This is a genomic window from Dyella caseinilytica, assembly GCF_016865235.1.
In the GTDB taxonomy this organism is placed as follows: domain Bacteria; phylum Pseudomonadota; class Gammaproteobacteria; order Xanthomonadales; family Rhodanobacteraceae; genus Dyella_B; species Dyella_B caseinilytica.
The window spans coordinates 4,181,701-4,297,043 of the sequence record NZ_CP064030.1; the positions used below are offsets into that span (position 1 = coordinate 4,181,701).

The following is a 115,343-nucleotide window of genomic DNA, read 5'->3' on the forward strand; positions in this document are numbered from 1 at the left end:
GGCTCGTTGATGACTTGGTACTGCGTGCTCACAATCCTTCTCCTGGCTCGAATGGCATTTGATTCGTTCATGCCACTCGTTGTCTATCTAAAAGTGCGGCGACAAGTTTGAGTGAAACTCCTGCTCTACCACTGAGCTACAGCGCGGCTTGCGCCGTGCTGACGGGATTCGAACCCGCGACAAGGGACGTGACAGGTCATGTAGTTCAACAGGCATTCGCCACAACGCGAAAACGTTTGTTTCTAAATGTTCTTACACAAGCTGTAGCGACAAGTCGTGATGAACGAAGACCCTTGCTCTAACCACTGAGCTACCACATCGCCTTCGCGACAAGGGCGGGACTTGAACCCGCGACCTAGGATTTCTAGTACGTCCATCTGCATTCGCAACAACCTTCAAACCAAATACATATAGCTGATACATGAAAAGAGGCGCAGCGACAAAGGTGATGAAACATCTTGCAAAGAGACGTGCTTTGACACATCGCTATGCAACGGGATTCGAACCCTATCGCCCGATAGGCTTACCATTGATGTAGTTCCATCTGCATTCGCTGCAAAACAAATCTTTATAACCCCGCCCTCGGGCGGAGCGACAATCCCTGCGAGAGAGTGCTGGGGTCGAACCAGCTAATTCCGAGTAGTCCCTCGTGCATTCGCTTCGTCACTTCCGGGCCCACCCCCGGCAGGCTCTCCCACCGGGGATAAACATTTCAGAGCGTGATTGCTTCGACACGCTCCACCCAACGATGCGCACCCGTTCCTTCGGATACCACACTCGCCAGTAGATCGAACACCGCATCCGTAAAACCACCCACATGAAGCACATCCATGGAGTCCACAGATTGGCTGGTGACGTTCGGCTGGAGGTCGATGCAGACCATGCGTGCCTTCGGGCAACGCTGCTTCAGCTCTGCCCACTGCCGCATGGTTTCCGTACCGCCACTTGCACGCGTATCAACCCAACTTTGGTTGTCCGACACGAGCACCAGCAGATCCACCTCACTACGCTCCTTGTTCAATTCAATCAGCGGTGCACTTACCTTCGTACCGCCGCCCAGCAACGCCACCAATTGCTGCGCCTGCGTCATGACGCTGTCGCGCGGGTTCAACCGGCACTCGCGTATGGCTTCCGCGAACGGAATTACACGCGCATCGGGATTCACCCGCTTCAGGCAAGCGGCAATCAACGCTGCCACCTCGATACAACGCACCGTTGATGTCGCACCCTTGCGAAATCCGGTTACCGGCGATTGCATCGATCCCGACACATCCACCGCTACCACCACCTTTCCAATCACCTTAGGCACATTGCGGGTTGCCACTTCCATGGCGTCCTGCAACGCATCCACGATCGCTGACGGTATAGCGTTCGATGAAGCCCGAAACGCGGTCATCAACTGGTACGGAAATACCTTGGCGCGCTGTATCGCTTCCGCATTACGCAAACGAGCTGCCGTACGTGCGATCAACGCGTCATCCTCGAATACACCGTGACGTGCAAACGCGTTCAAGTTCATACGCGTTGCCTGCCACGAGGCACGGCTGGCGATCTCCTTCCAGTGCTGTGCCTTCAGCGGCAACGCGGTGAGGTATTGGAAGGGAAGATCCGGCACAACATCGCCTTGTTCCTTCTTGAATGCCTCCAGCTCACGCACCTTCAACGGCAACACATCCTCCTTGTAAGGCTTACCGATCAACCATGCGTACAGCGCCTCACGCTCCGAATCCTTGGGCTTGGGATGCACCATGCGAATGACATCTGCCAGCGAAGGCTTTTCGCCAATCGCCGCACTCATCACCGCATCAATCGATGCGTTCTCCAGCCAACGCTGCACCAATCGCTTCGGCAACGTACCCAATGATTTGCGCCCCACCACACCACTGCGCACGATCTGAACGAAGTTGCGAAGCATGCGACCGTTATCGATCACGCGGTCGAACACCTTGCTAAGCAGCTCGCCATCTCGGACAGCCAGGTGCGCAAGCAGCAACGCCGGCATGTCTTTCATGTATGCGGTCTTGCGGGCGTACAACGCGGTTTGCGCGACGTACTGCGGCGATACCGCTTCGCACAGACCAAGCACCTCGGCTAGCTGCGTCGAGGCATCGCTGTAGAACGTGCCGTTGAGGCAGCCGGTCGCGGCATAAAGCGCGAGGGCTGCTTCCGGTGCACGCTGGTAAGCGGTGCCGCCTGCCTCATTCAAGGCGTCAGCCTTCGGAACCATGCGGCCGCGCTGACTGGCGAAGAGTTGAGTGTTGGCCATGGGGGAATCTCCTTTGTCTTCCCCACTAGTGCAGTTGCCGTGCCAACGTCGGGATTACCTCATTAATATATTGATTTATATGTATTTATGTACTTATCGGTGCGATTTCGATGCTCGCTAATTTGCGTAATATGGATAGCTATAGATAGCTTTTTATCCTAATGTATCGTCATGAAACCCAAAGTCGTCATCGGATTTCTCGGCACCCAGCTCGATTCCGGCCGAGGCGCCGGCCGCTGGGAGAAATGGCGTCCTTCGGTGTCGCTGGGCATGCATGAGGACTTCCTCGTCAGCCGCATCGAACTGCTAGCGGATGAACGCCGCTACAAGGATGTCTCGGACCTGGTGTGCGCGGACATTGCGCAGGTCTCACCGGAAACGAAGGTAACGGTGCGCGATACCTATATCGCCGACCCGTGGGATTTCGAGTCGGTCTATTCGGTGCTGCATGAATTCAGTCGCAGCTATCCGTTCGATACGGAGGCCGAGGACTACTACATACACATCACCACGGGCACGCACGTTGCCCAGATTTGCCTGTTCCTGTTGACGGAAAGCCGGCATTTTCCCGCCCATCTGCTGCAGACCTCGCCTCCGCGTAAGCAGACGGCGGGAGTGAGTGGAAGTTACAGCGTTATCGATCTGGATCTGTCCAAGTACGACCGCATCGCCGAACGCTTCGTTAAGGAGCAACAAGCCGATCAGGCGTATTTGAAGAGTGGTATTGCTACGCGCAATCTCGCCTTCAATCGCATGATCGAGCAAATTGAAACCGTCGCGATTCGTTCCGCCGCACCGATCTTGCTTATGGGCCCGACCGGCGCGGGGAAAAGCCAACTCGCAAAGCGCATTTTCGAGCTGAAGAAGTTGCGCCACCAGCTTCCCGGAAACTTTGTCGAGGTGAACTGCGCAACGCTTCGCGGCGACGGCGCTATGAGCGCGCTGTTTGGACATGTCAAAGGCGCCTACACCGGCGCAATCAACGAACGCGCAGGCCTGCTCAAATCGGCCAACAAAGGCCTTCTGTTCCTGGATGAAATCGGCGAACTCGGCGCGGACGAGCAAGCCATGCTGTTGCGCGCGCTTGAGGAGAAGCGATTCCTTCCGGTTGGCAGCGACAAGGAAGTGGAGAGCGACTTCCAACTCATTGCCGGTACGAATCGAGATCTCGGCCAACGCGTTGAAGAAGGCGGGTTTCGCGACGATCTGTACGCACGACTCAATCTATGGACATTCCAGCTTCCAGGCCTCGCCGATCGCCCCGAAGACATCGAGCCCAATCTTGATTTCGAGCTTGAGCGATTCGCACAGAACAACCAGCGCCGTGTGACGTTCAATCGCGAAGCACGCGACCGCTACTTGGCCTTCGCTGCATCCGCCCAGGCGATCTGGAAGGGCAACTTCCGCGATCTCGGCGCCTCGGTAACACGCATGGCGACGCTTTCAGCTTCCGGGCGCATACGCATGGAGACGGTCGATGAGGAGATCGGACGGCTTAAGCGACTATGGGGACCGATGGGTGGGCAGGCGGATCATTTGCTTTCGCAATTGCTCGGCGATCGACTGCACGATATAGATCGCTTCGATCACGCTCAGCTGCGTGAGGTGGTCAACACGTGCCGCAACGCCAAATCACTTTCCGAGGCGGGACGCCTGCTCTTTGCAGCATCGCGTAAACGGCGCTCGACCACCAACGACGCCGACCGGTTACGCAAATACTTAGCTCGATTTGATTTGACCTGGGAAGAAGTCGCTGAACGCGTTTAGACAAGCGCCTTCTTCGATTATGCCCATGCCGCATCAAGGCAAGAACGAAATACGTCGTTGAGCATCGGCACTGCTAATGCGGCTTCGGATTTGCTCGGAGACACTCGCTCCAGCCTATCCAATTCTGCCTTTATGAATGCATGGATCGATTCAACCGGTTCCGCCAATCCCATCTCTGGCGCTGCACGCTTCAATGTAAGCAGACTATCTATGTCTGCAAGCAGTGGAGCGTTATCACCCAACAGATGCAGCAGCTTTTCGAATTCAATGGGGGCCGCAGATTGGTACCGCTCCAACCAGCGGAATGCCAACAGTGGGCGCAAGACGTAGAAGTATTTTTTCAGCGGCACAAGGTCGCCTTTTAGGTAGCCGCGAAAATTTTTCTTGGCCATGCTTCGGTAGTGATACATGCCGCTTTCGCACGAATAGACCGCACTCAGCATGTTACGAACCGAGTGAGCGAAGTCGCCCTCCTGCTTGTAGATAATTGGCGATTGAATCCACTCAACGAATGCTGGATTGGATTTCCAAAAGAGTCTCAACGCCTTTCGCAGATCCCATCCATTTAAGTCGATGTCATCGACGATCGGATATTCAATGACATCCCGCTGTTCTTCCAGTCCCACCGAAAGGTACCAATCTCTTGGGTGGACGTAGATGAATCGAGCGTCGTAGTCGCTATTGGGAGATTCAAAGCCCCAGGCGCGACTTCCAGACTCAACAGCAAGCAGGACCCTGACGCCATGCTCCGATTCGGCACGGCTTATACGACTCTCAATTTCACTACGTACAGAAGGTTGAATCATGGGTCTCACACTTGAGTAGATCGGGGCGGCAGTCGCTTATCCGATTCGATTTAGGACGTTCAACTGGCGAGTTTATGTCCGCAATCGAAAGCGGACACTACCTATTTCTCCATAGTGCGCGCACTGAACCATAAAATTTTGCGCATGGGCGCCCGCTGGCAAAAAAAGCGGACAATTTATGGTCAAACGGATGACCAAAAGAACTCGCGAGACCACAATCGCTTAGATATGGCGCGGCCAATTTAAGGTTGAACGCACAACGCTATATCGACACGAAGAAAAGATGGCGCGCCCGGAGGGATTCGAACCCCCGACCAATGGCTTCGGAAGCCACTACTCTATCCGGCTGAGCTACGGGCGCGTGGTGTGCAGCGCGTTGGCGGGAGCGATCCGAAGGATGCGTGCCAGCGGCGGAGGACGAGTATAGCGGACTTGGGGGAGTACGCCCAACGATCGTTTTTCGCGAAGCAGAGGCCCTGGGCGCTCGGCTCGTCGGACTGATTCGCAGGTTAGGTTAGCTAGCCCCACCCCGACCCTCCCCTGCTTGCAGGGGAGGGAGTGGTTCTGGAAGGCGCGCAGGTTTAGCGGGCCTTGATCAGCTGACTCAAGGTATCCGGCTTGCTGGTGTCGCGTTCCAGATGCGGATACTTCAGGCCGCCGTGGTAGTCGATGCGCAGCGTCTTGTACTCATCGAAATTCTTCACCAGCAGTTCGATCGATTGGCTGCTGTCCTTGGCGGCGGTGACGGCGTCCTTCATCGCATCCGGATCGTAGCTGTGGCCATTGACGGCGATGATGGTCATGCCCGGCGACAGGCCGGCGTTGAAGGCCGGACCATCCCACAGCACGTCGTTGATCGCGCCTTCCTTGCCGATCGACACACCCAGCGAATAGGTGAAATCGGCGGTGTGACGGAAAGCTTCCGCGGCCTTGATCGCGTCGGAAGGCTTGTCGTTGTAGACCAGCTTCCAGCCGTGCGCTTCCAGGCCACCGATCAGCGGACCATGACCATCGAGGCGCGTACGCAGGTAGCTGGTCCAGTCATACGGTGCGATGTCGTTGAGTGTCTTGACCACGTCCTCGAACGTATACGTGTCGACATCCCATGCACCGGGATTCACGCCGAAGAAGGCCTTACCGAAATCGTCGATGCTCTTCTTGTTGCCCGTCAGCTCGCGCAGCTTGCCGTCCACTTCCAGCCAGATCATTTCACCGGCGGAGTAGTAGTCCTCGCTGCCCTGGTAGTTGCGATACGGCAGCGGACGACGCTGGGCGATGGTGGGATCGTTGGTGGTGTCCTGCACATTGCGCCAGCTGGCGAGGCCCGGACGGCCCTTGTCGTAGTTGGCGGCGACGGCTGCGATCATTTCTTTGTACTGATCGCTGCTCCACAAACCGGAGCGCGCCGCCATGACCTGTCCCCAGAACTGGGTCTGGCCTTCATACACCCACAGCAGCGAGTCACCCATCGGCACATTGAAGTTCGGCGTGGCCAGATCGGCACCGCGACGGTACTTACCGTCCCAGGAGTGATTGAATTCGTGCGACAGCAGGTCGCGCATCACCCAGCTCTTGTCCCATTCGGAGAAGTAGCCGCTGGGCGTGCCGTCTTCGCTGGAGCGATGGTGTTCCAGACCGTTGCCGCTCATCTTGTCGCTGAGCGAGAACAGGAAATCGTAGTGATCGTAGTGGTGCGCACCGTACAGCTTGTACATCTGCTGTATCAGCGACTGGTGGATCTTCAACTGCTCGGGCGTGATCTCCAGATACTTCGGATCGTCCGCCACGATATCCATATGCACTGGCGTGCTGGCGCCCGGATCGAGATCGACGCGCTTGAAGTATTTGCCGGCATAAATCGGCGAATCGACCAGATCGTCGTAGTTGATCGATTTGAAGTGCACCGTATCGCCATCACGCGAGGCGACTTCCAGCGCTGAGCCGAATTGCCAGCCGGCCGGCAGTGTCACGCTGGGATTGGTCTGAATCTGGCGTGCGAAGTAGCCGGCCGGATACAGCGAAACGGTGTTCCACTGCAGGTTGAGCATTTCCGGCGTCATCACCACGCGGCCCTGACGCATGTCCTGCGGCGACAGGTACTGGAACTCCACGTCTACGCTGTTTGCGCCTTGCGGCACATCGACATGGAAGGCGTAGACGTTGTACTCGTCGCGCGTCCACGGCAGCACCTTGCCGTTGGCCTTCACCACCAGGCCGGCGAACTTGTCGATCGGGCCACTGGGCGAGTGGTTGCCTGGAATCCACTCCGGATAAAGCAAGGTCAGCGGACCTGATGCGACGGGTATGACCTCATGCACGCGAAACACGCGATGGGCAAGGTCAGTGGCGTCGACATTGATCGTCAGCGCGCCGGCGCTGTACGGCACGTTCTGCGGGGCGGATACATCGTCGGCATGGGCGGCAAAAGCGATGCATCCGAGCGTGGCAGCAAGGATGGCGGCGGCAAGAGGCTGGCGTTTCAAAAGGTTCTCCCGGGCGGTGTTCGGCCGCTGTCACAAACGTGAATGCGGCATAAGCATCCGATGCTAGCCATCTGCAGCGGCCCAGGCCCCCTGCCAGAGGTCACAGACTGAATGGTTTTCCAACGCGGAGCTTGCGGCGAGATCTTGCGCCCACTCGATGCCCGCGCACTTTCTTACATGAATCGCAGGCTTATCCGCGGCGATTAAAGCTGAACCGTAGCTTCCCCGCAGACCATTCCGGAAAGCCTGGGGTCAGCTGAGATGTTACAATGTTGTTACATCGCGTACCCCGCGCGATCCGTCACGACGAGTCCCCCAAGCGTCGCCGTGTCGGTCAATAAAAAAGAGATGGAGTCCTCCATGAATAAGCTAGCCCTCTCGGCCGCTGTGGCCGCCCTTGCCCTGTCCCCCGTGCTGAGCCAGGCCGCCCACGCGGACGACGCCAGCACCGCTACCTACGGTTCGAACATCAACCCGAACTGGCAGGACAACTTCTTCGCCGCCGGTAACCTGGGCCAGACCCAGGCTCGCACCAGCGACCTGGACCATAACAACAGCGTGTTCCAGAACGTCCGCTTCGGCTGGCGCTGGAATGGCATCATCGGTCCGGAAATCGGCTACGTGTACCTCGGCCGCCCCAAGGCTGACATTGGCAATGGCTTCGGTTCGCTGTCGGCCAAGCCGCAGGCCGCCACCGTCGGCTTGAACGCCAAGTACAACTTCTACCAGGCCTGGTACGTGACCGCCCACGCCGGTTACATGCGTTCGCGCACCGAGCTGGCTTTCACGGCTGGTGACTTCGACAGCCGCTACAAGACCTGGAACAGCGGTCTGTACGCCGGTCTGGGCGTTGGCTATGACGTCACCAAGAATGTCAGCCTGGCTCTGAACTACGACAACTACCGTCTGCAGGCTGGTAACGACACCAGCGTCTACTACACGGGCGTGGGTCACACCCGCACCAACATCGCTGCGTACTCCGCTTCGGTGGAATACCGCTTCTAAGCGAGTTGATAGCCGTCGCCTCAGCGCGATGGCCAGCGTTACCCAAATCCCCCGGGGCAACCCGGGGGATTTTTTGTTGGGTCATCGGGGGATGTGCGACCGTCGCGGCCGGCCTCTGCCCCACCGTCATCTGATCTAAAGTTCGGCCACCCCAGGCCGATATGTCTCCCAAGCCGCTCTCGCGTGGCAACCCCGGCCTAAGGACTGACATATGAAATCACTCATCGCCGCGACCGCGCTGCTGGTCGCCCCCGTCGCAGCTCATGCTTGTGCATCCACTGATTTCGCGATCCAGGACGTGAAAGTTGCTGCCGTCGGCAGCGGCATGGCGACCCGCCTGAGCGTCAAGGGCAAGTTGGTGAACAACTGCACCTCGGCCGCCGCCGCACAAGTGCGCCTCGATGCGAAGGACAGCACCGGCAACGTGCTGGCCACCAAAGAAGGCTGGCCCGCCGGCACCACCAATATCAGCCCTGGTCAATCAGTCGATTTCGACCTGGGCCGCCTGCTGCATTACCAACCGGACATGCAGAGCTATTCCTTGAGCGTGGTCGACGTCCGCGCCTGGTAAATCGGTTTTCCTGTGCGTGTGTGAACCTGCCGGCGGCATGCCCATGCCGTCGGCTTTTTTTATGCCCTTTCACCTGGCTGACAGGCAACGCCATTCAGGTTTTGATGACTGTCGCCAATTCCCTCCGTTACCTGCATGATTGAAGGACGGGGGAATACAGGGGCAAAGCATGGGGCTGGCGAAAGAGCTGCGAAGCCATTGGGCCAGGCATTTGGCGGTGATTGCCGGCTACATGCTTATACGCACCCTGTTCCATCCATTCACCGACGGCCACATGTCCCTTTACGCCGGCCTGCGGCTCGGTGCGCTACTGCTGCTTCCTTATCGCTACTGGCCGGCGGTCGTTGCTTGCGACATCTTCTGCCTCGCGCAAACCACTATCGAATGCGCCGGCCAGCTTGGCACGCACTGGGCGATGTGGAACATGCTTCCGGGTTCCATCACCGCACAACCCATCGCATGGTGGTGCCGCGAGCGGATGGGACTGTTCCCGAACAAACGGCAAGTCAACTTCATGGCACTTTTCGTGGCCATTGCCGGTGTGTCGGCAACCTGGACACTGTTCAATTGCATCACCATGCTCAGTGCCACCGATCCAACACAACCCTTGAAGCTGTCCGCCACCTTGGTGGCTGCCGCCTTCACCGGGCAATACATGGGCATGCTGGCGACGATACCGTGGGCCTTGATGGCGCGGGTGGAGTGGGAATCGAAGCTACCGGTGCGCCAGCGCTGGCAACGCATCAGCCATCACGTATTTGCCGCCGACACACTGATCATGCTGGCTGGTACGGCCATCTTCCTGTTCCTGCTGAGCCGCAACAATCACAACGACGTACGGCATATCGCGCTCAGAGTCGTCTTCGTGCCCATGGTCTGGCTGTTGGTGAAACAGGACTGGCGCGCGGTAGCGGTAAGCGGCACACCGTGCATTCTGTTTCTTGGCGCCTTGCTGGACTCCATCCCCAATCCCACCGTCGCGCAGGCGGAAGGCTTCATTGCCCTGTGTCTTACCGGCCTCTTTGCACTCGGAACCCGTATTACGTCGCAGCAACAACAAAAAGAACATGAACGACGCCAAGCCAAACGAGCCATCCTGCTCGCCCAGCAAAGCATGCAATTGAACGAAACACGTATGCGAAAAACAGCACAGGCATTGGAACTTGCAGGGAGTGTGCTGCACCTCTCGCATCACCAACTGTTGACGCGCTTTCGCAACATGCTTCCGGCCAACGAAGCCATGCGCTATGACCGTCAGGCGACGGCAACACAAAGCCAGGTCAGCGGGCTCGCCGACAGCATGCATCCGTCGGCGTGGCGCCAACGCGGGTTACCGGCGGCGTTACACGAAACCATCGCGCGTGTGTTGGCCGAAGCTGGCGTTGCCTACCGTTGCGACATCAAGGGCGCGACACTGAGCGACCTCTCGCCCAGCATGCATACGGCCATCTATCGACAAGCTTGCGAATCGGTAACCTACGTCAACATGCAAATGGTCTGCTCAAGCGTGCGCGTGCGCTTGCGCGTTGGCATCACGCGTCAAGTGCATTGGGCCATGCTTTGTGTGGATGGAACCGTTGAGCCCACGCACATAAACGACGCCGTGTACGACATTGGCGAACGTGAGTTTCTGGCGTCCAAACTGGGCGCCTATGGCCTCAACCTGGACGCGATGCGCAATCATGCGTATCTGTTCAACGGCCTTATCCATGAGCGCATGACACACAAGGGCATGCGAATCAGCTGCCTGTTCGTAGACGAGCCGATGCGCCATGTACAGCGGCCCATTGTGCCGACACCTGCGAACCCCTGGATTGCCTGAGTTGTTGGACGTGTGACTGCGCGGGAAACGTAGATTGCGTTACCGCGCACTTGATCCAGGGATAGTCCAAGCTTGTATGGCCGTCATCCCCGCTTTCGCGGAAATAGCGGCTATACGAATCAGTGCAGGGTGAACAGCTTGTCGAACCCAGCCACGCGCAGGGTGCCGCGCAGCGCCGTGTTGGCATTGACGATACGAATCTCAGCGCGATCACCACCGGCATGCTCGCGCAGCAAAAGGAGCATACCCAGCGCAGAGCTGTCCATGCTTTCCACTTCACCCAGATCGATCACGTAACTACGCGACCGCGACGCACCCAGACAGGCATCGTGGAATTGGCGATGCACGCTGAAGTCGAAATGGCTGCCGAGCTGCAGGGTGACGCAATCTTGTTCGATATCGTGCTGAACGTTGAGACTCATGGCGTCATTCCTCAGAACAATTCAATCTCGCCGGCATCCATGCTGTTCTGCAGGGCCGGTCCGCGCGAACGAAGGCGCGCTTTCTCGCGTTGCATGGCAAGGCGTTCGCGCACACGTTCAGAATGCTGGCGCAGCAGTTGCGCATCCACCGTCTCGCAGGCGAGGGTCTGGATATCCTGGGTGGTTTCAGCGACGACGCCTTGCAGTTCGACCAGACGGGTACGCGTCTGGTTGAGCAGCTGGCTGAGAATGTCTTCGAACTGCAGCGAGCGGATGGTGGTGGAGACGTCGTTACCCAGGCCACGATTGATCTCGACCACCTGATCTGCCACCGCACTGGTGCGCGCGTCGCTTTCGGTGACGTGAGCCATCATCGCATCGATGTCGCCCTTGGCCGACAGCGCGACGTTGAGATCCTGCGACGCCAGCTCGCCAATCAGGCCACGCACCTGCTCCATCGCGATGCGTGCGCGTTCCACGTGACTGCCGATCTGTTCGTTAAACTGGTTGGAATGGCTGGCGAGATTGCGAATTTCACCGGCCACCACCGCAAAGCCGCGGCCCGCTTCGCCGGCACGTGCCGCTTCGATGGCCGCGTTGAGCGCCAGCAGATTGGTTTCCTCGGCGATGGTGTTCACGTTCTTGAGCAGCGTGAACACCGCATCCATTTCCTTGGACATGCCATCGATGCGATAGACGATACGCAGGCTTTCACGTGACAACTGCACGATCAGGCCGACGAAATGTTCCAGCAGGTCGCCAGTACGTGCGGCGAAATCCTGCACGGACACGCCACCGTTCTGCACGCCGATGATCTGCTTCAGCAGCGACTGCTGCATGCCGGTTTTCTGCGACAAGCCATCGAAACCGCCGCCGAGTTCGGAGACCGCGTCGCGTAGCAGATCCAGCGCCTGATGCAGTTCGCGCGAGGCGTGGCCCAGTTCGTCCACCAGGGCGCCGCGCACGTCTTCCAGCGCTTCGCGCACCGGAGCACTGTCGGGCTCCACCGCGGTTTCCACCACGATCGAGGGCGTGGCCAGCTTGCGGCATTCGAAGATCCACACCGCACACAACCCGGTGATCAGCACCGGCGCCAGCCACATCGGATTCCACACCAGGCACAGCAACAACGCGACGAGGCTCGCGCCGATGCCGATGAGTGGACGCGGAGCGGAGAGAGGCCGCGCGACAAGATTGGGAATATTCACGGACATAGGATGTTCCGATACGTCAGGAGGCAGCGCGTCGTGCGCTGACGATGGGTTGTTGCGCCAGCACCAACACGCGTGCGGCAATCTGTTCAAGCGGCAGCTTTTCGTCGGCAGCGCCAAGCTTCCAGGCTGCGCCGGGCATGCCCCACACCACGGAACTGGCTTCGTCTTGCACCAGGGTCGGCGCGCCGCTTTCGCGCAGTTCCAGCAGGCCGCGCGCACCGTCGTCGCCCATGCCGGTGAGCAGCACACCGATGCCGGCGGCGCCGATGCTGGCGGCGGTCGAGCGGAATAGCACGTCCACGCTGGGCTTGTGACGATTCACCTGTGGACCATCGTGCAGGCGGCATACGTGCTTGGCGCCATCCCACATCAGCAGCAAGTGCTCGCCGCCTGGAGCGATGTACACGTGACCGGGCTGAATGGGCTGGCCATCGCGCGCTTCGCACACGCGCATTGCCGAGCAGTTGTTCATGCGCGACGCAAACGGACCGCTAAAAGCAGCCGGAATATGCTGCGTAATGACGATCGGCGGCGCATCCGGCGGCATGGCTTCCAGCAGCACGCGGATCGCTTCGGTGCCGCCGGTGGACGCTCCCACGGCGATAATGCGCTGACTACCGCGCGTGCCCGCTGACTGCGAGCGTGGTAACACGGCATCCGCGGAAAGGCGCGGCGGCACGTCTAGCTTCTGCACCGTGGTGTACGGGCGCGGACGAGTCAGCGCCGCCATCTTTACCTTGGCGCAAATTTCCTGCGCGCTTTCGGCAAAGCAGTTGGCCAGATCGCTGGAAGGCTTGGTGAAGAAATCCACGGCGCCGATTTCCAGCGCACGCAATGTGACTTCCGCGCCACGCTCAGTCAGCGATGACACCATCACCACCGGCATCGGCCGCAGGCGCATCAGATTTTCAAGGAAAGTCAGGCCATCCATGCGCGGCATTTCCACGTCGAGCGTCAGCACGTCGGGATTGAGCTGCTTGATCTTGTCGCGCGCGATCAGCGGATCGGCGGCCACGCCGACGACCTCGATACCGGGATCGGAATCGAGCATGGCCGACAGCAGCTTCCGCACCAGTGCGGAGTCATCGACTACCAGGACGCGAACTTTTTCCATTGCCGCCTTCTCGCTTAATGCTTTAGGTCTTCAATCAAGGGCGAAGGATGAGCAGCGAGGGCCGCGGACTTATGCGCTGCTCGCCCCCTGTAATGACGTGCGCGCTCGCGCCCTCGCCACTCATCCTTCGCCCCTGTCAAACAAACTACGGGAGCCTGAATCAGAACAGCTCCACCTCTCCCTTTATCGGATCATTCGCCAAACGCTTGAGGTACCGCTGCTCGTTGGCGGCCAGTTCCGCGTCGCGCTGGCTGCGCAACTGGCGCACCCGCACTCGCCCGCTGGCCGGGAAAAACTGCAGCTGGCGCGGGTAGATATCGCCCACGTCCTCGGCCACCAAGGGCAGCCCCTCGGTCTCCAGGTAGCGCTTCACGAAAGTGATGTTGCGCAGGCCCACGTCGGTCATCTGCGCCAGCACCCGGCCGCCCCCGAAGATCTTCACGGTCAACGCATCGCGCCGGCCGCCGGCCTTCAGGATGGCGTTGATCAGCTGCTCCATCGCGTCGCTGCCGTAGCGGGCCGCGCGCCCGATCGCCGCCGACCAGTCATTGCGCTCGCCGCTCATCGGCTCGGGCAGCATGAAGTGGTTCATTCCGCCGATGCGCCGCTCGTTGTCGCGAATGCACGCCGACACGCACGAGCCGAGCACCGTGGAAACCATTTCTTCCTGCCCGCTGACATAGAACTCGCCCGGCAGGACCTTCACGGTCATGCAGGCGTGGGTGGGGTCCCAGAATCGGCGCATGTGCTCGAACCCGGGCAAAACGGTATTGGAGGGGCGAGGCGCTACAGCAACGCCGGGCATCGGGGCAGTCATGACGTACGCTTCCGGTAAACAGTGCGGCCAACTAGTTCAAACGAATCGCTAAGTCCGTACATCGATTCGGAATGACCCAGGAACAGATAGCCTCCCTGCTCCAGCAAACCGGCATAGCGTTCAAACAGACGCTGCTTGGTCGGCTTGTCGAAATAGATCACCACGTTGCGGCAGAAAATCGCATCGAACGGACCGCGCATCGGCCAGTCGTGCAACAGATTGAGCGGCTGGATGGTGACCAGCTCACGCAGGCGTGGGTGCACGCGCGCCCAACCTTCATACGAGCCTTCGCCGCGCATGAACCAACGGCTGCGTCGCTCGTCGCTCACACCGCCCAGACGATCCAGCGCATACGTGCCAGCGCGCGCCGTTTCCAACGCCTGTGGCGAAAGATCCGTCGCCAGGATGCGCGCATCCACCTTGCTGCCAGTGCGATCCAACGCCTCGGCCAGCACCATCGCCAGCGCATACGGTTCTTCACCGGTCGAGCAGCCGGCCGACCAGATGCGTAGCCGACCACCGTTTTTCTTCGCTTCCAGCCAACGTGGCAGCAGATCGTTGATCAGCAGGTCGTAATGATGCATTTCACGGAAGAACGACGTGACGTTGGTGCTGATCACGCTTGCCAACTCACCCAGTTCGCCCTCCGGATCCCGGCGTAGCAGCTCGCAATAGCTGCTGAAGTCTTTCAGCCTCAGTGCGCGCAGGCGGCGCAACAAGCGTCCCTGCACCAGCTGGCGCTTCTGCTCGCCCAGGGCGATGCCGCAGTGCTGGTAGACGAAGTCGCGCAGAAACTGGAATTCGGTATCGCCAAGCAAAGGCCCACCCACGCCCGACGCGGTGGCATTGAAGTCGGTCAGGGTGGCCATGGTCATCGCTTAGAACTCCGCCCATTCGGCGGCTGGCTCAGCCACCGACTTGTTTGAAGGTTTCGTCGCCTTGCTGCGCACCGCAGCAAGCACGGCTTCGGTTTCGGCTGTAACGGAATGCGCGCGCACCTTGACGGCCGGTTTTGGCGCAGCACGGCCGGGCACCTGGAAGAAGCGCATCTGCGCGGTCAGCTCGGCGGCCTGTTCCTGCATGGCGCGCGCCGCAGCCGCAGCTTCTTCGACCAGCGCCGCGTTCTGCTGCGTCATCTCGTCCATCTGCGACACGGCGTTGTTGACTTGATCGATACCTGCCGATTGTTCCTGGCTGGCCGCGGCGATCTCGGCGACGATGTCGGTGACTTTCTTCACGCCATCGACGATATCGGCCAGTGCGTGGCCCGAGCGGTCCACCATGTCCGAACCGATACGCACCAGTTCGCCGCTCTCGCCGATCAGCACCTTGATCTCCTTCGCCGCCGACGCACTGCGCTGGGCGAGGTTGCGCACTTCCGTGGCAACCACGGCAAAGCCACGACCCTGTTCGCCGGCACGCGCCGCTTCCACCGCGGCATTGAGCGCCAGCAGGTTGGTCTGGAAGGCGATCTCGTCGATCAGGCCGACAATGTCCGCCATGCGGCGGCTGGAGGCATCGATATCGCGCATCGCTGACACGGCACCCATCACCACCTTGCCGCCCTGCTCGGCACGCTCGCGTGCGCTGTTGGCCAGACGATTGGCTTGCGTGGCGTTGTCAGCGTTCTGCTTGACCGTGGCGGTCATTTCCTCCATCGACGAGGCGGTTTCCTCGAGGCTGGAAGCTTGTTCCTGCGTGCGTTGGCTCAGATCGTCATTGCCGCGCGCGATCTGCTGCGATGCGGAGCTCACTCCTACCGCGTTGTCGCGCACGTTGCTGACAATCTCGACCAGCTTGTCGCTCATCGCTTGCAAGGCATGCTGCAACACGCCGATTTCGTCGTTGCTGGTCACCGTGATTTGATGTCCGAGGCGGCCCTGAGTGATTTCACCGGCCACACTGGCGGCAATACCAAGCGGCTTGGCAATCGTGCTGCGCAGATAGACCACGATGCCGCCCATGACCAGCAGCCCGAACAGAATGCAACCGCCGATCATCCCCATCATCTGCGGATAGCGATGCTGAGCCAAAAGGTAATGATCGTGAACCTGATCAGCGTTGATTTTCTGCAAGCTGCTCAGCACGTCGTGCAACGATGTTGCTGTTGCACCAACCTCGTCACTGACTTCCACGGCGGCATTGGCGTAATCATCGTGGCTGAGCAGATCCAAGGTCTTATCCACCTGCGCATCGAACTGCTTGCGCAGCGGTCCGTAACGGTCGGCCACCGCACGCTCGTCATTCGAACTGACTTGGGACGGGTAATACGCGGACCAGCGGGTATCCATGATTTTGCGCATCGCAGGCAGGCGCGCCTGCACGTCTTGCAGCAATGCCTTGTCGTGCCTGATAACGATGCGCTGAAGTTCGACGCGCAGTTCGGTTTGCTGATCCTTGACGGCGGAAATGTCCAACACCGGCAGCATGTTCGAGTTGTAGATATCGCCCAGCACAAAATTGGCGTGGTCGATGGCGTAGGTGCCTACACCGCCTACACTGAGCAAGGTGGCCGCGCACAGGGAGAGCGCGACGATCAACTTGCGGGAAATGGTCCAGCTGCCAAGAGTCACAACACTTACCTCATCGTTTTATTGGTAGAAACACTGCGGACATAGCGCATACGGTGTCCCTACCGCTTGAACACGAAACTCCTCTGGCCTGGCAGAAGCCCCTCTCTCCTGCTTGAAGACATGTCTTGCTTACCCTCCGCCAGCGATGGGCGGAGGGTTACTGCATGAATCAGAATTCCTTCCACACACCGCTATCGGCCGTTTCCGGCGCGGTGCGGCGGCTCGACGCAGTCGGTGGCGCCGACTGACGCACGGCGGCGAACACGGCCTCGGTTTCGGCCAGGACTTCCGCCGCCTTCGGCTTGGCCGCGGCGACTGAAGCAGCGGCTTCTTCACCGAAACGGAAGAAGTTCACCTGGCGCGACAGTTCCCCGGCCTGCTCGTGCATGGCGCGTGCGGCAGCGGAGGCTTCCTCCACCAGTGCAGCGTTCTGCTGGGTCATTTCATCCATCTGCGACACCGCGTTGTTCACCTGGTCGATGCCTGCCGATTGTTCCTGGCTGGCTGCGGCGATCTCGGCCACGATGTCGGTGACTTTTTTCACGCTGTCGACGATGTCGGCCAGCGCTTTGCCTGACTGATCCACCAGTTCGGAACCGGCGCGCACCTTGTCGGCGCTGTCGTTGATCAGCAGCTTGATTTCTTTGGCCGCGCCGGCGCTGCGCTGCGCCAGATTGCGTACTTCGGTAGCGACCACGGCAAAGCCACGGCCCTGCTCACCGGCACGTGCAGCTTCCACCGCGGCATTGAGCGCCAGCAGGTTGGTCTGGAAGGCGATTTCGTCGATCAGGCTGACGATGTCGGAAATCTTGCGGCTGGAGCTGTTGATTTCGCGCATGGCGGTAACGGCCTGCGCCGCCACTTCACCGCCGCGCTCGGCCTGTTCGCGTGCGCCGCGGGCAAGTTGGTTGGCGTGGCTGGCGTTTTCCGCGTTCTGCTTCACGGTGGAGGTCATTTCCTCCATTGACGAAGCGGTTTCTTCCAGGCTGGAGGCCTGTTCCTGTGTGCGCTGGCTGAGGTCGTCGTTGCCGCGCGCGATCTGCTGCGCAGCCGTGCTCACCGCATCGGAGCCCTGGCGTACTTCGGCGACGATTTCCACCAGACGCTGATCCATCGTGCGCAGCGCGGAAAGCAGGTTGGCCAATTCATCGTTGCCCTTCACCTCGATCTCGTGACCGAGCTTGCCGGCGGCGATTTCCTTGGCAACTTTCATCGCGTAGTTCAGCGCATGCGAGATCGAGCGAATCAGCAAGGTCGAGCGGAGCAGCGCGAAGAGAAGGCCGGCGAGCAAGGCAATGACCGTGATCATGCGTACGCGCTCGTAACTCTTCACCTGCGCCTGGTAGGTGGCGTTGGCTTCGTCGCGCTGGATCTCGACCACCTTGGCCAAGCTATCCAGGCGCTGCATCAGCAGGGGACGCATTTCCATTTCCACCGTATCGGTGGCGGAGTTGTCGTTCTGCTTGATGGCATCGAGCACGTCATCGCGTGCCTGCAGGTAATCCTTGTCGGTCGACTTATAGTCCTTGACAGTGGCCTCCAGCTTGGGGCTCAGCGACAGCTTGTCGAGCGACTTGGTCACGTCGTCCATCTGCTTCAGGTAGCGATCCGCTTCGGTCAGCTTCTGCTTCACCTGATCGGGCTTGCCCACCAAGGTGGCGGCCTCGTTGAGCGTAATGAAGTACATCAGCGAATTGGTGCGCAGCGTATCGACCAGCTGCGTTGGCACCAGCTCATTGTCGTAGATGGATTGCGTGCCGGCGTTCTGGCGCGCCATCGAGCCCACGCCGATCACCGCACCAGCAACCAGCATGACGCACAGCAGCCCGACCAGCATGATCAGGCGTGCCTTGATCGTCAGCGACGTAAATTTCAACTTCGGGAAGCGCAGTTTCATGTTGTCTTATTCCTTCATGCCACAGCTTTCACATCGTCGGCCGCGTTCAGGGCGGCTTCGAGCATCTGCGCGTCCTGCGGTTGCAGCAGCTTGTCTGCATCGAGCAGCAGCACCATGCGGTCGCCGATCGAGGTCAGTCCTTTCAGGTATTCGGTGTCGACGGTGGTGCCCATGTCGGGCACCGGGCGCAGCGCATCGCTGGCCACATCGATCACGTCGGACACGGCGTCCACCACCACGCCGAATTGGCGGCCTGCCACGGTGATGATCACGGTGACGGTGGTGGCGTTGTATTCCTCGCGGGCAAGACCGAAACGCAAGCGCAGATCGACCACCGGCACGATGGCGCCGCGAAGATTCAGCACGCCCAACACGTAATGCGGCGACTGCGGAATGCGCGTTACCGGCGTCCAGCCGCGAATCTCGCGCACGGACAGGATGTCGACACCGTATTCCTCGTGAGCGAGGTTGACGGTGAGGTACTGCGACTGGAGCGCCTCGCTCCGGGCCTGGTCAGACATGTTTCGCCTCGTCATTGGAGCGCCCCCAGAGGGCTCCCGTTCGAAAGATGGATCGGCGGTTTTGGGTAAAACTTGAGCTGTTTCCTGCACGTTTCCTTGACTTTCTCGTAGCGAAGGACGCCCCTCCCCTCCCGGGAGAGGGCGCTTGTTCCTGGTAGCGGCTAGAACTCGGCCCACTCCCCAGCCACCGCCAGAGGCCGCGCCGCCGGCATGGCGACCCGGGCGGTCACTGGGGCGGGTTTGAGCGCGGAACGAACCTCGCCACGCACCCGGAAATACCCCATCTGCGTCTGCAACCGATCCGCCTGCTCCTGCATGGCCCGCGCCGCGGCCGCCGCCTCTTCCACCAGCGCAGCGTTCTGCTGGGTGACCTCGTCCATCTGCGTCACCGCCCGGTTGACCTGCTCGATGCCGGCCGATTGCTCCTGGCTGGCCGCGGCGATCTCGTCCACGATGTCAGCCACTTTCTTCGCGCTACCGATGATTCCTGTGAGCGCCTGCCCGGATGCTTCGACCAGCTGTGTCCCGGCCTGCACCTTGTCCACGCTGTCGCCGATCAGGGCCTTGATGTCCTTCGCGGCGCGCGCACTGCGTTGGGCGAGGTTGCGCACTTCCGTGGCAACCACCGCGAAACCATGGCCGTGCTCGCCGGCATGCGCGGCTTCGACCGCCGCATTCAGTGCCAGCAGATTGGTCTGGAAGGCGATTTCATCGATCAGGCCGACGATCTCCGCGATCTGCCCACTGGCCTGCTTGATCGCCTGCATCGCCACGCTGGCCTGTTGCGCCACGTCACCGCCGCGCTCGGCCTGGTTGCGCATGGCGGTAGCGAGCTGGCTGGCTTGGCCGGCGTTTCCGGCGCTTTGCTTCACCGTGGATGTCATTTCTTCCATCGATGCCGCGGTTTCTTCCAGGCTGGAGGCCTGTTCCTGCGTGCGATAGCTCAGGTCGTCGTTGCCGCGCGCAATCTGCTGCGCTGCTGAGGTGACGGCGTGGGCGCCCTGCTGAACCTCGCCGACGATGTCCGTAAGCTTGCCGCGCATGCGCCCAAGCGCATCCAGCAAACTGCCTTCGGCAGCCTGCACGTTGTCACCACTCAGATCGCCATCGGCAATACGCGTTGCCATGGTCACCGCCACGCCCGGCTCGCCACCGATGCTGCTGCGGATGCTGCGCATCGACTCCCACACCACCAGGATCACCAGCAAACCCACCAGCGCGGCGCGCAGCAGACTGCCGATCAGCATCTGCTGGAACTGCGCATCGATATCCACAAAGTACGCGCCGGCTGCCACGTGCAGATCCCAGGGCTTGTACCAGGACGAATAGGTCATCTTGAGCTTGTTGCCTTTGCTGCCCGGCATCGGCCACATGTATTCGGTAAGGCCGTGACCATCGCGCTGGTCGGCCGCCAACATGTCGCGATAGAAATACTTGCCGGTGGTGTCAGCATCGTCGTGAATGCTCTTACCATCGCGCTGGGGCATGATCGGATGCATGCGCATGACAAGACCGGAGTCGAAGGTATAGACGTAGCCGGTGCCGTTGTTCCAGCGTAATGTGGACAGCGCTGCCAGCGCACGCCGCTGCGCTTCCGCTTCGCTGAATTCACCCTTCACGGCGCGCTCGTGATAGCTCTCAAGCAACGACGTAGCGGTCGCCACCTGATCGCCCAATGCACGCTCGCGCGCCTGCATCTGCAGGCTGCGACTGTCGGCAGCCGACATCACGGTGAGCGCAACCAGTCCGATCACGACGATCGCGATCACCAGCCACACCCTGGCCGCAAGACTCAGGTGTTCCAACAGTTTCAAGGGGGACATCATGACGGCAACCTTCGAAGAGATGGGAAATCGGAGCGCAAGCGTCCGCGCACCGCTCTCCCGGCACGGCAGATCTTCAGGTGGTAACTCGCGGCGCCTTCCCGGCGCCGCACGTTATGCAGCTTTGCGTCGCGATTGCAGACGGATCAAACCGGCGACATCGATAATCAATGCAACCGAACCGTCCGCGAGAATCGTCGCACCGGAAATACCCTCGACGCGGCGATAGTTCGCTTCCAGCGATTTCACGACAGCCTGCTGCTGGCCGATCAGTTCGTCGACGAACAAGCCAACCTGGTTGCCATCCGATTCGACCACGATGACCAGACCGTCTTCGATCTTCTGCTGCGCGTTTGCGCAGCCAAATTGCTGATGCAGCCGCACAATCGGGCGATATTCACCACGGAAGCGGAACAGCTCACCGCCGCCCGTCACACTGCGCACCGCATCGGCCGATAGTTGTACCGATTCGACAATCGACACCAGCGGCACGATGTAGCACTCCTCACCGACCGCAGCGCGCAAACCGTCAATGATTGCCAGCGTCAACGGCAGGGTGATGGTGAAGGTGGTGCCATGACCCGGACGGCTCTTGATCGACACGCTGCCGCCCAGATCCGTCACGTTGCGGCGAACCACGTCCATGCCCACGCCGCGGCCGGACAAATCGGTCGTCACTGCCGCCGTGGAGAAGCCCGGCTGGAAGATCAGCTCGCCGACTTCTTCGTCACTGATGTTGTCGCCGCTGTTGATCAAACCCTTTTGCAACGCCTTGTTGATGATCGCTTCGCGATTCAATCCGGCGCCGTCGTCAACGATCTCCACCACGATGGAGCCGCCGCGATGGAACGCTTCCAGGCGCAGCGTACCGGTGTCGCCCTTGCCAGAAGCGCGGCGTTTTTCCGGCGTTTCCAGACCGTGATCGATGGCGTTGCGCACCAGGTGCACCAGCGGATCGCCGATCTTTTCCAACACCGTTTTGTCGAGCTCGGTGTGTTCGCCAACCATCTCCAGCTTCACCTGCTTGCCGAGCTTCTGGCTCAGATCACGCACCAGTCGCGGGAAACGGTTGAATACCGAGCCGATCGGCAACATGCGGATGCCCATCACGCTTTCCTGGAGCGAACGCGTGTGGCGCGCGAGATGCGCAAGGCCTTGCTGCAACATCGCCAGGCGCGACGGATCGAATTCTTCGCGGAACTGATCGAGCATGGCTTGCGTAATCACCAGTTCGCCGACCAGGTCGATCAGGCCGTCGATCTTGTCGATGCCCACGCGCACCGAACCGGCGTCATTGCTGCTCGCCGCGGCACGCGCACTCCCTGCCGTGCCGCCTGCGCCGGCCGGCGTAGCGACAGCTTCGACGGACGGCGCAGGCGGTGGCGCGGCGGCAACAAGTGGTTCGATGCTCAGATCGCACTCGTCTTCGACCCACTCGAATACCGCCGCGATGGCTTCGCGCTTGACCGATCCGGTCAACTCGATGCGCCAGCCCAAGTGGCATTCGGTAGGATCGAGCGCGTCCAGCGTGGGCACACGATCCAACTGTGCCTCGACGACCAGCTGCCCGAGCGCGGCCAGTTCACGCAACAGACGCAACGGGTCGTTGCCGCCGGCCAACATGCCGGCGTGGGGACGGAATTGAATGATCCAGCCGCTGGATGCGGCCGGCTTATCGGCAGCTTTCGCCGCTGCCGCGGGCACGGCATGACCGACGGTGGCAGCCAGTTGCTGTTTCAGATTTTCACTGTCGGCGTTAGCCAGCGGTTGGCCGCTTTGGGCACGATCAAACATGCCACGCAGGCAATCGACGGTGCGCAGCATCAGTTCGATGATGGTCTTGTCGATCGCACGACGGCCATCGCGCACTTGATCGAGCAGCGACTCGGCTTCATGCGTGAGCGCCGCCATGTCCGGAAAGCCGAACGTGGCCGATCCGCCCTTGATCGAATGCGCCGCGCGGAAAATGCTGTGCACCAGCTCGGCGTCGCCACCATCGTCGAGCGCCAGCAACGCCGATTCCATCGCGTCCAGCCCTTCCAGGCTTTCTTCGAAGAAGACTTTGTGGAATTGCGCGATGCTGATGTTGCTCATAAACAAAATCCTGAAATGGGCGGGATGCTGCTTTGCTCCCTCTCCCCTCCGGGGAGAGGGTTGGGGTGAGGGGTCGCGCTTGCCTCAAGAATGAAGATCAAGGCGCCGGCACTCATACCGTTTTTCGCGAGGTTGTCCCCTCACCCTAGCCCTCTCCTCTCCCCAAAGGGGAGAGGGGACCAGCCTGAGGCTCAGCCAAGCACGCGCTTGACGGTCGCCAGCAACTGCTCCGGGTCAAACGGCTTCACCAGCCAGCCGGTCGCACCCGCCGCCTTGCCTTCCATCTTCTTGTCCGTATTGGATTCGGTGGTCAGCATCAGGATCGGCACGCCCTTGTATTCGGCGCGTGTGCGCAGCTCGCGCACCATGCTGATACCGTCCATCACCGGCATGTTGACGTCGGCCAGCACCAGGTCGAACTTCGAGGTTGCCGCCGTATCCAGCGCAGCCTGGCCGTTATCTGCCTCGGCCACGTCATAACCGGCGCTGCGCAGCGTAAACGCCACCATGCCGCGCATCGAAGCCGAATCGTCCACTGCAAGAATCTTTGCCATTTTCCATCCACCTCAAGTTCAGGCCGGCTGCTTCGCCGGCAATGCCAATGTCTGTGCCAGTGACAGCTGGCTGGCCGCGTCGTAAAGCGGCGCACTCACTGCCGCCCACGTCACCTGGCCGCCACGCTTCTGGGCTTCGCGCTGGAATACCACCAGCAGTTGCAGAGCCGCGGTATCGACGCGATCCACCGCGCCACCGTCGAGCACGATGGAAGAACCATCCAGCGCCTCGCGTAATTGCCGATGCATTTCGGTGACTTCGGCCATGCGGAAGTCGGCCGGCATACCTACCCGGACCTCGCCTTTCGCTGCGCCACCCTTGTTCTTATTGCCCATGACACGGCCCTCACGGATACCTGTTGGAGGTTTTATCGGCCAGGCGGAGGGCAGCTTTAGAGGGTTTCTTGACATATACGTCACGGAACATGGGTTGTCCGCCCTGGGCCTATTCCTCATAGCCGTCATTCCCGCTTTCGCGGGAATGACGGCCGTAGGGTCAGGGGCAAGAAATCGCGGGGAAAACCCTCTAAAGTTTTATTCCCCCGGGTCGATAGTCCGGTAGACGTTCGCGAAAACGTGCGGCACAGCGCGTCGCTGGCCGAGGAGCCAAGCGTGATCATCCAGCCAACCAGCGTTGCCGCACTGACCTGGATCGGTGCTGCTGCAGGCGCCAGCTCCGAAGGCTGGCGCATCGGCAGTGTGTTGTCTGCGCGTCCGCTTGGCGTGACCGAGCAGGGTTTGATGGTGCTGCAGATAGGCGCGTTGACGGTCGAGGCCGAAGCGCCGGGCACCAAGCTTCCGCCACAGTTCCAGGTGCGCGTGCTGAGCCTTGGCGCGCAGCCGCAACTGGAGATCCTTGTCGGCGACTCTCAGCTGGATAGCACCGTCAATCAGGCATTGCGCGAGCGCTTGCCACAGCAGAACGGCTATGCCCCTCTGCTCGCTACGGTGGGCGCCTTGTCGCAGTGGGTCATGGCAAAGCAACTGCCGCCGTATCTGCGTTCCGCGCTGGCGTTGCTAGAGCACAGCATGAGCACGCCGCAAGAACTCTCGTCGCCAGAAGGTTTGCGTCAGGCGATCAATCGCAGCGGGCTGTTCCTGGAATCGCAGCTCGCCCAAGCGCCTGCCAGCGACGCCAACACCGCGCACGACGACATGAAGGGTGCGTTGCTGCGACTGATCGCCATCCTGAAAGATCAACCTTTAACGGGCGAGAGCAGCGGCGCGGATGTCGATCCACCCCTGCTCTATCGCGGAGTGTTGCCGCAGGGCCGGCTGCCGCTTCCTTACGAACTGGGTAATACCAGCGACGCCACCGATTTCCTGCCGCGCCTGTATACCGATGTGCAGGCTGCACTGGCCCGCATGGAGGTCGCGCAACTGCAAGCGACGCCGGGCCACTGGCTGGTGGAAATTCCCGTGCAGGACGGCGACGGCGCTGATGTATTGCAACTGCTGCTCAAGCAGGAACAGGAAGGCGAGCAGAATTGGACCATGGGCTTTTCGCTGGATCTACCGTCGCTGGGACCTGTCGCCGGCGAGTTGCACCTGCGCGGCCTGCGTCTGTCGGTAAAGCTGTGGGCGCAGCGGCGTGAAACCGTGGATCGACTGGAAGATCAGTTCGATGATCTGCGCGCGCGCATCAACGCAACCGGCCTGTTTCTCGATCAGCTCAGCTGCCAGTTCGGACTTCCGCAAGCCGCCAGCAGTGTCAGCGCAGTATTTCTGAAGGCCACCGTATGAGCGCGCCGCTGCTACCTACACCGCAACGCAAAGTCGTGCTCCGTCTGCCAGGCGGCGCGGACGGCGCATCGGCGCCTGCCAACGCCAAGGCGACTGACGTGGAGAATCTGTTCCGGCATGCGCATGCCTTGGGCTTGCCGTTGCATCACGATGCACAGGTGGCCGCGTTGCTAGTGTCGTTGCGGATGAGTGCGGATGTGCCGCCGTTATTGTACGCAGCGGCGGCAGCAGTGCTGGCGGGTATTTATGAGGCGTCGCATAAGCCCTAACGCTTGAATGCGTGGCCTTGCGAGAAAGCTCTTCTTAGCTCAACGTCATTCCGGCGAAGGCCGGAATCCATGCTTCGTATGCGCAATGGATTCCGGCCTTCGCCGGAATGACGCTGAGGAAAAATGCGGGCTTGAGGTTTCGGCGGCGAACAGCGCTCACGCCCGCTTCGCATACAACCGTAATACCAGCTCCGCCTCATTGCGCGACAAGCCACAACGCTCGATCAGCTGCTCCGCATCGCAACCTTCACGCGCCAGATGCTGCGCCAATTCGTAGTTGCTTGCAGACAGATGGTGGCTGACTGACCGGGATGCTGTCATCGGCGCAACCGATGCCTCGGTTAGACGCGCTTGCACTTGCGGCTTCTGCGTACGCTCTTCAAGCACACTCAGACGATGCTCGATCTTGTTGAGCGCATTGACGATCATCAACGAAGGTACGTTGCCAGCTTCGCCTTTTTTGTCGGCAAATCCGCGCTTCACGCGACGACCCTGTAGCCACAGCAAGCAAATCGTGACGGTCTGAAGTAGCACCAGCGCTGCCACCGATATTTCAAGCCACATCTTTCAGCCCCTGCTGCAATCGGCACAAACGCACAACATCGAGCAAGGCAACGAAACCGCCCTCCCAGCCCATGACGGCTTGCACGGGATCATCGACGCGACCGGAACGTGCCGGTGGCGGCTCGATGGCCTCCACCTTCGGCTGCAACAGATCACCTACCGCATCCACTCGCAAGCCGACGCGATGTGCTTCGTGTGCAAACACCACAATACGTACGGATGCCGAATCGCCCGCATCGGCAGCGCCGAATCCAAGGCGCTTGCGGCCGTCCATCACCGGCACGATATTGCCGCGCAGATGACACACACCCAGCAAGTCCTCGGCCGCGCCAGGCACGGGGGTCGGCACGGCATCGCGGATGACCTCGCTCACCTGGCTGAGCAGCACCGCGTAGTGCTGGCCATTCAATTGAAAGGACAGCCAAGGCTCCTTGGCGATCTTCTCGATGTTGGGAACGGAACTCATGCGCTGGCGTTATCCCTTGCTATCCGGTGTCGACGGCTGCGATGGCGGCGCGATTGCCGGCGTGGTGACGATGGTGGCGATCGGCGTAATCACCTGTGATGCCGGCAACACCACCGGCGTCTGAAGCTGGACCGGTTGCGGCAGTGTGACGAATTCGGAAGGCTGCGCCGCTGTATTCGGCGCGGGTGCAGAAGCCTGGTTATCAGCCTCGCCAGCATCGGTATCCGCCGTCTGGTTGATCTGATCGCTGTTGGTATAGAAGCGTTGCGGCGCAGCCTTGTCGCTCAACACCACCACCAACACACGGCGATTCTTGTTGCGCCCATCTTCGTTTTCGTTATCGGCGGCCGGGCGATACTGACCCCAGCCCACAATGCCAAGCCGCTCCGGATCGACACCATGTTCGGTGAACAAGCGCGCCACGCTGGCGGCACGCGCCGCGGACAACTCCCAATTGGACGGATACACCGCGGTATCGATCGGCACGTCGTCGGTATAGCCTTCCACGCGCAGTGGATTGGTGAAAGGCGCGAGGATTTTGCCGAGATTGGTCAACACCTGATTGGCAGACGGCGACAAGGTGGCGACGCCGCTGGGAAACAGGATGTCCGTACGGATCTCGATTTCCAGCCAATTCGGCGTGCGGCGGACGACCACCAGATTCTTGTCGATCAGCGGTTGCAACGCACGCTCGACTTCGTTGCGGATGCGCTCCAGATTCTGCTGTTCGTCGCTAAGCTTGGCTTTGTTCTGATCAGCGGGCGTGCCCGGCGCCGTGGTCGGCACGCTGATGTGCTGAGTGAGCACTGGCAGCAGGATCTGCGCGAGCGGGGTGCGCGGAATCGGCGACGGCTTGTTGGATGGCACCGGAACGCTCGACTGCGGCGCATTCGGTGTTACCGGCTGGATCACCGCGCGCGAACCGTTGAAGGCTGCCGAGATAGCCTGCGCCAGCGCGCGGTATTTGGTGGTGTTGACGCTGGACATCGCGTACAGCACAACGAACAACGCCAGCAGCAACGTGAGCAGATCCGCATACGGGATCACCCACGCTTCGTGGTTGACGTGATCATCATGCTTGTGCCGCCGGCGTCTCATACCAGATAGCCCTGCAGCTTGCTTTCGATCTGGCGCGGGTTGTCGCCTTGCGCAATCGAGATCAGCCCTTCGATCAAGATTTCACGCACCTGCGTCTGCTTGTTGATCAGCGACTTCAAACGCGCGCCAATCGGCAGCAATAGCAGGTTGGCCAGGCTGATGCCGTAGATCGTCGCAACGAACGCGGCAGCGATGCCGTGACCGAGCTTGGCCGGATCGGTGAGATCGCGCATCACCGCCATCAAACCCAGCACCGCACCGATGATGCCCATGGTCGGTGAATAAATGCCGCCCTGCTCATAGACCTTGGCCGCGTGCAGGTCAGCCTGCTCGCGCGTTTCCACTTCAAGTTCCAGTACTGTGCGGATCGCTTCCGGCTCACTGCCGTCGACCAGCAACTGCAATCCCTTTTTCACCAGTGGATCGTCTTCCGCATCGATATGCGGTTCGAGTCCGAGCAAACCCTGACGACGCGAGATTTCGCTCCAGCCGATCACGCGGCTGATCAAGTCGGAAGGATGCAGCTCCGGCGGCTTGTAGACCATCTTCAGCATGCCTGCCGCGCGTTTCAGCACTTTGCCCTGCGTGTGCAGCAGCAACGCCGAAATTGTGCCGATGAACACGATCACGAACGCAGCAGGATTCCATAGCGCGGAGACGTCGGTACCCTTGAGGATGGCGCCAACGATCAGCACCACGAAGGCAAGGATGGTGCCGGCGATGCTTATGACGTCCATTTCTGTATCTCGCGAATAACTTTGAACTCGTCACCCCGGCGCAGGCCGGGGCCTAGCGCCTTTGTTGCAACCAAGACGCTGGATCCCGGCCTGCGCCGGGACGACGAGTTGTGGATGTCGTTAGGTGTTGTCATCACGCCGACACCTTCAATGCGGGCAGCAGACGCCCGCCTTCCTGCGACAGCGCCGCCAGATCCAACACCAAGGCCAACCGCCCGTCGCCGGTGACGGTCGCACCGGCCACACCTGGCACGCCATCGAACAGCGGACCGAGCGGCTTGACCATGACGTCTTCGCGGCCGATCACTTCGTGCACCAGACAACCCAGGTGAATGTGTCCCACATGCAGCACCACCACATGGTGGCTGCCGGCGCCGCTGACGCCCGCCCAGTCACTCAGATCGCCCAGCACCAACGCACGCCCGCGATGCGCCGCAACGCGGCGGCCATCCAGCATGTGATCGTGTTGCGGGTTGAGTTCGAACACTTCGCTGACGTTGCCGAGCGGCAAGGCGAACAGTCGGTCACCCGTGCGCACCATCAGCACACGCAGGATAGCCAGCGTCAATGGCACGGTGAGTTCGAGCGTGCTGCCGTGTCCCAGGCGCGAATGCACCTGCAGCGTGCCACCGAGTTCGGCGACGCGTGTTTTCACCACATCCATGCCGACGCCGCGGCCGGAAATGTCCGAGATCTGCGCGGCGGTGCTGAAGCCGGGACGGAAAATCAGTTCATAGCATTCCACTTCGGAAAGACGCGCGGCCTGATTCGCATCGATCACGCCTTTTTCGACCGCTTTGCGACGCAGTACTTCCGGATCCATGCCGCGGCCGTCGTCGGCCACCGAAATCACAATGCGTTCGCCGCGCTGACTTGCAGACAGCGTGACCTTGCCCTTGCGCGGCTTGCCGGCAAGTTCGCGGCCGGCCGGATCTTCCAGGCCATGATCGACAGCGTTGCGCAGCAGATGGATCAACGGGTCGGCCAGCGCCTCGACCAGGCTGCGGTCCAGATCAGTGTCTTCGCCTTGGGTGATCAGCTCGATGTCTTTGCCGAGCTGACGCGCCAGATCGCGCACGATGCGCGGGAAGCGCTGGAACAAACGGCCCACCGGCTGCATGCGCATGCTGAGTACCGCGGTCTGCAAATCATCGGAGACGCGATCGAGATCGCCCGCCATGGTCGCCAGCGTTTCATTCTCGCTACGCGAGGCGAGGCTTAGCAGGCGGTTACGCAACAGCACCAGTTCGCCGGCACGGCTGACCAGCGTATCCAACCGCGCGGTGTCGACGCGTACCGTGCTTTCGGCTTGCGCAGACTTGGCGGCGGCAGGCGCCTGCCTGGCTTCAACAGGTGCCGGCGCGGGAGCCGGCGCAGACGGCGTTGCTACAACCTGACCGGGCGCCGAGCCCTTGCCATGCAGGTTATCCAGCAAGGCTTCAAACTCGTCGTCGCTGATGTCATTCTTTTCAGGCTGCGAAGGCTGGATAGCACCGGGCGCACTGCCTTTGCCGTGGAGGGCATCGAGCAGGTTTTCGAATTCGTCCTCGCTGATGTCTTTCGATTCGTGCTTGGGTGCCCCGGGTACGCCACCCTGCCCGTACAGCGTGTCGAGCAGCGCTTCGAATTCAGCCTCGATCGGATCAGCCGAGCGCGCCGGCTTGGCCGGTGCGGTGGCAGGAGCCGCTTCGACTGCTGGCTTGAGACGTTCCAACAATGCCTGCGGCGGCGACGCCATCGGCTCGCCTTGCGACAAGGCCACCATCATCGCGTTGAGCAGATCCAGCGCTTCCAGCAGCGCATCCATGTGCACCGAGTTCAGCACCAGCTTGCCGTTGCGGGCATCGTTGAGCAGTTCTTCAGCGTTATGGCACAGCTGCACCATCGGCTCGATGCCGAGGAAGCCCGCGCCGCCCTTCACGGTGTGAAAGACGCGGAACACGGCATTGAGCAATTCGCGATCGTGCGGCGAGGCTTCCAGCTCGATCAGCTGTTCGCCCAGCCGTTGCACCAACTCCCCGGCCTCGACCAGGAAATCGTCACGCAGCTCGCTGTCGAGGTTTGCATCCATCAATGTTTGCCCTTGACCAAGCCGCAACACTTCCCGGCAATACTCGTACTTGCCTCACCGTCATTCCCGCGAAAGCGGGAATCCATTCTCGCTTCTTGCCGAAGAGCAAGATGGATTCCCGCTTTCGCGGGAATGACGGCGAGGGGAAACGAGCGTCCGGCGATTCGCATCTTCAGAACCCGAATTCACTCAACAGGCGATCCACTTCGTCCTGACTCGATACCTTCGCCACTTCCACCGGCGCTTCGCGACCGGCGAGCGCACCCGTGAGGCGCACCAGTTCCAACAGCGACGATTCAACGCTTTCGATAAAGCTCACCACTTTCTTCACGCGCTGGCCGGCCAAGTCCTGCCAGGACTGCACCAGCACCATGTCGTTGAGACCTTCGGCACACGCGCCGGCGAATACCTGCGCCTGACGCGCGAGCACGGCGGAGGGATCGGTTTCGCTGCGATTGAAGTCCAGCACTGCCGCGGCGTTGGCGGAGAGCGCTTCGGCTTCCGGACGCATGCGGTCGACGAAATCCAGGCTGCGGTGTGCGGCCTTGGAACTCATGTCCAACACTTCGGCCAGATAGTTGCGCGCGTCGGTCATGCTCTCAGGCACACCTTCGTTGGCCAGATCGCTGCCGAGGCGACATACCGCGCCATGCAGGTCGCGGGCAAGCACACCGAGCGCACGGAACAGGTGCTGTTCGCGCTGGCGCACCATCGCATCGAGCGCCTGCTCGAAGGCGACGCCATCGGCGCTGGTGAGCAGGTCGCGGACTTCGGGCGGCAGGCCCTCGTTTACGGCGGTCATGGTCGCGGTCATGCAGAAGCTCCACTGGCAGCCAGGCGCTCAAAGATCTTGTCCAGCTTTTCCTTCAGCGTGACTGCTGTGAAAGGCTTGACGATGTAACCATTCACGCCGGCCTGGGCAGCGGCGATGATTTGTTCGCGATTGTTTTCGGCGGTCACCATCAGCACCGGCAAGCTCTTCAACTTCGGCTCAGCGCGAATGGCCTGCAGCAGTTCGATGCCGGTCATGTTGGGCATGTTCCAGTCGGTGACGACCATGTCGAAGGACGTGGCCTTCAGCATCGTCAGCGCGGCATTGCCGTCATCGGCTTCCTGGATCAGCGGATTGCTGAAGCCCAGTTCGACGAGCAGGTTGCGGACGATGCGCCGCATGGTGGAGAAATCGTCTACCACCAGGATTTTCATGTTCTTGTCCAAACGCTTTTCTCCGAAACGCAGAAACAGTGGGGGAGTGCTCTGCTTCCTCTCCCCTCCGGGGAGAGGGACTTGCAGCATCGCGCTTCTCCGTTGTCGCTAACCGCGCCACTCACCCATGCGTGCGCGCAGCCTCACCAATGCCTGGCCGTGGATCTGGCAGACGCGTGATTCAGTCACGCCTAGCACCAGGCCGATTTCCTTCAGGTTCAATTCCTGCTCGTAATACAGGGACATCACCAGTTGTTCGCGCTTGGGCAGCGTGCTGATCGCTTCGGCAAGGGCTTCACGCAGACCACCCTGCTCGATGCTGTCCTGCGGACCGAGGTTGTCGTTGTCGGCGACGTCCAGCGCACTGCCCTCGCCGCCGTCGCCGTCGTCCGGCGCGGTCAGGCTGAGCAGGCGCGCGCTGGTCGCGTCGGCCAGCACCTGGTGATACTCCTCGGCGCTGATGCCGAGTCGCTTCATCACCTCGGCGCTTTCCGCGTCGGCGCCGGTTTCGTTTTCGATCTGCCGCACCACTTCGGCGACCTCGCGGACCTTGCGATGCACCGATCGGGGGGTCCAGTCGGTGCGGCGCAGTTCGTCCAGCATCGCGCCACGGATGCGGATGCCCGCATACGTTTCGAAGCTGGCGGCGCGGTCGGTCGTAAAGTTTCGCGCTGCCTCCAGCAAGCCGATCATGCCTGCCTGTACCAAATCTCCTACGTCAACGCTCGGTGGCAACCGCCCCATCAGGTGATAGGCAATACGCCGCACGAGCGGCGCATGCCTGCGCACCAGCTGGTCTGCGTCTTCGCGTTGCAGTTGCAGATATTCGGAGGCCACATTCATCTCACCACCCCGCAGCCGGTACGTTTTGACCGCTGAAAAAGGCAATACGTCCGAGGTCGGGGTACGCGGGTTCACCCCATGTATCGACCGCACCTGCCAATTGCTTGAATCCGGCCGCGGCGCGGCTGGATGGCCACAGATCGACCACCGCACCCTGGCGGCGGATGGCTTGGCGCAGCCATTCGTCATGCGGAATCATGCCCATGTAATCGAGCGCCACGTCCAGGAAACGGCCGCATACCCGGGCCAGCTTCTCGTACAGCTTTTTCGCGTCGCTCGCCTGGCGAACCATGTTGGCGACGATGTGGAAACGTCGAACGCCGAAGTCGTGCGCCAGGATCTTGATCAATGCGTAGGCATCGGTCAGCGAGGCCAGCTCGTCGCACACCACGATCAGTACGTCATCCGCGGCGGCAGCAAACATCGCCACGTTGTCGGCGACACCCGCAGCGGTATCCACGATCAGGAATTCCGGCGGCTGGATCAGGTCGTCGAAGGCGCGGATGACCGCGGCATGTTCGCTGTTGCCCATCTTTGCCAGCCGGCGCACGCCCGAACCACCCGGAACCACCTTCAGGCCGTGCTGGGCTGGAATGATCAGGTCATGCAGCGAGCATTTGCCTTCCAGCAGATGCGCAAGATGACGCGACGGATTCAGACCCAGCTGCACGTCGATATTGGCCACGCCCATGTCGGCATCCAGCAGCATCACATCGCGGCCGGCCATCGCCATCACCATGGCGAGGTTCACCGCAACGGTGGTCTTACCGACACCGCCCTTGCCGCCCGCCACCGCGATGGTGCGCGTGATGCGTTCCCGCCGGACCAACGGCTGCAGGTTGGCAGCCTGATGGAACGCCGGCAGCTCGTCCCGTTGCACCGGGACGGAGGAAAACAGATTTTGCAGGCCTGCTGCTTGATTCACGTGCAATGCCTCACTCATGTGCTACTGCCTGTGCGCTTTCGCTCCTCTCCTGCGACCCGAAGGTCGTCCCCGTGGGACGTGCAGGGAGAGGGATAAAAGTCGTGAAACCATGAAAGCTGCCGACGAATGACGTTTTCATAGCCCCGCCACCGCCATGCCGAAACGTTCGGCCATGTCCATGTCCTCAACACTCGGCCCAAGCCGCTTCTGTGTCTGCGCTGCACGACAGACCAGCACGCGCGCATCGGCGGCGCTGATGTCCTCCGGCACGCGCTGGCCGTCGGTGGTGCAATCCAGGGGCAGACGATGGCGGATCAGTACCGAGAGCAAACCGCCCAGGCTCGGCGCCTCATCGAGCTTGGTCGCGATGCATGCGCTCAACTGCAAGGGCAGGTAGGCGCGCACGGATTCCTCCAACGCCGAAGCTTGCGCATTCGCCGCCAGCACCAGGCAGGCGCGCATCTTGGCGCCGCCCTGCACGCCAGCATCGCGCAACACTTCCATCTGCTGTTGCAGACGCGGATCGGTACCGGACACACCGGCCGTGTCGACCAGCACCGTATGGTGATCACGCAGCAGGTGAAGGGTTTGCGTGAGACCGGCTGCGTCGTAGGCGGGATAGACACGCACGCCGAGCAGACGGCCGTAGTGTTCCAACTGCGCCGCCGCACCGATGCGGTAATGGTCGGTGCTGACCAGCGCCACTTTGGACGGGCCATGGTTCATCACCGCACACGCAGCGAGCTTGGCGATCGTCGTGGTCTTGCCAACACCCGTTGGCCCGACCAGCGCGGTGACGCCGTGATTATCGGACAGCCGGCGGCCGCTGATCTTCAGGCTGCGGCTAAGCAGCCCCAGTGGCAGGTAGCGCGCCTGATCTGCGTTGAGTTCTTCCGGCAACTCGTCGATGAGCTGGCGCGCGACGTCGGTCTCGACGCCAAGACGCGACATGTCGCGCAGCACGCGGGCGCGCATCGGGCTGCGGCGCTCCATGTCGTTCCAGGCAAGGCTGGAGAGCTGCTGTTCCAGCAGCTGGCGCAGGCCGCCGAGCTCGCTGCGGATGCGCGCGGTTTCCAGCGCGCTCTGCTCGACGATCGGCTGCAATGCGGCCATCTCGCTGGGTGCCGGCGGAGGCGGTGGAGGCGGCGTCGCGGCGCGAACCTCCTTCACAGGCTCCTTCGGCGGTTCTTTGGCGACAACTTTCGCGCGCTCCTTCGATGGTTCCTTGACGGCTTCTTTCACCGGCGCCCTGGCGGCTTCCGTCGAAGGAGTGTTGTGACGCACGGCTTCACGCATCAGGGTTTCGTCGTAATCGACTGCGGCGATGATTTCGATGCCTTCCTCAAGGCGGCGCGTGGAGAGGATCACCGCATCGGCGCCCTGCTCCGCACGCACATCGCGCATTGCCTGGCGCATATCGGCGGCCAGGAATCGTTTGATCTTCATGAATACGTCTCCGCTTTCGCGCCTTTTCGGCACACGCGCGATCTGGCGCGACCGCTACTACCGTGCTCAAGGGAGCCGCTGTTGCTGTGGGAAACGGCGCGAAATGCAATGCCATCTTTCGCGGGAAAGACATCGAAGCAAGCACTCGCCTGCGAGGATTCTTTCTGCTTCATCTCAAACAGAAAGAGCAAAGTTTGTAACGTCGATGTCATTGCCCGCTTAGTCATATCTCGCCCGTTTTTCACATCAATCGCTCAACGCCCAATCGCCTGCACCAATCGCACCCGGCGGTTATCCGGTACTTCGTTGTAAGCCAACACATGCAGGTTCTGAGCCACGTGGCGCGTGAAGCGCGAGAGCCACGGACGCAGTTGCGGCTGCACCAACATCACGGCAGGCTCACCGTTCGCTTCCTGCCGCCGTGTGGCTTCCGCCACGCTCTGCTGCAGGCGATCGGCGAGACCCGGCTCGACCGCCGCGCCCGCTGCACCACTGCTTGAAAGGGATCCGAGCAAGATCTGTTCCAACTCCGGAGCGAGCGTCAGCACCGGGATTTCCGTGCCCAAACCCGCGATCTCCTGCACGATCTGGCGACCCAGCGCCACGCGCACGGCGGCGGTCAGCGCGCCGGGATCCTGACTCTGGCCCGCGTGCTCCGCCAAAGACTCGACGATGCTGCGCATATTGCGGATCGGCACCCGCTCGGCGAGCAGGTTTTGCAACACTTTCACCACCACACCCAGCGACAGGCGCTTGGGCACCAGGTCTTCCACCAGCTTGGGCGCGCTCTGCGCCAGGCGGTCGAGCAGTTGCTGCACGTCCTGGTGGCCGAGCAGTTCGTGGGCATGGTTCTGCAGGATGTGCGATAGATGCGTGGCGATCACCGTCGCCGGATCCACCACCGTGTAGCCCAACCCCTGCGCGTGATCGCGCTGGCTGTTCTCGATCCATACCGCTTCCAGCCCGAACGCCGGATCGCGCGTCGCGACGCCCTGCACCGTACCGTGCACACGACCGGGATTGATGGCCAGATGCCGCTCGGTATAAACCTCCGCCTCGCCCATCGGCACGCCCATCAGCGAGATGCGATAGGTGTTGGGGCCCAGATCTAGGTTGTCGCGGATGTGCACCGACGCGACCAGGAAACCCAGTTCCTGCGACAACTTGCGGCGCACCGACTTGATCCGCGCCATCAACTCGCCGCCCTGGTTCTTGTCGACCAGCGGAATCAGGCGATAGCCCACTTCCAGGCCGATCGGATCGACGCTGGCGACATCTTCCCAACCCAGCTCCAGCTTCTCGGCGGCAGCCGGCGCCGGCAAGGCTTCCGCGGCCGCCTTGGCCAGCCGCTCTTTGGTTTCCTGTTCGCGGCGAATCATCAGGTACGCCGAACCACCGCACACCGCCGCCAACATCAGGAAGGCGATATTCGGCATGCCGGGGATCAGTCCCATCACGAATAACACCACACCGGCGACCGCCAGCGCGCGCGGCTGTGCGAATACCTGTCCGATCACCTGCTTGCCCATGTCCTGCGACTTGGACACGCGCGTGACGATCACCGCTGTCGCAATCGACAGCATCAGCGCAGGTATCTGCGCCACCAAGCCGTCACCGATGGTGAGCAGCGTGTAGGTGCGTGCTGCTTCGGATGCCGACAGACCGTGTTGCAGCATGCCAACGAAGAAGCCGCCCACGATGTTGATGAACAGGATCAGGATGCCGGCCGTGGCGTCACCGCGCACGAACTTGGATGCACCGTCCATCGAGCCGTAGAAATCCGCTTCCTCGCGCACTTCCTGGCGGCGGGTACGTGCCTGTTCCTGATTGATCAGGCCCGCATTGAGATCGGCGTCGATCGCCATCTGCTTGCCAGGCATCGAATCGAGGGTGAAGCGCGCCGTCACTTCCGACACGCGCGTGGCGCCCTTGGTGATCACCACGAAGTTGATGATGGTGAGGATGGCGAACACCACCAGGCCAACGGCGAAGTTGCCGCCGATGACGAATTCGCCGAAGGCCTCGATCACCTTGCCCGCCGCGCCCGCACCGTCATGGCCATGCAGCAAGATCACGCGGCTGGATGCGATGTTCAGCGCCAGCCGAAGCAAGGTTCCCAACAGCACGACGGTGGGAAACGCTGCGAATTCCAGCGGGCGCATCACGTACACCACCGCCAGCAAGATCACCAGCGACAGCGCGATGTTGAAGCTGAAGAGGATATCCAGCACGAACGGCGGCAAAGGCAGCATCAACATCGCCAGCATGGCGAGCATCACCACCGGTGCACCTGCGCCACGCCGGGTTGCCAGCTTCAAATTGTCCAGAACGCTTGCGGTAGCCATTACACATCGCCTTGATCGTTTACAGATGCCTCAGTGCCGTCATTCCCGCGAAAGCGGGAATGACGGCTCGGTTTCAAACATCGTCCATGGTGGGGCTGATATTTCATGCTTCGTATGTACATACAAATCAAAAGCCCCCTATTGCATTACGGTTGGCGGTAACGGCCCTGCAGTTCCGGATCGATATCCGGCTTCGGCGCCGTTGGTTCAGGACCGCCATGTTCGGTGGCCTGTTTGAGCTGATAGACGTAGGCCAGGATCTGCGCGACAGCCACGTAAAGCGCCGCCGGAATTTCATGACCGAGATCAGTAGTGGCATACAAAGCGCGTGCCAACGGCGGCGCTTCGACCATAGGAATGCGATGCGCATCGGCGACCATGCGGATCTGTTGCGCCAGCACATCGACGCCCTTGGCGACGACTCGTGGTGCGCGCATGCGTTTATCGTCATAGCGCAGGGCGACGGCGAAGTGGGTCGGGTTGACCACCACCACATCAGCCTTGGGCACTTCCTGGATCATGCGCCTTCGCGCCAATTGCTGCTGCATCTGGCGAATGCGGCCTTTCAACTGCGGATTGCCGTCGGTGTCCTTGTGCTCGTCCTTCAGTTCCTGCTTGGACATGCGGTGACGGCGCTCATAATCGAAACGCTGCCAGATCGCATCGAGACCACCGATCACCCCCAGCACCACAGCAAACAGCAACGCAGCGTGCGCGACCAGCAACAGCGATTGCTGAACGCCGGCACTCACCGCTTCACGGCCTGTCGCCATGACCGACGCTTCGTCGTGGCGCAGAAGCAGCACCAGCGCGCTGCCGATAAACAGGATCTTGAGCAGCGACTTGGCCAACTCAATCAAACCGTTCAACGCAAACAGGCGCCCGAAGCCTGCGATGGGATCGAGCCGCTCGAAATTGGGAACCAGCGCTTCGGAACTGAAATTGAATCCACCGATGAGCACCGACGAACCGACCGCAGCCGCCAAGGTGGCCGCGAAAATGGGGATCAGCAGGGCAAGCACCTCGCCCGTTGCTTCGCCCAAGACGCGTGTGGTGAGGTGATCGCTGAACAAGGCTTCACGGGAATAGCCAAAGCCAAGCACGTAAATGCGCTGAAGATGCGCGTAGATGGTTGAACTGCCGGACAGCAGCATGCTCGCACCGGCCAGCACCACCATCGCGCCGGAAAGATCGCGCGAGCGGGGAATTTCGCCTTTTTCACGCGCTTCCTGAAGGCGTTTTTCCGACGCTTGTTCGGTGCGGTCTTCATTTTCGGTCTCGGCCATGGGCGGTCCTCCTCAGAGTCCCGCCAGACGCTGCATCAACGTCCAGCCCGCCGCTTGCAGCGACGCATACGCCGTAGCGATGCCACGCATCGCCAGCCACAGGGCGATGAAGCCCATGCAAATGCTGATCGGAAAACCCACCGCAAACAGATTCATCGACGGTGATGCGCGACTCGTTGCCGCGAAGCCGATATTCACCAGCAACAAAGCCGTCATCGCAGGCAGTGCAACACGCAACGCACCGGCAAACAAATCACCGCCCGCCATCGCCACTGCCCACAACGACTTTTCGTCGAACCCCATCACGCCGGGCGGCAAGCTGTGGAAGCTGTCCGCCAGCAGCGAAATCACCTGCAAATGGCCATCCATCGCCAGAAACAGCAGGCTTACGATGACCAGGTAGTACTGACCCAGCACCGGCGAGCTGGTGTTGGTGGTTGGGCTGACCATCTCCGCAAAGCCCAGACCCATGCTCTGCCCGATCAGCACGCCGCCGTATGACACAGCCTGGAAAATCAGCTGCAGCACGAAACCGATGCTAGCGCCGATCAAGATCTGCGTCGCCATCGTCGCAGCGCCGGTAGCGCTGAACAAATCCATCTGCGTCGGGGCCAATGGCGCCAGCACCATGGTGAGCACCATCATGAGCGCCACGCGAATTCGCGTCGGCATCACCGTCGCACTGAAGATCGGCGCCACCATGCAAAAACCGCCGACGCGTCCCAGCGCCCAGAGCATGCCGGAAAGCCAGTAGATCAGCGCCGACATCTGGATCGTCACTTGATCGCCCCCGGCAGCCCCACAATGATGTCGTGCGTGAACTGGATCAGGGTGTGCAGCATCCACGGGCCGACCAGCAAACCCACCGCCGCCATGGCGAGCAGCTTGGGGATGAAGCTCAGCGTCATCTCATGGATCTGCGTGGCGGCCTGGATGATGCCGACCAGCAGGCCGACCAGCAATGCGGTCAACAGCATCGGTGCAGCCACGAGCATCGCCACGTAGAGCGCATGCTGGCCGAAGTTAATTACCCACTCCGGCGTCATGGCTGCGCTCCCGGAGCTATGGGAGTGACGCGATAAATCATGTGTAGAAACTCCCCGCCAGCGTACCCAACAGCAACGACCAGCCATCCACCATTACAAACAACATGATCTTGAACGGCAACGAGATGATCGATGGCGACACCATTGCCATACCCATCGACATCAGCACGCTCGCCACCACCACATCGATCACCAGAAAGGGAATGAACAACAGAAAACCCATCTGGAATGCCGTCTTCAGTTCGCTCGTGACGAACGCCGGCATGGCAACACGGAACGGCACGTCATCCTTGCTTGCATAAGGCTGCTCTTTGGCCAAATGCGTAAACAGCTGCAGATCCGCATCGCGCGTCTGATCCAGCATGAAATGTTTGAACGGCGCGGCAGCGGCAGGAATCGCTTCTTCCGCGCTTATCTTGTGATCCATGTACGGTTTCACGCCATCGTCGTAAGCGTGATTCAACACCGGTGACATCACGAAGAGCGTCAGGAACAACGCCAAACCAAGCAGCACCTGATTAGGCGGCGTGGACTGCGTTGCCAGCGCCTGCCGCAGGAAGCTCAGCACAATGATGATGCGTGTGAACGACGTCATCATCAGCAACACCGCCGGCAACACGGTCAATACCGTCATCAGTGCGACGACTTGCAGCGAAAGGCTCCAGTTCTGGCCGACGCCGGCGTTTTGGACGGTTAGTACGGGGATGCCGGCTGATGAAGAGATGGGTGCGATGGGGGCTATGGGGGTAACGGCGGAGGATGTCGTCGTAGTCGTCGCAGCAGCATGAACACCAAAAGGAATAACTGCCAGCACGAGCAACAAAAACACGTGGCGCGCAAACTTGCTCATGATCTTCCTTAGCCCGTCGTCCCGGTGAAGGCCGGGACCTAGTGACTTTTGCGCAATCAAGACGCTAGGTCCCGGCCTTCGCCGGGACGACGGATATTGAGGTTCGCCATAGAAATGAACATTCATGACTTTCGCCCCAAGCGGCCAAGCAACTCCGCGAAAGGCGGCACAGCGACAGGCACAGGCGTCTGTTCTACAGGCACGGTTCCTTCATAAACATGCAACGCACGCACCCCACCCGCTCCCACGCCGACCAGCAGACGCTTGCCATCCGCCTCAACCAGCAACACACGTTCACGTGCACTGATCGACATGCTTTCCACGCAACGCAGACGTCGCCCGCCCACAAACTGGCGCGATTGCAGGCGGCGTGTCAGCCAACCCGCGGCGAAAATCAGTGCCACGATCGCGCCCAGGCTCAACACGACGCGAACCAGTTCACCGGTGACATTGACATCGGGCACGCTTGCCATCGGCGCGCGCGCCAGCAGGGAGATCATCATGCTTACCTCAGCTTCCGCACGCGCTCAGCCGGACTGATCACGTCGGTCAGGCGAATGCCGAACTTTTCGTTGATGACGACCACTTCACCATGCGCAACGAGCGTGCCGTTGACGAATACGTCCAATGGTTCGCCCGCCGCGCGATCGAGTTCCACCACTGAGCCCTGATTGAGCTGCAGCAGATTGCGAATGCTGATGCGTGTGCGGCCGACTTCCATGGCCAGGGTCACCGGCACATCGAGAATCATATCCAGGCTGACGTCAGCCCCTTCGCTCGCGCCTTCGTTCAAGGTGTCAAACTCCACGCGATGCTCGCCATTCTTCGACGCGCCACCCGTTGCAAATGCGGTATCACTGTTCTGGCTCATAGGATTCTTTCTTGGACGAAGTCGAGGGAAGGAAGCGGCGCGCGGCGGCCCGCAGCGGCTTTGTAGCGAACGGCGTAACGGCCGTTGACCTGGCCGTAGTGGCCGCGGAAGACCGGCACATCTTCGGCGAAGACCGTGGTGACGTCAGGCAGGTTGATCGGAATCACGTCGCCGACACGCAAGCCCAGGAATTCGCCGATATTGATTTCCGTTTCCAGCAGGAGCGAAGTCAGTTCGACCTCGGCGTCCATCACTTCCTCGTGCAGGAAGTGAATCCAGCGTTCGTCGCGCTCACCCATGCGGTCGCTTTGCACGCCGGCGTCGAGCATCGTGCGGATCGGCTCGACCATCGAATACGGCAGGGTCAGATGGATTTCACCGCCGCCGCCATCGAGCTCGACGTGAAAGCGTGACACCACCACGGTTTCGGTCGGACTGACAATATTTGCGAACTGCGGATTGATCTCCGAATTCATGAATTCAAACTGCACGTGCATCGCCGGCGCCCAGGCTTCGACCATCGAGGCGAACACCTCGGCGAGCAGGATCTGGATCACGCGATTTTCGGTCGGCGTGAAATCACGACCTTCAATGCGCGCGTGATAGCGGCCATCGCCGCCGAAGAAGTTGTCGATGACGGTGAAGACCAGGCGCGGTTCCATCACGGCGAGCGCGGTGCCGCGTAGTGGCTTGACCTTGATCAGGTTCAGATTGCTCGGCACAGCCAGGCCGTGCACGTATTCGCTGAACTTCACCATCTTCACGCCGAGCACCGAGACTTCGCAGGTCTTGCGCAGTACGCCGAACAGCGCGGTGCGGAAGAAACGTGCGAAACGATCGTTGATCATCTCCAGCGTCGGCAGGCGGCCGCGCACAATGCGGTCCTGCTGGGTAAAATCGAAATCCAGCACGGTGCCGGGCGGCGGCGGTACATCGCTTTCAGTTTCGATCTTGCCGTCGTCGACGCCGTTGAGAAGGGCGTCGATTTCTTCCTGGGAAAGCAGGTCGCTCATCGCACCACCCTCATCACTGCATCACAAAGCTAGTGAAGTACAAAGCATCAACATCCGGTTTGCCGATCTTGTCGGCCACGATCTTGCGCACGGCATCCAGCGCTTCGGTCTGCAGCTTCTTTTTGCCCGCGGTATCGCTAAGGCCGGCGTAGGTCTGGCTGCTGAACAGCATCACCAGGGCATTGCGGATGACCGGGTCGCTGTCTTTCATCGCTTGCACTGCGTTCGGATCGTGCGTCATCACCGTGACGCCCACCTGCAGATAGCGCGTGGAGTCCTGATCCTGGAAATTCACCACGAAGGCTGGATCCAGCGGCAAATAGAGTTCCGGCGCCTTGGGTGCCTGCGCAGCCGTTTCGGTGCCGGCCTTGGCCGTATGCGATTGGAACAGCAGATAGCCCACAGCCGCGATCAACACCAACACCGCCAGGCCCAACATCATCATCAAGCCATTGCCACCCTTCTTGGGGGCCGGGGCTGCTTCCTGTCCACTTTCGGTGCTAGCCATGAACGACCTCAACTCCTGTGATTTGCGAACACCTGCCCACACTGGGCAGACTTGATCTACAGGGGTTTTAGCAAGCGGCGTGCCATGACTGAAAACCGCGTAGCAGCACGGTTTCTGCGTGATTACCTGGCAATGGACGGCGTTTTATTGACGCGTGGCGGGATGCAGACGCGAGTGTGGTGTAGCGATTACGTCGGCGTGGATGAGGCTTGCGATCCGGAAGCCTTCATGCTGCGCGATAAACAGATTTGCCTCAGCGTCATTCCGGCGAAGGCCGGAATCCATGCTTCGTACGTGCCATGGATTCCGGCCTTCGCCGGAATAACGCTGAGGTGTGATTGGAGTTCGCGCGAAACTAAGCGAATGCGTCGACCAAGCCGATCGCTACCCTCTCCAGGGTTTCACCGGCTGATGGCTCCGCAGTGTCGGCATCACCCGTCGCCTGCCCGCCCGAGGACTGCTGCTGTTCCGCAAACTGCTGTTGTCCCGACTGCTGTCCGACCGAGGTGTGACCGAGCGATAGCCCCTGCCCGCCCAGCATCTGATGCAATTGATTGAGTCCTTGCTGGACCGCGGCAGTCGTGGCGGGATGCTGCGTAACGAAAGCTACGTCGACACGGCCATGCTCCACGCTGACTTTCACATCCAGCGGACCGAGATCCTGCGGATTAAGTCGAATCTGCGCTTGCTTGATGTCCTGCCCGCTCAGCCAGGTCACCTGCTGGCCCAACTCCTTGGCGAAGCCGGACGAACCCACCGGCGAATTCACCGACAAAGCATGTCCACTCGCGCCCGCAGCGCTGGTTGGGGTGGCGACGGCGGTGGCATCGATAACGCCACGCAACGCGGCGAGATCGGGGTTGCTGCTTGACGTGTTGCTGGCCGTTGGCAACGCACTGACGGTGGCAGCAGCCAAATGGCTTGCCGCCGATGCGGTACCCGCCAATGCCTGCGTGCCGTCACCTGTTGTCGGTGACGATGATGCACTGTCAGTGGCGCCGCTTACGGTACCGCCGTCATCCGCGTCGTCATCTGCATTGGCAGAGGATGCCTTTTGCATCGCGAGCGATGCTGAATTGCCGCTCGCGCCGCTGGTATTGGATGTCACGGCCGATGCGCTTGCGTTAGCGGCCGTGCTGTCTTGGGCCGCCGGTGATGCTGCTGGCGTCGGTGGCGGCGGCAACATTGCCATGGCATGCGCAGCGGACGGTGGCTGAGGCGTGTTATTGGTCTGCGCCGGCGTTTTGTCATCGGCAGCTTTGACGCTGCCAGTCTTGCCGGCGTTGTCGCCGGTTTCGCCCGATGCCTGATCGATCAGATTCAGCACCGTGCTGGCCAGCGACGCGACATCCGTGGGAAGGGTGAGATTGCTGCTATCGCTGTCCGCATCATCCGTAGTGGCCTTGCCGGCCGTGTTGCCGGATGCGGCTGATGCTGGGTTGGCGCTGGCTTGCGCGTTGGCGCCCTGTGCCTGGTTGTTGGCGTTGCTATTGTTTTGATCCGCCTGGTCAGACGAATCGCTCGCCTGTTGTTGCGCTTGCTGCAGATGCGTGTCGAAAGCTGAACTGCTGCTCTGGCTGTTCTGCGCCACATGCGTGACCGCAGGCGCCGGACTGGCGACGGGAACGGCGGGTAAGGGGCTGGCGCTCATGCCTTGACACTCATGCAGACAAAAATCCCTGCTTGTGCAGCAAGAACCAAGCCAACGTCAGACCGGCGCTTCATGGCGTGCGGATCCGTCGATTGCGGTACTGCATGCGCTCGTCCACTTCAGCCTGTTCCTGCCGCTGCTCGCTCTGCTGCTCTTGCGCGCGGAAGCGTTCCACCACGTTATCCAACGCATTTTCGCGGGCGTGCGCCTGCAGCCAGCGTTGCCGCGCGGACTCCAGCTGGCGCTGCAAGCGCTCGAGCAAATGCCCTTGCTGGACGATTGCCTGGTCAATGCGTTCGACGAATTGTTGACGGTTAAGCAAGGCGCTGACCGTCAGTCCACCGTCGCCGAGGCTGTAGTCGCGTCGATAACGCTTGAGTTCTTCCAGCTGCTGTTCGGCATGGGCGAGCTTTTGCTGTTGCTCGGCCAGGCGTTGCAGCGCATCTTTCTGGCGGCGCTGGGCCTGATCTACGGCGGGTTGTAGTCGATCCGAGCGCGATGTCATGCGGCGGTCTCCGCGATCAGTGTTGCCAGACGTTCCTGCGCGGCGCGCAGTTCCGTGGGTTCATCGACTTCCTGCTGCAGGAACCGGGCCAGGCGCGGCCACATGGCGATAGCCTGATCCACCTGCTGGTCCGAACCTTTTTGATAAGCGCCGACAGCAATCAGATCCTTGCGTTGGCTGTAGGCCGAATAGATCTGGCGAAAGCGCTGCGCTGCGCGCATCTGTTCCTTGCTCACTACCGCAGGCATCACGCGGCTGATCGAGGCTTCGATATCGATGGCCGGATAGTGGCCTGCTTCGGCCAGGTCGCGTGACAGCACGATATGACCATCCAGGATCGCCCGTGATGCGTCGGCGATCGGGTCGTGGCGATGATCGTCGCCTTCGGTAAGCACGGTATAGAAAGCGGTGATCGAACCGCGTCCTTCCGCATCATTGCCGGCGCGCTCGACCAGTGCCGGCAGCAAGGCAAACACCGACGGCGGATAACCTTTGGTAGCCGGCGGCTCGCCGATCGCCAGCGCGATCTCGCGCTGCGCCTGTGCATAGCGCGTCAATGAATCCATCAGCAGCAGCACGCGTTGACCGCGATCGCGGAACCATTCGGCAATTGCGGTGGCATATTGCGCGCCGCGCAGGCGCTTCAGCGGCGGTGCGTCGGCGGGTGCCGCCACGATCACGGCGCGCTCGCGTCCTTCATGGCCCAAGGTCTGTTCGACGAATTCCTTCACTTCGCGGCCACGCTCGCCGATCAACCCGACCACCACGACGTCGGCATCGGTGTAACGCGTCATCATGCCGAGCAGCGTGGATTTGCCGACGCCGGAACCGGCAAATAAGCCGATACGTTGGCCGCGACCGACTGTCAGCAGGGCATTGATGGCGCGCACGCCGGTATCGAGCGGCGTATCGATCGGCTTGCGCGCCATGGGATTGATCGGCTCGCGCTTGAGTGCTGCGTGATGATCCGCACCCAGCGGACCTTCGCCATCGAGCGGCACGCCATCGGCGCCGACCACGCGCCCGAGCAGCGCTTCGCCCACCGGCAAACCACCGACGCGCGCGCACGGACGCACGCGCGCATTCGGCAATACACCGTGCATTTCGGTAACGGGCATCAACAGCAGGCGTTCGTCGGCGAAGCCGACCACTTCAGTATCCAGTTCGGTGCCATCGGCCGCATCGACCAGGCAGCGCGATCCCAACGGTGCTTCGCAGCCTTCCGCCTCCAACGTCAATCCGACAACGCGGCGCAAGCGCCCTTCCACCGTCAGCAACATGGCGGTTTGCGCACGCTGTGCGCGGCGCGCCAATTGCTGCCGCCAGCGCTGTTGCCGTGCGTGCGCTGCGGCTTCGGGATTCACGCGGCCACCTCGTCCTCGCCATCGTCGAGGTCCTCGCCAATGACAGCGTCGACAACCGATGCCAGCCGTGTGGAAACCCGCGCATCAAGCCGGGAGCGTTCGCTTTCCAGCACGCAGTCGCCACGACTCAGGGCGGGATTGGCGCCAAAGCGCCAATGCGGCTCGGCAGCACCCAGTTCGCGCAGCAAATCCAGATCGTTCGGATTAACCCATACACGCAACTCGCGCGTCGCCGATGGCAACGCTGCCGCGGCTTCACGCACGGCCAGCTCAATCAGCGAGGGATCGAGTTGCAGTTCGCGACCCACCACGCGGCGAGCCATCACCGTGGCAAGCAGGGCGAGTTCGCGTTCGGTCGCATCGTCGAGCTGACTCAGCGGGCGTGCTGCCGCGCTGCAGATGGCATCGAGTCGGACGAGCCGTTCTTCGAGTTCCTTTTTTGCGGCCGCGCGGCCTTCGGCCAAACCCGCGGCGTAGCCTTCTTCGCGTGCCTGGCTTTGGATTTCTTCCAGTTCGAAGATCGTCGGACCCGGTGGCGCCGCCGGTTCTTCAGGTGGCGCAGACGATTCGACGTTGCCGACGGCCGGCGGCTCCCAGCGATCGAAGATGTCGATGTTTTCGCGGGAGAGGATGCCGGGCATTACGCAACCTCGCGCGGTGGCTCCCTCTCCCCCTTGGGGAGAGGGTTGGGGTGAGGGGCCGCGCTTGCCTTGTACTGGATGGTCACGCCGATGTGCCTTTTGAATCTTTCACGCAGCGAAGAAACATCGCGCAAGAGCATCCCCTCACCCCAACCCTCTCCCCAAAGGGGAGAGGGAGCCAAAACGTGTCGATGTGTGAGGTTCACCATCACACAAACTCATCGCCACCAGCCATAAGACTGATCTGTCCCGCATCGGCAAGCTTGCGTGCAATACCAAGCACTTCCTTCTGCGCCGCATCCACTTCGCTGAGCTTGACCGGCCCCTTCACTTCCAGGTCGTCGCGCAGCATGTCGGAGGCACGCTTGGACATGTTGGCGAAAATCTTTTCGCGCACGGCCGGTTCGGCGCCTTTCAGTGCCACAATCAGGCGTGCGGACGGCACTTCGCGCAACAGTGCCTGCATACTGCGGTCGTCGATGTCGGCCAGGTCTTCGAACACGAACATCAGTTCTTCGATCTTGCCGCCGAGGGTCGCATCCTGGCTGCGGATGGCGCTCATCAGCTCGGTTTCGCGCGAGGTTTCCATCGCGTTGAGAATGTCTGCCGCGGCCTTGAGACCACCCACCGTGGCGGATTTGAGCTTGGATGACGTGCCGGAGAACTGGCGCTCCATGATTTCGTCCAGTTCGTTCAGCGCCTGCGGCTGCACGCCGTCGAGGTTGGCGATGCGCATCACGGCATCGCTGCGCGTGCGCGCTGGCAGATAGCCGATCACTTCGGCGGCCTGATCCGGTTCCAGATGTGCCAGTACCAGCGCGATGATCTGCGGATGCTCCATGCCGATCATCTCGGCGATGGCGCGGCTTTCCATCCACTTCAGCGATTCCAGGCCCTTGGTGGAGCGGCCCAGCAAGATGCGATCGATCAGGCTGCCGGCCTTGGTTTCGCCGAGCGCATTGACCAGCATCTTACGAATGTAATCCTCGGTACCGACGCCCAACGCGGTCTGACGACCGATGTCATCGTTGAGACGATTGAGCACGACTTCGACCTGATCACGCGAGACATTGGTCAGCGTGGCCATCGCGGTGCCCACAGCCTGCACGTCGCGTGCACTCAGGTGCTTGAGCACTTCGGCTGCATCCTGTTCGCCGAGTGTCAGCAACAAGATGGCCGCACGTTGAGGACCGGTGAGGAGACTACCGTGATCAGCCGCCATCGTCGCCCACCCAATTCATCACGACTTGTGCGACCTGCTTGGGGTTTTCCTGCACCAGCTTGCGGGCCAGGCCGATCTTTTGCTCGTAGGCCATGCTCTGGATCTGCGGCGAGGTGATGCGCGCCTTGTCGTCGCGTTCGTCATCATCATCGTTGATACGTACCGATACGGTGGGAATCGGTCCCGCCAGCGCCGGCATCGGTTCCGGTCCACGCAGCAGGCCCTTGAGCATGGGCTTGAGCAGGCCGAACGCGATCAGCACCGCAATCAGAATGCCCGCGCCCTGTTTGATCAGGTCCAGCATGCCGGGACGTTGCCAGAACGGTTCGCTGATCGGCGCGTCGTCGACCGGCACCGAGGAGAAGGGCAGATTGATCACGCTGACGCTGTCGCCGCGTTGCGTATCGAAGCCCACGGCATTCTTGGTGAGATCGGTGAGATGCTGCAGTTCTTGCGCGGTAAGCGGCACGCTCTTGCCCTTACCATCCGGCGCGGCCTTGTTGTCGACCACCACGGCAACGGTCAGGCGCGCCAAACGGCCGGCGGGATCGCTCACGTGGCTGATGGTGCGGCCAAGCTCGTAATTGCGGGTAGAGCTGGAGGAGGTATCAGCAGGCGTGCTCTTGGTGGCATTGGCCGTTGCCGCCGTATTCGGCGTGGGTGGCGTACCCGCATTGGGTTTGGCAGCCGTTGGTTGCGCGACATTGTTCGGCGGCTGATTGCTGAGCGCGCCAGCGATTTCGCCACCGGCATCGTCGTGCTTCTGCTCACTGCTGGTCTGTTCGCTGCGCAGTGCCGGATTGGCACTGTCGTAACTTTCGCTGGCTTTTTCAGTCTGGCTGAAATCCAGATCGACATCGACCTGCGCACGCACACGGCCCTGCCCCACCAGCGGCGTAAGCAGATCCTCGATGCGCTGCGCGTAACTGTTTTCCATGCGTGTCGCCAGACGCATGCGGGTATCGCCTACGGCTGCCGGGCTGTCGGGATCGGACACTGTCAGCAAGTTGCCTTGCTGATCGACCACGGAGACTTGCGTGGGATCGAGATCCGGCACGCTGGACGACACCAGGTGCACGATCGCCGTCACCTGACTGCTGTCGAGCTGACGCCCCGGATACAGCGTGAGCAATACCGACGCGCTGGCCGGATGATTGTCGCGAATAAAGGCCGAGGGCTTGGGCAAGGCCAGATGCACACGCGCGGCGCGCACGAACTGCAACCCCGCGATGGTGTTGCCCAGATCGGTTTCGAGCATTTCCTGATAGTGCGTGCTTTCGGCCAGATCACTCATGCCGAACGGCGAGTCGCTTTGCGGCACGGTGGCGCCCGCGGTGCTGCCTTGCGGCAAGCCCTGGCTGGCCAGGCGCAGACGCGTATCGGCCAGCACGTCTGCCGGCACCGAAATCGATGCGCCATCCGCACCGAGGCGATACGACGTATTGCTGGTCTGCAAGGCCTGCGTGACAGCGGCGGCATCCTTGGGATCAAGTCCGGCATACAGCAAGGCGTAATTGGGGCCGCGCGACCACAGCACGATGGCCACACCCAGGGCCACAGCGGCTGCAACGCCGACCAGCAGGAGCAGCAGGCGCGTGGTCGGATTGCGCAGCAGACTCTTGAGCGAATCCATGCGCGTCTCGTTAGTGGTGGTGGCTACAGTGTTCTCGGCCATGTGGCGGGAAACAAATCCGTGGGTGTGAAAACCGAAGTCTTTGGCTCGTCATCCGGGCATGCGCTGGGATGACGGTGAGGAACATTTGCTACTTGGCGAGAAAAATCACCCCTGCATCAAACCTGCATATTCATGATCGTGGTGTACGCATCCGTCAGCTTGTTGCGCACTTCCACCAGGCCGCGGAACGCCAGATCCGCCTTCTGCCCGGCGATCGAGGTCTTGACGATGTCTGCACCGGGATCGCCGCGTTCGAAGGATTCGGCCTGCGATTGCGCTTCATTCTGCTGCGCGGCCACGGAGCCGAGGGATTGCTGGAGCAACGAGCCAAAATTCAGACCCGACGAAGCAGCCGAAGAGGAAGGCAGCTCCGCGGATGGCATCGGACCCGAAGCTTGTGCAGTCAGCGCTCGCATTTGTGAGAGCACACTGTTGACGTCAATCTGACTCATGTCGGTTTTCCAACGCGTAGTGGGTTACAAAGTGCTTCAAGCAACGGCCGTGCCACTCTGCGGCGTGTCGTTGTTGCGTGCACACGACTGCAATCCGTACTTGCGCAGCTTCTCGACCAACGTGGTGCGCTGCATGTGCAGGAGCTTTGCCGCGTGCGCGACGACACCATCGGTGATGTCGAGCGCTTGACGGATCAGGCCCACTTCGATGTCGGCGAGATGATCTTTCAAATCGACGCCACCTTCGGGCAGCAGCACTTCGGTATCCAGTGCGCCGCGACTCGGTGCCTGCACCGGCTTGGTCTGGCCATCGAGCATCGCGCGCAGGATGCCGCCGGCCTCGTCGATGGGCTGTACACCGCGATATTTTTCCGGCAGATCACCGGCGCGTACTTCGCCGTTCGGATAAAGAATGGCCAAACGTTCGACCAGATTGGACAGCTCACGCACATTGCCCGGCCAGGTGTGCTGACGCAGGGCCTGTATGGCGCTGCTGCTGAAGCGCACCGTGTTCAGTCCGCGGCGCTGCAGGCGCTGATTGAATTCGGCGACAAGCTCAGGCATGTCTTCGAGTCGCTCGCGCAGGGCGGGCATTTCGAGCGGGAACACGCTGAGGCGATAGTAGAGGTCCTCACGGAAGCGACCTTCGGCCGTCGCCGTTTCCAGATTGCGGTGCGTGGCCGCGATGATGCGCACGTCGCAACGCTGGGTGCGATTGCTGCCGACGCGCTCGTACATGCGTTCCTGCAGCACGCGCAGCAGCTTCACCTGCATCGGCAAGCTCATGTCGCCGATTTCGTCCAGGAACAAGGTGCCGCCTTCGGCCATTTCGAAACGGCCCTTGCGTGTGCTGATCGCGCCGGTGAAGGCACCTTTTTCATGGCCGAACAGTTCGCTTTCCAGCAGTTCGGCGGGAATGGCACCGCAGTTGATGGCGACAAACGGCTTATCACGGCGTGGCGAACAATCATGGATCGCACGCGCCACCATTTCCTTGCCGGTGCCGGATTCGCCCAGTACCAGCACGCTGGAATCGAACGGCGAAACCTGGCGGATCAACGCGTTGACGCGACCCATGGCGGTGGAGTTGCCAACCAACCGCAACGATGCAGGGCTTGCCGCAGCCCGCGGCGAGGGTGATGGCGCACGGCGTACGGCTTCGGCCAGACGTTCGTAGCGCAAGGGAAAATCGAGTACTTCGATCTGTGACGCAAAGGGTGAACCGGCCTGGGTCAGACGCTGCAACTGCGGCGAGTCAGCACCGACCAGGATCAGCAGTTGATCCGGCGGCACATCGAGCGAAGCCATCGCCTGCTCGAACAGCTCGTCGTCTTCGATCCCCCCAACGTAGACCGCACGCCAATCGTGCGTGATCGAACCGGGCGGTAGCGAAGCATCCCAGCGCTGCGGGATGTATCCCATAAATTGCATGGCCGACGTGACGATGTCGGCGCGAGTACCGTTGGATTCGATAATGAGTACGTTGCTGTTTGGCATGAGCACGAGTCCTGCTGCGTTACTTCGACTGCTGCTGACGAACAACGACGATTCCCGTCCCAAGTCGTGTTGTCCCCTGTGTGTCAGGTATCCGTCGTGACACGTGTGCCAGTGCAGCAAGAAGAACGCCAAAAAGTTGGTGTTACGTCACGTCACCTCGTGCGTTTCGTGACGGTGTTCGCGCTCCATACCTCGACGAATTCACACATTCTAAAAATCAAAGAACCGGAATTTATCAATGACTTAGCCGACGCTTACAACATGACGGATAGGCTTATTCAGGGCTAAATCCAGCGCTTTGCATACGTTTGCATGCCAGGAATTCGCCGTGTTTGGATATCCCGTGGCGTGATAGGCATCACATTCTGTATTTGCTGCCCAACACACTTTCATTTGAGGCTGTCAGGCGCGCTTCTGCCACTTTGCGGCGATGGTGACAAAAAACGAAACGTTCCAACCCATCCTCGACCAATTCGCTGAGTTCACAAAAGTAAACGAAAGCGGTTCCATCGTTGAGTCGGCGCCCGAGCCGGGACGGCAGCTCCAGGGGCAGCGCGCGGCAGGTGTCAAAATGAAGTCGTACCAGGAGGAAGTCGCTGGAGGGCAGCAGGCTTTCTGGCGCGGCGACGCCGACCGCATTGAATCGCACCGGATAGCGTTCCGGCAGCAGGGCGGTTGGCATCAGCAGGCGGTCGACAATATCCAGCAGGACGTTGATCTTGCTGTCCATGCGCTGGAGCTCCAGCATCACAGGATTGTCGTCATCGCTGCTGTTTTCCTGGCGCCGCTCGTCCAGCGACGCCAGCGTTCGCAGCACATGCAGGTTACGTTCGTTGAAGCGCGCCAGCGCATCCGGGGTCGGGTCGAACGCATCGATGGCGGCGTGCAACACCCCCTCGTATGTCATGCGCTCGGAAAATTGCTGCCACTTTTCGTCTGTTTGCATCGATCAACTCCTCGCGCCCCGAGATGAAATAGCGGCGACGCACGGCTCTTTATTCACAATGCGTGCCAGATTGGGGCGAATAAGACCGAGAGTGCAAGATTTTGCTGGAGCAGCCGGGTCAAAGGCCGCGAGGGCAAACTCGAAAGCTTTCGAAAGCCGCCACGAGCCCGCCATGCCACGCGTCTGACAGGCCCCACCTACCCGCTAAACGCAAATTCCCCGACGCTCAGTTTATGTCGAGGAGGAAATATAGGTGCGTAGCGCACGATGGTTGTACTGATGCTGATCCAACTGCGCTTTAAGCGCTGCACGGGCAGCCTCGGCGTGCGCCATCAACGTCTCGTTGTGCCGGCGCAGCGTTGCGATGATCTGGCGATCACGATCGCTCAGCGGGCTGCCTTTGCACTTTTGCAACTCGCGATGCCGTTCGGCATCAAGCTGACTGACCCAATCCCAATTGTTGCCCGTTGCGGCATCAAGCATTTCGACGGTGATCTGCAGGGCTTGCTGCAGATCGGCACGAGCCGCTTCGTTCATGGCTTGACGGCCTGCGGCCGACCTTGTTCGGCCAGATATTCGCCGCGAATGGCGTGCCAGGATTGGCGAATCGGCGCGATCAGGCGCTCGCTTTCATCCAGCGCACGCAAATCATCATTGAGCTGCGCATGGATCAAGCGGCGGGTGATGTAGTCGTACAGCGCATCCAGCCGGCCGGTAAGCGTCGGCTCGATGCTGTGGTTCAGACTGCGGCGCAGCTCGCCCAGAATGCCGATCGCCTTGGCGAAGGCAACACCTTTGGCGGGGATGTCCCGGTGCATGATATGGCCCCGGGCCTGGCTGATCCGGTCGACCAAACCATCCAGCAGCATGGCGATCAGCTGGTGACGGTCAGCTCCTTCGACGCTGCCCTGAGCCTTGGTCTGGCGGTAGAGCGCGCCTGGATTTCGCATCGCGTAGCTCATGGTGCTTAACCCTTTCTCCTTTTAGCTGCTACTACTGCTGCTTTGTTTTTCGAGTTCGGTCAGATAGGAGCTGGTGTTGTTGAGCGACGTCATCATCGTGTCCAGATTCGTGTATTGCTGGACAAGCTGCTCCTGATACGTGGCCATGCGCTGATTCAGCGCTGTCTGCTGGCTCGACAGGTTGCTGACACTGGTGTTCAGATCGTTGATGCGGGTCTGAATGATGCCGGTGCTGCTGTTGTAGTTGGTGACCAGGCTGCTCAACTGCGTGGCAACGCCATTGGTGCTGGAGAACAGGTTCTGCACCACCGACGGATTGCTGCTGAGGGCATTGGCAAGCGTCGTGCTGTTCAGCGAAAGGCTGCCATCGGAATTACGCGTGATACCCAGCGAGGCCATGTTGCCAATGCTGTTGCCGCTGACGGTGCTGCTTATCACCTGGGAAATCTGGTTCTGAATGGCGTCCAGCGTGGGATCACCCAGCAGCACGCCAGCCTGACCGGTACTGGAGTTGTAACTGGCCAGCTGGCTCACTTCGCTGTTGTATTCGTTGTAAGCGGTGACGAAATCGTTGACCGCCGAGCTTATAGGCGCAGTACTTTGCGCGATCGTCAGGGTCGAGTTACCGGTGGACGTCAAATTCATCGTGACGCCAGTCAGCGCGCCGGTCACCGTGTTGGTGGCGCTGGTGACCGGAATGCCGGCAATAGTGAGCTCGGCATTGGTCGCCGCGCTGCTGGGTGAATTGAGCTGGCTCGCCAGCGTCGAAAGCCCGCTGCTACTCCCGCTGCCCGCGCTGACGCTGAAAGCGTTGGCGGTGCCGGTCTGGGTGGAGGTAAGCACCAGCTGGTCGCCGTTCGTGCCTTCCACCACCGAAGCGGTGACACCGGGATTGTTGCTGGCGCTGTTGATGTTGCTGGCGATGGTTTGCAGGGAGTCGGATGAGGACACCGAAACATCCATCGTGTTGGCGCCGACGGTGATATCCAACGTACCGGCACCGACCGCCGCGCCGCTGCCATAAGCGCTGCTGACGCTGGTCTGGGCGGTTGCCAGCTGAGTGACATCAACCGCATAGGTGCCCGGCGATGCATCCGGAAGCGTGCTGGCCGTGCCGACACCGCTGGCCGAGGTGCTGTTGGCGGAAAACGATGCGGTGTAGGTCTGGTAGGTGCTGCTGGAAGTCAGCTCCGTCAGTGCCGTCTGCAGACCCGTCAGCGCGGTGCTTAGCGCAGTCAGGCCGGCGATCTGGGCGTTGTCGCTGTTGGTCTGGTTAGTGATCTGCTGCTGGGGAGCGGCTTCGGCCGCATTCACCAGCGCGGTGATGATCGAGCTGACGTCCAGGCCCGAACCCAGGCCCAGCGAGCTCAGGATGCCGGTCCCGGAAATATTCGCAACGCTGCTCGAGCCCGTGCTTGATGTACTGCCGGTGGATGTACTGGATGCTCCCGTGATCGCACTGGAAAGCGCGCTCGTGGAACTTCCAACACTGGAAATACTGCTCATGTCAGACCTCGCAAAATCATCCTGCCGAACGCGGCGACCTTGCCGCATGCCGTCAAGCTGCCGGTAAAACGCTCACGTGTGGGTCAACGCTTTACCCGCTGCTCGCGTAAGTTTTCTGGCGGTATACAACCGCCAGAACCCTCCAAGCAAAATCCCGGCCATGGCGAGATCGCCATGGCCGGTCGTACCTGTTACTGCAACAGCTTCAGGATGTTCTGCGGTTCGGAGTTGGCCGTGGCCAGCACCGAGATACCTGCCTGCTGCAACACCTGCGCCTGACTGAGCACCGCTGTTTCCGCAGCGAAGTCGGTGTCCTGAATCGACGATTGCGAGGACGTCAGGTTGGTCTGCTGTGCACTTAGTGTCGAAATATCCGACTGGAAGCGATCCTGCACCGCACCGAAGGTGCTGGAGTAGGTGCTGACCTGGGTCAAAGCCGCATCGACGCGGGAGATCAGCTGGTTGGCATCGTCTACCGACAACACATCGCCACCTGCCAACGAACCGGAAGCCGTGATTGCGCTACCTGCCGTATAAGCCACGCCCGTGGCCGCCAGGCCGCTGGCCGCAGTGCCGACGCCGCTGGCACCAAAGGCCAGGGTGTTGCCGCTGGCGGTGAGGCTGGTGAAGCCCGCGCCGGAAGAAGCCGACGAAGCACCGGTCACGCTTGCACCGTTCACGGCCAGCTCGCCGGAGGAGTAGATGTTGATGCCGCCGCTGGCGTTCACCGCTGCGCTCACGCCGTCGACACCTGCCGCGTTGATGGCATTGACCACGTCCTGTGCGCTTTCGGCCGTGCCGCCGCTGAACGTATACGACGTTCCATTGGCACCGGTGATCGACAGGCCGCTGAGGCTCAACGAGGCACCCGAAGCGCCGCTGGCATTGACGAATGCGCCGCTGATGTCGCCCGTGGAAACTTCCGACACTTGGCCCAGCTGAGCCGTGGTGGCGCCCTGACCCAGCTGCACGTCGATGGCCTGGCCAACGTTGGCACCGACCTGGAACGAGAGGCTGGAGGACGAACCGTTCAACACGTTGATACCGTTGAAGCTGGTCTGGTTGGCGATCGTGTTGATCTGCTGCAAGTACTGCTGCACCGTGGTGTTGATCGCTGCACGGTCAGAAGCCTGGTACGTGCCGTTGGCCGCCTGCACAGCCAGATCGCGGATCGATTGCAGGTTGGAGGTGATCTGGCTCAGCGCCGAACCGGCCGTCTGCGACAGGTTGATGGCGTCGGTAGCGTTTTCGCTAGCCTGGTTCAGGCCGCCAATCTGGGTCTGGAAGTTCTGGACGATCGCGTAACCGGCAGCGTTGTCGGCTGCGCTGTTGATCTTCAGACCCGAGGAAAGATCTTCGGTCGCCGTGCTCAGCTGACTGGACGAAGTGGTCAGGTTGTTCTGAGCTTGCAGCGAGGAAATGTTGGTGTTGAGGACGAGTGACATGGAAGTCTCCTGGAACCGGTAAGTTGTACTCATGCCGGCGGGGTCCAGTGACTGCTGTGCCGACCGCCTCGAAGACTTTTTCGGCGCTGGCGGGGAATACTTAAGCGATCTGGAGCAAAAAAATTCAGTATCAGCAAGCACATGGACAATAAAAATGTGATGCAGTGTGCCTAAAGGTTTTGCTGAAGCTGTCGAGCCGCACCATCATTGATGGTCCTTTCATGCATGTCGACGATAGGGTTCGTGGACATTTCGTCATGCCAGGTTCTGCCTGGACGTCATTCCGGGCGAGAACCCAATAACGCACCCCAAAGTGCCATGCCCCGACTTGGCACCAAGCTTGCTCCTTACCTTCCGTATCCGGCGCCAGGCCCGGGAAGCGGCGGAATTCTGACGCCGAGCCAGGCGTCCTTATAGATAAGGTGAGGAAGACAAATGCGTTGTGTGCTGGCGATCTGCGCGATCTTTAAGGACGAAGCCGCGTATCTGCGCGAATGGGTCGAGTTCCACCAGCTGATGGGCGTGGAGCGCTTCTACCTTTACAACAACAACAGTTCGGACCGTTATCTCGATGCGCTGCACATGCATATCGAGTCGGGCGCCGTGGTGCTGCATGAATGGCCGCAGCAGCACGCCCAGTTGCAGGTCTACGAGCACTGCTTGAAAACCCACGGCAAAGAGACCGACTGGCTCGCTTTCCTGGACGCAGATGAATTCCTGTTCTCGCCCAAGGCGAAACTGCTGCCCGATGTGTTGGCCGACTACGCCGATCATCCGGCGGTTGGCGTCAACTGGGTGATGTTTGGTTCGGGCGGGCACAAGCACAAGCCGAAGGGTGGCGTGCTGGAAAATTTCCTGCGCCGTGGTCAGCTCGATGCAGGGCTTCCCTACCCTCATCTGCTCCGGGCTGATGGCAGCTATCGCCCGGAAAACTCGCATATCAAGAGCATTGTGCAGCCGTCCAAGGTGGAGAGCTGCCCCAATCCCCACTTCATGCTCTATGCCAACGGTACGCACGCGGTAGACGAGAACCATCAACCGATTGAAGGCCCGTTCACGGCCAAGGTGTCGGTGGAACAGCTGCGTATCAACCACTATTGGAGCAAGTCGGAAGAAGAGTGCCTGCACAAGTTCGCCAAGGGCCTCGCCGATGGCAACGGGCGGCGCGACTGGAGCGAATTCCTGGCGCATGAAGAGATTCACAAAGGTGTGCACGACGACACCGTGTTGCGTGTGGTCGCGCAGCTGGGCGTTCTGCCGCCCCAGTGGCCGCTGGACACCTTTGTGCGCAACGACGAAGGTGTGTATCACTCGCCACTGCGCGAGCGGCCGGTACACAGGGCCATTCATGGCACGGCGACCCGCTTGTTCGACGTTATGCACCAGGCAGACGACACCTGCCTGTATTCCGCTGCATTAGCTAAAGAAATCCACAACCGCACGAGCGCACTGCATCTGTCACCGCGCCGCGCCAATCTGCTGCAGCCGCTCGAAGGCATCGCCGCCGGCAGCCGCGTGCTGGACATTGGCTGCGGTGGCGGCGTGCTGGCCCAGGCCTGGATCGAGCGCGGCAGCAGCGTGGATGCGATCGAGTTTGCGCCGCACTGGGCGCGCGTTGCCGCCGCACGCCTGCGTGATCAACCGAACGCGCGCATCTTCCAGGCCAGCCTGCGCGAACTGGAGCTGCGCGCTGACTACGACGTGGTCAGTCTGAACTTCACCAACGACTACGCCGAAGCATGGCCGCGCGGCGAAGCGCTGCGCGAGGCCATCGCCATCGCCGCCACCGCACTGAAGCCGGGCGGCCTTTTGCTGGTGGCTACCGGCAATCGCCTGGCCGATCCCGGCAACGAAGCACTGCTCACGCGTCACGAACTCGAAACCGCACTGCATGCCAGCGGACTGTCCCAGGTAGACACGCAACTTGCCTTCCCCGATGCGCAGCTACCGGAGTTGCTGGTTTCCGATGCTGCACTCGCATCGGCACCCGCATTGCGTACCGATGAGCTGATTTCGCAGCGCCCGCTGATACGCGACGGTGGCCAGGAGGCCATGCAATGGCAGCGTCACCGCGAAGCTGGCACGCTCGGCCAGTACGCGCCCGGCCTGTGGCTGATCGCACGCCACGACGGCACGCCCTCTCCGCTGCGTGCTGACGTGCTGGCGCAAAGCTATGTCGACAACCGGATTCCCGCGCTCAACACCGTCACCGACTACATCCACACGCCAGAAGCGATTCAAGTCGCTCCCCGCTCCTTGCTGGCCGATCAGTATTGGAGCACGGCAGGATTCGAGCAGTCGCTGGATGCCTATACCTACCCTGCCGGCCGTTCGCTCCTGGTCCAGGTGCGCAAAGCTATTCACGAGCAGCGCACGGATCGGATGATCCATCTGTTGCGGCAGTGGGGCGCGCTGATCTACGCGCAAGCCGACGATGACGACAAGATCCCCGCCGAGTGGCTGGACGCACTGCCGGCACATATCTATATCGACGACGACGGCGGACTGAGCTACCACGGCGGCGAGTGGCGCTCGCGCCAACCGATCGAGAAGCAGATTCCGGTCTACGTCGGTTTGTGGCAGATCGCCTACGAAAGCGGGTTCGAGAATCTGCTCGGCATCATCTCGCCGATGGAACGCGTGATCTGGCTCTGCAAGCGCCTGATGATCGATGCCTCCGCCGAATGGATTGGACATGGCCGAACGATCAACGAATCGTTTGCGCGCGAGATCCACGAAGGCGACTGCTGGAACCGCACAGACCGCCATCAGAAAGTGCTGCCTGCCTGGCTGGTTCCGCCGCCGCCCTCGGATCTGTACAAGAACTGGCAGGCGCAATATCAACTGAGCGAGATCGCCATTGCGCAAGCGATGGAGCGCATTGCTCAGTCCGGCGCGCCTCGCATCCACGTCATGCTGATCGATTCGGCCAGCGACACGGAAGCCGTTTCGTTGACGCAAGACAGTCTGGATGCTCAGCACTACCCGCATCATCAGCTCAGCGTGATTTCCGGCGAAGATCAATGGATGGAGCGACTGAACCAGGCCATTACCGCCAGCAACGCGGACTGGATCCAGCTCGCGTACGCAGGTGATAAGTTGCACGCGGCCACTTTGCTGCTGCTTGCAGAGCGTGTGGCGATGCATTCCGTCCTGAGCGCCGTCTACGTCGACGAAGACACCCACAACCAAGGCACGTTCGAAAATCCGATCTTCAAGCCGGATATCAATCTCGACATGCTGCGCAGTTATCCCTACGCAGGCCGTGCGTTGGCCTTCAAGCGCGAGCGTTGCGTAGCCTTGGGTGGCCTGAGCGCAGGCTACGGCGACATGGCCGGTTACGACCTGCTATTCCGGTTATTGGAAGCAGACGGACTGCACGCGATCGGGCACATCGGTGAAGTGATGTATCGCGCCGCACTGCCCTATGCGCATTGGCTGGCCTCGGAGACAGCCAAGACGCACAGCGCCACCATCGTCTCCAACCATCTGCAGCGCATCGGTGTGCCGCACAAGATGGAGCCCGGTGCACTGCCCGGCTTCAATCGCGTGACATACCAGCACACCCGACAACCGCCGGTATCGATCATCATACCGACCAAGGACCAGCTGCCCATCCTCAACGGTCTGCTCGACAGCTTGATGTCGAAAACGACGTATCTCAATTATGAGGTTCTGATCGTCGACAACAACACCGAGGAACCCGCGGCATGCGCCTATCTGGATGGGATCGAGCGCCTCAACAGCAGCCAACTGCGTGTGTTGCGCTATCCGCATCCGTTCAACTACTCGGCCATCAATAATTTCGCTGCCAAGCACGCGCGTGGCGAATACCTGATCTTGCTCAACAACGATACCGCCGTACTGCATGGCGACTGGATCGAAGCGCTGCTCAACCATGCGCAACGTCCGGAAGTAGGCATCGTCGGTGCCAAGCTGCACTATCCGGACGGACGCATCCAGCATGGCGGCGTGGTCTTGGGTCTGCGTGGTCCCGCTGATCACCCCTTCATCGGACAGCCGATGGAAGCGGATGGCTATATGCACCGCTTGCGTGTCGACCAGAATTACACGGCAGTCACAGCGGCCTGCCTGATGATCCGCAAGTCGGTCTATGAGCAAGTAGGCGGTCTCGACGAGCAGGACTTCAAGGTGTCCTATAACGATGTCGACCTATGCCTGAAGGTGAACAAGGCCGGCTATCTGACCGTGTGGACACCCTACGCGCGCCTGATGCACGTCGGTAGCGTCAGCCAGACCAAGGTTGACCAGACCGCTCAGGAAGCCAAGCAGAAGCGCTTCCTGGGCGAACAAAGCGCGATGTACCGCAAATGGTTGCGCCAGCTCGCGCGCGACCCCGCTTACAGCACCAACCTCAGTATCGATGGCATCGGCTTTGAACTGGATCCACACCGTGCAAAGGGCTGGCAGCCCTTCAGCCAGCCACTGCTGCCGCGTCTGTTTTGCGTCGCCGCCGATTCGCACGGCTGCGGCCATTACCGCATCATGCAGCCGTTCTCTTCCATGAAGCGCAGCGGCCTGGCCGAAGGCGTGATCGCCGGTGCTCACCTGTCGCCGGTGGCGATGGAACGTTTCCAGCCCACCTCGCTGGTGCTGCAACGCCAGGTGACCGACGCGCAGGTCAAACTGCTTGAGAGCTATCGCGACTTCTCACAAGCCTTCAAGGTGTTCGAACTGGACGATCTGATCCAGCAGATTCCGATCAAGAGCCATTTCCACGGCCTGATGCCCAAGGACATCGTCAAATCCCTGCGCCGCTCACTGTCCACCGTAGACCGCTTCGTGGTGTCGACGGAGGCCTTGGCCGAACAGTTCCAGGGCTTCCATACCGATATCCGCGTGGTGCTCAATCGCCTGCCTGTGAATTGGTGGGGCGACCTGCCGCAAAGCCAACGGCGCGTCGGACGCAAGCCACGCGTAGGTTGGGGCGGCGGCTCCAGCCATCGCGGGGATCTCGAATTGATTGCCGATGTGGTGCGCGACCTCTCTGACGAAGTGGAATGGGTGTTCTTCGGCATGTGCCCGGAAAAGCTGCGCCCGTATATCCACGAATTCCACAACGGCGTACCGATCGAGGAATACCCGCACAAGCTGGCTTCGCTGAACCTGGACCTCGCACTCGCCCCGCTGGAAGACAACACCTTCAACGAATGTAAGAGCAACCTTCGCCTGCTCGAATACGGTGCCTGCGGCTTCCCGGTGGTATGTACCGACATCATTTGCTACCAGGGCGATCTCCCGGTCACACGTGTCAAGAACCGCTACAAGGAATGGACCTCAGCGATCCGCATGCACCTGGATGACCTGGACGCCACCGCGAAGATGGGCGACGCATTGCGCGACACCGTACAGCGGGACTGGATGCTTACCGAAGACAAGCTGTTGAGTTGGCGCAACACATGGCTGCCGAACTGAGCGTTTGAACTCGCTAGTTCGGATACGAAAATAGGGGCGTCGTTTCGTCCCTCCATCCACGTCAACGAAACGTGAAAACGGGCCGCTGCTATCGGCACGCTGAACATCTGCGCGCCTGCGAAAAAAGCCGCTCTTTTACGCACATCTCCCCTGTTACATTTCTCCTTCCGGTAGGCCACTACCATTTCTAGGGGAAACCCCATGCGTACGAAAGCACAACTCATCCACAAAACCGCATTGGCCGGCCTGATTGCCCTCTGCGTAGCCTCCACCGGCTATGCCCAGACCGCTACGCCTGCCACCGGCCTGGGACAAGCCTGGCCAAACGCCGCCGACCTCAGCAGCAGCCCGAACTGGCACGTCTACGTGTTCGTCCTCAACGGTGTGAAGTACGTCCAGGTCAATGATTTGAATGGCACCGTACACGCAGCGGTGGGCGTGGCCAATGGCTCGACGTCGGTGCTTCCGGTGGGTGTCGACTCGCAGAACGTGACGACCTCAGCGACTTCGTCGTCCAGTTCAGCGACACAGACGATCTATAACGATGGCACCACGACAGTGACTGCGACGCCGCAAAGCAACGGAACCACGCAATTCAACGCAGTCAGCGCGCAAATGCAAGCCTGTCCGGATCTGTGCAGCGGCGGTGGCGGTGCGTAATTATTGAAGCTACTTAACCCATAGGCGCAGGGGAGCGGGGGCGGTCGCCGGCCTCTGCGCCTCTTGCGGCACATCGTGCAACAAAGCAGTGAGCTGTAGCTTACCTTTGGGCGTACGCATGTGGAGCACACCATCGAAGATGCTCACGTGGTCGCGCATCTCCGGCAATTCCAGCGCGCTTGCACCCAGCTTTGTCGCAAGGCGCTGTCGTTCGTCCGAGAAATACACAGCATTGGCAACACCCGTATCATCAAGCACGCCTTCCACGCGAAACACGACCCAGCGCTTGCCATGGGTTTCACCGCCACGAAGTACCAACCTGACCCTGTTGCAGGCTAGGCGCGATGTAACGTACACAATGGCTTCGCACACCACCCGATAGGTCGCGGTGAGCACGGATGGCTCCAAGCGCGTAAAACCGCGCCCGGTTATTTCGCAGCGATAGGCAACGCCAGCCTCATCAAGCGCGCGCGCCACCGTGTCATTAAGCGCCGCTGGCAATCCGCGCTCGCGCCACGCCACCGGATGCATGCTTTCCGCAAGCTGATAAACCTGTGTTTGCGCCGCCATCACCTGTTTGTAGAACGCATGACTTTCAATATTCGGCACAATGCGGCGCATCTGCTCAAGCAGACGACTATTGGTCACATGGAGCGTACCTGCCAGATACTCCAGCGCTTGCGATGTCTGCCGCATGCGCTGTTCACCGACCTGCATCGTTTGCCTTGCAAAACGCTGCACATTCAGCGCGCTCTGCCGCTCTTTTTCCTCTTGCATCAGCTGAGCACTGATTCGGGCGCCCAACACAAACAAGCTGGTGACGCCAATGACCAAAAAAGCCATCGTCGCATAGGATTTGGGATCAAGGCTGTCCTCTAGGGGAATCGGCAGGCAGATACACGTGATCGCAATAGTTCCGCTTACCGCTGCCGCACGCCAACCATGCCTAAGCGTTAGCCATGCCATGGGAATGAACATGGTGAGCGAGGCGATCTCGTCGAGCGGCTCCTTTACGACATGCTTCAACCACGCAAGGATAAGAATGGAAGGAATCAACAAAGCGACCGTATCGAGGAATAACCTGCTCGACACTATCTGCCGCACTTGTTCTTTAAAATGTCCCGTACGATAGTCAAGCTTCGCCATTACCGCCCATGGCACTACGGTTAATATGGCCAAATAGGGTCCAAGCAGGAAGCAGATCGACGCGATGGGAACGCTACTGACGGACCGAGCATGAGTCGGAATGGCTACAGCGTATGCAGTCGTGCTGTATATCATCCCCCCAACGGAACACAGCAAGACACAAACAAGCAATGCCTTGATATCCACGAAATGTTTGGCCGGGAAAGGCGGCATTCTCTCCCTGCACCACCACACGATAGGCATGATTGGAAGTAAAGGTGGGATGGATTTAACAATCACCCACGTCCGGCCTAGAGAATCCAAGCACGGGTAAACCTCGTAAAAATTTGGCACAGCTTCGCCGATAAGCAATGCCGGCCAAAAGCGATAAGGCAGCAGCAGCAAGCAAGCGAGGCGCACGCCAGCATGAATCGGCCAATGCGATGTCGAGAGCGGGTGAATAGCGACATATAGCAACGCATATCCGACAGCAACGCCGATCTGCGCTAGCCATTCGCTTTTCCACGATACCTTTGCCATGCTCGCGCCCCTTATCGAACAGCTTGTGTGTGCCCGCCGCGTGGTTACCAAATGAGCCTTGTTATGCGATGGATTATGGAACAATTCCGGGTGTGAATTCGGCGTGAGTCGGACCGCTTCGTCCGATCCCCGTCGTGGTGCCACGATCCTAAGCGCATCAATGATTTAGCCGCGTCAAATTGTACTCAAGGCGCCGTCAAGATTCATGGCAAATCGTGAAGTGTGTTGTATTTGTGAAAAGGCGCCATCCGGCCTGGCCATCTATCCGCCCTTGCCCGCCCATCCGACGATGAAGAAGTCGTAAGGAAGTACGACATTCCGCCTCAACTGAACTTCAACAGCACCACGCCGGCCATGATCAGGAACAGCCCCAGCCAGCCCGTCGGCCGCAGGCGTTCGCCGAACAAGGTGATGCCGAAGATAGCCGTGGCGATCAACCCCACGCCACCCCAAATGCCGTAAGCCACCGAAAGCTGAATGCCCTTGATCGCGTAGCTCAACGCCGTAAACGCAGCCAGCGCGCACAGGATGGCGGTGACGGCGGGCAGCTTCCGCCTAAAGCCTTCGGAACATTTCATCAGCACGTTGGCGGCGATTTCCAGCGCGATAGCGATGGCCAGATACAGCAAATGGATAGGCGCGAAGTCAGGCAGCATGACTGCCTCCCGCGCCCTTGGCATGCGGCTTTTCCTCGGTGCCGTGTTCCAACAACACAATGCCGGCGATGATCACGGTGATCGCCACGATTTTCAGCACGCCTAGCGTTTCCGCAAACAGCCATGCGCTGCATAGCGTGATGAGCACCAACCCGAGGCTTTCCCACGCGCCGTAGGCCACGGCCAATGGAATGCGTGCTATCGCCAAGGCCAGCGTGGTGTAGGAAAGCACCAGCATCACATACATCACGCCCAGTCCCAGCAGATGGGCGTTGTGGCTGTGGCCGTATTTCATGGCCAGCGTGCCGATGACTTCCGTGATGATGGCGCATGCCATGTACAGCCAGTGACGCATGGACGGGCTCCTTCTGACCGATCCTGCTTTGACGGCGTTTGGGTACTAAATGCCAACGAGCTACTTACCAAAAACCAAAGCCACTAAGCACCGACGCCAGGTTCGTCGCGTCTTGGTGCAATCCAGCACAGGAATGCCCGCCTGACCAGTAGGCATCCATGGGCGGCTCTTCATCCTTCATCTGAGTCAGGACTCGCACCTTGTAAGCCTGCTCTTACGAGTGTCCTGCCTTATACGGCGACTGTCAGGCCCGATTATTCTGACAGTATTCGCCCGCGTGATTGAAATAGGCTCGAAAATCCGCCTGGATCAAGAGCGAAAGCAATGCCTTATGACAAAGTCGGCGCAGCCAATTACGCAGATAGCCATGCTGAAACCGGCAGCAGAAGGCGGTGTGCTGCCTATGCGCGTAGGGCTATTGAGTGGGGAGGCATTCAACTTAGTACTACGGGAAGCGCGAAGGACTATGGTCCAAGCCTCTTAGCGGCTGGATTTTATGAAGTAAACACCAGCGCATTTCAAAAAGGGGATGTCGCCGTAATTCAGCCCGTCGCTGGTCATGATGACGGACACATGGCTATTTTCGATGGGACACAATGGGTGTCCGACTTTAAGCAGAAAATCGGTCCCGAAGGTTTCTATCCTGGTCCGGAATACAGAAGTGCACGCCCGGCGTACAAGATTTATCGTCACGATTGAGGGATCGTATGTTAAAGAAACTATCTTCGATAGGCCTGGTGCTGTTGCTGATTTGCACGTTGCACCCGTCGGCTGCAGCAGCTCAGGATTACGCCACACCCGAAGCTGATGTGAAGGCGTTTTATCCGTGGTATATCAAACAGGTAGACCAGCTTAAAGATGTATTGTTCGACGATCACATTTACATCTACGTCGAGAAAACAACTGTCGATGCATTACGCGACGATGCTAAGCACGACAAGTTGCCAGGTGATTCGGACTATTTCATGAAGGTGCAAGATGTTGATCCGCCGGATTGGAATAGTCACACGGTGATCCGCCCAGCCGTAATGCTTGACGATGTGGCTGTGATCCTCGCCACCTTCGGCATCGCTGGAACCAAATCGAATTTGGTCATCTTCCTGCGAAAGCACGGCGATACATGGAAGATCATGAAGGTCGAAGACACACAAGATCATTTCTGGCCACCTTCTCGAAAGTGACCGGCCACCGTCCCCGATAGACTCGATTTTTGGCTGCTGTGATCGGGCTGGTAACCCTGTGCAGCGAACTTGACGTCGGTACGCAGCGGCTTTGGCCCTGCTGCGCAAGCGTTTGGATTTTTGCAAGTCGAAAGGCACGCCGGAGGAATATCGCACTGCGTCGTTGGACAGCAATGCGCATTACGGCAACATCAACGGCAACCAGTTCACGTACACGGTTGCCAAGCCCTGTAGCGATGCTGCCGAAAGGGCGCACGGTGAAGTGATCTGGCAGAAGCTGGATTGATGACGACGATTTTCTCCCTTTAATCCCAGGAGACGGCGCTGAGTGGCCAACTTCGCTTTAAGCATAACTGTGGAACGACTATCCAAACAGAAGTGCACAACACAAGCGGCGCATCTTGTTTATGGAATACCCGCCGCGCAAGGACTGCACAGCGCGGGATGTTTACGATTACACGCCACTGACAGATGATGGGTTACCTCGCCCTGCATTGCAGTAACGAAGTTCCGCTTTTTGATGGGTGCAACTGGTAAGCCATGTGTAAGTCGCGCCACTGGCACAAGACAAAAGTGGAGGCACGGGGCGGCCTTCGCCTAGATCACGACCGGATATACCTGATACTCATCAGACGGGATAACCGTCATCTTTGCCGTACCCGAAAGAATGCACCTCACGGGAGAGAAAAATAATGGCAATTCCTGCATACCTTTGGCTGAAAGATGATGGCGGCGCAGACATCAAGGGATCTTCGACGGTCGTGGGGCGGGTGGGCAGCATTGAGGTGATTGGCTTTAGCCACGGGTTGAATCTTCCCGTGAATGGTAGTGACGGGAAAATTACCGGTACGCGCTTGCACTCACCAATGAACCTAGAGAAAGAATTTGATGCGTCCTCGCCCTACCTTTACAGGGCAGTGGCGAAAGGTCAGACGCTAAAATCGGCGGAACTGCGGTGGTACAGAATTAACAATGCGGGTAGGGAAGAAGTGTATTTCACGATGCTTCTCGAAAACATAAAAGTCACCGGCATCAACCCCGGCATGCCCAATATCAAAATCGCCGGGATGGCCGAAACCAACCATGTTGAATCGATTTCGCTGATGTACGAGCGCATCACGTGGCATTACGCAGATGGGAACATCAAGTTCACCGACGCATGGAACGAACGGTAATTAAAGGGAAAGATATCCAGTGGCATTGCAGGGAAAATTTATTGTCGACAACAAGCCTCTCGCGATGTTATCTATGTTTGGAATCGGATCTTTTCCCGCTTTCTCAGGAGATGGCATTTATCGTAATCGGGGCGGATGTACAGCCGTTCCAGATAATGGACCAATCCCTGCAGGCCGGTACTGGATCGTGGATCGCCCTGCTGGCGGCGCCAAGTCCAAAGCACTAGCTTGGGCTAAAGATACTTGGAACAGCGCTAGAGGAGTCCCATCCCACCACTCGGAATGGTTTGCCTTATATCGAGACGATGGCATGATTGACGACTATACGTGGGTAAATGGTGTTAGGCGCGGCAATTTTCGGCTCCATCCAATTGGCGGCGGCGGACATTCGCTGGGATGCATTACGCTATCAAGCTATTCTGATTTTCAGACTGTTCGCAGAGCGCTACTGCACACCAATGTCATTTATGCCGGCAATTCTGGATTGAAAGCATACGGCTGGATTGAGGTAATTACATATGGCACCTCTTGTCCGCAGCCTCTCTAAGGCGCTTCTTTTCTTTTGCCTATTTTTGTTGTCTACAAGATACATCTGCACACCTCTACTCTTTATACAATCATGGAATCAACATTACTCACTCATCGTTTCCCATGCCCTAGGATTTCATGATATTGATCTTTTTGACATGGTGGTTGGCGTGACCATAAGCTTAATTTCTACTATTATAATTTATATATTATTGTTTAGATTATTCCGTTACTGTCAAAAAAAAATGCACGGTGACTTCAAATGATGGACCAATCCCGACATGCACCGAGGATCATCCTGCCGACGAGGTTACCAGCATTACTCGCTCGATCGAGCGTGATCACATACGGCAACATTTACTGAAGAACTTCTGATTTATTCTCCGCCTCTGGCGTGTAAAGCGTATCGACGTACTTGCAATATTACCACTTAACGCTGTGCCGCTTGCGATTGGATCAGCGTGGCTATACGTTCCGCATCATCCGGCGTGGCGGGGTTGTAGACCACCATGCCGAGGTCGGGCCGGCGATCAACGGCAAAGGCCGAAAACTCCAACGCTATGCGACCGAGTGTTTTGTGATGCAGGAATTTTTTGCCTTCGCCATAGGCGCGCACATCGTTGTCGCGCCACATGGCTTCGAATTCCCGGCTGGTCTGGCAAAGCTCTTCCACCAGCGACTTGACGCGTTCGGTAACCCCCAGACGCGCCGTGTCTGCGCGGAATACCGCTACGACAAATCGGGCGACACCTTCCCAATCGGCCTGCGCTGCGCGAAGGGAACGACGCTGGAACATGAGGCGAAGCACATTGCGTTGCTCAGGTGGGATTGCGGCATAGTCAGTCAGCACGGCTGTCGCTGCGCGATTCCACGCAACAATGTCCCACGTCGCATTTTTCACGATGGCCGGACTGAATGTCAGGGCGTCCAGCACGCGTTGAAGCTGCGGCGTTACGGTTTCCGTCACCTCGTAACGCAGCTGCGGCGGACGATGTTGCGCCAGCACGAAGAGATGTTCACGCTCTACCGACGTAAGCGCCAACGCGCGCGCGAGGCGTTCCAGCACTTCGCTGGATGGCGAACCACCACGCCCTTGTTCCAGCCACGTGTACCAAGTGGCGCTGACATTGGCGCGCTGCGCCACTTCTTCACGGCGCAAACCGGGTGTGCGCCGGCGCGTGGCGGTAAAGCCGAAAGTGGTGGGATTGAGCTTGGCGCGGCGATCCTTCAGGAACGCACCAAGGAGGTTTTCTTCTGTGGTGGACATGGTCAGCCTGTTACTTTCAGCCTGTTAGTCGCGATACCGGTATAACGTTTCGGCTTTTTGACGTGCATGCCTCAATCGATCATCCGTACTGGTCTATGGATCCACTGAGGAACTCTAACATGCGTGTCTTTGTTACCGGCGCCACTGGTTTCGTTGGCTCCGCCGTTGTTAATGAATTGATAGCGGCTGGGCATAAGGTGCTTGGTCTTGCCCGTTCGGACGCCAATGCTGCATCGCTTGCCGCGGCTGGCGCCGAAGTACATCGCGGTTCGCTGGAAGATCCTGAGAGTTTACGCCGTGGCGCCGCGGCGGCGGACGGCGTGATCCACACGGCCTTCATCCACGACTTCACCCAGTTCGCCGCCAATTGTGAAATTGATCGCCAAGCGATCGCCACGCTCGGCTCCGCACTCGCCGGCTCCGAGCGTCCATTGATCGTCACCTCTGGCACGGGGCTGGTCGCTGCACCTCGTCTTGCCGAAGAACACATGGCTGCATCCAGCCCGATTCCTCGCGTCGCCTCGGAAGAAGAGGCAAAGGTGCAGGCCGAGCGCGGCATCCACGTATCCGTCGTGCGCCTTCCGCCATCGGTGCACGGCGCGGGTGATCACGCCTTTGTGCCCCGTCTTATCGATTTCGCACGTGAAAAAGCCGTTTCCGCCTATGTGGGAGATGGGCTCAATCGCTGGCCTGCCGTACACCGCCTCGATGCCGCACATCTTTTCCGGCTTGCGTTGGAAAAAGGAAAGGCCGGAGCGAGCTATCATGCTGTTGCCGATTCGGGTGTGCCGTTCCGGGATATCGCCGCACTGATCGGCCGTTACCTGAACACTCCTGTTGTCAGCAAAACGCCCGATGAAGCAGCCGAACACTTCGGCTGGTTCGCCCATTTCGCCGCACTCGACAACCCCGCATCGAGTCAGTGGACGCGGGATCAGCTTGGTTGGGACCCGAAGCAGCCCGGTCTGATTCACGACCTCGACCAGCCGCATTACTTCAATCACTGAGAACGGTTGCATCCAAACCGTCATGGCATCCATGGCCGGCATCCGCATCTGCGCGATGCCGGCCAGGTCACCAAGTGCACAAGGTTGACCTAAAAAGGCCTGTTTTTCCTCCTACGGCTCATTGGCCTGATTCAGAAAGGCCTCGAACGCCTCATCTGTCGCAGCCATCCCTTAAGTAGACATTCTTTCGCGATCGCGCCTACGGGCCGCCAAGCATTTTCCAGCATAAATCCCTGGACGATAGCGGCGGCCGGTTTTCCATTTGCATCGTGACAATCGGCAAAATGTCACCAAGTGGCTGATTCGAAGGGCCTTCTGGCACGGCTTATGTATGGGAGTAGATGCGGCACACTGATTGAGCCGTGAAAATCAGGGGGATGTCATGGGCAAGAGAGCCACTTCACACGCATGCCTGCGTCAGGGCTTCAAGGGGCGTGAAATCGAGGACAAACACGGAGACGTGCCGATCCGGATTTTTCGGATCATCTACGGTCAGGGCTTTGCGCCCGCTCTGTGCGCTTCGCACGGCCTGCGCCACACGCTGGCCATGCTGGACCGGTTATCCCTCGACAAGTTATTGGCCGATGAAAAAGCGGGTGTCCTGGACGCCAAGATCGCTGCGACCTTGGCACGGGAGGTGGCAGTCGAGATTGGATCGACCAGCGGATTGATCCTGGGTAACTCCATGTAAGGCAGTACGTGAAAAGGTAAGCAGGGGCCAAAAGAGAAGTACACAGCTGGCCTCAATCGCTTTTCACGCACAGCTTGGCGCTATGAGAGCTTGAAGAACTTCCCCGGCACGCACTGAAAATTGATGGCGTTGGCGACGTACATGCCCTTCTCGTAGGAGAAGGTTTTGTCTGTCGTCGGATGGAAGAATTCAATGAAATCGAGACTGCGCTTGCCAAGCACAAAACCACCGATCAGCGGATGATTCATGGCATACATCAGGGGTAGCAACGCCATCATCGAACTGGCTGGCACGCCAATCAGATGCTCTTCCAAGTCACCACTCTGCTGGCTGTGCTGCGGATAGAACCACAGCGGCGTGCTGACGAACAGCAGCGAGTTTTCGCCCATGCTCGAGAGCAAGGTGCGCAGCAACCACTTGGCTGTCTCCGCCGTCATGTGCTCGATCACATCCAGCAGGCAGATGATGTCGTACTTGGCGAAGCGGTCCGAAGGCACCGACTGCGCCAAGCCATGCCATATATGGCGATAGACCTTCCGCTGGAACAGGGCCGGATGATTGCAACTTCCCTCGAAGCCATCCACACCATCCACCGACCAATGAGCAGTTTGCGGACTGCCTTTGATCATTTCGCCCAGATGGCCTTTGCCGAAGCCGATATCGAGTACTTCGATCGGCGCCGCATTGTCTTTCATGATGTGGAAGATCAGCTCCTTGGGCGAAGCCGATTCGCCGCCGGGCTGCAGGGTTGAGTTGATGATGGGATCGATCAGCTCATAGTCTTTGACGATTTGACGCAACATAGCTTTCTCTCGCAAATGTATGAACGGACCGATCAGCCTTGCAGATAATCGAACAGGCTTGTGCCCTGGATCTTGGCGAATACTTGCTGCGAAGCCTGCAGGGCTGTCGATTGCAAGGACAGATTGCTGATGGCTGTCGCCATGTCCACGTTTTGCACGTCCGACAACGCACTCTGGTACGTCACGCTGAGATCCGAGTAGTTGCTTTGCTGCTGTTGCAGAGTCGATATACGGCTGCCAACAGCCACCTCCGTGTTGGAGACGCTGCTCATCGCCTGGTTCAGGGATTGCAGCTGACCATTGAGCGTATTGTTGAGCGCCGTGCTGCTCTCACCACTCTGCAACGCGGTGATCATGTTATTGATCGTCGTGAAAACGCTCTGCGTGTTCGACGCCGTATCGGATTGGACGTTGACCGTATCGCCTGAAGCCGGCGTGCCGCTCATGGTGATGGACATGCCATCGAAGCTGATGGCGCCGCCCGCGGTGTAAGTGCCGGTGATCGGATTGCCACTGCTGTCATCGACCGGATTACCCGCGGCATCGGTGACCGCGTAGGTGCCATTCGCGCCAAAGGTAATCGTGTCGTTGATCGGCCCCGACGCCGTGGCAGCTTGGAATGCACTGGTGTCGGTCACACTGGTGGCGCCTACTACCAGAGTGCCCGTGTTGCTGGCGCCGGCAGCGGTCACAAAGGAACCGTTACCGGCCGGAATGTTCATGAAGACCGAGCTGCCGGGATCGCCATTGGCAATCTGCAAACCCGTACCGATCGACGAGTACGACTGCTGATCGTTACCGGTGTAAGTGATCGCGCCAGTGGTGCTGTTCGTGACGAACGGCGTGGTCGTGGTGCTGGTGCCGGAGAACAAGGCTTGCCCATTGGCGTCGGTGGTGTTGGCAAGCTGTACCAGCTGATCGCGGTATTGCTCGAGCTCGGTGGCCATGTTGTTCAGATCGCTGCTGGACATGGCGCCATTCATGGCGCTCAGCCCAACGTCGTTGATGCTGTTGAGCAGATTGCTGACCGAACTGAGCGTGCTCGATTCCGTGGACAGCCGCGTATTGGCGGCGGTCATATTGCTGGCGTATTGCGTGTTTTGGGCCAGGATGTGATTGAGCCCGACGATTTGCGCAGCACCCGTCGGATTGTCCGACGCCACGTTGATGGCGTTGCCCGTACTGACCTGGTTTTCGCTCTCGTCCAACGCATCCTGCTGATTGAGCATGGTGTTGACCGATTGCTGATACATCCAGGCGGTAGAAATGCGCAACATAATTAGCCTTCCTCAATCGCGGTGATCAGGCTGCTGAACAATTGCTGGGCGGTCGAAATCACTTGCGCCGACGCCTGATAAGCCTGTTGGTACTGCACCAGACTTGCCGCTTCCTGGTTGAGATTCACGCCTGCGAGGCTCTGCTGGTTGCTTTCCGCTTCGCTATACAGACTGGTTTGCGTCGTCAGGTTGGAGCTGGCCTGGCTGCCCGCGTCGCCGATTTGCGTCGTGAGATTGGCGTAACTGTTCACCACGGAAGTCTGGCCGCCATTCAACACGCCGACATTGGCCAATCCAGCCAGCGCCAGGGCATTGGTGTCGTCGTCCAAGCCGTTGGTGTTGGCGGCTACCGTGAAACTGTCGCCACTCGCCGGCGTGCCGCTGAGGCTGAGACTCCAGCCATCGGCCGTGATTGGCTGGCCAGCGGTGTACGTACCGGTGGTGGTGTTACCAGCGCCATCGGTAATCGTGTAACTGCTTCCGGCGCCAAACGTGATGGTCGCGCCGGACAGCAAGTTCGCATTGCTCGAGTTGGCGACGCTTACAGAACCTACCGTCGCCGTACCCGTATTGGAGGTGGACGCCGTGGCAGTCAACGCCGCCGCCGCGGCAATACCACTGGGATCAGTCATGCTCACCGACAGCGACGTGGCCGCATTGCGCGTAGGTTCGATCTCGTAACTGTCACCGGTCTGCGCGGTGCCCGATACGCTGAAGGTCAAGCCATCCGCCGACAAAGTGCCGTTGGAATTCGCCGTGAGCGCTACGCTTTGTCCGCCAGTGGTGCTCAGGCTCCAGCCGTTGGTCCCCGTGCCGGCACCTGTATACGAAAGAATGTAATCGGACGTCGTGAGCTGCGAAACATCGCTGATCGAGGCGCTGACGCTCGCACTGCCCGCATTCTTGCTGGAGGGCAGCACGGTCGGCGAGCCGACACTGAAGATCGCCTGGCCTTGCTGGCCATTGAGATTCAGGCCATCGGCCTGCTGTCCATTCACGCTGGAAGCCAGCGCGATCGCCGACTGGCCCAAGGCGTTCTGCGCGGGCTCCAGTACGGTGTTGCGATAATTGATCAAGGCACCCAGGGTGCCTCCGCTCAGCTGCGATGTGATGTCATTGCCTGCGCTGTCGAGGACGTCGGTGCTGCTTGGATCGTATTGGTTGGCACCCGAGGACAGGGCATACGATGAGGTGCCGCTGACCAGGGTATCGCCCGAAGAGGTGTAGATGCTGACCGAGCCGTTGTTGGTCGATGTCGAAATGCCGGTGTATCCCGCCAATTCCTGCACCAACTGGTCGCGCTGGTCGAGCAGGCTGTTGGGATTCCCATTCGCGCCGGCCCCCATGATCTGCTGATTGAGCGCAGCGATCTGCGTGGTCAGGTTGTTGATGCTGGTGACCGAATCGCCAATCTGCTCGTTGACCTCGGTGGATTGCTGGCTGAGCTGTTGCCCGAGCGTGTTGTAGACGCTGGTCACCGAGGAAGCGTCACCCAGCGTTGCCTGTCGCACCGACGAGGAGGACGGCGAATTGGCGACGTTGCTGAAACCGCTGTAGAGATTGTCCAGTGCGGTCTGCAGATTGCCGCTGCCACTCAACAGACTGTTGAGTGTGCTGGTCAGATTGCTCGAGGTGGTCGCGCCCTGCAAGCTGGTGTTGCTGCTCCACAATGCGCTGGTCAGGTACTGGCTGTAAGCGCGCTGCACGGCAACCACATCGACACCGCCGCCCAGCGTGTACTGACTATTGCTTTGCCCGAGGGTTTCGACCTGTTGGACGCTTTCCTCGCTGTAACCGCTGGTACTGGCATTGGCGATGTTGTTGCTGACCGTGCTCAGCGCGACCTGGGCCGCAGTGAGCCCGGATATGCCGATGTTGAGCATACTGGACATGGAGCAATCCTTAATGGCGAGGCCGGGTGCACGCGATCGTCATGGGTACGCTCACGGTGTCGGCAGGGAGGTGGTTTTCTTAAGCGCATCCAGCGCGTCGCGCATCATGGCGCTGTTGGCAATCGCCGCCACTTTGCCCGCGTACTCCGGGTCAGTGGCGTAACCACCCTCGATCAATGCCCGGGCATAGCCGAGCACGTCGTCGCCGCGGCCACGGGCCTCGGCGTAACGGGGATCCTTGCCGATCAGGTCGGCATAGTCCGCCAGCGAGTCGGCGGTGGATCGGTAGGCTCGAAACTGTGCCTGCTTGCGCACGGCAATGCCGTCTTCGTATTCCACCGTGGGCACGGTCACACGCGGCCCACCCCAACTTGAGCCGGCCTTGATGCCAAACAAGTTGAAGCTGCTGCTGCCGTTCGTTTGCGTGGGCATGTGTTTGCCCCACTGTGTTTCCAATGCAGCTTGCGCCAGCACGGTACGCAGCGACAAACCCAGCTCCTTGGCCACGATGCTGGCTTGCGGCGCCAACTCACGCACGAAGGCTTCGGCATCAGCCGGCAGCCAGGACATCGCCGCGCGCCCTGCCGAGCGTGTTGCGTCCTCGACTTCATAGAGGCGCTGTTTCCACGTATCGACGAGTCCGGCGCCATTGACGGCACCGGCTTGCTTGTCACCATGCTCGCCGCTGTTATGTCCGCCGAGCTGACGGACCAGCATGTCGGCGATACCCAGACCTTTACCGTGCTGCGACAGGTTCAACGAGAGCTGCTGGTCGTACATATCCTGCCATTCGTCGGTGGCTTGGCTCTCGAACAAGGGATCGCCGAAGCTGGCGTCACGCATCGACTTCAGTAGCATCTGCGTGAACATCGATTCAAACTGCTTTGCTACCGCCGGCAGCGTGGCGCTCTGATCGGTTTCGGCCTGATGGCGCAAGGCGCTGAACCCGGACAGATCGGTCCAGGTGCTCAGGCTCTGCGCTGCGGCGTTACCGATATCGGCCATGTCAGATCACCACAAGATCGGCATGCAAGGCGCCGGCTTGCTTCAGCGCCTCAAGAATCGAAATCAGATCCGTCGGTGTCGCACCGACCTGATTCACCGCACGCACGATCGAATCCAGGCTTACGCCGGGACCGAACTTGAACATGTGACCGCCCTGCTGATTGATCGAAATCTGGCTGTTCGGCACCACCGTGGTCTGGCCGTTGCTGAAAGGCCCGGGCTGGCTGACCTGCGGTTGTTCGCTGATGGTGACCTGGATCGAACCATGTGCAACGGCCGCGGCGCTCACGCGCACATCCGAACCGATGACCACGGTGCCGGTACGCGAATTGACGATCACGCGCGCTGGCGCATCGCCAGGCTCCACGTCAAGCGACTCGATCGCACCCAGCCAAGCCACTTTCTGACTGGGATCGACCGGGCCGCGTACCGAAACGGAACCGCCGTCGAGTGGGCGTGCTGTGCCCGCACCATAAAGACGATTGATGGCATCGGAAATGCGGCCCGCCGTGACGTAATCGGCCGTGTTCAAGTCCAGCACCAGATCACCCGCGCTACCAAACGAATTGGGCACCACGCGCTCGACCGAAGCGCCATTGGGAATACGTCCGCTGGCGGAGATATTGATCTGCACGCTGGAGCCACTGCGGCCTGACGCGCTGACACCGCCAACGACCACACTACCCTGCGCGACGGCGTAGACATTGCCATCCGCGCCGCGCAGAGGCGTCATCAACAATTCGCCACCGCGAATGCTCTTGGCGTTACCGATCGATGCCACCGTGACGTCGATGGCTTGGCCGGGCTTGGCAAAGGGAGGGAGTTCGGCGGTAATGGTGACGGCGGCCACATCTTTCAGCTGTGGCTGCGTGCCGGTGTTCGTGGGAATCGACACACCGAATTGCTTGAGCATGTTCTCCAGACTTTGTGTGGTGAATGGCGCCTGGGTGGTTTGGTCGCCGGTGCCATCCAGGCCAACGACCAAGCCGTAACCGACAAGTTGGTTGCTGCGCACGCCGGCGACCTGCACCAGGTCGCGGATCTTGTCGGCGTGGGCTGTCTGCACTGGCGTCAACGAGACAATCAGCGCGGCAAGCAGGCACGTTACCGATGATTTCTTCAACCACGCAATGTTCATTGTTGTACCTCAACTTTCAAACCGTCGTTCCGGCCAAAGCCGGAATGACGAGCAAAAGCAAAATGCGTAGCGGCGCGCATTAATAAGGCATCCACTTGGAATTGAAGAACCTCGCCAGCCAGCCCTGCTGGTTGGCACTGTTGAGCACACCGCGGCCGGTGTAGGTGATATGCGCATCGGCCACACGCGTGGAATCGACAGAATTGTCCTGGGCGATATCTTCGGGACGCACGATGCCGGAAAGACGAATCAGCTCCTGACCCTGGTTAATCGTCAGCCACTTCTCGCCGCGTACCAGCATGTTGCCGTTGGAAAGCCGCTGCGCCACGGTCACCGTGAACTCGCCGGTGAGCTGATTGCTCTGCGTGCTGCTGCCCGTGCCGTCGAAGCTATTGGCCGAATTGAGATTCGAATCCGCCGTGTTGCCACCTTTAACGCTGAGCGTATGACCCAGCACTTCCGGCGCATTGAGCGTGTTCTTGTCGGTCTTGCTGGTGGTGGTTTCCGAGGTCTTGCTGGCCTGCATGGCCTCGACCAGGTTGATGGTCAGAATGTCGCCGACACGATGCGCACGTGGATCATTGAATAGCTCCAGGTTCTGCATGTCGTGGTAGATCGAGCCATCGGCAGCCACCGGTGCGGGCTGCGTGACCGGCGCCGTGGCAGCCCATTCGGCATCTTCCTTCTTTTGCCGCTCCTGCATTCCCGCACAGCCCGCCAGCATCGCGACAAGCCATGCAGCAGAAATGAGACGCGCATACAGATGTGAATTCGGCATGACAGTACTACTCAGGTATGTTGGATCACGAACGACAACATGTCGTCCACAGCGCTGATCGACTTGGAGTTCATCTCGTACGTGCGTTGCGCCTGGATCATGTTGACCATCTCTTCCACCACGTTGGTGTTGGAAGATTCCAGCGAGCCTTGGGAGAGCGTGCCCATGCCGTTGACGCCGGGCTGTCCGGTCTGCGCCGTGCCGCTGGATTCGGTTTCCAGATAAAGGTTCTGTCCCATCGACTCCAGGCCGGCGGGATTCACAAAGTTGGCAAGCTGGATCGTACCGATCGTGGTGGGCTTGGTAGATCCGTTGCTGGTAACGCTTACCGTGCCATCGGTGCCGATGGTGACGCTGTTGACGTTGGTCGGCAGGGTAATCGCCGGGGTGACCGGATAGCCATCGGAAGTCACCAACTGACCGGTGGAATCTTCTTGCAGCGAACCGTCGCGCGTGTACGCAATGGTGCCGTCCGGCATGGTGACCTGCAGGAAACCGTTGCCTTGAACGGCTACGTCCAGCGAATTGCCGGTTTGCGTGATGGCACCTTGCGTGAACAGCTTTTCAGTGCCAACCACTTTCACACCGGTGCCCAACAACATGCCGCTGGGTGTCTGGGTTTGCTCCGTGGTCTGACCGCCGGGCTGGCCTTCGTTTTGGTACATCAGATCCTGGAAGTTGGCGCGCGAAGACTTGAAGCCGGTGGTGCTGGCATTGGCAAGATTGTTGGAGATGACATCCATCTCCGTCTGCTGCGCATCCAATCCGGTTTTGGCAATCCAAAGTGAGGAGAACATCGCTTTACTCCGAATAGCTTCTGGTCATTCAGTGATAAATCTTTGCCATGGCGCCGTGCGTTCCTTGCCGTCATTCCCGCGAAAGCGGGAATCCACTTCACTCTCTTGAGGAAGAGCAAGATGGGTTCCCGCTTTCGCGGGAATGACAGCAGCGGGGCGAGATTTACGGCATAGTGAAAACATGGTCACGTCCTTTAGCTGGCCTGCAGAAGCTTGCTGCTGTCGTCCGCATCGTCTTCAGACGTCTTGATCGAACGCACCTGCATTTCGTACTGGCGTGACAGCGAGATCATCTTCACCAGCTCTGAAGATGGGTTGACGTTGCTGGCTTCCAGCGCGCCCGAGGTAATCGTCACGGTGCTGTCGGTATCGGCTGTGCTGCCATCGTTCATGTGCATCAGGCCATCCGAACCTTCGCTCATTTGCGTCGGATCGGGATTGACCAGTTTGATCTGACCCACCGCCGCGATGGTGTCCGGTCCCTGCCCCATCGGCACGGAAGAAATGGTGCCGTCCGTGCCAACAGAGATCTTCGAGCTTTGTGGAATGTCGATCGGACCACTCGTGCCCATCACCGGATTGCCACGGCTATCGGTGAGATTGCCATCCGCATCGAGCTGCAAATTGCCCGCACGCGTATAGGCCTCAGTACCGTCAGCGGCCTGCACGGCGACCCAGCCCGGACCGTTCACTGCAACATCGAGCGAGCGGCCGGTGTGCTGGATGGAACCCTGTGTTTCGTCGGCACCGACACCTTGCGCGACAGCGTTGATGCGCGTGTTGGCACCGGGACCGAGCACGGGCACGCTCTGAAACGCGCTCAGCTCGGCCTTGAAGCCGACGGTGGATGCGTTGGCCAGGTTGTGGCTGACGGCATCCTGCGCACGCATGGTTTGCGTGGCGCCGGTCATTGCGATGTAGACGGAACGATCCATGGGTCAGCGCCTATTAGCCGCGATCAACCGCCTGGAACAGCGCCTGATCCAGCGAACTGACCGTGCCCAGCATCTGCGAATTGGCTTCGTAGTTCTGCTGTGCCTGAATCATGTTCACCAGCTGCGCGGTCGTGTCGGACGTGTTGGACGTTTCCAACTGACCCTGTTCGATATCACCGTACTGGCCGCTGCTCGCAGAGCCGAGCACCGCCGTGCCTGACGATTGCGTGGCCACCCAATTGTTGTTGCTCACCTGCTGCAAGCCGTTCAAATTGGAGAAGTTGGCCACCGCGATCTGGCCCAGCTGCGTGGTCTGGTTGTTGGAGTAGATCGCCGTGACGGTGCCATCCGTGCCGATTTCCACGTTCTCCAGCACGCCGGCTTCGTAGCCGTTCTGGTTGATAGTGCCCGGCGCGTATGCCGTGCCGAACTGCGTGGTATTGGTCACATTCACCGTCATCGGTGAGGGGAATGTCGCACCGTTGGTAGGCTGCGTCGGCGTGAAGCTGAGGTCACCGTTTGCCGGCGACACCAGCGCACCCGAACTGTTGAAAGTCATCGTCGCCGTGCCGGCGCTGTTGCCATCGATATACAGATTGGCATTCCAGGTGTTGTTGGCCGTCTTGACGTAGTAGATCGTCGCTGTGTGCGAGCCACCCTGGGAGTCATAGACATTCAGCGTCGATGCGTTGTTGTAGCTGTTGGTATCGGTGGGGCTGAACGGCGTATCGGTCGGGAGGGTGTCAGCAGCGTCGAGATTCGAGCTGATGGTAATCGTGCTGGTCGGCGTCGCCGCACTCTGCGCCGTATTGAGCTGCAGGTTGGTGAGCGTGCTGGTGTTGAAGCCGGTGCCCGAGGCATTGGGCGGATACACCTGCAGGTAACCGCCGCTGGCGTCCACGACGTAGCCAGCGCTGTTTTCCGTGAATGCACCATCGCGGGTGTACTGGTTGCCGCTGCCGTTGTTGACGACGAAGAAGCCGTTGCCACTGATCGCCATATCCAGGCTGCCATTGGTGGTTTCCAGGTCACCTTGCGTGAACTGCTGCTCGGTGCCCGTCATCTCGACGCCGCTGCCCGTGGTCACCGAACTCAGGTTGAGCCCCGTGACCGCGTAAACCTCGGCGAACTGCGCGGTCGAGCCCTTGAAGCCGACCGTGCCCGCGTTGGCGATGTTGTTGGAGATGACGTTGAGTTGGTCCTCGGCCGCATTGATGCCGCTTAGCGCTTGATTGAGAGCCATGCTTTGTTCCTCAGTAGTGCGATGTCGGGGAGTGCCGCCGACGTCAGTTGATCTGTGCCACCTGGCTCAGCGGCACGCCGCCGACGCCCGCCACCTGCACATACGTGCCCGTGCTGCTGCCGCCATAGCCGACACCCGTCACCGCACCGGACGCGTACGTGGTCAGCGCCGTCGAGTTACCGCCACTATTGGCCGATATGGTGTAAGTGCCGTTGGCAACCGCATTGCCATTGCTGTCCGTGCCGTTCCAGCTGAACTGCGCCAATCCCACCGACTGGGTCCCCAGGTCGAGCGTGTTGACGGTGTTGCCGTTGCTGTCTTTGATGGTGACCACGGTGTCGCCAGCCGTGGTGACGTTCACGGCGCCATTGACTGCGCTGCCGCTGTAGTCGAGCGTGCTCGATGGCACCAGCACCTGCTTGCCGACCAGGTTGGATGCATTGAGCACCTGCGAGGTCTGCGCATTGCTGCTGATGCTGCTGTTCATCGTCTGCAGCGTGCTGTAGATGTTCTGGTCGGTGGACAAGGTCGCAAACTGCGCCAGTTCGGCGGCCATCTGCGAGTTGTCCATCGGCTGCGTGGGATCCTGGTCCTGCAACTGCGTAGTGAGCAATTGCAGAAAATCGGATTGCGTCATCGTCGAGCCGGTCGGCGTGCTGGTGACGGTGCTGCCAGTCAGGCTAAGACCGGTGACGGAAGAACTGCTGGTGCTGCTGCCTACGGCGGACATGGATGGACTCCGGATTAGCTGCCAAGATCAATGGTCTTGATCATCAGCTGCTTGGTGGTATTCATGACTTCGACGTTGTTCTGGTACGAACGCGATGCAGAAATCATGTTCACCAGTTCATCGATGGGATTAACGTTGCTGCCGTACACATAGCCGTTCTCGTCGGCCATCGGATTGCCCGGCTCATAGTGCGTTTCCACCGGCTGCTGGCTTTCGGAAACGCCAACCATGCGCACGCCGTTGTTGACTTCGCCATCTTGTGAATCGGACAAGCCATCGCTTTCCTGCGTCGGCGCAAACAACAATTCTTTGGCCTTGTAGGCCGAATCGGCGCTGCTGCTGAGGCTGTCGGCATTGGCCAGATTGCTGGCGACGGTATTGAGCCGCAGCGATTCGGCGGCCATGCCGGAACCGGCGGTATCGAAGATTTTCATCAAGGACATCAGCTTTGCCCTCCACCATTGATGGCCAGGCGCAGCGTCTGGATCGTGCTATTGATGAAGCTGAGGCTGGACTGGTAATGCACCATGTTGCTGGCGAACGATGCCTGCTCCACTTGCGTGTCGACAGTGTTGCCATCCATGCTCGGCTGCAGCGGCACGCGATACTTGAGCTGATCGGCGGACTGCGTGGACGGGCTGATCTGTCCTTCGGTCGGCGTGCTGAGCTGGAGATCGGAAGAGTCGCCGCTGGCCTGCTGCAGCGCCTGCCGGAAGTCGATATCGCGCGCCTGATAGTTCGGCGTATCCGCATTGGCAATATTCGACGCAAGCACTTCGGAGCGGTTCTGCCAAAGCTCCAGGGCTTTACTGCTCAAGCCGAATACGTTGTCGAGAAGGTTAAAGCTCATGACGAAATCCCCGCAGCAACACTGCATGCGAGAGTGATGAGCAAGTTGTATGCCACGGGTCGGACACGACCAGGAACCGCATAACGCGGCCACTTGCGGCCTCTGAATGGGCGCAAGACCGACGGGCGCGACGTTATACCGGCGCGTCGGGACGGAATCCCGACATCACGTGGATGACAGGTGCATCGTCAATTTGTTGACGGCTGCGCCTTCTCCCTCTCCCCTCGGGGGAGAGGGTTGGGGTGAGGGGCCGGGCTTGCCGTGCACTTCACACCTACATCAAATGTGCTTTTCAATCATTCACGCAGCACAGAAACATCATGCGAGATTGCCCTCACCCCAGCCCTCTCCCCGGAGGGGAGAGGGAGCAGAATCAGGCTCAATCGGCCATCAACTCCAGCACCGTCTTCGCCAGTAAATCCGGCTGAAACTTCGCAATAAAACGATCCGCGCCCACATCACGCACCAGCGCCTCATTGAATACGCCGCTCAGCGAGCTGTGCAGCACCACCTTCAGCGAACGCAACGCGGGCGTGTCGCGAATGGCGCGGGTCAGGGCGTAACCGTCCAGCCGTGGCATCTCGATATCCGACAGCACCACGGTAATCATTTCATCCTTGCCCGCGGCCATGCTGTTCAATTGCTCCAGCGCTTCCTGGCCGTCTTGCGCCACCAGGCATTCGATGTCCATCTGCTTGAACAGATTGATGATACGCACGCGTGCCACGGTGGAATCGTCGACCACCAGAATGCGGCGCGGCGAAAGTTGTTGCTGCTCCGCCTGCTGCTGGATGCGATGGGAAACTTCCGCCGCCGCACCATCGATGCTGGCCAGCACGTGCTCCACATCCACCACCGCCATCAGCTGACCGTCGATGCGCGTGACGGCGCTCACCCTTCCGCCGAAGCCCAGGGTGCTGGACGGCGCTTCGAGCGATTCGCCGGTGCAGTGCACGATGCGCTGAAAGTCCGCGACCAGAAAACCTTGCACGGAACGACTGAATTCCGTGACCACCAGATGCGCCGAATCCACCCCGGCCAGTGGCGGGTAACCCAGTGCTACTGCCAGATCGATGACCGGAATCGTCTTGCCGCGGTAGTCGAAACTGCCTGCAAGCAGTTCATGCATACCGGGCAGTTTTTCCAGCGGCGGCTTGCGCAGCACTTCGCGCACCTTGAACACATTGATGCCGAACAGCTGGGCACCGTCCAGGCGGAACAGCAGCATGGCCACGCGGTTGTGTCCGGCCAGCCGGGTGTGACTCTCCACGCTGTCCAGCAGTGCCGCGCCGCTCATGGGAATTCCTGTGCTGCTTGATGTCCCCGGTTTATCGGCTCATGCCCGCGGGACTTGAGGAAATTAAGGAATGGCACATCACTTGCTTCCTCAACTTTCAGCTTTTCCCGCCGATGTCAGGGAACCCTTGAATGGAATTGCTTCGCCTATGAGTCTGATCCGCAGCCAGCATTTGGCCGCCTTGACCCAAGCCGCCCTCGCCGGAAATGAAGCGGAACTGGCGAGGTTGAAGCGCAAGCATCCGGTGGCAGCCGGGCTGCTCGCGCCGTTGTTCGCGCGGCTGGCTCCGCGTGCGCCCGCCGCGGTCGCCCTGCAATCGCTGGAGCAGCAGAGTCTGGTGCTGACCCACGCCCAGGCGTTGCATCGCGAGCAATCGGGCCTGGAGCAATCCATTGGCGAGAGCCGCGACAGCGTCGGCCAGTTGACGGAGCACAGCGCCGGGATGTCGACGATCCTGCAGCAAGCGCAGGGCGGGATCGGGCAGGCTACCAAGACAGGCGAGCAGAGCACTGCCAGTGTCGCCGAGCTGAATGGCCAGCTGCGCTTGCTGCGCAGTGCGCTCTCGGCCATGAACCAGAATCAGAGTCTGCTGACCGAACAGGTCGCGCAGATCCGTTCGCTGACCACCACCGTGCAGGACATCGCGCACCAGACCAATCTGGTTGCATTGAATGCCGCCATTGAAGCGGCGCGCGCGGGTGATGCAGGTCGCGGCTTTGCCGTGGTGGCCGACGAGGTGAAGCAGTTGGCGGAGAAAACCACGCAGGCCACGGCGGAAATCGAAACCGTGACCAGCTCGATCGGTGAATTCTCTTTGCAGATGAATGGCAATGTGCAGCTCGGCCTGCAACGGCTGGCGCGTGCGCAAAGCGGCGTGGATGAAACCGAGCGCTCGCTGCAGCAAGGTAACGACGTACTGCAGGAAACCAGCGGACACCTACGTTCGCTGCGCGAGACCCAGGACGCCACGCAAGTGCGCGCCACCACCATCAAAGCCACCCTGGGCGCCCTGCAACGACGCGCCTATGAAGCCCGCCGCCACGGCGAAGCGCTCAGCCGCGCCGCAGCGCTGGCTCATCGTCTGTGCTTGAGCTGGCTGGAAGGCGAAAGCGGTAATGACATCGCCAGCCTCAGCCTCACCGTGCGCGAATCCGTGGTGGGCCTGCGCCAAAGCATGGATCTGGCCTTGCAGGAACCCACCTCGCTGGACCGCCGCTGGTTCGATACCGAGGTGCTGCAACGCAGCCTTGACCGGCTGACCGCGCGGCACGCCCAGCATCCGTCCAGCGAAACGCTGCGCCAGTCAGCGGCGCGGCTGCAGGAACACGGCAGCGCATTCCTTGAGTTGCTGATCAACGGACAGTTCGATCAGGCCGCGCAGATGTCCGGCAAACTGGAGAGCGAGCGCGAAGCCATCAACAGCCAGCTAGCAACGATGCTTGCCGACGACAACCCATGAAACCCCTAGTGATCACGACCCTGCTGCTGATGGCCGCAACCGCCAACGCAGCCATCGCCGACACCACCGCCAGTCAATTGCGCGCCGCCGCCGAACAGGCAGCACGCGCGCAGTACGGCGGTGCCGGCAACCGGGTGGTGATCATGCCTACGCCGCTTAATCCACGGTTGCATCTGGCCGCTTGTCCACATGCTTTGCAGACGCGCCTTCCCAACCTTCAGGGCACACCATCGCGGGTCGCTGTGGCGGTCAGTTGCAGCGGCTCACCCGGCTGGACCATCCAGGTACCGGTGCAGATGCAGGTATTCCGTCAGGTGCTGGTCACCAGCCACCCGCTGGCCCGCGGCGACATCCCCGGGCCGGCCGACGTGCACACCGAGGAGCGCGACGTGACCCGGCTGGGCTACGGCTATATAACAAGCCTCGACGAACTCACCGGCCACTCTCTGGCCAGACCACTGATTGCCGGTGCCGTGCTGGAACCGGGCGACCTCAATGGGCGCCAGACCGTGCGGGCCGGGGAAGAAGTGGCCTTGATCGCGGATCTGGACGGCATCGAAGTGCGCGCCTCCGCCATGGCCCTGGACGGCGGCGATACCGGCGCCCACCTGCGGGTCCGCAACGGAAATTCGGGAAAAATCATCGACGGCATCGTTATCGCCGCCGGTCAGGTACAGGCATTGCCTTAAGGGGGACGGCCGGGGCGCCAACCCCGGCTGAACCAGCCATACTCATGCAATCGGCAGGCTTAAAGTTTTCCCGGGGGACGCCGATACCCCTTACAGGGTTCATCGAATAAGAGCATTCCTAGAGCCATGAACACGACCATATCGTCAAACGGATTACCGCAGCTTCCGCTCGCGACCAACAACACGGACAGCAGCGCCAGCCAGGCATCGACCAATGCACCGGCCAGCAGCAATGTGTCGCAATCCAGCGACAGCGTGCAGCTGACCGACTCGGCCCGTGCCCTGCAGCAGGCCAGCAGCACCGACAGCCCGGTGGATAGCGCGCGCGTGGAACAGATCAGGAAATCGCTGGCAGCCGGCACCTACCAGGTGGATCCGAACGCCATTGCCGATCGCCTGACTTCGATGGAAAACCAGATCAGCGGCACGAAGTAATGGTATGAGCCCGAATCTGCAGGCCGAACTTGGTGCCACGCTGCGCACCGTCCTGGACGAAATGAGCGCGACCATCGCGCAATTGATCGCCGTCCTGGACGAAGAAAGCGAAGCGCTCACCAGCGCCGATGCCAAAGCGCTCAATCGCTCGGGCGAGGCCAAGCAGATGCTGATGCGCCGGCTGGAGCAACTGGACGTGGAACGCCTGCATCTGTGCAGCACTTCCGCCGAAGCTGCCAGCCAGGCTGAGCCGGCCTGGCGCGAGTTACTGAAATCATTGGCGACCTGCCGCGACAAGAACCAGCGCAATGGCGCGCTCGTCGGCCAGCGATTGACGCAAGTGCGACGCGCTCTTTCCGTTCTTACCGGCACGGATGCACAAGCAGGTACGTACAGCCCCAGCGGCGCCTTCCAAGGCACACACCGTTCCGTACCGCTTGTCCAGGTTTGATGACGTCATCCCCAAGTGAGCCGGGCTCGGAGCCCGCGTCACGGTAGTCGCTTCACCTCCGCCCGGTATCGATATCATGACGACGAGTACAGCTGCAGCGCCCGCCACCGCCACCGCGACACCAGGCAATGACGTCACCCACTCGTTGAGCGACATGCTGCTGCCGGTCGTGCGCAGCCCGATGCTTGATCTGGAAGAAGAATTGTTCGCCTACGAACTGGTGTTCTATCGCCAGGGCGCAGGCACCGACGCCGACACCACCCTGCCCGACGGCGTACTCTCCGGCATTACCGATGGTGCCATCACGCGTTTGGTGCGCGGCAACCGCGCCTTCATGCGCATGCCGCGCTCGCTGCTGCTGGAACAGACCGACGTGCTGGCGCATACACCACGTCTGGGCCTGATCATCGACCCGTTCCAGGTGCGCGACACCGCCGTCGTACAGCGTTTGCAGCAGCTCGCACTGCGCAATTGCCCCTTGATGCTCGACCTGGGTAGCCTCGATCCCGCCGCCTGCGAACCGCACGGCCCGCTCGAACCGTTGCTACGTCTTGCACGCTATGTGCGCATTGATGCCAAGGCGCTGGACGACGACACGCTCGCCAAACGCTGCAAGCAATTATTTGAGCGCGGATTGGGCGTGATTGCCGGCAATGTCGACGATCACCTGACCTATGGCCGCTGCAAAGACCTGCCATTCCAGTCGATTCAGGGCCGTTATCTGCTCGTGCCGCAGCAAATCGAAGTGCCGGTGCTGACACCCAACCGCCTGAGCCTGTTGCGCTTGATGAGTGCCTTGCAGGAGAACAACGCCGGTCCCGTGGAACTGGGTGACATCATCCGCGACGATGCCGTACTCAGTTACAAGCTGCTCGGCTGCGTGAATTCGGCTTATTTCGCCCTGCCGCGCCAGCTGAAATCAATCCAGCAGGCAGCGATCTTCTTTGGCGTCTCACGCATGCGCAACTGGATCAACACCATGGCGCTGAGCAGCATGGACGATCGTCCGCCAGAACTGCTGCGCGCCGCGCTGATCCGCGCGCACATGTGCGAAAAGCTCGCGCACGGCATGTCCACCGAACAACAGGACATGGCCTTCATGGCCGGCCTGCTCTCCCTGCTCGATACGCTGCTGTGCGCGCCGATGGAATTCGTGCTGAGCCATCTGCCACTGGCGCCGGAGATTCGCGAAGCGCTGGTGGAAGAACGCGGACCTTTCGCACCTTTGCTTGGCCAGATCTACGCTTGGGAAACCGGTGATCTGCAATCGGCCCAAATACTGCCGCAGAACATCCGCAAGATGGCGGGTGCGTATTACGCTGCGACGCAATGGGCGGATCAGGTTTATTCGTTTGCGGAGCAGCGGACGCATTAAGGGTCCTTCCGCTACGCTGCGGCATAGGCTGGGTTAGCGCAGTGCGCGCTCGACATGTTTGTGGCCTTCTCACCGTTGTGCATTTCGTAAGGCAATGCCTCAACCTACGAAATACACAACGACGCCAAACACGTCAGATCACGCCACATCAACCCACGTAACCTTCATGCTGCCGAAACACCCGCCGCAATTCCTGCTGCGCCCGATCCACCAACACATCCGGCAACCGATCCGCCCTACTCTGCGCAGGCGGCGTCGCACGATCGATCACATGGTTCTCAGCCAGCATCTGGATCATCGCCAGATGATCCGCCGCCAGTAACGCGTTACCCAATTCCGTCACCGGCGCCCGGGATCGCGCTTCCAGCCGCTCGCGCAGTGCTTCAATGACATTCGGCGGCAATTCCCAATGCCTGGCCGCGCGCAGTGAGAGATGGTTGGCCATACTCACATAGCCCACCAGAAAACTGCGGCTGAACACACCAAGTGTGGGCGGCGCTTCCTGATCGAGTACACGCACCATGGCGCCGACACCCGCATTGCAAACCACACCGGCGAGATAGGCTTCAAACGGGTCGCCGTGTCCTTTCGCCAGATACATGCTGGCGTGTGCACAGCGCTCGGCGTGATCCCACAGACGCTGCCCAGCGGCATGGCCTAGCATGCCGGCGCTGGCGTGCAGGATGGGTTTCATCACGTGCTGGGTCACCATCTGGCGCAAACCATCTTGCCCGAGCAGTACCACCGCATGCTGCAGGCTGCTGACCGGCCGGGCGGTGCGGTAATGCGCACTGCGGCTGACCCGCATCACCTCGCCTACCAGCACCGGATCGCGGCTGATCAGCTTTGCGACCTTGGTGCCATCGGAGCTGTCGCTTTTCAGCAAGCGCAGCAATTGCGGCAACACTTCCGGCAAACGCGGAAGGCTGCTGATATCAAAGCGATCGCCGCCGCAAAGCTCATCCAGCCGTTTGAGCATCACCTGTTCGGGCGGACGCAAATCGGCCGTGTCGGAACCAGGCATGCCGAGCACTAGGCGATAAAACCAGTCCTGCACATCGCCGCTGCTCAGGGCCGCCACCTGATCGTTCTTGGCAGTCTCTTCCGGCCAAGGCAAGACCACGCTGAAACGCGGCCGTTCCTTCGGCTCTTCGCGCCCGAACAGTCGCTTCCAGAATTGGCCCATATCCCCTCTCACCTTACGCCGGCAATGCGGCGATGCGCACACGGTTTAACCTGCGCTTTGCCGCTGATGCGATTTCTTGCGACGCGCCGTTGGCTTATATATCGGCAGCTTTAGGCAAGCCTTGACCTGCCTTGGCGGCGGAGAAAGCAAAACGGCCGCCCCGAGGCGGCCGTTCCGGAGGCGGGTACGGTTCCGGTTATTTGCGCGGCGCGACGATCGCCCCAATCAGATCTTTGCCATCCGCCCTCACCAAGTGCGGGTAACGCAGGCCGCCGTGATAGTCGACCTTCACGGTGCTGTACAGGTCCACGTTTTTCACCAGCAGTTCGATCGGTGCCTGCGAGTTCTTGGCCTCGGTAATCGCATCCTTCAACGCATCGGTGGAGAAGTCACGGCCATTCACGGCGACGATGGTCAGGCCCGGCACCATGCCGGCCTGGAAGGCGGGTCCGTTCCATTGCACATCATTGATGTGGCCGCTCTGATTCACGGTCAGCCCGATCGAATAGGCGAAGTTGGCACCATGGCGGATACCTTCCATCGCCTTCTCTTCGGCGTTGGGCTTGTCATCGAATACCAGCTTCCAGCCACCGCGTTCGATGCCTTGTTCGGGCAGTTGGTCGCCGGTGTAGTCAAGGCGTGCGCGCAGGAATGTCGACCAGTCAAACGGCTGCACCTGATTGAGCGTGTTGATCACGTCCTCGTAGGTGTAGGTCTTGGTGACGTAGCTGCCATTGTCCATGCCGTAGAAGGCGTGGGCGAAATCATCCAGTGAACGCTTGCCGCCGCTGAGTTCGCGGATCTTGGTATCGACGTCCAGCCACAGCAGCTGGCCTTCCGGATAGAAATCGGTATCGCGGACCCAGTTCATCCAGCTTTCCGAGCCGTAGTAGGTGAGCGGTGCGGCGTCGGCGGTATCCTGCAACGAACGCCATGCGCGGCCGGTGCGATAGGTCATTTCGCCAGCCATGTTGGCCATGGCATCGCGATATTGTTCCGGCGTCCAAAGCCCGGCGCGCGCTGTAAGTACGCTGCACCAGTAATCGGTCAGGCCTTCATAGACCCACAGCAGATCATCCTGCATCGGCACGCTGTTGAAGTCGGGTGTCCACAAATCAGCCGGACGACGGAATTTGCCGTTCCACGAATGGATCATTTCATGCGGCATCAGGCTTGCGGCGACCAGATGCATGTCGTCGTCGGTGAAGAAATCGGCCGGCAGGCGATCGTCGCTGGACTGATGGTGTTCCAGGCCGAAGTGCCCGGTGTGATCCGACAAGGTCAGCAGGAAATCGTAGTGGCTGTAGTGATGTGCACCGAATAGCAGGTTGGCCTGCGTGACGACGTTACGCTGCTGCTCAAGTTGCTTATCGGTCAGCTGCACGTCTTTGGAGGAATCCCCCACTACATTCAGATGCACCGGCACGCTGGCGCCTGGTGCCAGATCCACACGATTGAAATGTGCGCCCGCGATCAGCGGTGAGTCGACGAAATTGTTGAAGCTCAGCGGCTTGAAATGGATGGTGTTGCCCGATTGGCTATCGACTTCCAGCGCGCTTCCGAATTTCCAGCCCTCTGGCAGTTGCACGGTCGGCTGGATCTGGATTTGCCGCGTGTAGTAACCCGCCGGATAGAACGCTACCTGGTTGAATTCCATATCGACCAGATCCGGCGTGGCCGAAGCACTAGCGCCGAAGTTGCTGCCTTCGCCATCGCCGGGCGAGAGGAATTCGAATTCGAGATCGATCTGGCTCACGCCCTGCGGCACGTCCACATGAATCGCGAACATATCGCGCAGATCGCGTCGCCATGGCAGTTGCTTGCCGTTCGCACGGATGATCAGGCCAGAGACGTTTTGCACCGGACCGGATGGTGCATGCTCACCCGGTATCCACTTGGGATAAAACAGCGTAAAGGCACCCGGCTTTACCGGAATGGTTTCATGCGAACGAAAGATGCGCTTGCCCGCATCCGTGAGGTCTACATTGACCGTCAGCATCCCTGCATACGGCTGATCGACAGACGTCGGCGTACCGACGGATTCGGACTGCGCAGCCACCGTGGCCGACAGGGAACAAGCCGCGAACACAGCGGCGGCGATCAGACTGAAACGCAGGGCATGGGATTTCACATAGGGCTCCGGGCAAGCGCTGCCTACGCGGGATATCCGCGAAGACCGCAGGGTGACGACTACCACCGAAAGGTGATGCCCCTCTCATGTTAGAGCCAAGGCCCCAGCACCCTTCCCCTGCCAGAGGTCATGCAACATGCAGAAGCGAAAACCGGCGCGAGTAACGCAGCGCGTCGCAAGAACGTGAAGGCGAATGCGCGGCCGGTTTTGTCTACCCGTTTCCCCTTTCTGTTTACTATTTCTTTTGCTCGAGCTTGCTGTGCCGTATGCCGTAGCCGAAATAGACCAGGCAGCCCAGGCCCATCCAGATAATGAAGCGCTCGAAGGTGATCCAGGGCAGACCGCCGATGAGATGCCAGCTACCGTTGTCCGACATCGGCACGCCAAAGATCAGCAAGAGCGAGAACAACACACCGAGCGGCGCCACGATCGCCAGCGCCGGCGCACGGAAACTACGCGCGACGTGCGGTTTGCGCACGCGCAGCACCAATACGGCGATGCAGATGATGATGAAGGCGCTGAGCGTGCCGATATTCACCAGCTCGGCCACTTCACCGATCGGCAACAGCCCCGCGACCAGCGCCGTGAACGCGCCAAGAATCACCGTGGGCCGCGCCGGCGTACCAAAGCGTGGATGGATATGTGCGAACCACGCCGGCAGCAGACCGTCGCGTGCCAACGCAAACCAGATGCGTGCCGCACCCAGCATGAAGGCGAACAACACGCTGGTCACGCCGATCACCGCGGCGGCGGCAATGGTGACACTCAGCCAATGCAGGCCGATCGACTCGAACGCGTCGGACACCGACGCGTCCCCACCCAGATGGCTGTAGTGCGTGATGCCGGTTAACACCAGCGACACGGCGATATAAAGTACCATCGCCACGGCCAGCGACAACAGCACGGCGCGCGGCAGATCGCGTTGTGGATGCTTCGCTTCCTCAGCCGCAGTGGTGAGGGTGTCATAGCCAAATACCGCGAAGAACACCACGCTCGCGCCAGTCAGCACGCCCGCCCAGCCGAAGTGCCCCACCCCTTGCGCATCGACCGTACGCAGCGGAATGAACGGCGCCCAATTCGCCGTGTGCACATAGAACGCGCCCACACCGACCACCAGCAGCACGCCGATCACCTTGATGGTCACCACCAAGGTGTTGAAACGCGCGCCCCATTCGGTGCGGATCGTGAGCAAGGCGGCCACCAGCAATGACACCGCTGCGGCGATCACATTGAAGCGATGGCCATCGCTGGGACCAGCAATTGCCTGCGTACCATGCGCGCCGAACCATTGCTGCAGGTAATACTCCATGGTCTGCGCGCTCATGCTTTGCTGCGCCCATTCCGGCAGATGGATACCGACCGAGCTCAGCAGCACCTGCACATAACCGGACCAGCCAATCGCCACCACCGCGACCACTAGCGCGTATTCCAGCAGCAGATCCCAGCCGATGATCCAGGCCACGAATTCACCCAGCACGGCGTAGCCGTAGGTGTAGGCGCTGCCTGTAACGGGGATGAGTCCGGCGAACTCTGCATAGCACAGCGCCGCGCAGGCGCTGCCAAAGCCAGCGATGATGAAGCTGAGCGCCACCGCCGGCCCCGCATTCATCGCGGCCTGCTGCCCGGCCAGCACAAAGATACCCACGCCGATGATGCCGCCGATGCCGATCGCCGTGAGCTGCCACAGGCCGAGCACCCGCCGGAAGTCGCCGCGCCGGCCCGCTTCCGTCTGCAACTGCTCGACGGATTTGTGGCGCAGCATCCTGCTCAGAAAACTCATCGGCCTGTCTCCGCAAATGCAAAGCGCCGATGATAGCGAAAGCGCGGCGTCCGCACGGCCATCCGATGACTTTCGGCAGAGTCGGCATGCTGCATCGCAGCTACGGAGGCGTATCGCCGGCCCGTGAACATACCTCGGCGTATCCCTGGCGCGGCACATGTGCCACGCGAAGTGTCGCGTAACGCACCGGCTCCGTTTCGGCATGCGCGTTCACGGACACCGCCCCACCTCGTTCATGCAGTGCGCCCTTCTTGCTCATCCGGATCTTCTTGGGCTGGCTTGCCTTCCGTCTGCTTAGGCAACCACCGGGTGAAAGGCACACCACCATGACCCGACATGTTGTGAAAGCTTCGCTGATTTCTCACCTGCACCATCGCAAACATCGATGGCGCGTGCTGGCATGCAAGCTCGCCACCGCCTTCGTCCTTATTCTCAGCGCGTCTTTGCTGCATGCACAAGACAAAGCGGCATCACCGGAAGTCGTTCCGAAAGGCGCTGTAGTGGGTGACGACAGACCCGTCGTCGGCATCAATCTGGTGTCCTTCAATCCGATTGTGGGTGACGTCAAAGGACGCCTCACCGTCGTATGGCCCAAGAGCATGCTGAGCAAAGATTTTGGCCTTTATCACGATGCACGTCTGCTGGAGGGCGACAGCATCGATGATTCGATCTGGAACATGCCGGGGAACGAGCCTTTCATCACCTTCAATTCCACCATCAAGACACTCAGCGAAGTGGAGGGCAACGGTTCGCAATACCTGTATCCGTTCGACACCCACCGGATCAGGATGAAGATTGGCCTGGTAACGGCCACCGCTGATGGCGATGGCTGGCAACCGATGCCGTTCGATGTCGATTGCACCAAATGCGAGTTCGAAGGCTTCACCGTCACCGCACTGGGCCATTTCGATGAGCAAGGCTATTACGATGCAGAGTTCACCATGCGCCGTACCCTGCCGACCAAGCTGTTCTCCATCAGCTTGAACATCATCATGGTGTTGATTGCGTTGATCGTATTGATCATGGCGCTACGCATTTTGTACTACCGCGAATCGCCCGAGGTCAGCTCGCTTGGCTTTATCGGCGGCCTGCTTTTCGCGATCCCTGCCGTACGCGAGTTGCAGCCAAAGATCCCGTCCATGGGCTTGATGATCGATTACGTCGGCTTTTTCTGGGCCGAAGGTTTCCTGGTAACCGCACTATTGATCGTGATGATTTGCTGGCTATTGCGCGGCAACTCCACCGTCAGCGAGGATTTGCCACTGGAAATCGAATAGCCCACTTACTTCATCGCCGGACGCGCGGTACCGGCGATGCGACGTCCATACCCCGATAGGCCGAGTACCGCCACGGCGCTCAACCCGAATAGCGCGATCATGGCAACAGCGATGCGCGGATCGAGTTGCGCCACGCCGAACCAGTGTCCTGTCATCCAAATAAAAACTGCCGTGCCGGTCGTGCGCAGCCATTCCAACCACAGACCGACACCGCGACTTTCCAGAAGGAAGCCGATCGCGCACAAGCTGTAGACGAGATACAGGGCGTAAAGCGTCGCCTGCGTCAGCTCCAGTTTGGGTGCCACATCCAGGAAATGCACACCAATCAGCAGCAGCACACCAAAAGCCGCCAGGCAGTACAACTTCAGCGCCGCCGAGATGGGCGGGTTGTAACGCGCATGTGTCATATCGAATGCGACTTTGGGGAAACGCGCTGCAACATCCGCGGGACGCCAGCCCGGTGGCTTGATCCACACGCGCAACTTGTCCACCCAATTGCGCGCATGCCAACTGTCCTTGAGCATGGCCCAATACACTTCGACGTTGGCCCATAGCGGATTCCAACTCTGCAGCGGTGCGCGCGTGCCATAGATGGGCGGATCGTCGTCGTTCTCTTCCACGAAGCTGCCGAACAGGCGATCCCAAATAATCAGAATGCCACCGTAATTGCGATCCAGGTAGCGATCGTTCACCGCATGATGCGCACGGTGATTGGATGGTGAGCAGAACACGCGATCGAACCAGCCAAGGCGATCGATCACTTCGGTGTGCACCCAGAATTGGTAAAGAAGGTCGATCAGCGCCACGACAGCGAACACTTCGACGGGATAGCCAAGCAAGGCCATCGGCAGATAGAACAGCCAGCCGAGCAGGAAGCCGCTACCGGTCTGGCGAAGCGCCGTGGTGAGATTGTAGCGCTCGCTCTGGTGATGTACGACGTGCGCGGCCCACAGCACGTTCACTTCATGACCCAAACGATGCAACCAGTAATACAGAAGGTCGTAAAGCAGCAGGCCACTGATCCACACCCACACGCTATCCACCGGCAAACGCCATAACGCCAGATGCGCTGCGCACCAACCATAGATGCCAATCGCGAACAGCTTGGTGAACACGCCGACGATCTGCGAAATCATTCCCAAGCCGAGGCTGTTGATCGCATCGTTGCTGTCATACACATGGCGGCCGCGCCATGTCGCGACCAGCAACTCGACGCCAATCAACACGAAGAAGCCCGGTATGGCCCAGGACATGATGCGTTCGGGTGTGATCATCTGTGCCCTGTTTGCGTTGCGTATTCAGTGCCTCCTGCGCGGATTGGGGAGGCACGACAAAATCCCCATCCACGCGTGACGCGAGCCATCCTCGCGCATTCCCTACCGTCGATCCAGAGAATACTTGCCCGGCCCTGTGATACACAGTAACAACAGGCCGCCGGTGATGCTCATGTTCTTATAGAAATGAATCATGGTATCCAGGCGCACCCCGGCATCGGTGATGACCCAAAATCGATGGCCGATCAAAGCCGTGATGACCGTGTACAAGGCCAAAGCCAGGGCAAGCGGCCGGGTGTAGTAACCCAGCAAAATCGCTATCCCCACGAAAAACTCCATGACCAGTGCTGTGAACGCTGCGAAAGTGGGAAGCGGCAAGCCGACGGAGGCCATGTAATCGGCTGTCCCCGAAAAATTCAGGAATTTGTCCAGGCCGAAGATGACGAACAGGGACATCAACAGCAACCTGGCGAGCAGGAGCAGTTCGTCTTTACGACGTTCGAACAAGAGCGTGTATCGCATGATCATTCTCCTCTACAGAGAACAGCACAAGCGGGTACGGATCCGCCCGACTCTGCCAAGGATGCGATTTTCGGGCGGACCGCCCTCAAGACCACTACGAGCAATTCCGTTTGCGGCCTAAGTACGGACACAACTCCACTCTACTCCGCCTGAGAAGGTTGGGTAAGGGGCCAAACTTGCTTCGCAGGGAGGAGCGTGGACGTCACTTCGTTGAGGCGCGAGGCGAACCGCCCCCTTGCCTGCCCCTCCCCCAAAGGGAGTGAAGGACCACGCCACCAACATTTCAAACACCTATTCGCTGCAAGAGTGCCTTGATGCCGTCACAGCTTGAGATAAATGTGCCGCCGATCCATCACAAGCACGATCAACCACCACAGCGCGACAAACGCGATCGCCCAAGACAACGACGCGACATAAGGCCCGGCCAGCGGCGTGATCCAACTGGCAAACAAATGTTGGTACAGCGGACCCTGCCAACCGAGCGCCGGTAGCACGATCTGCATCAGTTCCGAACCTGCATAGGCAGCGATGGCGTTGACGCCGAAGCGACGTCCCCAAGCAGGCCAACGTCGTTGGTCGACCAGCGCGTGAAAAATAAGTAACAGCAGCGTTGCCCAGCCTGCGCACCACAGCACAAAGGAAGACGTCCAGAGATTCTTGTTGAGCGGCAACCACAAGGACCAGAGCACACCCAGTAACAGCGCCGCGACACCACCTATCAGCAATGGCTTGAGCTTGTCCTGCCGCAACAGGCAGCCCGCACGCAATCCCAATAGCGTGGTGGCGATCGAAGGCAGCGTGCTCAGCAAGCCTTCCGGATCATGCCCTCGCCCCGTCGCCGGATCGATCAGATAGACAAAATGTCCGAACACCACAGTGTCCGTACGACTGACGATATTCACCCAGCGATCCAGCGATCCGCCGGTCAGCAGCAAGGCCCAATAGCCCAGCAGAATCACTGCAATGGCAGCCCATTGCGTACGCGGCTTGGTGTAAAGCGCAAAAGCCGACACCGCCGCGAAACACACACCGATGCGCTGCAGCACACCAGGAAAGCGCAAATGCACGCCCGGCATCCACCACCACGCCAACACATTGATCAGCACACCAAGACCGAGGATACGCAACGCGCGCCAGAGTGCCGTGCGCATCAGTCCGGCAGCAGGTGCCCCCTGTTCCCGTCGAAGCAGGATGGAAAATACTACCGACACGCCCACGATAAACAGGAAGAACGGAAACACCAGATCGGTGGGTGTACAACCGTTCCACGGTGAGTGATCCAGCGGCGTATACACGTGATCCCAATCGCCCGGATCGTTGACCAGCAACATGGCCGCCACCGTGCAGCCACGCAAGGCATCGAGGGAAAGCAGGCGGCGTGTCGTCGAGCTCACGGTTTTCCTTCACCCTTTTGGGAAGAAAGCAGCGATACGCGGGCCAGCGCATACAGTGGCCCATCAATCGGCGCGGTGTAGATCAGACACAGCAGATGCTCGCCGTGTTGTCCGGTAAGCGTTGCATTGAGGGAGAAGATCCGTCCGCTCGTGCTTGGATCAGGCAGGGGCATGCTTGCAAGCACGGGACCCTCACAGCGATCACGATGCACGACCAGTTCGCCATAAGGCGTCCTGTGCGGGCGCGACACGACCAGTTTTTCATCGTGCGCCAGCGCAAAGTTGCGCTCAAGGCGCACCGCCTCGACGTGGATCGCGGTGACATCATCGAGAGGTGCAGATGGGAACTGCTGGCAGGTATCAAACACGTTGGCGGCGTATACCGGCGCCATGCTGGTGGCATCCGGCATGGGTTGCAAGCGCAGGCGGAAATCACTGCCGGGGCAATTGGGCAGATCCACACCGGCACGACTCAACAAGCTAGCGCGATCGAGCACGCGGGTACGTTCAACGGCAAGCGCAACGCCATCGTCGGCAAAGGTGGCCGCCCGGATCGTCGCCGGAAGTTGTACGGTGAACGGCTTGCTGTACACCGGTGCATGCGTATCGGCTGCACCACCATTTATTGTGTAATGGATCGCACCGTATTTCGGCTGGTTACTCAACGTGACGACGGCCTGACCGCTCTTCAGTGCAGCATTGGCATCGACCTGGATCTGCGGCTCGAAAGCGGTGTCCGCGGCAGCGATGTTCTGCACTGCGTAGCGCTCAAGCTGCGCCGGCAGACGAGCGAGAAAACCGTTCCAGCTGCGCGCAGAAGCCGGCGACCACGTCACCTCACTCAGCGCATCGAGGCGCGGAAACACCGCGTGTTCCACGTGCTGCATGGTCGGGATGTGCTCTGTCCATACATTGGCCTGGGCGCCGAGTACATGACTCGCTTGCGCCACCGTCAATGAAGCGGGAATCGGATTGAACGCGTAGATGCTCGCCAGATCGCGGACGGGGATGCGTCCAGCCGCTTCGTCGGTGAGATCGCTCTGCACGCTATCGAAATACAGATCAGGCGATGGCGACATCACGACATCGTGTCCCATCTTTGCTGCCTTGATCGCGCCATCCGTGCCACGCCAGGACATCACTGTGGCATCCGCTGGCACGCCGCCGTCGAGAATTTCATCCCAGCCAATCAGGCGGCGACCATGTGCCGTCAGATAGGTCCCGATACGGCCGATAAACCAGCCTTGCAGCGCGTCTTCATCTTTCAGATGCAAGGCGCGGATCTTCGCCTTGACCACAGGCGATGCTTTCCATTGGTCCTTGATCGCTTCGTCGCCTCCCACATGGATGTAGTGCGATGGGAACAGCGCCATCACTTCGTCGAGTACGTTGTCGATGAATTGGAACGTGGCATCGTCGACGTTATAGAGATAGGGATTCACGCCCCAATCGACTGATACCGAGGGACGCTTGCCGGTCACGCCGATCTGCGGATAGGACGCCACCGCGGCCTGCGCATGACCAGGCATATCGATCTCGGGAACCACCGTGATATGCCGCGCAGTGGCGTAAGCCACCACATCGCGAATCTGGTCCTGCGTATAAAAACCGCCATAGCTCAGCGGTTCGCCATCGTGACCTGCATCGGGCGGCGTACGCCACGCGCCGATCTGCGTCAGCTCGGGATAGCGCTTGATCTCGATACGCCAGCCCTGATCGTCGGTCAGATGCCAGTGCAGCACGTTGAGCTTGTGCTGCGCCATCTGATCAAGCAGATGTTTCACATCGTCCGCCGATTGGAAATGCCGCGCGGAATCCAACATCAAGCCGCGCCAGGCAAAGCGCGGCCAATCGCTGATATGCAGGGCTGGTACGTGCACCACGCCTTGTTGTGCGTCCGGCGTGAGCAATTGCCACAGCGAGACAGCGCCGTAGAACAGACCCGCGTCGTCACGCGCGCTAATGCGGATGCCCTGTGCCGAAACAGCCAGCGTATAGCCTTCGGCCTGTGTCACGGCCGCCTTCGGATCGTGCATAAACACGATGGCATGCCCGGCCTGCGCATTCTCCGTCAATGTCAGGTGCAGCCCTCGCGTTCTCCCGAGCAGGTCAACGAAATACTGCGCAGACTGGCGTGTCGCCGCATCGTTCGGCGGAACCACGACTTGTGTGCTGTCGTCTACCTGGAACGAGCCGCCGGCGAGCTTGAGCTGCGCCGGCATGGGGATGATCGATATCGGTGAGGCCTGCGCGATGCTGCATAGAACCAGGCAGAAAAGAAAACCGGCAAGTCTCATGAATACATCCCGTTGTTGTCCTAGTCGTGCGGAAGACTGATCGCGTACAGATACCACGCGTCATGCGGCAGCCATTGCTCGGTCCAACGCCAGTCATCGTCGCGGCCGGTCTGAGCGTAACCCAGATTAAAGGCGATCCCGTCCTCATCGTTCAACCCGGCCGTGATGCCATTGATGATCGCACCGGGTGCACTGGTGTATTCGTAAGAGCGGAAGAACATGTACTGCGCATTGCGCTGGCCGCTGCCCATCAACATGCTGGTGTCGTAAGGGTTGCGGCCAAGAATCCAGTGCAATTGGTGCCAGGCGTAGTTTTCCAGCTGCGCGTGAAAAGCCGGATCATCCACAAACAGTGGCGCCGCCATGCGCGCCGCCGCAGCCAGCGAAGCCAACCGTGCATTTTCGCCCTGCCACCAAGGCGCCGCCTCGGTATCGTGCGGGAAGAAGAAGGCCGTACGCACCGTGCCGTTGCCCATACGCACCAGCTGACGCGCGTAGCCGAAGGGATTGTTCACTTCATCGGTAACGTGCAGCTCATAAGCCAACGAGCGATGCACCGCCTCACGTGCAGCCTTCTGCTGATCTGGCGTCGCAATCGTCGCGTATTCCAGCAAGGCGACCACCGGCAGCCCTGCGTCGGTCGGATGGAAGAACGGGCGCGTGCCCGCATCGGCCCGCCAGTAATCCTCCTGGCCATCGTGCTGGGTCAGGCGCGCCATCAAACTGCCTGCACGACGCTGCGCGGCCTGACGCCAGACTTCATCATGGGTGGCGCGATACAACTCTGTCGCGGCCAGCAAGGCGCAATAGTCATCGACGATGTTTTCCACGCCGTCGTTGATCAGCTCCTTGTTGTGCGCATCCAGAAAACGATAGGCATCTTCAGCCGCGTGCAGATAGTCCTGGCGGGTGAACTCGCCATCGGCATCCATGGTGCTGGCCAATGCCAGCGCTGCAATCGCAACACCACCGCCTGCACGGAAGCTGGCTTCATAGGCATGCGGCCCGTGCGTTGGCGTTACCTGTTCCGTCGTATCGTTGACGTTGCGCTTGATCTGCGTGCGCCAGTTCGGATCCCCAATGCGGCGATCCTGCGGCAACTTGCCCGCACCCGGCGCATCGATCGATTGATAGAACGAACCGTCCGGGCGCTTGTCGCGCACCAGGAAATCGGCGCCAAACAGACCTTCGTCAAGCAGGCGACGCAGGTATTGGCTGAAATTTTGATCGTGACGCGCATCCAGTTGCTGGTAGCTTCGCAACAAACTCCACACCACCATCGGTACCTGCTGGGTGTTGAAGTATGAGGTGAGATTCTGGTGCGAGAGATGGATGCCGTAATCGCCGGTGGCGTCGTACCAGCCGCCGTGGATATCCAGCGTACCGGGCTTGCCATAGGGGTTTGGCAGATGACGATCCATCTCGTCCATCAGACCGCTGGCACGCTGGCCTTTGAAATAGTAGATGACGTTGGAGAGCGTGTTGCGCTCCAGCACATCGTCTTGAATCAGGAACTCGTCAGAGCGGATGCAGGAGGATCCATGATCCTTCAGCTCCAGGTAGTAGCGGCCTGGTGCTTTCACTCCTGAGAAGTCGGCGCGCCAATAGTGCTGAACACCCCACTTCGCTACCGGCCCTGTATCTTGCAGCGTTCCGGAAAACACCTGCTTGCCGTCGCTGGCGTCGATAACCAAAAAGTCATGCAGCGACTGCGTTGCATCGGCCGCAACCACCGCCTGCTTGGCTGCCTGCGATTCGTATCCCACCTGATCGACCAGTACCGTCGGCTCGGTGGCCCATGCCTGTGCTACGTACCAACCCAGGCAAACTACGACACACTGCAAAGCAAGCTTCATGAGACAACTCCAGCAAGCAACCGCGACAACGCCGGCACTGCCGGCGTTGAGGCTATCCAGAGCTTTCCTCGCCCCACCCCAAAAAAAGGGACCTGGCAAGACATCGCCAGGTCCTTGGCGGGGAAGAAGAAAGACTTACGCTTTACACATACATCAGAACTTGAAGTGCGCTTCGAGCATGAACTCGCGACCACTCACGTACTCGTTGAGGATTTCAGCTTCGTTCTGGCCGAGGTACTGCTTGTACACCGAGTTCAGCAAGTTCAGCATGTTGAAGCTGACCGAGAAGTTCTTGTTGAACTGGTAGCCCACCGATGCGTCGAGTTCCTTGTAGCTGCCGGTATAGGACGGTGCTGCGCCGGCTACGTAACCGCCTGCGAGATATTCGCTGCGGTAGTTGTAGGAAATGCTCGCACTATACGGACCCTTTTCGAAATACGGGGCCAGCGTGTACGAGTTCTTCGAGTTGTACGGCAACCAACTGGCATCATCGACCGGATGAGCCGTGCGCGAATCAGAGTAGGTGTAGTTGGCACGAAGACCAAAGCCGCTGTCACCAAAGGCCTCCTGATAGCTGATGGCCGCACCCTTGACCGTGGCGCGACCACCATTGATCGGCGCAGACACGCTGTACTGACACAGACCTGCCGTAGTACAGACACCTGCGGCGACAAGCTCCTGACCCAGCGTCTGGGTACCAATGGTGCCCCATGATCCGTTCTGCACGGTCTCTTCAGTCGCGGTGTTGACGACGTAGTTCAGAACATTCTTGTAGAAGCCGGAGACCGCCACCACCGACTCCGGATTGAAGTAATACTCGGCCGAGATGTCGAAGTTGATCGACTTATAAGGCTTCAAGCTCGGATTGCCCGCGGTAGCCGTCAGCGGAGCGATCGTATCGTTCGATTCAAAGAACGGCGCGAGCTCGTTATACGGAGCGTAAGCGACCGTTTCGGATGCTGCGCCACGCAGAATCACATCCGGCGTAACGTTCCAAGCGATGTTGAACGCGGGCAGCCAGTTGTTGTTGGTGTGCGTTTCGCCGACGTAGCCATAACCAGCGGGGAATACGCAGTTGTAGGACGTGTCGGAGCAGGATTGCGGAACGTTGTAACCATAAGCATCCGTCTCGGTATGCACGTAGCGAACGCCGAGGTTGCCATGCACATCATCCGTGCCGAAGTTGGCCTGCACGTAGAACGCGCTGTTCTTCTGCTGAACGTTGAACGTGTTGTTGTAAGTATCGAACGGATTGTCGGCAAGCAGCGGGTTATTCGGGTTCAGCACGGCATTGAAGATGGACTGATAACCCGGGGTGACCACGTGCGAGACGGTGCTTCCGCCCAGACCGATGGACTTCTGGCCGCTAAGATTCGACAGTCCGCCGTAACCCACTTCCGTCAGGTCCGGATCGTACTCATTGGAAAGAACGAGCAGGCTTTGGCTCTCCCAGTGCGACGCGTAACGGGCACCCACCAGCAACTCGTTGACGAAGCCGTCAAAATCCTTGCTGAAGTCGAGCTGGTTGTACTGATCCTTCGCCTTGTAGGGCTTGTAGCCGATGTTGCTCGATGTACCAATCCAATTAGCCGGATCGTTGGCGGCGGCCAGATCCGTGAAATTGAAGCCCCTGCTGGTATTCCAGCTGAAAGGACCTTGGTATTCGAATTCTTCAAACGCCTGCGAAATCGTGTCGTCAGACACGCTTACGCCCGTCTGACCGCTCAAGCGCCAACCCTCTCCGTAATAGGTTCCACGCCAATCGGCGCCCTTGGTACGGATATACGAACCGCGCGCGTCATTGTCTTCAAAAGACTCGGCGGGTGCAGTGGAACCGGCAGGAGCTCCGACGGTACCTGAAGTAATGACACCATTACCGTTTGCCGGGCCCAAGGAGGTGATCGGGCCAGCCGATTGAATCGGATAAAGCGAGGTATTGATGTTGTTCAGGCTGTCAGTCATGTACATCAGGCTGAGCGTGCTGTCGAAATGCTCGTTCGGCCTCCACTGCACGTTGACGAGCACGCTGTTGCGCTTCTCAGTCTGCTGGAAGTCGGCCGAGTTCAGCTCGTTCGGAAAAACATTGCTGGGCTTGATCGTGCCATTGGCGACTTCAGCCGCCACCGCCGGGTTAGCCGCTTCAACGGAGCCCACGGTCGAGTAGCCGAAGATTTCCTGACCCTCGCGCGACGTGTTTTCTTCATAGTGCTGTGCGGACACGTCGACACCAAAGGTCTTGTCGCTGTTGTGCCAGCTGTAGAACACCGAACCATTCGGGCGCTGATTGCCAACCATGTCGTTGTAGTTCATGCCGAACGAACCACTCAACGTGCCGGAGGCAACGTCCAGCGGCTGCACCGTGTGCATCAACACAGTACCGCCCAGGCTGCCTTCGGTCAGACGCGCTTCCGGACTCTTGTAGATTTCGAGCTGGCCGAGAATTTCCGGCGGCAACAGCGAGTAGTTGAAGCCGCGGTTCGGGCTATCGCCATACAGCCACATGGCCTGAGCCACCGGGTGGCCATCAAGGAACGCCAAGTTGAGGCTGGGATCGATACCGTCGATGCTGACTCGCTGAGTTGCACCGAACAAATGGTCAAGCGTTACGCCCGGTACCTGTGCCAGTGCTTCGGCGACGTTGGTGGCCGGGAACTTGCCGATGTCGGTTGCCGTGATGGCATCGACAATGGCGTCAGCGTTGCGCTTGGTATCCATCGACTTTTGCAAGCTGGCGCGGATACCGACCACTGTCACCGTCGACAGCTGTTTTGCATTGGCCTTTTCGGCCTGCTGCTCAGTCGTCTGGTTGGCAGGATTGGTGGTGGGCGCTTGGGTCGTGTCCTGCGCGTGAAGCGTACCGGACAGACACAGACCGGCGAAGATACTCGCGGCTAATAGAGTCTTACGATGTGACATGGCTTCCTCCCCTCAGAGGCGTTTCAGCTACGGAAAATGTTCGCGGCATGCCCGTGCTGTGTGGCGATGGGCTTGCGCCCGGTTGGGTTTCAAAAAACCTCGTTCTCTGTTACTCGGCGCGCTCGTCAATGAGCGTGCTGACCGTCCAAATACAGGCCAGCAGCGCCGATGACTCCGAGCTGGCCGTGCTCCATCAGTCGTACAGGTACTTGCTGCAGAAAAGGGCGCATCACGCCCTTATTGAAGAAACGCTCGGCAAATGTGCTCGTGAGCAGCAGGTCACGGATCTGCGGCAGGATGCCGCCAGCGAGATATACCCCGCCGCGCGCGCCATACAGCAGCACGAGATCACCGACAAAGCTGCCAAGCAATCCGCAAAATACGTTCAGTGCTTCCACGGCTGCCGCATCACTACGCTCCAGCGCGCTGCGCGTCACATCGGCAGGCATCTGCAGGTTGGGCGTGACGCCTCGCAGCGTGCAGATGGCGTGGTAGAGATTGATCAAGCCCGGACCGGACAATGCGTGCTCGAATGAAACATGGGCGCGATCACGCGCCAGCAGCCGCAAAATCTCGATCTCCAGTTCGTTACCGGGCGCCAGCGCCACTTGACCTGCTTCCGTGGCGAGTACCGTCGCGTGCGGTTTACCGGGAAGCAGCACGGCAGAGCCAAGCCCTGTGCCCGGCCCCATCACCAACACCGGCCCTTCCACTTGCGGGGCGGCGGTTTCGATCACCGACACGGTGTCGGCCTGTGTCATGAATTGCGTGGCGTAGGCCACGGCTTCGAAATCGTTGATGACGGCAAGGCTGTTGATGCCCAGCGATTCGCGGATGTCGCGAATGGACACCGGCCACGGCAGGTTGTCGTTGACGATGGCATCGCCCAGCACATAGCCGGCGCTGGCGACAGCACAGTGCTCCACATGTGTGCCGGCACTGAGCTGCGTGACGAAATCCTTCAGCACCGCGGTGAGACTGGGCCATTCGGCGCAGGCGTAGCGGCGGTATTCGAGCACGGTGACCGGACGGTGTCCGTCCGGACGGGGGCTAATGAGGCCGATGCGCGCATGGGTGCCGCCTACGTCGGCGGCCAGAAAAGCCCGCTCCAGAGACGGCATCGATTGCGCATTGCCACGTATCACAGCCTGAGCCACGCCCCCTCCCCGAGTGTTTTCTGCCGCGCCTGTCTTGCGAAACCCGTCGCACCCTTCCCAAGAGCGACTTCGTTGGCGGAGTCTGGTCACGAATGACAACGCTGTCAACAGGTCGTAAAGATTAGCTTCAACGGATGTTTGCGGCGCTGCGAAAGGCGACCTGTCACCCTCATCGGTGAAATTATCTAATTAATTGAATTTAAATGGATAAATTGAAATGCACGTAGGTCATAAGACCTACCTTTTGAAGTGCTGCAATGCATCACATTTTGTTCGTCGATGTGGCGGGATGACGCACGTTGTCGGCCGCCGTTCTTCACCATCGATTGACAACGTTATGCCTTGAGGACAATAAAGGTCGGCACAGTAGAGGGTGCCGCGCGGTGTTCGTCGGCATCGGGTCTTTTACGGGGAGTGTTCATGTCGTCCACCACTTACACTGCCGGCGCGCCACGCACGTCGACATTGCTGCCGATGATGATCATCGGTGTGCTGTTCTTCATCATGGGGTTCTTCACCTGGCTCAATGGGCCACTGATTTCGTTCGTGAAAGTGGCTTTTACACTCGACGACATCAATGCTTTCCTGGTGCCTTTTGCGTTTTACGTTTCCTACTTCGTCCTTGCATTGCCAGCAGGCGCGGTACTGAAGCGCACTGGCATGAAAAAAGGCATGGTGCTGGGTCTTTTCATCATGGCCATCGGCGCTGCGCTGTTCGGGGAGTTCGTGCGCATTCGCATCTATCCGGGTGCACTGTCTGGCTTGTTTGTCATCGGTGCAGGCTTGTCGCTGCTGCAGACGGCATCCAATCCGTACATCAGCATTCTTGGTCCGATCGATAGCGCCGCGCAGCGCATTGCGTTGATGGGCATCTGCAACAAAGTAGCTGGCGCGCTGGCGCCGCTCGCGTTTGGTGCGCTGGTGATGGCGGGCATCGATTCGTTCCTGGACCAGGTCACCAAGATGGCCGAAGGTCCGGCGCGCGAAACCTTGCTCAATGAATTTGCCGCGCGCGTGTTCTGGCCTTACATGAGCCTGGCCGGGTTGCTGGTGGTGCTGGCGCTGTGGATCCTCTTTTCCTCACTGCCGGAAATCAAGCCTTCCGGTGCCAATAGCGAACGTTCCATCGGGCACGGCAAAGGCGGCATTTTCAGCTTTCCCCACTTGTGGCTGGGCGTGCTTTGCTTGTTCCTCTATGTGGGCGTGGAAGTGATGGCGGGCGATGCCATCAACACTTACGGCCAGGGCTTTGGTTTGCCGCTGCAAGTGACCTCGCATTTCACCACTTACACCATGGCCGCCATGCTGGCGGGCTACTTGTTTGGCTCGGCGCTGATTCCGCGCTTCATTTCGCAGCAGAGCTACCTGGCCGTGTCGGCCGTGCTCGGCGTGCTGTTCGCCGTCGGCGCTTTTGTTACGCATGGCTATGTATCGGTCGGATTTGTCGCCGCGCTTGGTTTTGCCAACGCCATGATGTGGCCGGCCATCTTCCCACTGGCGATCAAGGGGCTGGGCAGCCATACCGAACTGGGTTCGGCGCTGCTGATCATGGGTATTGTCGGCGGCGCGCTACTACCGCAGGCCTTTGTGCACCTTAAGCAGTACATCGACTTCCAGCTGGCTTTCGTGATTGTCATAGTGCCGTGCTATCTGTACATCCTGTACTACGGCATGCGCGGCCATAACGTGGGTACCCGCGCCAGATAAGAGCCTGCTTAGGGTCTCGGCGTGGCCCGCGCCGGGATCTGTTTGCCTGTCGGGCAAGGAGGAACGACGGCGTGTATGTCGATACACAACTGAGTGAGGACACAGCTCGGAGGGCAAACAGACCCGGCCCTTCGGGTTGTCACGGAGCGGCCGCCATGCGGCAGCGCGCGACTTGGCCATACATTGAGTATGGCGCTGCGCCTCGCACTACCACCTGCCGGCCGCTCCGTGACAACGCGGGCTACGTCGAGACCCTAAACAGGCTCTAAGGCATAATCTGGATGTCAGACGCCGTTACGCTTGCATCCACCACTCGACCCGCCGACGGGACGCGGCGCATCCTCAGGATGCCCGCCCCAAACCCGGGAGGAACCCCCGTTGCACAGTCCCACTATCAAGGATGTAGCGAAGCACGCTGGCGTCTCGCTGAAAACCGTCTCCCGCGTCATCAATCACGAGGCCGCGGTGCGGCCCGAGACACGCGAGAAGGTGGAACGGGCGATCGAACAGCTCGGCTATCGCCCGGACCCTTCCGCCCGCAGCCTGCGCAGCAGCACACACGCCTACGCGATCGGCCTGGTTTACGACAATCCGAACGCGCATTACGTGATCGACATGCAGAACGGCGTGCTGTCGGCCTGCCGCGAGCGGGGCTTCGGATTGCAGATCTATCCCTGCGATTCGACCGCGCCGGGGCTGGCCGAGGAACTGGTTTCGCTGGTGCAACGCGCACGCCTTGCAGGTTTGATCCTGGCACCGCCGATGTCGGAACAGTCCGCGCTGCTGGCGACACTGAAGGCGCACGACGTGGATTTCGTCCGCATCATCGCCGCGCGCGAAGATCCGAAGGACGGTATGCCCTGCGTCTATGTGGACGACCACGACGCGGCGTATGCGATCACCGAACACCTGATCCAGCTCGGCCACACGCGCATCGGTTTCCTGTGGGGCGAACCGCATCACCGCTCCAGCCCGGAACGCTATCAGGGCTATGCGGATGCGCTGAAGGATTACGGCGTCGCGATCAACCGCAAACTGATCCTGCCCGGCCGCTACGCCTTCGACGACGGCTTCCGTGGTGCACGCAAGCTGCTTGCATTGAAGGAACCACCCACCGCCATTTTTGGCTGCAACGACGAAATCGCGGCGGGCGTGCTGGCCGCCGCACGTTCGGCGGGACTGGACGTGCCGTGGGATCTGTCCATTGCCGGATTCGAGGACAGTCCGTTTTCGAAGCAAGCGTGGCCGGCACTGACGACCGCGCGGCAATCAACCAGCGAAATTGGGCGGCATGCGGCTCTGCATTTGATCGGCGGTTTGCAGAACCAGGACGCCGAACCCGCGAACGAAGGCTTTATGCCAGAACTGGTGGTGCGCGGATCGACCGCGCCGCCACGACAGACCTGACAATACCCTCTCCCGATGAAGGAGAGAGCTGGGATGAGCGGCCGCAAAGGCCGTCATCCACAACGCTACTTCAGAAACATTTTCATTTCTTCTCGAACGCACTTGCCTGCCATACGGCGAGGTTGACTCCTCACCTCCATCCTCTCTTCCACGGAGCTACCTTCGGGTTGCCCAAAGGGGAGAGGAAGCAGAGCGTCGCGCGCATACCCCAGGAGCTACCATGAAATCCGCTCGTGACACCCTGATGTACAACGAGGCGCAGGAAAGCGCCGCGACCGTCGAACGGCAGCTGACGCAGAATGCCTCCCTATTGCAAGCGCTCGGCGAGCGACTGCGCGCACAGCCGCCACGCTTCATTGTGACCTGTGCACGCGGCAGTTCCGATCATGCGGCGGCTTATGCGAAGTACGTGTTCGAAACACGACTTGGCCTGGTGACTGCTTCCGCCTCACCGTCGATTTCTTCGATTTACGACGCGAATCTCAAGCTGGATGGCGCGCTGTTCGTTGCGATTTCGCAGTCGGGCAAGAGTCCCGACTTGCTTCGCAGCGCACAGGCCGCAAAAGAAGCCGGCGCTTATGTCGTCGCGATGGTCAATGTTGAGGATTCGCCGCTGGCCGGTCTCGCCGACACCGTGATTCCGTTGCGTGCCGGCCCGGAACGCAGCGTCGCGGCAACCAAGAGCTATCTCGCCACACTCGCTGCTGTGCTGCAGCTGACCGCACACTGGAGCAATGACCAGGTGTTGCACGCTGCGGTGGCCCGCCTGCCGGACGATCTGCGCCGCGGCTGGGAAGGTGACTGGAGTCCGCTCGAACATGGTCTCGTCGACGTGCACAACCTCTTTGTGGTCGGACGTGGTTACGGTTTCGGCGCCGCACTGGAAGCTGCGCTGAAATTGAAGGAAACCTGCGGCCTGCACGCCGAAGCCTTCAGTGCCGCAGAAGTGAAGCATGGTCCGATGGCCCTGATCGGCGCTGGCTTTCCGGTGCTGTTCCTTGCACAGGATGATGGCACGCTCGAAAACACGCTTTCCGTCGCCAATGAATTCCGTGCGCGCGGCGCACGCGTATGGGTGGCCGCGCCGGGGGCGGAAGGTGCGGATACGTTGCCGCTTCCCACGGGCATCGAACCGATCGTGACGCCGCTGCTTGCGGTGCAAAGTTTCTATCGCGCCGCCAGCGCCTTGGCGCTCGCGCGTGGTTACGATCCGGATGTACCGCCCCATCTGCGCAAGGTCACGGAGACCGTTTAAGGATGCTCCCGGGCGTTTTACGTAGATGGCATGATGTCCAGAGGGCCCACAGGCTGCGTTGCGCAGCGCCGGGAAGACTGGCTGTCTTGCCAAGCTGCGTGATACAGCCTGTGGGCCCTCTGGACATCACTCTTTGGGCCAGCTCTGTCCGTTCGCATTCCTTTGGCCCATCGTGTCGACAGACAGCCAGTCTGCCTTCGCCGATGGCCCTTTGGCCTGCGAACGGACAGAGCCGGCGACATCTACGTAAAACACCCGGGAGCATCCTTCATGCCTGCCAACCCCTTGCTCGCTCTCGTCAACGGACGCGTACTTGGCGATCACGGCCCACGTGAAGGCCTGGCCGTGCTCGTGCGCGGCAAGCGCATCGTTGCCGTCGTCGCGGATAACGACCCACGCCTCGCCGATGCGCAGCGTCATGATCTGCACGGCAACTTGCTACTGCCTGGCTTCATCGATGTGCAGGTGAATGGTGGCGGTGGATTGTTGTTCAACGATGCGCCCACAGCGGAAACGCTGCGCGGCATTGCCGCGGCACATCGCAAGTTCGGCACGACCGGCATGCTACCCACGCTGATCACCGATACGGCCGACATCATGCGCGCCGCACTCAATGCCGTGGATGACGCCATCGAACAGCAGGTGCCAGGCATCCTCGGCATCCACGTGGAAGGGCCGTTCCTCGCCACCGCACGCAAAGGCATTCACAACGCCGATCTGTTCCGTTACCCGGATGAAGACGACATCGAAGCGCTCACCGCGCCTCGTAAAGCGGCTGTGATGCTGACGTTGGCACCGGATCAGGTATCCCCACTCACCATCGCACGCCTCAGCCAGGGCGGCGTGATTGTCGTGGCCGGCCACACCGCTGCCGATTACGCCACCACGCGCGCAGCGCTCGATGCCGGCGTACGCGGCTTTACGCACCTGTACAACGCGATGACGCCACTCAGCAGCCGTGATCCGGGCGTGGTCGGCGCAGCGCTGGATGATCCGCACAGCTGGTGCGGACTGATCGCTGACGGACATCATGTGCATCCTGCAACACTGCGTATTGCGATTGCCGCCAAAGCGCGCGGCAAGTGTGTATTGGTGACCGACGCCATGCCGCCTGTAGGCAGTGATCGTCCCGACTACGTCCTCAATGGCCAGACCATCACCATGCGTGATGGCATCTGCCAGAACGAAGCTGGCGTGCTCGCGGGCTCCGGACTCGACATGGCCAGCGCCGTGCGCAATACAGTGCAGATGCTGGGCTTGCCGCTGGCCGAAGCGTCACGGATGGCAAGCAGTTATCCGGCGGCGTGGCTCGGGCTTGAGCGCACGCATGGGCGCATTGCTGCCGGTTATCAGGCGGATTTGGCGGTGATGGACGATGGGTTGGTGGTGCGGGAAACGTGGGTGGGCGGTGTGGCTTATCCAGTGACCTGAGCGTATCTGCACAACACTCTTGTAGATTGGGTTACCCCGGACTTGATCCGGGAGTAACCCACCGCACACACCGGCACATGCACGTTACTGATACACATGCAGCCGATTGAAGATCCACGCGTAATACGACTTCACCAGATCCTTATCCGCGCAATCCGCGTACAAACCATTACACCGCTCACGCAGTGACGACAACGCCGAGAAATACGAATCCATCGGCAACCCCGCCGCCTTCAGCACCATGCCAGGCAAATGCGCGATATCCATCATGGGATACGTTGGCAGCCCCGGGCCAGGCACATTGCTCTTGATCATGTAATACGTCAGATAATCCTGATACGGCACCAGCTCCGGCGGCCACGTGCGCGGCAGCGTACGCATCAGATCATCGAATGAAGGCTGATGATCACCGAAGTGCACCAGCACAGTCGGTTGTGTGCGATCGAGGAAATCATGCTCCAACCCCTTCATCGCCACATCGGAATCATGCAGGCGCTGCAGGTAGGTGTCGAAGTTCAGTGCCGTCGCATCGGGCAAGCCTTGCAGCAGGTTCTGGAACGGCTTGGGCAGGGTCGACATCGGATCGTCGTGCGGGCCGTGCTGATTGATCGTGAGGATCATCATGAAGACCGGTTGCCCAGGCTTCTTCAGCTTGTCGTACACCTGCTTGGCAGCGGCGAACATCTGCGCATCGGTTTCATCCCAATCGTCGAGGCCCAGCTCGCCGGCGCCGTAGAAGTTATCGACGCCATAGGCCTTGTACGCATCGCGGCCATTGAGAAATTCACCGTGCGTGGGGTAGATGGCCACGGTGAGATAGCCAAGCCGGCGCAGTTGCTGCGGCAGCGAATCGTGTACATGCGGCGCAAGCACGTAAGGCGCGTACATGCCGCCGGGCCCGAAGATATCCTGCGGCATACCGGTCAGCGCAGCGAATTCACTGACCCACGTGCCACCACCGAAGGTATGCACACGCATCACACCGGTACCGCGTGTTTGCGCGTCTGCCTTGAGCATCGCCACGTCGCACGCGGGCACCGTGCAATGCGTGAAGTTGGCGGGGTTGAATGTGCTCTCTTCCAGCACCTGAATGATGTCGGGATATTGGCTGGGATCCGTGGTTCCTGGTATGCCCGCAGCCGTTGCTTGCCAGTCGCGTTCGGCAGCAGCGTCATCGGCCATGGCGGGTATATGCACGCTCGAATCGCGCAGGTTTACGAAGAAATTGGTGAGGTCCGCGTCATCGGACATTTTTTCCCACGCGCCACGTGCATGCACTTTTGCAAACGGGCCGGAAGGAAGCAGGCAGAGCCAGAACGCGAGGGCGCACAGGGCAATACCACCGATGCGCAGCGCGGCTTGGGGCAATGCGCGCAATGTGGCAAAGCGGCGACGATCGCAATGCCAGGCCAGCCACAACACGATGGGCACGGCGATGCCCACGCTGATGCCGACGCTGTAGATATTCGGGTAACGCCGCAGTGTCTCGAACAGGCTGGAGCGCACGTAGTAGACGAAATCCGCCGGCATCAGCGGGGATTCCAAGTACTCCTCCTTGAGCACGGTGATCGCGCGCAGCAGCAGGAACAGGCCGCCGCTGAAAACCAGCGCAAACGCCAACCGCGCAAACACGAACAGCGATGCGCCGAACACGCACAGCATCAACGCGAACACAAAGCCGCGCTGCTCCAGGAGCGGTTCCTGCCAAGCGGTAAACCAGACGCAAATGGCGAAGAAGGCCAATGCGCAAACCATAGTGGTGCGGTTTCGCGAAGCGCGAAACGAAATCAACGACATGTGGGGCTCCCCCTGTATGGCGTCGCTTCGTAGGGCGGCGCATCGTTCTGTGGTTGTCAAAGAGCCGTCATTTTAAAGCTTTTTTGCCATCAAACAGACGCCTGTCAGGCGCGAATCGTCACCTATATCTGCTAGGTTCATGGTCTGTAAGCCCTTAGTCGGAAGCCCCATGCCCCTTCGTTCTTGCCGCCTTACTGCTCTGTTTTCCGCCGTTCTGCTGGCCGCCTGCGCCAGCCAGCCGCATCCCGCCGCCCAGCCCCAGGCGTTGCCCCAGGGCCTGCGCGCCGATGTAGCGGTGCTGGAAACCACGGACATCCACTCGAACATCCTCAGCTACGACTACTACAAGCAGAAAGCGGACCCGACCCTGGGCTTCGAGCGCACCGTGACCCTGATCCGTAAGGCGCGGGGTCAGTTCACCAACAGCTTCCTGTTCGACGCAGGCGACACCATCCAGGGCAGCGTGCTAGCCGACTACCAGGCTCAGGTACAGAAGATCGGCTGCGACCAGGAGCTTGCGGTCTACAAGAGCATGGATGCCATCGGCTACGACGGAGGCACCATCGGCAATCATGAATTCAATTACGGCCTGCCCTACCTGTCGCAGGTCACCGGCACGCCGATGAATGTAGAGGGCACCAGCGCGCAGCGCTGCACAGGCCCGCACTATCCGCTGGTGCTTGCCAACGTAAACAGCGTTCGCGACGGCAAGCCGATCTTCAAGCCGTGGACGATCATCGACCGCAAGATCGCCGCCTACACACCCGATGGCAGCCAGCTCAGCGTCCCGTTGAAGATCGCCATCATCGGCTTCGCGCCACCACCGATCATGCAGTGGGACAAGCAAAACCTGCAGGGCAAGGTGACCGTCACTGGCGTGGTGGAAGCCGCACAGAAGTATCTGCCGGAAATCCAGGCGCAACATCCGGATCTGGTCATTGCGATCCTGCACGGCGGCATGAACAACGCACCCTATACGCCCGACATGGAAAACGGCGGCTGGTATCTGGCCGGCGTACCGGGCATCGATGTGTTGTTGATGGGTCACGAACATACCGACTTCCCCGGCCCGCGCTTTGCACACATGCAGGATGTCGATGACGAGCATGGTTTCGTGCGCGGCGTGCCTGCCGTGATGGGTGGATTCTTCGGCAAGGATCTGGGCGTGATTCGCCTCGCGTTGGTGCGCCAGCAGGATCACTGGGTGATCGATAAGAGCAAGACCTTCAGCCAGGTCTGGCCGATCTGTCCGCCGACGATGGTCAACGGCAAACCAACC

General features: G+C 60.1%; 102 protein-coding genes and 1 tRNA gene (2 of these 103 only partly in view). 26 read left to right on the forward strand and 77 right to left on the reverse strand.

All coding sequences use genetic code 11. The features are described 5' to 3' along the window. Both ISN74_RS18385 and ISN74_RS18390 read right to left on the reverse strand, forming a co-directional pair. Window positions 1-71, reverse strand: the beginning of a protein-coding gene (locus ISN74_RS18385) for an RtcB family protein (RefSeq protein WP_188795171.1). Its footprint begins 1,186 nt before the window's first position; only the first 71 of its 1,257 coding nucleotides appear in the window; the start codon lies at window positions 69-71; its stop codon lies beyond the left edge, outside the window. A 641-nt stretch (window positions 72-712) separates the two neighbouring features. After that, window positions 713-2,266 carry a vWA domain-containing protein gene (locus ISN74_RS18390; RefSeq protein WP_188795173.1) on the reverse strand — a complete coding sequence of 518 codons (1,554 nt, stop codon included), beginning with the start codon at window positions 2,264-2,266 and terminating at the stop codon, window positions 713-715. 171 nt (window positions 2,267-2,437) lie between these two features. Here ISN74_RS18390 and rtcR point away from each other — a divergent pair, with 171 nt between their 5' ends. Next, the gene (gene rtcR / locus ISN74_RS18395; protein WP_188795175.1) at window positions 2,438-4,033 is read left to right on the forward strand and encodes an RNA repair transcriptional activator RtcR; all 1,596 of its coding nucleotides are present in this window, start codon (window positions 2,438-2,440) and stop codon (window positions 4,031-4,033) included. A gap of 17 nt (window positions 4,034-4,050) precedes the next feature. Here the strand turns inward: rtcR and ISN74_RS18400 are convergent, their stop codons facing one another. The 3 genes from ISN74_RS18400 to ISN74_RS18410 form a co-directional block, all read right to left on the reverse strand. Further along, a complete protein-coding gene (locus ISN74_RS18400) occupies window positions 4,051-4,839 on the reverse strand; it encodes a nucleotidyltransferase domain-containing protein (protein ID WP_188795177.1) in 789 nt (262 codons plus the stop codon). 284 nt (window positions 4,840-5,123) lie between these two features. Then, window positions 5,124-5,200 (reverse strand) — tRNA-Arg (locus ISN74_RS18405). Between the two features lie 220 nt (window positions 5,201-5,420). Continuing rightward, window positions 5,421-7,322, reverse strand: coding sequence for a M61 family metallopeptidase (locus ISN74_RS18410; RefSeq protein ID WP_188795179.1), 1,902 nt, complete (start codon window positions 7,320-7,322; stop codon window positions 5,421-5,423). A gap of 360 nt (window positions 7,323-7,682) precedes the next feature. On the opposite strand from ISN74_RS18410, the gene ISN74_RS18415 reads away from it, so the two are divergent. The 3 genes from ISN74_RS18415 to ISN74_RS18425 all read left to right on the forward strand — a co-directional run bounded on the left by ISN74_RS18415 (window position 7,683) and on the right by ISN74_RS18425 (window position 10,720). Beyond that, window positions 7,683-8,327: an outer membrane protein gene (locus tag ISN74_RS18415; RefSeq protein WP_188795181.1), complete on the forward strand. Its 645-nt coding sequence runs from the start codon at window positions 7,683-7,685 to the stop codon at window positions 8,325-8,327. 211 nt (window positions 8,328-8,538) lie between these two features. After that, on the forward strand, window positions 8,539-8,898 hold the full coding sequence (locus ISN74_RS18420; protein ID WP_188795183.1) for a hypothetical protein: 360 nt from the start codon (window positions 8,539-8,541) through the stop codon (window positions 8,896-8,898). Window positions 8,899-9,067: 169 nt separating this feature from the next. Further along, entirely contained in the window at window positions 9,068-10,720 is a 1,653-nt protein-coding gene (locus tag ISN74_RS18425; protein WP_188795185.1) for an MASE1 domain-containing protein, read from the forward strand. Between the two features lie 119 nt (window positions 10,721-10,839). Here ISN74_RS18425 and ISN74_RS18430 read toward each other — a convergent pair whose 3' ends face one another. The 12 genes from ISN74_RS18430 to ISN74_RS18485 all read right to left on the reverse strand — a co-directional run bounded on the left by ISN74_RS18430 (window position 10,840) and on the right by ISN74_RS18485 (window position 24,085). Continuing rightward, on the reverse strand, window positions 10,840-11,142 hold the full coding sequence (locus ISN74_RS18430; RefSeq protein WP_188795187.1) for an STAS domain-containing protein: 303 nt from the start codon (window positions 11,140-11,142) through the stop codon (window positions 10,840-10,842). 11 nt (window positions 11,143-11,153) lie between these two features. Next, window positions 11,154-12,356, reverse strand: coding sequence for a methyl-accepting chemotaxis protein (locus ISN74_RS18435; protein ID WP_188795188.1), 1,203 nt, complete (start codon window positions 12,354-12,356; stop codon window positions 11,154-11,156). Between the two features lie 16 nt (window positions 12,357-12,372). Next, complete coding sequence (locus ISN74_RS18440; RefSeq protein ID WP_188795190.1) at window positions 12,373-13,470, reverse strand: protein-glutamate methylesterase/protein-glutamine glutaminase; 1,098 nt, start codon at window positions 13,468-13,470, stop codon at window positions 12,373-12,375. Between the two features lie 160 nt (window positions 13,471-13,630). Then, complete coding sequence (cheD, locus tag ISN74_RS18445; RefSeq protein WP_229678840.1) at window positions 13,631-14,287, reverse strand: chemoreceptor glutamine deamidase CheD; 657 nt, start codon at window positions 14,285-14,287, stop codon at window positions 13,631-13,633. Beyond that, window positions 14,284-15,162 (reverse strand): CheR family methyltransferase, encoded by an 879-nt coding sequence (locus ISN74_RS18450; protein ID WP_188795192.1) that lies wholly within the window; start codon window positions 15,160-15,162, stop codon window positions 14,284-14,286. Before ISN74_RS18450 ends, cheD begins: the two co-directional genes overlap by 4 nt. Before the next feature lie 3 nt (window positions 15,163-15,165). Continuing rightward, the gene (locus ISN74_RS18455; RefSeq protein ID WP_188795194.1) at window positions 15,166-16,860 is read right to left on the reverse strand and encodes a methyl-accepting chemotaxis protein; all 1,695 of its coding nucleotides are present in this window, start codon (window positions 16,858-16,860) and stop codon (window positions 15,166-15,168) included. A gap of 169 nt (window positions 16,861-17,029) precedes the next feature. Continuing rightward, window positions 17,030-18,757: a methyl-accepting chemotaxis protein gene (locus ISN74_RS18460; RefSeq protein WP_188795196.1), complete on the reverse strand. Its 1,728-nt coding sequence runs from the start codon at window positions 18,755-18,757 to the stop codon at window positions 17,030-17,032. A 14-nt stretch (window positions 18,758-18,771) separates the two neighbouring features. Continuing rightward, complete coding sequence (locus tag ISN74_RS18465) at window positions 18,772-19,278, reverse strand: chemotaxis protein CheW (protein ID WP_188795198.1); 507 nt, start codon at window positions 19,276-19,278, stop codon at window positions 18,772-18,774. Window positions 19,279-19,439: 161 nt separating this feature from the next. Next, window positions 19,440-21,101, reverse strand: a complete 1,662-nt coding sequence (locus ISN74_RS18470) for a methyl-accepting chemotaxis protein (protein ID WP_425488840.1) — start codon at window positions 21,099-21,101, stop codon at window positions 19,440-19,442. Window positions 21,102-21,215: 114 nt separating this feature from the next. After that, window positions 21,216-23,195, reverse strand: a complete 1,980-nt coding sequence (locus tag ISN74_RS18475) for a chemotaxis protein CheA (RefSeq protein ID WP_188795202.1) — start codon at window positions 23,193-23,195, stop codon at window positions 21,216-21,218. A 191-nt stretch (window positions 23,196-23,386) separates the two neighbouring features. Beyond that, a complete protein-coding gene (locus tag ISN74_RS18480; protein WP_188795204.1) occupies window positions 23,387-23,749 on the reverse strand; it encodes a response regulator in 363 nt (120 codons plus the stop codon). An 18-nt stretch (window positions 23,750-23,767) separates the two neighbouring features. Then, window positions 23,768-24,085, reverse strand: a complete 318-nt coding sequence (locus ISN74_RS18485) for an STAS domain-containing protein (RefSeq protein ID WP_188795206.1) — start codon at window positions 24,083-24,085, stop codon at window positions 23,768-23,770. Window positions 24,086-24,361: 276 nt separating this feature from the next. On the opposite strand from ISN74_RS18485, the gene fliK reads away from it, so the two are divergent. Both fliK and ISN74_RS18495 read left to right on the forward strand, forming a co-directional pair. Next, a complete protein-coding gene (fliK, locus tag ISN74_RS18490) occupies window positions 24,362-25,492 on the forward strand; it encodes a flagellar hook-length control protein FliK (protein ID WP_188795208.1) in 1,131 nt (376 codons plus the stop codon). Continuing rightward, window positions 25,489-25,761, forward strand: a complete 273-nt coding sequence (locus ISN74_RS18495; RefSeq protein WP_188795209.1) for a flagellar biosynthesis protein — start codon at window positions 25,489-25,491, stop codon at window positions 25,759-25,761. The genes fliK and ISN74_RS18495 overlap by 4 nt, the downstream gene beginning before the upstream one ends. 156 nt (window positions 25,762-25,917) lie before the next feature. On the opposite strand, the gene ISN74_RS18500 is transcribed toward ISN74_RS18495, so the two are convergent. The 32 genes from ISN74_RS18500 to ISN74_RS18655 all read right to left on the reverse strand — a co-directional run bounded on the left by ISN74_RS18500 (window position 25,918) and on the right by ISN74_RS18655 (window position 56,902). After that, window positions 25,918-26,325 carry a DUF2802 domain-containing protein gene (locus ISN74_RS18500; RefSeq protein ID WP_188795211.1) on the reverse strand — a complete coding sequence of 136 codons (408 nt, stop codon included), beginning with the start codon at window positions 26,323-26,325 and terminating at the stop codon, window positions 25,918-25,920. Continuing rightward, entirely contained in the window at window positions 26,315-26,791 is a 477-nt protein-coding gene (locus ISN74_RS18505) for a chemotaxis protein CheW (protein WP_188795213.1), read from the reverse strand. The genes ISN74_RS18500 and ISN74_RS18505 overlap by 11 nt, the downstream gene beginning before the upstream one ends. Before the next feature lie 9 nt (window positions 26,792-26,800). Beyond that, entirely contained in the window at window positions 26,801-27,889 is a 1,089-nt protein-coding gene (motD, locus tag ISN74_RS18510; protein ID WP_188795216.1) for a flagellar motor protein MotD, read from the reverse strand. Then, window positions 27,886-28,626: a flagellar motor protein gene (locus ISN74_RS18515; RefSeq protein ID WP_188795218.1), complete on the reverse strand. Its 741-nt coding sequence runs from the start codon at window positions 28,624-28,626 to the stop codon at window positions 27,886-27,888. Before ISN74_RS18515 ends, motD begins: the two co-directional genes overlap by 4 nt. A 133-nt stretch (window positions 28,627-28,759) precedes the next feature. Next, window positions 28,760-30,697, reverse strand: coding sequence for a chemotaxis protein CheA (locus ISN74_RS18520; RefSeq protein WP_188795220.1), 1,938 nt, complete (start codon window positions 30,695-30,697; stop codon window positions 28,760-28,762). Between the two features lie 172 nt (window positions 30,698-30,869). Then, entirely contained in the window at window positions 30,870-31,511 is a 642-nt protein-coding gene (locus ISN74_RS18525) for a protein phosphatase CheZ (protein ID WP_188795222.1), read from the reverse strand. Further along, window positions 31,508-31,915, reverse strand: a complete 408-nt coding sequence (cheY, locus tag ISN74_RS18530; protein WP_188795225.1) for a chemotaxis response regulator CheY — start codon at window positions 31,913-31,915, stop codon at window positions 31,508-31,510. Before cheY ends, ISN74_RS18525 begins: the two co-directional genes overlap by 4 nt. Window positions 31,916-32,011: 96 nt before the next feature. Further along, the gene (locus tag ISN74_RS18535) at window positions 32,012-32,746 is read right to left on the reverse strand and encodes an RNA polymerase sigma factor FliA (protein WP_188795227.1); all 735 of its coding nucleotides are present in this window, start codon (window positions 32,744-32,746) and stop codon (window positions 32,012-32,014) included. 1 nt (window position 32,747) lies between these two features. After that, window positions 32,748-33,689: a MinD/ParA family ATP-binding protein gene (locus ISN74_RS18540; RefSeq protein ID WP_229678842.1), complete on the reverse strand. Its 942-nt coding sequence runs from the start codon at window positions 33,687-33,689 to the stop codon at window positions 32,748-32,750. Between the two features lie 117 nt (window positions 33,690-33,806). Beyond that, a complete protein-coding gene (gene flhF, locus ISN74_RS18545) occupies window positions 33,807-35,117 on the reverse strand; it encodes a flagellar biosynthesis GTPase FlhF (protein WP_188795229.1) in 1,311 nt (436 codons plus the stop codon). A gap of 254 nt (window positions 35,118-35,371) precedes the next feature. Beyond that, a complete protein-coding gene (gene flhA, locus ISN74_RS18550; protein ID WP_188795231.1) occupies window positions 35,372-37,462 on the reverse strand; it encodes a flagellar biosynthesis protein FlhA in 2,091 nt (696 codons plus the stop codon). A gap of 146 nt (window positions 37,463-37,608) precedes the next feature. After that, entirely contained in the window at window positions 37,609-38,748 is a 1,140-nt protein-coding gene (gene flhB / locus ISN74_RS18555; protein WP_188795234.1) for a flagellar biosynthesis protein FlhB, read from the reverse strand. Between the two features lie 12 nt (window positions 38,749-38,760). Next, window positions 38,761-39,528 carry a flagellar biosynthetic protein FliR gene (fliR, locus tag ISN74_RS18560; RefSeq protein ID WP_229678844.1) on the reverse strand — a complete coding sequence of 256 codons (768 nt, stop codon included), beginning with the start codon at window positions 39,526-39,528 and terminating at the stop codon, window positions 38,761-38,763. Beyond that, on the reverse strand, window positions 39,525-39,794 hold the full coding sequence (fliQ, locus tag ISN74_RS18565; RefSeq protein ID WP_188795235.1) for a flagellar biosynthesis protein FliQ: 270 nt from the start codon (window positions 39,792-39,794) through the stop codon (window positions 39,525-39,527). Before fliQ ends, fliR begins: the two co-directional genes overlap by 4 nt. A gap of 37 nt (window positions 39,795-39,831) precedes the next feature. After that, entirely contained in the window at window positions 39,832-40,644 is an 813-nt protein-coding gene (gene fliP / locus ISN74_RS18570) for a flagellar type III secretion system pore protein FliP (protein ID WP_188795238.1), read from the reverse strand. A 122-nt stretch (window positions 40,645-40,766) separates the two neighbouring features. Then, entirely contained in the window at window positions 40,767-41,147 is a 381-nt protein-coding gene (gene fliO / locus ISN74_RS18575; protein WP_229678846.1) for a flagellar biosynthetic protein FliO, read from the reverse strand. Window positions 41,148-41,149: 2 nt separating this feature from the next. Next, window positions 41,150-41,515, reverse strand: coding sequence for a flagellar motor switch protein FliN (gene fliN / locus ISN74_RS18580; protein ID WP_188795240.1), 366 nt, complete (start codon window positions 41,513-41,515; stop codon window positions 41,150-41,152). Beyond that, complete coding sequence (fliM, locus tag ISN74_RS18585; RefSeq protein ID WP_188795242.1) at window positions 41,512-42,528, reverse strand: flagellar motor switch protein FliM; 1,017 nt, start codon at window positions 42,526-42,528, stop codon at window positions 41,512-41,514. Before fliM ends, fliN begins: the two co-directional genes overlap by 4 nt. A 13-nt stretch (window positions 42,529-42,541) precedes the next feature. Further along, window positions 42,542-43,036: a flagellar basal body-associated FliL family protein gene (locus tag ISN74_RS18590; protein WP_229678848.1), complete on the reverse strand. Its 495-nt coding sequence runs from the start codon at window positions 43,034-43,036 to the stop codon at window positions 42,542-42,544. A 355-nt stretch (window positions 43,037-43,391) separates the two neighbouring features. Next, on the reverse strand, window positions 43,392-44,687 hold the full coding sequence (locus tag ISN74_RS18595) for a flagellar hook-length control protein FliK (protein WP_188795244.1): 1,296 nt from the start codon (window positions 44,685-44,687) through the stop codon (window positions 43,392-43,394). Window positions 44,688-44,757: 70 nt separating this feature from the next. Continuing rightward, entirely contained in the window at window positions 44,758-45,192 is a 435-nt protein-coding gene (gene fliJ / locus ISN74_RS18600) for a flagellar export protein FliJ (protein WP_188795246.1), read from the reverse strand. After that, window positions 45,189-46,556, reverse strand: a complete 1,368-nt coding sequence (fliI, locus tag ISN74_RS18605; RefSeq protein WP_188795248.1) for a flagellar protein export ATPase FliI — start codon at window positions 46,554-46,556, stop codon at window positions 45,189-45,191. The genes fliJ and fliI overlap by 4 nt, the downstream gene beginning before the upstream one ends. Then, window positions 46,553-47,197, reverse strand: coding sequence for a FliH/SctL family protein (locus ISN74_RS18610; protein ID WP_188795250.1), 645 nt, complete (start codon window positions 47,195-47,197; stop codon window positions 46,553-46,555). Before ISN74_RS18610 ends, fliI begins: the two co-directional genes overlap by 4 nt. A 208-nt stretch (window positions 47,198-47,405) precedes the next feature. Next, a complete protein-coding gene (gene fliG, locus ISN74_RS18615; RefSeq protein ID WP_188795252.1) occupies window positions 47,406-48,419 on the reverse strand; it encodes a flagellar motor switch protein FliG in 1,014 nt (337 codons plus the stop codon). Beyond that, a complete protein-coding gene (gene fliF / locus ISN74_RS18620; protein WP_188795255.1) occupies window positions 48,409-50,094 on the reverse strand; it encodes a flagellar basal-body MS-ring/collar protein FliF in 1,686 nt (561 codons plus the stop codon). Before fliF ends, fliG begins: the two co-directional genes overlap by 11 nt. A 116-nt stretch (window positions 50,095-50,210) precedes the next feature. Next, window positions 50,211-50,546: a flagellar hook-basal body complex protein FliE gene (gene fliE, locus ISN74_RS18625; protein WP_188795257.1), complete on the reverse strand. Its 336-nt coding sequence runs from the start codon at window positions 50,544-50,546 to the stop codon at window positions 50,211-50,213. Window positions 50,547-50,582: 36 nt separating this feature from the next. Then, window positions 50,583-52,043, reverse strand: a complete 1,461-nt coding sequence (locus tag ISN74_RS18630; protein ID WP_188795259.1) for a sigma-54 interaction domain-containing protein — start codon at window positions 52,041-52,043, stop codon at window positions 50,583-50,585. Window positions 52,044-52,401: 358 nt separating this feature from the next. After that, window positions 52,402-52,989, reverse strand: a complete 588-nt coding sequence (locus ISN74_RS18635; RefSeq protein ID WP_188795261.1) for a PilZ domain-containing protein — start codon at window positions 52,987-52,989, stop codon at window positions 52,402-52,404. A 231-nt stretch (window positions 52,990-53,220) separates the two neighbouring features. Then, on the reverse strand, window positions 53,221-53,526 hold the full coding sequence (gene fliT, locus ISN74_RS18640) for a flagellar protein FliT (protein ID WP_188795263.1): 306 nt from the start codon (window positions 53,524-53,526) through the stop codon (window positions 53,221-53,223). Continuing rightward, a complete protein-coding gene (gene fliS, locus ISN74_RS18645; protein ID WP_188795265.1) occupies window positions 53,523-53,951 on the reverse strand; it encodes a flagellar export chaperone FliS in 429 nt (142 codons plus the stop codon). Before fliS ends, fliT begins: the two co-directional genes overlap by 4 nt. 21 nt (window positions 53,952-53,972) lie before the next feature. After that, entirely contained in the window at window positions 53,973-55,457 is a 1,485-nt protein-coding gene (gene fliD / locus ISN74_RS18650) for a flagellar filament capping protein FliD (RefSeq protein ID WP_188795267.1), read from the reverse strand. A gap of 191 nt (window positions 55,458-55,648) precedes the next feature. Next, window positions 55,649-56,902, reverse strand: coding sequence for a flagellin N-terminal helical domain-containing protein (locus ISN74_RS18655; protein WP_188795269.1), 1,254 nt, complete (start codon window positions 56,900-56,902; stop codon window positions 55,649-55,651). Between the two features lie 435 nt (window positions 56,903-57,337). Here ISN74_RS18655 and ISN74_RS18660 point away from each other — a divergent pair, with 435 nt between their 5' ends. Continuing rightward, window positions 57,338-62,338: a glycosyltransferase family 92 protein gene (locus ISN74_RS18660; RefSeq protein ID WP_188795271.1), complete on the forward strand. Its 5,001-nt coding sequence runs from the start codon at window positions 57,338-57,340 to the stop codon at window positions 62,336-62,338. A gap of 201 nt (window positions 62,339-62,539) precedes the next feature. Further along, window positions 62,540-62,998, forward strand: a complete 459-nt coding sequence (locus tag ISN74_RS18665) for a hypothetical protein (protein WP_229678850.1) — start codon at window positions 62,540-62,542, stop codon at window positions 62,996-62,998. 9 nt (window positions 62,999-63,007) lie between these two features. Here ISN74_RS18665 and ISN74_RS18670 read toward each other — a convergent pair whose 3' ends face one another. The 3 genes from ISN74_RS18670 to ISN74_RS18680 form a co-directional block, all read right to left on the reverse strand. After that, window positions 63,008-64,663 (reverse strand): MASE1 domain-containing protein, encoded by a 1,656-nt coding sequence (locus ISN74_RS18670; RefSeq protein WP_188795273.1) that lies wholly within the window; start codon window positions 64,661-64,663, stop codon window positions 63,008-63,010. Window positions 64,664-64,986: 323 nt separating this feature from the next. Continuing rightward, complete coding sequence (gene mdtI / locus ISN74_RS18675) at window positions 64,987-65,319, reverse strand: multidrug/spermidine efflux SMR transporter subunit MdtI (protein ID WP_188795275.1); 333 nt, start codon at window positions 65,317-65,319, stop codon at window positions 64,987-64,989. Beyond that, on the reverse strand, window positions 65,309-65,674 hold the full coding sequence (locus ISN74_RS18680; RefSeq protein ID WP_188795276.1) for an SMR family transporter: 366 nt from the start codon (window positions 65,672-65,674) through the stop codon (window positions 65,309-65,311). Before ISN74_RS18680 ends, mdtI begins: the two co-directional genes overlap by 11 nt. A 324-nt stretch (window positions 65,675-65,998) precedes the next feature. Between ISN74_RS18680 and ISN74_RS18685 the strand changes: the two genes are divergently transcribed. The 5 genes from ISN74_RS18685 (at window position 65,999) to ISN74_RS18705 (ending at window position 68,577) form a co-directional block, all read left to right on the forward strand. Next, entirely contained in the window at window positions 65,999-66,373 is a 375-nt protein-coding gene (locus ISN74_RS18685) for a CHAP domain-containing protein (RefSeq protein WP_188795278.1), read from the forward strand. A gap of 8 nt (window positions 66,374-66,381) precedes the next feature. Further along, on the forward strand, window positions 66,382-66,855 hold the full coding sequence (locus ISN74_RS18690) for a DUF3828 domain-containing protein (protein WP_188795280.1): 474 nt from the start codon (window positions 66,382-66,384) through the stop codon (window positions 66,853-66,855). 91 nt (window positions 66,856-66,946) lie between these two features. Then, window positions 66,947-67,141: a hypothetical protein gene (locus ISN74_RS18695; protein WP_188795282.1), complete on the forward strand. Its 195-nt coding sequence runs from the start codon at window positions 66,947-66,949 to the stop codon at window positions 67,139-67,141. A gap of 406 nt (window positions 67,142-67,547) precedes the next feature. Continuing rightward, window positions 67,548-68,030: an Hcp family type VI secretion system effector gene (locus ISN74_RS18700; RefSeq protein ID WP_188795284.1), complete on the forward strand. Its 483-nt coding sequence runs from the start codon at window positions 67,548-67,550 to the stop codon at window positions 68,028-68,030. A 19-nt stretch (window positions 68,031-68,049) separates the two neighbouring features. Beyond that, on the forward strand, window positions 68,050-68,577 hold the full coding sequence (locus ISN74_RS18705; protein ID WP_188795286.1) for a DUF2778 domain-containing protein: 528 nt from the start codon (window positions 68,050-68,052) through the stop codon (window positions 68,575-68,577). Window positions 68,578-68,988: 411 nt separating this feature from the next. Here ISN74_RS18705 and ISN74_RS18710 read toward each other — a convergent pair whose 3' ends face one another. Continuing rightward, complete coding sequence (locus ISN74_RS18710) at window positions 68,989-69,825, reverse strand: helix-turn-helix transcriptional regulator (protein ID WP_188795288.1); 837 nt, start codon at window positions 69,823-69,825, stop codon at window positions 68,989-68,991. Between the two features lie 119 nt (window positions 69,826-69,944). Here ISN74_RS18710 and ISN74_RS18715 point away from each other — a divergent pair, with 119 nt between their 5' ends. Further along, window positions 69,945-70,832: an SDR family oxidoreductase gene (locus ISN74_RS18715; RefSeq protein WP_188795290.1), complete on the forward strand. Its 888-nt coding sequence runs from the start codon at window positions 69,945-69,947 to the stop codon at window positions 70,830-70,832. Window positions 70,833-71,214: 382 nt separating this feature from the next. Then, entirely contained in the window at window positions 71,215-71,523 is a 309-nt protein-coding gene (locus ISN74_RS18720) for a hypothetical protein (RefSeq protein ID WP_188795292.1), read from the forward strand. A gap of 80 nt (window positions 71,524-71,603) precedes the next feature. On the opposite strand, the gene ISN74_RS18725 is transcribed toward ISN74_RS18720, so the two are convergent. From ISN74_RS18725 to ISN74_RS18785, 13 genes are all read right to left on the reverse strand, one after another. After that, the gene (locus tag ISN74_RS18725; RefSeq protein ID WP_203546651.1) at window positions 71,604-72,326 is read right to left on the reverse strand and encodes a class I SAM-dependent methyltransferase; all 723 of its coding nucleotides are present in this window, start codon (window positions 72,324-72,326) and stop codon (window positions 71,604-71,606) included. Between the two features lie 32 nt (window positions 72,327-72,358). Continuing rightward, entirely contained in the window at window positions 72,359-73,603 is a 1,245-nt protein-coding gene (gene flgL, locus ISN74_RS18730) for a flagellar hook-associated protein FlgL (protein WP_229678852.1), read from the reverse strand. A gap of 2 nt (window positions 73,604-73,605) precedes the next feature. Continuing rightward, a complete protein-coding gene (flgK, locus tag ISN74_RS18735) occupies window positions 73,606-75,495 on the reverse strand; it encodes a flagellar hook-associated protein FlgK (protein WP_188795294.1) in 1,890 nt (629 codons plus the stop codon). A gap of 51 nt (window positions 75,496-75,546) precedes the next feature. Further along, the gene (gene flgJ, locus ISN74_RS18740) at window positions 75,547-76,500 is read right to left on the reverse strand and encodes a flagellar assembly peptidoglycan hydrolase FlgJ (RefSeq protein ID WP_188795296.1); all 954 of its coding nucleotides are present in this window, start codon (window positions 76,498-76,500) and stop codon (window positions 75,547-75,549) included. A gap of 1 nt (window position 76,501) precedes the next feature. Next, a complete protein-coding gene (locus ISN74_RS18745; protein WP_188795298.1) occupies window positions 76,502-77,638 on the reverse strand; it encodes a flagellar basal body P-ring protein FlgI in 1,137 nt (378 codons plus the stop codon). A gap of 79 nt (window positions 77,639-77,717) precedes the next feature. After that, on the reverse strand, window positions 77,718-78,416 hold the full coding sequence (gene flgH, locus ISN74_RS18750; RefSeq protein WP_188795299.1) for a flagellar basal body L-ring protein FlgH: 699 nt from the start codon (window positions 78,414-78,416) through the stop codon (window positions 77,718-77,720). Window positions 78,417-78,427: 11 nt separating this feature from the next. Beyond that, window positions 78,428-79,213, reverse strand: coding sequence for a flagellar basal-body rod protein FlgG (gene flgG, locus ISN74_RS18755; protein WP_188795301.1), 786 nt, complete (start codon window positions 79,211-79,213; stop codon window positions 78,428-78,430). 194 nt (window positions 79,214-79,407) lie between these two features. Then, window positions 79,408-80,148 (reverse strand): flagellar basal-body rod protein FlgF, encoded by a 741-nt coding sequence (gene flgF / locus ISN74_RS18760; protein WP_188795303.1) that lies wholly within the window; start codon window positions 80,146-80,148, stop codon window positions 79,408-79,410. 13 nt (window positions 80,149-80,161) lie between these two features. Next, window positions 80,162-81,391: a flagellar hook protein FlgE gene (locus tag ISN74_RS18765; protein WP_188795305.1), complete on the reverse strand. Its 1,230-nt coding sequence runs from the start codon at window positions 81,389-81,391 to the stop codon at window positions 80,162-80,164. A gap of 43 nt (window positions 81,392-81,434) precedes the next feature. Then, window positions 81,435-82,121 carry a flagellar hook assembly protein FlgD gene (locus ISN74_RS18770; protein ID WP_188795307.1) on the reverse strand — a complete coding sequence of 229 codons (687 nt, stop codon included), beginning with the start codon at window positions 82,119-82,121 and terminating at the stop codon, window positions 81,435-81,437. A 14-nt stretch (window positions 82,122-82,135) separates the two neighbouring features. Continuing rightward, a complete protein-coding gene (gene flgC, locus ISN74_RS18775) occupies window positions 82,136-82,564 on the reverse strand; it encodes a flagellar basal body rod protein FlgC (RefSeq protein ID WP_188795309.1) in 429 nt (142 codons plus the stop codon). Next, a complete protein-coding gene (flgB, locus tag ISN74_RS18780) occupies window positions 82,564-82,971 on the reverse strand; it encodes a flagellar basal body rod protein FlgB (RefSeq protein WP_188795311.1) in 408 nt (135 codons plus the stop codon). The genes flgC and flgB overlap by 1 nt, the downstream gene beginning before the upstream one ends. Before the next feature lie 379 nt (window positions 82,972-83,350). Continuing rightward, window positions 83,351-84,268, reverse strand: a complete 918-nt coding sequence (locus ISN74_RS18785) for a chemotaxis protein (protein ID WP_188795313.1) — start codon at window positions 84,266-84,268, stop codon at window positions 83,351-83,353. A gap of 148 nt (window positions 84,269-84,416) precedes the next feature. On the opposite strand from ISN74_RS18785, the gene ISN74_RS18790 reads away from it, so the two are divergent. From ISN74_RS18790 to ISN74_RS18810, 5 genes are all read left to right on the forward strand, one after another. After that, window positions 84,417-85,727: a methyl-accepting chemotaxis protein gene (locus ISN74_RS18790; RefSeq protein WP_188795315.1), complete on the forward strand. Its 1,311-nt coding sequence runs from the start codon at window positions 84,417-84,419 to the stop codon at window positions 85,725-85,727. Beyond that, window positions 85,724-86,416 (forward strand): flagellar basal body P-ring formation chaperone FlgA, encoded by a 693-nt coding sequence (gene flgA / locus ISN74_RS18795; RefSeq protein ID WP_188795317.1) that lies wholly within the window; start codon window positions 85,724-85,726, stop codon window positions 86,414-86,416. The genes ISN74_RS18790 and flgA overlap by 4 nt, the downstream gene beginning before the upstream one ends. 126 nt (window positions 86,417-86,542) lie before the next feature. After that, a complete protein-coding gene (flgM, locus tag ISN74_RS18800) occupies window positions 86,543-86,851 on the forward strand; it encodes a flagellar biosynthesis anti-sigma factor FlgM (RefSeq protein ID WP_188795319.1) in 309 nt (102 codons plus the stop codon). 4 nt (window positions 86,852-86,855) lie between these two features. After that, window positions 86,856-87,302, forward strand: a complete 447-nt coding sequence (locus ISN74_RS18805) for a flagella synthesis protein FlgN (RefSeq protein ID WP_188795321.1) — start codon at window positions 86,856-86,858, stop codon at window positions 87,300-87,302. 76 nt (window positions 87,303-87,378) lie between these two features. Continuing rightward, window positions 87,379-88,677 (forward strand): EAL and HDOD domain-containing protein, encoded by a 1,299-nt coding sequence (locus ISN74_RS18810; protein WP_229678854.1) that lies wholly within the window; start codon window positions 87,379-87,381, stop codon window positions 88,675-88,677. Window positions 88,678-88,825: 148 nt separating this feature from the next. On the opposite strand, the gene ISN74_RS18815 is transcribed toward ISN74_RS18810, so the two are convergent. The 3 genes from ISN74_RS18815 to ISN74_RS18825 all read right to left on the reverse strand — a co-directional run bounded on the left by ISN74_RS18815 (window position 88,826) and on the right by ISN74_RS18825 (window position 93,774). Then, on the reverse strand, window positions 88,826-89,863 hold the full coding sequence (locus ISN74_RS18815; RefSeq protein WP_188795323.1) for an HDOD domain-containing protein: 1,038 nt from the start codon (window positions 89,861-89,863) through the stop codon (window positions 88,826-88,828). A 196-nt stretch (window positions 89,864-90,059) separates the two neighbouring features. Further along, a complete protein-coding gene (locus ISN74_RS18820; protein ID WP_229678856.1) occupies window positions 90,060-91,994 on the reverse strand; it encodes a M61 family metallopeptidase in 1,935 nt (644 codons plus the stop codon). Window positions 91,995-92,229: 235 nt separating this feature from the next. Then, a complete protein-coding gene (locus tag ISN74_RS18825) occupies window positions 92,230-93,774 on the reverse strand; it encodes an amino acid permease (protein ID WP_188795325.1) in 1,545 nt (514 codons plus the stop codon). A gap of 326 nt (window positions 93,775-94,100) precedes the next feature. On the opposite strand from ISN74_RS18825, the gene ISN74_RS18830 reads away from it, so the two are divergent. Continuing rightward, window positions 94,101-95,051, forward strand: coding sequence for a DUF4436 family protein (locus ISN74_RS18830; RefSeq protein WP_188795327.1), 951 nt, complete (start codon window positions 94,101-94,103; stop codon window positions 95,049-95,051). Window positions 95,052-95,056: 5 nt separating this feature from the next. Here the strand turns inward: ISN74_RS18830 and ISN74_RS18835 are convergent, their stop codons facing one another. The 7 genes from ISN74_RS18835 to glk form a co-directional block, all read right to left on the reverse strand. After that, a complete protein-coding gene (locus ISN74_RS18835) occupies window positions 95,057-96,325 on the reverse strand; it encodes a sterol desaturase family protein (RefSeq protein WP_188795329.1) in 1,269 nt (422 codons plus the stop codon). A gap of 102 nt (window positions 96,326-96,427) precedes the next feature. Then, on the reverse strand, window positions 96,428-96,847 hold the full coding sequence (locus ISN74_RS18840; protein ID WP_188795331.1) for a DoxX family protein: 420 nt from the start codon (window positions 96,845-96,847) through the stop codon (window positions 96,428-96,430). Between the two features lie 320 nt (window positions 96,848-97,167). Then, a complete protein-coding gene (locus tag ISN74_RS18845) occupies window positions 97,168-98,241 on the reverse strand; it encodes an acyltransferase family protein (protein ID WP_188795333.1) in 1,074 nt (357 codons plus the stop codon). Then, the gene (locus tag ISN74_RS18850; protein ID WP_188795335.1) at window positions 98,238-100,538 is read right to left on the reverse strand and encodes a beta-N-acetylhexosaminidase; all 2,301 of its coding nucleotides are present in this window, start codon (window positions 100,536-100,538) and stop codon (window positions 98,238-98,240) included. The genes ISN74_RS18845 and ISN74_RS18850 overlap by 4 nt, the downstream gene beginning before the upstream one ends. A 20-nt stretch (window positions 100,539-100,558) precedes the next feature. Next, the gene (locus ISN74_RS18855) at window positions 100,559-102,394 is read right to left on the reverse strand and encodes a glycoside hydrolase family 9 protein (RefSeq protein WP_188795337.1); all 1,836 of its coding nucleotides are present in this window, start codon (window positions 102,392-102,394) and stop codon (window positions 100,559-100,561) included. Window positions 102,395-102,547: 153 nt separating this feature from the next. Then, window positions 102,548-105,310, reverse strand: a complete 2,763-nt coding sequence (locus ISN74_RS18860) for a TonB-dependent receptor (protein ID WP_188795339.1) — start codon at window positions 105,308-105,310, stop codon at window positions 102,548-102,550. 125 nt (window positions 105,311-105,435) lie between these two features. After that, window positions 105,436-106,431: a glucokinase gene (gene glk / locus ISN74_RS18865; protein WP_188799382.1), complete on the reverse strand. Its 996-nt coding sequence runs from the start codon at window positions 106,429-106,431 to the stop codon at window positions 105,436-105,438. 456 nt (window positions 106,432-106,887) lie between these two features. Here glk and ISN74_RS18870 point away from each other — a divergent pair, with 456 nt between their 5' ends. From ISN74_RS18870 to nagA, 4 genes are all read left to right on the forward strand, one after another. Further along, window positions 106,888-108,174, forward strand: coding sequence for a sugar MFS transporter (locus ISN74_RS18870; RefSeq protein ID WP_188795341.1), 1,287 nt, complete (start codon window positions 106,888-106,890; stop codon window positions 108,172-108,174). Between the two features lie 378 nt (window positions 108,175-108,552). Further along, window positions 108,553-109,581, forward strand: a complete 1,029-nt coding sequence (locus tag ISN74_RS18875; RefSeq protein WP_188795343.1) for a LacI family DNA-binding transcriptional regulator — start codon at window positions 108,553-108,555, stop codon at window positions 109,579-109,581. 220 nt (window positions 109,582-109,801) lie between these two features. Further along, window positions 109,802-110,836, forward strand: a complete 1,035-nt coding sequence (locus ISN74_RS18880) for an SIS domain-containing protein (protein ID WP_188795346.1) — start codon at window positions 109,802-109,804, stop codon at window positions 110,834-110,836. Window positions 110,837-111,106: 270 nt separating this feature from the next. After that, window positions 111,107-112,267, forward strand: coding sequence for an N-acetylglucosamine-6-phosphate deacetylase (gene nagA, locus ISN74_RS18885; protein ID WP_188795348.1), 1,161 nt, complete (start codon window positions 111,107-111,109; stop codon window positions 112,265-112,267). Window positions 112,268-112,351: 84 nt separating this feature from the next. Here the strand turns inward: nagA and ISN74_RS18890 are convergent, their stop codons facing one another. Next, window positions 112,352-114,064 (reverse strand): LTA synthase family protein, encoded by a 1,713-nt coding sequence (locus ISN74_RS18890; protein WP_188795350.1) that lies wholly within the window; start codon window positions 114,062-114,064, stop codon window positions 112,352-112,354. Between the two features lie 169 nt (window positions 114,065-114,233). Here ISN74_RS18890 and ISN74_RS18895 point away from each other — a divergent pair, with 169 nt between their 5' ends. Continuing rightward, on the forward strand, window positions 114,234-115,343 hold the 5' portion of the coding sequence (locus tag ISN74_RS18895) for a bifunctional 2',3'-cyclic-nucleotide 2'-phosphodiesterase/3'-nucleotidase (protein ID WP_188795352.1). The gene runs 918 nt beyond the window's last position; the window shows 1,110 of its 2,028 coding nt (coding positions 1-1,110); its start codon is at window positions 114,234-114,236; the stop codon falls past the right edge of the window.

Coding starts and splice junctions, on each gene's coding strand:
- ISN74_RS18390 (WP_188795173.1), bottom strand. CDS start 2,266: ATGGCCAACACTCAACTCTTCGCCAGTCAGCGCGGCCGCATGGTTCCG.
- rtcR (WP_188795175.1), top strand. CDS start 2,438: ATGAAACCCAAAGTCGTCATCGGATTTCTCGGCACCCAGCTCGATTCC.
- ISN74_RS18400 (WP_188795177.1), bottom strand. CDS start 4,839: ATGATTCAACCTTCTGTACGTAGTGAAATTGAGAGTCGTATAAGCCGT.
- ISN74_RS18415 (WP_188795181.1), top strand. CDS start 7,683: ATGAATAAGCTAGCCCTCTCGGCCGCTGTGGCCGCCCTTGCCCTGTCC.
- ISN74_RS18420 (WP_188795183.1), top strand. CDS start 8,539: ATGAAATCACTCATCGCCGCGACCGCGCTGCTGGTCGCCCCCGTCGCA.
- ISN74_RS18425 (WP_188795185.1), top strand. CDS start 9,068: ATGGGGCTGGCGAAAGAGCTGCGAAGCCATTGGGCCAGGCATTTGGCG.
- ISN74_RS18430 (WP_188795187.1), bottom strand. CDS start 11,142: ATGAGTCTCAACGTTCAGCACGATATCGAACAAGATTGCGTCACCCTG.
- ISN74_RS18435 (WP_188795188.1), bottom strand. CDS start 12,356: ATGTCCGTGAATATTCCCAATCTTGTCGCGCGGCCTCTCTCCGCTCCG.
- ISN74_RS18440 (WP_188795190.1), bottom strand. CDS start 13,470: ATGGAAAAAGTTCGCGTCCTGGTAGTCGATGACTCCGCACTGGTGCGG.
- cheD (WP_229678840.1), bottom strand. CDS start 14,287: ATGACTGCCCCGATGCCCGGCGTTGCTGTAGCGCCTCGCCCCTCCAAT.
- ISN74_RS18450 (WP_188795192.1), bottom strand. CDS start 15,162: ATGACCATGGCCACCCTGACCGACTTCAATGCCACCGCGTCGGGCGTG.
- ISN74_RS18460 (WP_188795196.1), bottom strand. CDS start 18,757: ATGAAACTGCGCTTCCCGAAGTTGAAATTTACGTCGCTGACGATCAAG.
- ISN74_RS18465 (WP_188795198.1), bottom strand. CDS start 19,278: ATGTCTGACCAGGCCCGGAGCGAGGCGCTCCAGTCGCAGTACCTCACC.
- ISN74_RS18470 (WP_425488840.1), bottom strand. CDS start 21,101: ATGTCCCCCTTGAAACTGTTGGAACACCTGAGTCTTGCGGCCAGGGTG.
- ISN74_RS18475 (WP_188795202.1), bottom strand. CDS start 23,195: ATGAGCAACATCAGCATCGCGCAATTCCACAAAGTCTTCTTCGAAGAA.
- ISN74_RS18480 (WP_188795204.1), bottom strand. CDS start 23,749: ATGGCAAAGATTCTTGCAGTGGACGATTCGGCTTCGATGCGCGGCATG.
- ISN74_RS18485 (WP_188795206.1), bottom strand. CDS start 24,085: ATGGGCAATAAGAACAAGGGTGGCGCAGCGAAAGGCGAGGTCCGGGTA.
- ISN74_RS18495 (WP_188795209.1), top strand. CDS start 25,489: ATGAGCGCGCCGCTGCTACCTACACCGCAACGCAAAGTCGTGCTCCGT.
- ISN74_RS18500 (WP_188795211.1), bottom strand. CDS start 26,325: ATGTGGCTTGAAATATCGGTGGCAGCGCTGGTGCTACTTCAGACCGTC.
- ISN74_RS18505 (WP_188795213.1), bottom strand. CDS start 26,791: ATGAGTTCCGTTCCCAACATCGAGAAGATCGCCAAGGAGCCTTGGCTG.
- motD (WP_188795216.1), bottom strand. CDS start 27,889: ATGAGACGCCGGCGGCACAAGCATGATGATCACGTCAACCACGAAGCG.
- ISN74_RS18515 (WP_188795218.1), bottom strand. CDS start 28,626: ATGGACGTCATAAGCATCGCCGGCACCATCCTTGCCTTCGTGGTGCTG.
- ISN74_RS18520 (WP_188795220.1), bottom strand. CDS start 30,697: ATGGATGCAAACCTCGACAGCGAGCTGCGTGACGATTTCCTGGTCGAG.
- ISN74_RS18525 (WP_188795222.1), bottom strand. CDS start 31,511: ATGACCGCGACCATGACCGCCGTAAACGAGGGCCTGCCGCCCGAAGTC.
- ISN74_RS18535 (WP_188795227.1), bottom strand. CDS start 32,746: ATGAATGTGGCCTCCGAATATCTGCAACTGCAACGCGAAGACGCAGAC.
- ISN74_RS18540 (WP_229678842.1), bottom strand. CDS start 33,689: ATGAGTGAGGCATTGCACGTGAATCAAGCAGCAGGCCTGCAAAATCTG.
- flhF (WP_188795229.1), bottom strand. CDS start 35,117: ATGAAGATCAAACGATTCCTGGCCGCCGATATGCGCCAGGCAATGCGC.
- flhA (WP_188795231.1), bottom strand. CDS start 37,462: ATGGCTACCGCAAGCGTTCTGGACAATTTGAAGCTGGCAACCCGGCGT.
- flhB (WP_188795234.1), bottom strand. CDS start 38,748: ATGGCCGAGACCGAAAATGAAGACCGCACCGAACAAGCGTCGGAAAAA.
- fliQ (WP_188795235.1), bottom strand. CDS start 39,794: ATGACGCCGGAGTGGGTAATTAACTTCGGCCAGCATGCGCTCTACGTG.
- fliP (WP_188795238.1), bottom strand. CDS start 40,644: ATGAGCAAGTTTGCGCGCCACGTGTTTTTGTTGCTCGTGCTGGCAGTT.
- fliO (WP_229678846.1), bottom strand. CDS start 41,147: ATGATGATCTCCCTGCTGGCGCGCGCGCCGATGGCAAGCGTGCCCGAT.
- fliN (WP_188795240.1), bottom strand. CDS start 41,515: ATGAGCCAGAACAGTGATACCGCATTTGCAACGGGTGGCGCGTCGAAG.
- fliM (WP_188795242.1), bottom strand. CDS start 42,528: ATGAGCGACCTGCTTTCCCAGGAAGAAATCGACGCCCTTCTCAACGGC.
- ISN74_RS18590 (WP_229678848.1), bottom strand. CDS start 43,036: ATGGCTAGCACCGAAAGTGGACAGGAAGCAGCCCCGGCCCCCAAGAAG.
- ISN74_RS18595 (WP_188795244.1), bottom strand. CDS start 44,687: ATGAGCGCCAGCCCCTTACCCGCCGTTCCCGTCGCCAGTCCGGCGCCT.
- fliJ (WP_188795246.1), bottom strand. CDS start 45,192: ATGACATCGCGCTCGGATCGACTACAACCCGCCGTAGATCAGGCCCAG.
- ISN74_RS18610 (WP_188795250.1), bottom strand. CDS start 47,197: ATGCCCGGCATCCTCTCCCGCGAAAACATCGACATCTTCGATCGCTGG.
- fliG (WP_188795252.1), bottom strand. CDS start 48,419: ATGGCGGCTGATCACGGTAGTCTCCTCACCGGTCCTCAACGTGCGGCC.
- fliF (WP_188795255.1), bottom strand. CDS start 50,094: ATGGCCGAGAACACTGTAGCCACCACCACTAACGAGACGCGCATGGAT.
- fliE (WP_188795257.1), bottom strand. CDS start 50,546: ATGAGTCAGATTGACGTCAACAGTGTGCTCTCACAAATGCGAGCGCTG.
- ISN74_RS18630 (WP_188795259.1), bottom strand. CDS start 52,043: ATGCCAAACAGCAACGTACTCATTATCGAATCCAACGGTACTCGCGCC.
- ISN74_RS18635 (WP_188795261.1), bottom strand. CDS start 52,989: ATGCAAACAGACGAAAAGTGGCAGCAATTTTCCGAGCGCATGACATAC.
- fliT (WP_188795263.1), bottom strand. CDS start 53,526: ATGAACGAAGCGGCTCGTGCCGATCTGCAGCAAGCCCTGCAGATCACC.
- fliS (WP_188795265.1), bottom strand. CDS start 53,951: ATGAGCTACGCGATGCGAAATCCAGGCGCGCTCTACCGCCAGACCAAG.
- fliD (WP_188795267.1), bottom strand. CDS start 55,457: ATGAGCAGTATTTCCAGTGTTGGAAGTTCCACGAGCGCGCTTTCCAGT.
- ISN74_RS18655 (WP_188795269.1), bottom strand. CDS start 56,902: ATGTCACTCGTCCTCAACACCAACATTTCCTCGCTGCAAGCTCAGAAC.
- ISN74_RS18660 (WP_188795271.1), top strand. CDS start 57,338: ATGCGTTGTGTGCTGGCGATCTGCGCGATCTTTAAGGACGAAGCCGCG.
- ISN74_RS18665 (WP_229678850.1), top strand. CDS start 62,540: ATGCGTACGAAAGCACAACTCATCCACAAAACCGCATTGGCCGGCCTG.
- ISN74_RS18670 (WP_188795273.1), bottom strand. CDS start 64,663: ATGGCAAAGGTATCGTGGAAAAGCGAATGGCTAGCGCAGATCGGCGTT.
- mdtI (WP_188795275.1), bottom strand. CDS start 65,319: ATGCTGCCTGACTTCGCGCCTATCCATTTGCTGTATCTGGCCATCGCT.
- ISN74_RS18680 (WP_188795276.1), bottom strand. CDS start 65,674: ATGCGTCACTGGCTGTACATGGCATGCGCCATCATCACGGAAGTCATC.
- ISN74_RS18685 (WP_188795278.1), top strand. CDS start 65,999: ATGCCTTATGACAAAGTCGGCGCAGCCAATTACGCAGATAGCCATGCT.
- ISN74_RS18690 (WP_188795280.1), top strand. CDS start 66,382: ATGTTAAAGAAACTATCTTCGATAGGCCTGGTGCTGTTGCTGATTTGC.
- ISN74_RS18700 (WP_188795284.1), top strand. CDS start 67,548: ATGGCAATTCCTGCATACCTTTGGCTGAAAGATGATGGCGGCGCAGAC.
- ISN74_RS18710 (WP_188795288.1), bottom strand. CDS start 69,825: ATGTCCACCACAGAAGAAAACCTCCTTGGTGCGTTCCTGAAGGATCGC.
- ISN74_RS18715 (WP_188795290.1), top strand. CDS start 69,945: ATGCGTGTCTTTGTTACCGGCGCCACTGGTTTCGTTGGCTCCGCCGTT.
- ISN74_RS18720 (WP_188795292.1), top strand. CDS start 71,215: ATGGGCAAGAGAGCCACTTCACACGCATGCCTGCGTCAGGGCTTCAAG.
- ISN74_RS18725 (WP_203546651.1), bottom strand. CDS start 72,326: ATGTTGCGTCAAATCGTCAAAGACTATGAGCTGATCGATCCCATCATC.
- flgL (WP_229678852.1), bottom strand. CDS start 73,603: ATGTTGCGCATTTCTACCGCCTGGATGTATCAGCAATCGGTCAACACC.
- flgK (WP_188795294.1), bottom strand. CDS start 75,495: ATGTCCAGTATGCTCAACATCGGCATATCCGGGCTCACTGCGGCCCAG.
- flgJ (WP_188795296.1), bottom strand. CDS start 76,500: ATGGCCGATATCGGTAACGCCGCAGCGCAGAGCCTGAGCACCTGGACC.
- ISN74_RS18745 (WP_188795298.1), bottom strand. CDS start 77,638: ATGAACATTGCGTGGTTGAAGAAATCATCGGTAACGTGCCTGCTTGCC.
- flgH (WP_188795299.1), bottom strand. CDS start 78,416: ATGCCGAATTCACATCTGTATGCGCGTCTCATTTCTGCTGCATGGCTT.
- flgG (WP_188795301.1), bottom strand. CDS start 79,213: ATGTTCTCCTCACTTTGGATTGCCAAAACCGGATTGGATGCGCAGCAG.
- flgF (WP_188795303.1), bottom strand. CDS start 80,148: ATGGATCGTTCCGTCTACATCGCAATGACCGGCGCCACGCAAACCATG.
- ISN74_RS18765 (WP_188795305.1), bottom strand. CDS start 81,391: ATGGCTCTCAATCAAGCGCTAAGCGGCATCAATGCGGCCGAGGACCAA.
- ISN74_RS18770 (WP_188795307.1), bottom strand. CDS start 82,121: ATGTCCGCCGTAGGCAGCAGCACCAGCAGTTCTTCCGTCACCGGTCTT.
- flgC (WP_188795309.1), bottom strand. CDS start 82,564: ATGTCCTTGATGAAAATCTTCGATACCGCCGGTTCCGGCATGGCCGCC.
- flgB (WP_188795311.1), bottom strand. CDS start 82,971: ATGAGCTTTAACCTTCTCGACAACGTATTCGGCTTGAGCAGTAAAGCC.
- ISN74_RS18785 (WP_188795313.1), bottom strand. CDS start 84,268: ATGAGCGGCGCGGCACTGCTGGACAGCGTGGAGAGTCACACCCGGCTG.
- ISN74_RS18790 (WP_188795315.1), top strand. CDS start 84,417: ATGAGTCTGATCCGCAGCCAGCATTTGGCCGCCTTGACCCAAGCCGCC.
- flgA (WP_188795317.1), top strand. CDS start 85,724: ATGAAACCCCTAGTGATCACGACCCTGCTGCTGATGGCCGCAACCGCC.
- flgM (WP_188795319.1), top strand. CDS start 86,543: ATGAACACGACCATATCGTCAAACGGATTACCGCAGCTTCCGCTCGCG.
- ISN74_RS18805 (WP_188795321.1), top strand. CDS start 86,856: ATGAGCCCGAATCTGCAGGCCGAACTTGGTGCCACGCTGCGCACCGTC.
- ISN74_RS18810 (WP_229678854.1), top strand. CDS start 87,379: ATGACGACGAGTACAGCTGCAGCGCCCGCCACCGCCACCGCGACACCA.
- ISN74_RS18815 (WP_188795323.1), bottom strand. CDS start 89,863: ATGGGCCAATTCTGGAAGCGACTGTTCGGGCGCGAAGAGCCGAAGGAA.
- ISN74_RS18825 (WP_188795325.1), bottom strand. CDS start 93,774: ATGAGTTTTCTGAGCAGGATGCTGCGCCACAAATCCGTCGAGCAGTTG.
- ISN74_RS18830 (WP_188795327.1), top strand. CDS start 94,101: ATGACCCGACATGTTGTGAAAGCTTCGCTGATTTCTCACCTGCACCAT.
- ISN74_RS18835 (WP_188795329.1), bottom strand. CDS start 96,325: ATGATCACACCCGAACGCATCATGTCCTGGGCCATACCGGGCTTCTTC.
- ISN74_RS18840 (WP_188795331.1), bottom strand. CDS start 96,847: ATGCGATACACGCTCTTGTTCGAACGTCGTAAAGACGAACTGCTCCTG.
- ISN74_RS18850 (WP_188795335.1), bottom strand. CDS start 100,538: ATGAGACTTGCCGGTTTTCTTTTCTGCCTGGTTCTATGCAGCATCGCG.
- ISN74_RS18855 (WP_188795337.1), bottom strand. CDS start 102,394: ATGAAGCTTGCTTTGCAGTGTGTCGTAGTTTGCCTGGGTTGGTACGTA.
- ISN74_RS18860 (WP_188795339.1), bottom strand. CDS start 105,310: ATGTCACATCGTAAGACTCTATTAGCCGCGAGTATCTTCGCCGGTCTG.
- glk (WP_188799382.1), bottom strand. CDS start 106,431: ATGCCGTCTCTGGAGCGGGCTTTTCTGGCCGCCGACGTAGGCGGCACC.
- ISN74_RS18870 (WP_188795341.1), top strand. CDS start 106,888: ATGTCGTCCACCACTTACACTGCCGGCGCGCCACGCACGTCGACATTG.
- ISN74_RS18880 (WP_188795346.1), top strand. CDS start 109,802: ATGAAATCCGCTCGTGACACCCTGATGTACAACGAGGCGCAGGAAAGC.
- nagA (WP_188795348.1), top strand. CDS start 111,107: ATGCCTGCCAACCCCTTGCTCGCTCTCGTCAACGGACGCGTACTTGGC.
- ISN74_RS18890 (WP_188795350.1), bottom strand. CDS start 114,064: ATGTCGTTGATTTCGTTTCGCGCTTCGCGAAACCGCACCACTATGGTT.